This is a genomic window from Nocardia sp. NPDC057440 (genome assembly GCF_042802915.1).
Classification (GTDB): domain Bacteria; phylum Actinomycetota; class Actinomycetes; order Mycobacteriales; family Mycobacteriaceae; genus Nocardia.
On record NZ_JBHVDF010000009.1, the window covers coordinates 1 to 113,340 of the forward strand.

Annotated in this window: 111 protein-coding genes (1 of these 111 only partly in view); 53 read left to right on the plus strand and 58 right to left on the minus strand. The window is 66.9% G+C overall.

All coding sequences use genetic code 11. The features are described from left to right. The first annotated feature begins 141 nt into the window (after nucleotides 1-141). Both ACFU4Z_RS19495 and ACFU4Z_RS19500 read left to right on the plus strand, forming a co-directional pair. The gene (locus ACFU4Z_RS19495) at nucleotides 142-1,320 is read left to right on the plus strand and encodes an exonuclease SbcCD subunit D (protein WP_379064861.1); all 1,179 of its coding nucleotides are present in this window, start codon (nucleotides 142-144) and stop codon (nucleotides 1,318-1,320) included. Nucleotides 1,321-1,501: 181 nt separating this feature from the next. Beyond that, complete coding sequence (locus ACFU4Z_RS19500; RefSeq protein ID WP_379064863.1) at nucleotides 1,502-4,675, plus strand: AAA family ATPase; 3,174 nt, start codon at nucleotides 1,502-1,504, stop codon at nucleotides 4,673-4,675. A 140-nt stretch (nucleotides 4,676-4,815) separates the two neighbouring features. On the opposite strand, the gene ACFU4Z_RS19505 is transcribed toward ACFU4Z_RS19500, so the two are convergent. The 4 genes from ACFU4Z_RS19505 to ACFU4Z_RS19520 all read right to left on the minus strand — a co-directional run bounded on the left by ACFU4Z_RS19505 (nucleotide 4,816) and on the right by ACFU4Z_RS19520 (nucleotide 9,747). After that, nucleotides 4,816-5,367: a methylated-DNA--[protein]-cysteine S-methyltransferase gene (locus tag ACFU4Z_RS19505; protein ID WP_379064865.1), complete on the minus strand. Its 552-nt coding sequence runs from the start codon at nucleotides 5,365-5,367 to the stop codon at nucleotides 4,816-4,818. Between the two features lie 73 nt (nucleotides 5,368-5,440). Then, entirely contained in the window at nucleotides 5,441-7,132 is a 1,692-nt protein-coding gene (locus ACFU4Z_RS19510; protein WP_379064867.1) for a DNA-3-methyladenine glycosylase 2 family protein, read from the minus strand. 66 nt (nucleotides 7,133-7,198) lie between these two features. Then, entirely contained in the window at nucleotides 7,199-7,369 is a 171-nt protein-coding gene (locus tag ACFU4Z_RS19515; RefSeq protein ID WP_379065373.1) for a YbdD/YjiX family protein, read from the minus strand. An 86-nt stretch (nucleotides 7,370-7,455) separates the two neighbouring features. Beyond that, complete coding sequence (locus ACFU4Z_RS19520) at nucleotides 7,456-9,747, minus strand: carbon starvation CstA family protein (RefSeq protein ID WP_379064869.1); 2,292 nt, start codon at nucleotides 9,745-9,747, stop codon at nucleotides 7,456-7,458. Between the two features lie 283 nt (nucleotides 9,748-10,030). Here ACFU4Z_RS19520 and ACFU4Z_RS19525 point away from each other — a divergent pair, with 283 nt between their 5' ends. The 3 genes from ACFU4Z_RS19525 (at nucleotide 10,031) to ACFU4Z_RS19535 (ending at nucleotide 13,301) form a co-directional block, all read left to right on the plus strand. After that, nucleotides 10,031-11,374: an ABC transporter substrate-binding protein gene (locus ACFU4Z_RS19525; protein WP_379064871.1), complete on the plus strand. Its 1,344-nt coding sequence runs from the start codon at nucleotides 10,031-10,033 to the stop codon at nucleotides 11,372-11,374. Nucleotides 11,375-11,466: 92 nt separating this feature from the next. After that, nucleotides 11,467-12,345: a carbohydrate ABC transporter permease gene (locus ACFU4Z_RS19530; RefSeq protein ID WP_379065375.1), complete on the plus strand. Its 879-nt coding sequence runs from the start codon at nucleotides 11,467-11,469 to the stop codon at nucleotides 12,343-12,345. A 131-nt stretch (nucleotides 12,346-12,476) separates the two neighbouring features. Continuing rightward, complete coding sequence (locus ACFU4Z_RS19535) at nucleotides 12,477-13,301, plus strand: carbohydrate ABC transporter permease (protein ID WP_379065378.1); 825 nt, start codon at nucleotides 12,477-12,479, stop codon at nucleotides 13,299-13,301. A gap of 174 nt (nucleotides 13,302-13,475) precedes the next feature. On the opposite strand, the gene ACFU4Z_RS19540 is transcribed toward ACFU4Z_RS19535, so the two are convergent. The 3 genes from ACFU4Z_RS19540 to ACFU4Z_RS19550 form a co-directional block, all read right to left on the minus strand. Then, nucleotides 13,476-13,904, minus strand: coding sequence for a VOC family protein (locus ACFU4Z_RS19540; protein WP_379064873.1), 429 nt, complete (start codon nucleotides 13,902-13,904; stop codon nucleotides 13,476-13,478). Nucleotides 13,905-13,914: 10 nt separating this feature from the next. Next, nucleotides 13,915-14,751, minus strand: a complete 837-nt coding sequence (locus ACFU4Z_RS19545) for a helix-turn-helix domain-containing protein (protein WP_379064875.1) — start codon at nucleotides 14,749-14,751, stop codon at nucleotides 13,915-13,917. A gap of 204 nt (nucleotides 14,752-14,955) precedes the next feature. After that, complete coding sequence (locus tag ACFU4Z_RS19550; RefSeq protein WP_379064877.1) at nucleotides 14,956-15,588, minus strand: NAD(P)-dependent oxidoreductase; 633 nt, start codon at nucleotides 15,586-15,588, stop codon at nucleotides 14,956-14,958. A 78-nt stretch (nucleotides 15,589-15,666) separates the two neighbouring features. Between ACFU4Z_RS19550 and ACFU4Z_RS19555 the strand changes: the two genes are divergently transcribed. The 3 genes from ACFU4Z_RS19555 to ychF all read left to right on the plus strand — a co-directional run bounded on the left by ACFU4Z_RS19555 (nucleotide 15,667) and on the right by ychF (nucleotide 18,762). After that, nucleotides 15,667-16,269, plus strand: a complete 603-nt coding sequence (locus tag ACFU4Z_RS19555) for a TetR/AcrR family transcriptional regulator (RefSeq protein ID WP_379064878.1) — start codon at nucleotides 15,667-15,669, stop codon at nucleotides 16,267-16,269. Between the two features lie 372 nt (nucleotides 16,270-16,641). Next, entirely contained in the window at nucleotides 16,642-17,565 is a 924-nt protein-coding gene (locus ACFU4Z_RS19560) for a zinc-binding alcohol dehydrogenase family protein (protein WP_379064880.1), read from the plus strand. A gap of 117 nt (nucleotides 17,566-17,682) precedes the next feature. Further along, nucleotides 17,683-18,762 (plus strand): redox-regulated ATPase YchF, encoded by a 1,080-nt coding sequence (ychF, locus tag ACFU4Z_RS19565; protein WP_379064882.1) that lies wholly within the window; start codon nucleotides 17,683-17,685, stop codon nucleotides 18,760-18,762. 120 nt (nucleotides 18,763-18,882) lie between these two features. Here the strand turns inward: ychF and ACFU4Z_RS19570 are convergent, their stop codons facing one another. From ACFU4Z_RS19570 to ACFU4Z_RS19580, 3 genes are all read right to left on the minus strand, one after another. Continuing rightward, complete coding sequence (locus ACFU4Z_RS19570; protein ID WP_379064884.1) at nucleotides 18,883-19,527, minus strand: hypothetical protein; 645 nt, start codon at nucleotides 19,525-19,527, stop codon at nucleotides 18,883-18,885. A 169-nt stretch (nucleotides 19,528-19,696) separates the two neighbouring features. Continuing rightward, nucleotides 19,697-20,680, minus strand: coding sequence for a type IV toxin-antitoxin system AbiEi family antitoxin (locus tag ACFU4Z_RS19575; RefSeq protein ID WP_379064886.1), 984 nt, complete (start codon nucleotides 20,678-20,680; stop codon nucleotides 19,697-19,699). 480 nt (nucleotides 20,681-21,160) lie between these two features. Continuing rightward, complete coding sequence (locus ACFU4Z_RS19580; protein WP_379064888.1) at nucleotides 21,161-22,057, minus strand: LysR family transcriptional regulator; 897 nt, start codon at nucleotides 22,055-22,057, stop codon at nucleotides 21,161-21,163. A 48-nt stretch (nucleotides 22,058-22,105) separates the two neighbouring features. Between ACFU4Z_RS19580 and ACFU4Z_RS19585 the strand changes: the two genes are divergently transcribed. Both ACFU4Z_RS19585 and ACFU4Z_RS19590 read left to right on the plus strand, forming a co-directional pair. Beyond that, nucleotides 22,106-22,840: an SDR family NAD(P)-dependent oxidoreductase gene (locus ACFU4Z_RS19585; RefSeq protein ID WP_379064890.1), complete on the plus strand. Its 735-nt coding sequence runs from the start codon at nucleotides 22,106-22,108 to the stop codon at nucleotides 22,838-22,840. A gap of 73 nt (nucleotides 22,841-22,913) precedes the next feature. Then, nucleotides 22,914-23,837 carry an NADP-dependent oxidoreductase gene (locus ACFU4Z_RS19590; RefSeq protein ID WP_379064893.1) on the plus strand — a complete coding sequence of 308 codons (924 nt, stop codon included), beginning with the start codon at nucleotides 22,914-22,916 and terminating at the stop codon, nucleotides 23,835-23,837. 492 nt (nucleotides 23,838-24,329) lie between these two features. Here ACFU4Z_RS19590 and ACFU4Z_RS19595 read toward each other — a convergent pair whose 3' ends face one another. The 4 genes from ACFU4Z_RS19595 to ACFU4Z_RS19610 all read right to left on the minus strand — a co-directional run bounded on the left by ACFU4Z_RS19595 (nucleotide 24,330) and on the right by ACFU4Z_RS19610 (nucleotide 28,406). Then, nucleotides 24,330-25,124, minus strand: coding sequence for a hypothetical protein (locus ACFU4Z_RS19595; protein ID WP_379064895.1), 795 nt, complete (start codon nucleotides 25,122-25,124; stop codon nucleotides 24,330-24,332). A 24-nt stretch (nucleotides 25,125-25,148) separates the two neighbouring features. Next, nucleotides 25,149-26,483 (minus strand): FAD-dependent monooxygenase, encoded by a 1,335-nt coding sequence (locus tag ACFU4Z_RS19600; RefSeq protein ID WP_379064897.1) that lies wholly within the window; start codon nucleotides 26,481-26,483, stop codon nucleotides 25,149-25,151. Between the two features lie 148 nt (nucleotides 26,484-26,631). Continuing rightward, nucleotides 26,632-27,384: a HEAT repeat domain-containing protein gene (locus tag ACFU4Z_RS19605; RefSeq protein WP_379064899.1), complete on the minus strand. Its 753-nt coding sequence runs from the start codon at nucleotides 27,382-27,384 to the stop codon at nucleotides 26,632-26,634. A gap of 89 nt (nucleotides 27,385-27,473) precedes the next feature. Next, nucleotides 27,474-28,406: an SDR family NAD(P)-dependent oxidoreductase gene (locus ACFU4Z_RS19610; RefSeq protein WP_379064901.1), complete on the minus strand. Its 933-nt coding sequence runs from the start codon at nucleotides 28,404-28,406 to the stop codon at nucleotides 27,474-27,476. Nucleotides 28,407-28,724: 318 nt separating this feature from the next. On the opposite strand from ACFU4Z_RS19610, the gene ACFU4Z_RS19615 reads away from it, so the two are divergent. Continuing rightward, the gene (locus tag ACFU4Z_RS19615) at nucleotides 28,725-29,180 is read left to right on the plus strand and encodes a phosphatase PAP2 family protein (protein WP_379064903.1); all 456 of its coding nucleotides are present in this window, start codon (nucleotides 28,725-28,727) and stop codon (nucleotides 29,178-29,180) included. 109 nt (nucleotides 29,181-29,289) lie between these two features. Next, entirely contained in the window at nucleotides 29,290-29,580 is a 291-nt protein-coding gene (locus ACFU4Z_RS19620; protein WP_379064905.1) for a hypothetical protein, read from the plus strand. Between the two features lie 10 nt (nucleotides 29,581-29,590). On the opposite strand, the gene ACFU4Z_RS19625 is transcribed toward ACFU4Z_RS19620, so the two are convergent. The 5 genes from ACFU4Z_RS19625 to ACFU4Z_RS19645 form a co-directional block, all read right to left on the minus strand. Next, complete coding sequence (locus ACFU4Z_RS19625) at nucleotides 29,591-30,319, minus strand: alpha/beta hydrolase (protein ID WP_379064907.1); 729 nt, start codon at nucleotides 30,317-30,319, stop codon at nucleotides 29,591-29,593. A 265-nt stretch (nucleotides 30,320-30,584) separates the two neighbouring features. Continuing rightward, nucleotides 30,585-31,646: a sterol desaturase family protein gene (locus ACFU4Z_RS19630; protein WP_379064909.1), complete on the minus strand. Its 1,062-nt coding sequence runs from the start codon at nucleotides 31,644-31,646 to the stop codon at nucleotides 30,585-30,587. Continuing rightward, the gene (locus tag ACFU4Z_RS19635; RefSeq protein WP_379064911.1) at nucleotides 31,640-31,816 is read right to left on the minus strand and encodes a hypothetical protein; all 177 of its coding nucleotides are present in this window, start codon (nucleotides 31,814-31,816) and stop codon (nucleotides 31,640-31,642) included. Before ACFU4Z_RS19635 ends, ACFU4Z_RS19630 begins: the two co-directional genes overlap by 7 nt. A 332-nt stretch (nucleotides 31,817-32,148) precedes the next feature. Then, the gene (locus ACFU4Z_RS19640; RefSeq protein WP_379064913.1) at nucleotides 32,149-32,349 is read right to left on the minus strand and encodes a ferredoxin; all 201 of its coding nucleotides are present in this window, start codon (nucleotides 32,347-32,349) and stop codon (nucleotides 32,149-32,151) included. A 79-nt stretch (nucleotides 32,350-32,428) separates the two neighbouring features. Beyond that, nucleotides 32,429-33,655 (minus strand): cytochrome P450, encoded by a 1,227-nt coding sequence (locus ACFU4Z_RS19645; protein WP_379064915.1) that lies wholly within the window; start codon nucleotides 33,653-33,655, stop codon nucleotides 32,429-32,431. 154 nt (nucleotides 33,656-33,809) lie between these two features. On the opposite strand from ACFU4Z_RS19645, the gene ACFU4Z_RS19650 reads away from it, so the two are divergent. Beyond that, the gene (locus ACFU4Z_RS19650; RefSeq protein ID WP_379064917.1) at nucleotides 33,810-37,028 is read left to right on the plus strand and encodes a BTAD domain-containing putative transcriptional regulator; all 3,219 of its coding nucleotides are present in this window, start codon (nucleotides 33,810-33,812) and stop codon (nucleotides 37,026-37,028) included. Here the strand turns inward: ACFU4Z_RS19650 and ACFU4Z_RS19655 are convergent. The 7 genes from ACFU4Z_RS19655 to ACFU4Z_RS19685 form a co-directional block, all read right to left on the minus strand. Further along, on the minus strand, nucleotides 37,012-37,761 hold the full coding sequence (locus tag ACFU4Z_RS19655) for an ABC transporter permease (RefSeq protein ID WP_379064919.1): 750 nt from the start codon (nucleotides 37,759-37,761) through the stop codon (nucleotides 37,012-37,014). The genes ACFU4Z_RS19650 and ACFU4Z_RS19655 overlap by 17 nt on opposite strands. Beyond that, a complete protein-coding gene (locus ACFU4Z_RS19660) occupies nucleotides 37,758-38,699 on the minus strand; it encodes an ATP-binding cassette domain-containing protein (protein WP_379064921.1) in 942 nt (313 codons plus the stop codon). The genes ACFU4Z_RS19655 and ACFU4Z_RS19660 overlap by 4 nt, the downstream gene beginning before the upstream one ends. Before the next feature lie 265 nt (nucleotides 38,700-38,964). After that, nucleotides 38,965-40,182: an erythromycin esterase family protein gene (locus ACFU4Z_RS19665; RefSeq protein WP_379064923.1), complete on the minus strand. Its 1,218-nt coding sequence runs from the start codon at nucleotides 40,180-40,182 to the stop codon at nucleotides 38,965-38,967. Between the two features lie 301 nt (nucleotides 40,183-40,483). Further along, nucleotides 40,484-40,894, minus strand: coding sequence for a hypothetical protein (locus tag ACFU4Z_RS19670; RefSeq protein WP_379064925.1), 411 nt, complete (start codon nucleotides 40,892-40,894; stop codon nucleotides 40,484-40,486). A gap of 240 nt (nucleotides 40,895-41,134) precedes the next feature. Next, the gene (locus ACFU4Z_RS19675; RefSeq protein ID WP_379064927.1) at nucleotides 41,135-42,277 is read right to left on the minus strand and encodes an epoxide hydrolase family protein; all 1,143 of its coding nucleotides are present in this window, start codon (nucleotides 42,275-42,277) and stop codon (nucleotides 41,135-41,137) included. Nucleotides 42,278-42,578: 301 nt separating this feature from the next. Continuing rightward, a complete protein-coding gene (locus ACFU4Z_RS19680) occupies nucleotides 42,579-43,151 on the minus strand; it encodes a TetR/AcrR family transcriptional regulator (RefSeq protein ID WP_379064929.1) in 573 nt (190 codons plus the stop codon). An 80-nt stretch (nucleotides 43,152-43,231) separates the two neighbouring features. After that, entirely contained in the window at nucleotides 43,232-44,356 is a 1,125-nt protein-coding gene (locus tag ACFU4Z_RS19685; RefSeq protein ID WP_379064931.1) for an agmatine/peptidylarginine deiminase, read from the minus strand. A 336-nt stretch (nucleotides 44,357-44,692) separates the two neighbouring features. Here ACFU4Z_RS19685 and ACFU4Z_RS19690 point away from each other — a divergent pair, with 336 nt between their 5' ends. Beyond that, nucleotides 44,693-45,649, plus strand: a complete 957-nt coding sequence (locus ACFU4Z_RS19690) for an alpha/beta fold hydrolase (RefSeq protein ID WP_379064933.1) — start codon at nucleotides 44,693-44,695, stop codon at nucleotides 45,647-45,649. Between the two features lie 56 nt (nucleotides 45,650-45,705). On the opposite strand, the gene ACFU4Z_RS19695 is transcribed toward ACFU4Z_RS19690, so the two are convergent. Then, nucleotides 45,706-46,452 (minus strand): NADPH-dependent F420 reductase, encoded by a 747-nt coding sequence (locus ACFU4Z_RS19695; protein ID WP_379064935.1) that lies wholly within the window; start codon nucleotides 46,450-46,452, stop codon nucleotides 45,706-45,708. Between the two features lie 178 nt (nucleotides 46,453-46,630). On the opposite strand from ACFU4Z_RS19695, the gene ACFU4Z_RS19700 reads away from it, so the two are divergent. Continuing rightward, the gene (locus tag ACFU4Z_RS19700; RefSeq protein WP_379064937.1) at nucleotides 46,631-47,473 is read left to right on the plus strand and encodes a helix-turn-helix domain-containing protein; all 843 of its coding nucleotides are present in this window, start codon (nucleotides 46,631-46,633) and stop codon (nucleotides 47,471-47,473) included. A gap of 134 nt (nucleotides 47,474-47,607) precedes the next feature. On the opposite strand, the gene ACFU4Z_RS19705 is transcribed toward ACFU4Z_RS19700, so the two are convergent. Next, nucleotides 47,608-48,165: a TetR/AcrR family transcriptional regulator gene (locus ACFU4Z_RS19705; RefSeq protein ID WP_379065380.1), complete on the minus strand. Its 558-nt coding sequence runs from the start codon at nucleotides 48,163-48,165 to the stop codon at nucleotides 47,608-47,610. Nucleotides 48,166-48,248: 83 nt separating this feature from the next. Here ACFU4Z_RS19705 and ACFU4Z_RS19710 point away from each other — a divergent pair, with 83 nt between their 5' ends. From ACFU4Z_RS19710 to ACFU4Z_RS19725, 4 genes are read left to right on the plus strand one after another with little or no spacing between them, the layout of a single operon-like run. Then, on the plus strand, nucleotides 48,249-48,836 hold the full coding sequence (locus tag ACFU4Z_RS19710; RefSeq protein WP_379064939.1) for a DUF2867 domain-containing protein: 588 nt from the start codon (nucleotides 48,249-48,251) through the stop codon (nucleotides 48,834-48,836). Continuing rightward, nucleotides 48,833-49,291 (plus strand): DUF6463 family protein, encoded by a 459-nt coding sequence (locus ACFU4Z_RS19715; protein WP_379064941.1) that lies wholly within the window; start codon nucleotides 48,833-48,835, stop codon nucleotides 49,289-49,291. The genes ACFU4Z_RS19710 and ACFU4Z_RS19715 overlap by 4 nt, the downstream gene beginning before the upstream one ends. Before the next feature lie 35 nt (nucleotides 49,292-49,326). Beyond that, nucleotides 49,327-50,214, plus strand: a complete 888-nt coding sequence (locus ACFU4Z_RS19720) for a DUF2268 domain-containing protein (RefSeq protein WP_379064943.1) — start codon at nucleotides 49,327-49,329, stop codon at nucleotides 50,212-50,214. 53 nt (nucleotides 50,215-50,267) lie between these two features. Further along, nucleotides 50,268-51,026: a MerR family transcriptional regulator gene (locus ACFU4Z_RS19725; protein WP_379064945.1), complete on the plus strand. Its 759-nt coding sequence runs from the start codon at nucleotides 50,268-50,270 to the stop codon at nucleotides 51,024-51,026. A gap of 149 nt (nucleotides 51,027-51,175) precedes the next feature. Here the strand turns inward: ACFU4Z_RS19725 and ACFU4Z_RS19730 are convergent, their stop codons facing one another. The 4 genes from ACFU4Z_RS19730 to ACFU4Z_RS19745 form a co-directional block, all read right to left on the minus strand. Continuing rightward, a complete protein-coding gene (locus ACFU4Z_RS19730) occupies nucleotides 51,176-52,342 on the minus strand; it encodes an FG-GAP repeat domain-containing protein (protein WP_379064947.1) in 1,167 nt (388 codons plus the stop codon). Nucleotides 52,343-52,465: 123 nt separating this feature from the next. Further along, nucleotides 52,466-52,900, minus strand: coding sequence for a hypothetical protein (locus tag ACFU4Z_RS19735; protein WP_379064949.1), 435 nt, complete (start codon nucleotides 52,898-52,900; stop codon nucleotides 52,466-52,468). Between the two features lie 169 nt (nucleotides 52,901-53,069). After that, nucleotides 53,070-54,668: a protein kinase gene (locus tag ACFU4Z_RS19740; RefSeq protein ID WP_379064951.1), complete on the minus strand. Its 1,599-nt coding sequence runs from the start codon at nucleotides 54,666-54,668 to the stop codon at nucleotides 53,070-53,072. A gap of 104 nt (nucleotides 54,669-54,772) precedes the next feature. After that, the gene (locus ACFU4Z_RS19745; protein ID WP_379064953.1) at nucleotides 54,773-55,678 is read right to left on the minus strand and encodes a MerR family transcriptional regulator; all 906 of its coding nucleotides are present in this window, start codon (nucleotides 55,676-55,678) and stop codon (nucleotides 54,773-54,775) included. 94 nt (nucleotides 55,679-55,772) lie between these two features. Between ACFU4Z_RS19745 and ACFU4Z_RS19750 the strand changes: the two genes are divergently transcribed. The 5 genes from ACFU4Z_RS19750 to ACFU4Z_RS19770 all read left to right on the plus strand — a co-directional run bounded on the left by ACFU4Z_RS19750 (nucleotide 55,773) and on the right by ACFU4Z_RS19770 (nucleotide 58,510). After that, a complete protein-coding gene (locus tag ACFU4Z_RS19750) occupies nucleotides 55,773-56,414 on the plus strand; it encodes a maleylpyruvate isomerase family mycothiol-dependent enzyme (RefSeq protein ID WP_379064954.1) in 642 nt (213 codons plus the stop codon). Between the two features lie 120 nt (nucleotides 56,415-56,534). Then, a complete protein-coding gene (locus ACFU4Z_RS19755; protein ID WP_379064956.1) occupies nucleotides 56,535-56,873 on the plus strand; it encodes a hypothetical protein in 339 nt (112 codons plus the stop codon). Between the two features lie 190 nt (nucleotides 56,874-57,063). Continuing rightward, entirely contained in the window at nucleotides 57,064-57,687 is a 624-nt protein-coding gene (locus tag ACFU4Z_RS19760) for a YdcF family protein (RefSeq protein WP_379064958.1), read from the plus strand. A 127-nt stretch (nucleotides 57,688-57,814) separates the two neighbouring features. Next, nucleotides 57,815-58,258, plus strand: coding sequence for a hypothetical protein (locus ACFU4Z_RS19765; RefSeq protein WP_379064960.1), 444 nt, complete (start codon nucleotides 57,815-57,817; stop codon nucleotides 58,256-58,258). Nucleotides 58,259-58,339: 81 nt separating this feature from the next. Beyond that, a complete protein-coding gene (locus tag ACFU4Z_RS19770) occupies nucleotides 58,340-58,510 on the plus strand; it encodes a hypothetical protein (RefSeq protein ID WP_379064962.1) in 171 nt (56 codons plus the stop codon). A gap of 100 nt (nucleotides 58,511-58,610) precedes the next feature. Here ACFU4Z_RS19770 and ACFU4Z_RS19775 read toward each other — a convergent pair whose 3' ends face one another. Beyond that, nucleotides 58,611-59,093 (minus strand): MarR family winged helix-turn-helix transcriptional regulator, encoded by a 483-nt coding sequence (locus ACFU4Z_RS19775; protein ID WP_379064964.1) that lies wholly within the window; start codon nucleotides 59,091-59,093, stop codon nucleotides 58,611-58,613. 75 nt (nucleotides 59,094-59,168) lie between these two features. On the opposite strand from ACFU4Z_RS19775, the gene ACFU4Z_RS19780 reads away from it, so the two are divergent. Further along, nucleotides 59,169-60,626, plus strand: coding sequence for an MFS transporter (locus ACFU4Z_RS19780; RefSeq protein ID WP_379064966.1), 1,458 nt, complete (start codon nucleotides 59,169-59,171; stop codon nucleotides 60,624-60,626). A gap of 80 nt (nucleotides 60,627-60,706) precedes the next feature. On the opposite strand, the gene ACFU4Z_RS19785 is transcribed toward ACFU4Z_RS19780, so the two are convergent. Both ACFU4Z_RS19785 and ACFU4Z_RS19790 read right to left on the minus strand, forming a co-directional pair. Beyond that, complete coding sequence (locus ACFU4Z_RS19785) at nucleotides 60,707-61,627, minus strand: alpha/beta fold hydrolase (RefSeq protein ID WP_379064968.1); 921 nt, start codon at nucleotides 61,625-61,627, stop codon at nucleotides 60,707-60,709. 49 nt (nucleotides 61,628-61,676) lie between these two features. Beyond that, nucleotides 61,677-62,645: a helix-turn-helix transcriptional regulator gene (locus tag ACFU4Z_RS19790; protein WP_379064970.1), complete on the minus strand. Its 969-nt coding sequence runs from the start codon at nucleotides 62,643-62,645 to the stop codon at nucleotides 61,677-61,679. 88 nt (nucleotides 62,646-62,733) lie between these two features. Between ACFU4Z_RS19790 and ACFU4Z_RS19795 the strand changes: the two genes are divergently transcribed. Next, on the plus strand, nucleotides 62,734-63,387 hold the full coding sequence (locus tag ACFU4Z_RS19795) for a TIGR03086 family metal-binding protein (protein WP_379064972.1): 654 nt from the start codon (nucleotides 62,734-62,736) through the stop codon (nucleotides 63,385-63,387). Between the two features lie 125 nt (nucleotides 63,388-63,512). On the opposite strand, the gene ACFU4Z_RS19800 is transcribed toward ACFU4Z_RS19795, so the two are convergent. Genes ACFU4Z_RS19800 through ACFU4Z_RS19815 form a run of 4 tightly spaced genes read right to left on the minus strand, consistent with a single transcriptional unit; the run spans nucleotide 63,513 to nucleotide 67,123 of the window. Beyond that, complete coding sequence (locus tag ACFU4Z_RS19800) at nucleotides 63,513-64,493, minus strand: glycine betaine ABC transporter substrate-binding protein (protein WP_379064974.1); 981 nt, start codon at nucleotides 64,491-64,493, stop codon at nucleotides 63,513-63,515. Continuing rightward, entirely contained in the window at nucleotides 64,490-65,290 is an 801-nt protein-coding gene (locus tag ACFU4Z_RS19805) for an ABC transporter permease (RefSeq protein WP_379064976.1), read from the minus strand. The genes ACFU4Z_RS19800 and ACFU4Z_RS19805 overlap by 4 nt, the downstream gene beginning before the upstream one ends. Continuing rightward, a complete protein-coding gene (locus tag ACFU4Z_RS19810) occupies nucleotides 65,287-66,480 on the minus strand; it encodes an ABC transporter ATP-binding protein (protein WP_379064978.1) in 1,194 nt (397 codons plus the stop codon). Before ACFU4Z_RS19810 ends, ACFU4Z_RS19805 begins: the two co-directional genes overlap by 4 nt. Then, a complete protein-coding gene (locus tag ACFU4Z_RS19815) occupies nucleotides 66,473-67,123 on the minus strand; it encodes an ABC transporter permease (protein WP_379065382.1) in 651 nt (216 codons plus the stop codon). Before ACFU4Z_RS19815 ends, ACFU4Z_RS19810 begins: the two co-directional genes overlap by 8 nt. A 246-nt stretch (nucleotides 67,124-67,369) precedes the next feature. Here ACFU4Z_RS19815 and ACFU4Z_RS19820 point away from each other — a divergent pair, with 246 nt between their 5' ends. The 3 genes from ACFU4Z_RS19820 to ACFU4Z_RS19830 all read left to right on the plus strand — a co-directional run bounded on the left by ACFU4Z_RS19820 (nucleotide 67,370) and on the right by ACFU4Z_RS19830 (nucleotide 70,214). Then, nucleotides 67,370-67,720: a hypothetical protein gene (locus tag ACFU4Z_RS19820; protein WP_379064980.1), complete on the plus strand. Its 351-nt coding sequence runs from the start codon at nucleotides 67,370-67,372 to the stop codon at nucleotides 67,718-67,720. Between the two features lie 429 nt (nucleotides 67,721-68,149). Next, complete coding sequence (locus tag ACFU4Z_RS19825; RefSeq protein ID WP_379064982.1) at nucleotides 68,150-69,298, plus strand: hypothetical protein; 1,149 nt, start codon at nucleotides 68,150-68,152, stop codon at nucleotides 69,296-69,298. 202 nt (nucleotides 69,299-69,500) lie between these two features. Next, nucleotides 69,501-70,214, plus strand: coding sequence for a DUF1906 domain-containing protein (locus ACFU4Z_RS19830; RefSeq protein WP_379064984.1), 714 nt, complete (start codon nucleotides 69,501-69,503; stop codon nucleotides 70,212-70,214). A 45-nt stretch (nucleotides 70,215-70,259) separates the two neighbouring features. On the opposite strand, the gene ACFU4Z_RS19835 is transcribed toward ACFU4Z_RS19830, so the two are convergent. Then, nucleotides 70,260-70,655 (minus strand): hypothetical protein, encoded by a 396-nt coding sequence (locus ACFU4Z_RS19835; RefSeq protein WP_379064985.1) that lies wholly within the window; start codon nucleotides 70,653-70,655, stop codon nucleotides 70,260-70,262. Between the two features lie 133 nt (nucleotides 70,656-70,788). Continuing rightward, nucleotides 70,789-71,586, minus strand: coding sequence for a hypothetical protein (locus tag ACFU4Z_RS19840; RefSeq protein ID WP_379064987.1), 798 nt, complete (start codon nucleotides 71,584-71,586; stop codon nucleotides 70,789-70,791). 271 nt (nucleotides 71,587-71,857) lie between these two features. Here ACFU4Z_RS19840 and ACFU4Z_RS19845 point away from each other — a divergent pair, with 271 nt between their 5' ends. Continuing rightward, entirely contained in the window at nucleotides 71,858-73,192 is a 1,335-nt protein-coding gene (locus ACFU4Z_RS19845; protein WP_379065385.1) for a mannosyltransferase, read from the plus strand. Between the two features lie 10 nt (nucleotides 73,193-73,202). On the opposite strand, the gene ACFU4Z_RS19850 is transcribed toward ACFU4Z_RS19845, so the two are convergent. Both ACFU4Z_RS19850 and ACFU4Z_RS19855 read right to left on the minus strand, forming a co-directional pair. Then, nucleotides 73,203-73,493 carry a 4a-hydroxytetrahydrobiopterin dehydratase gene (locus ACFU4Z_RS19850; RefSeq protein WP_379064989.1) on the minus strand — a complete coding sequence of 97 codons (291 nt, stop codon included), beginning with the start codon at nucleotides 73,491-73,493 and terminating at the stop codon, nucleotides 73,203-73,205. A gap of 20 nt (nucleotides 73,494-73,513) precedes the next feature. Next, nucleotides 73,514-73,690 (minus strand): hypothetical protein, encoded by a 177-nt coding sequence (locus ACFU4Z_RS19855; protein ID WP_085998628.1) that lies wholly within the window; start codon nucleotides 73,688-73,690, stop codon nucleotides 73,514-73,516. A 151-nt stretch (nucleotides 73,691-73,841) separates the two neighbouring features. On the opposite strand from ACFU4Z_RS19855, the gene typA reads away from it, so the two are divergent. The 6 genes from typA to ACFU4Z_RS19885 all read left to right on the plus strand — a co-directional run bounded on the left by typA (nucleotide 73,842) and on the right by ACFU4Z_RS19885 (nucleotide 80,890). Continuing rightward, nucleotides 73,842-75,740, plus strand: a complete 1,899-nt coding sequence (gene typA, locus ACFU4Z_RS19860; protein WP_379064991.1) for a translational GTPase TypA — start codon at nucleotides 73,842-73,844, stop codon at nucleotides 75,738-75,740. 343 nt (nucleotides 75,741-76,083) lie between these two features. Next, nucleotides 76,084-77,850 carry an ABC transporter family substrate-binding protein gene (locus tag ACFU4Z_RS19865; RefSeq protein WP_379065387.1) on the plus strand — a complete coding sequence of 589 codons (1,767 nt, stop codon included), beginning with the start codon at nucleotides 76,084-76,086 and terminating at the stop codon, nucleotides 77,848-77,850. Continuing rightward, complete coding sequence (gene mshB, locus ACFU4Z_RS19870) at nucleotides 77,847-78,722, plus strand: N-acetyl-1-D-myo-inositol-2-amino-2-deoxy-alpha-D-glucopyranoside deacetylase (RefSeq protein ID WP_379064993.1); 876 nt, start codon at nucleotides 77,847-77,849, stop codon at nucleotides 78,720-78,722. Before ACFU4Z_RS19865 ends, mshB begins: the two co-directional genes overlap by 4 nt. 78 nt (nucleotides 78,723-78,800) lie before the next feature. Further along, a complete protein-coding gene (locus ACFU4Z_RS19875; protein WP_379065389.1) occupies nucleotides 78,801-80,267 on the plus strand; it encodes an amino acid permease in 1,467 nt (488 codons plus the stop codon). A 30-nt stretch (nucleotides 80,268-80,297) separates the two neighbouring features. After that, nucleotides 80,298-80,456, plus strand: a complete 159-nt coding sequence (locus ACFU4Z_RS19880) for a hypothetical protein (protein ID WP_379064995.1) — start codon at nucleotides 80,298-80,300, stop codon at nucleotides 80,454-80,456. Continuing rightward, nucleotides 80,453-80,890: a hypothetical protein gene (locus ACFU4Z_RS19885; RefSeq protein WP_379064997.1), complete on the plus strand. Its 438-nt coding sequence runs from the start codon at nucleotides 80,453-80,455 to the stop codon at nucleotides 80,888-80,890. The genes ACFU4Z_RS19880 and ACFU4Z_RS19885 overlap by 4 nt, the downstream gene beginning before the upstream one ends. A gap of 79 nt (nucleotides 80,891-80,969) precedes the next feature. On the opposite strand, the gene ACFU4Z_RS19890 is transcribed toward ACFU4Z_RS19885, so the two are convergent. From ACFU4Z_RS19890 to ACFU4Z_RS19900, 3 genes are all read right to left on the minus strand, one after another. After that, on the minus strand, nucleotides 80,970-82,808 hold the full coding sequence (locus tag ACFU4Z_RS19890; RefSeq protein WP_379064999.1) for an APC family permease: 1,839 nt from the start codon (nucleotides 82,806-82,808) through the stop codon (nucleotides 80,970-80,972). Nucleotides 82,809-82,913: 105 nt separating this feature from the next. Further along, nucleotides 82,914-84,521, minus strand: a complete 1,608-nt coding sequence (locus ACFU4Z_RS19895; protein WP_379065001.1) for a PH domain-containing protein — start codon at nucleotides 84,519-84,521, stop codon at nucleotides 82,914-82,916. Beyond that, entirely contained in the window at nucleotides 84,518-85,015 is a 498-nt protein-coding gene (locus ACFU4Z_RS19900; RefSeq protein ID WP_379065003.1) for a PH domain-containing protein, read from the minus strand. The genes ACFU4Z_RS19895 and ACFU4Z_RS19900 overlap by 4 nt, the downstream gene beginning before the upstream one ends. A gap of 146 nt (nucleotides 85,016-85,161) precedes the next feature. Between ACFU4Z_RS19900 and cofH the strand changes: the two genes are divergently transcribed. From cofH to ACFU4Z_RS19930, 6 genes are all read left to right on the plus strand, one after another. Further along, nucleotides 85,162-87,834: a 5-amino-6-(D-ribitylamino)uracil--L-tyrosine 4-hydroxyphenyl transferase CofH gene (gene cofH, locus ACFU4Z_RS19905; RefSeq protein WP_379065004.1), complete on the plus strand. Its 2,673-nt coding sequence runs from the start codon at nucleotides 85,162-85,164 to the stop codon at nucleotides 87,832-87,834. Between the two features lie 164 nt (nucleotides 87,835-87,998). Continuing rightward, on the plus strand, nucleotides 87,999-88,322 hold the full coding sequence (gene fdxA / locus ACFU4Z_RS19910) for a ferredoxin (RefSeq protein WP_328405725.1): 324 nt from the start codon (nucleotides 87,999-88,001) through the stop codon (nucleotides 88,320-88,322). A 9-nt stretch (nucleotides 88,323-88,331) separates the two neighbouring features. After that, nucleotides 88,332-89,438 carry a succinyldiaminopimelate transaminase gene (gene dapC, locus ACFU4Z_RS19915; RefSeq protein ID WP_379065007.1) on the plus strand — a complete coding sequence of 369 codons (1,107 nt, stop codon included), beginning with the start codon at nucleotides 88,332-88,334 and terminating at the stop codon, nucleotides 89,436-89,438. 198 nt (nucleotides 89,439-89,636) lie between these two features. Then, nucleotides 89,637-89,966: a hypothetical protein gene (locus ACFU4Z_RS19920; RefSeq protein WP_379065009.1), complete on the plus strand. Its 330-nt coding sequence runs from the start codon at nucleotides 89,637-89,639 to the stop codon at nucleotides 89,964-89,966. Nucleotides 89,967-90,036: 70 nt separating this feature from the next. Further along, nucleotides 90,037-91,674 carry an L-glutamate gamma-semialdehyde dehydrogenase gene (gene pruA / locus ACFU4Z_RS19925; RefSeq protein WP_379065011.1) on the plus strand — a complete coding sequence of 546 codons (1,638 nt, stop codon included), beginning with the start codon at nucleotides 90,037-90,039 and terminating at the stop codon, nucleotides 91,672-91,674. A 4-nt stretch (nucleotides 91,675-91,678) separates the two neighbouring features. Next, nucleotides 91,679-92,629: a proline dehydrogenase family protein gene (locus ACFU4Z_RS19930; protein ID WP_379065391.1), complete on the plus strand. Its 951-nt coding sequence runs from the start codon at nucleotides 91,679-91,681 to the stop codon at nucleotides 92,627-92,629. A gap of 27 nt (nucleotides 92,630-92,656) precedes the next feature. Here ACFU4Z_RS19930 and ACFU4Z_RS19935 read toward each other — a convergent pair whose 3' ends face one another. Next, a complete protein-coding gene (locus tag ACFU4Z_RS19935; protein WP_379065013.1) occupies nucleotides 92,657-93,526 on the minus strand; it encodes an oxygenase MpaB family protein in 870 nt (289 codons plus the stop codon). A gap of 109 nt (nucleotides 93,527-93,635) precedes the next feature. Next, a complete protein-coding gene (locus ACFU4Z_RS19940; RefSeq protein WP_379065016.1) occupies nucleotides 93,636-94,517 on the minus strand; it encodes an oxygenase MpaB family protein in 882 nt (293 codons plus the stop codon). Between the two features lie 194 nt (nucleotides 94,518-94,711). On the opposite strand from ACFU4Z_RS19940, the gene ACFU4Z_RS19945 reads away from it, so the two are divergent. After that, entirely contained in the window at nucleotides 94,712-95,344 is a 633-nt protein-coding gene (locus ACFU4Z_RS19945) for a TetR/AcrR family transcriptional regulator (protein WP_379065018.1), read from the plus strand. Between the two features lie 122 nt (nucleotides 95,345-95,466). Here ACFU4Z_RS19945 and ACFU4Z_RS19950 read toward each other — a convergent pair whose 3' ends face one another. Then, complete coding sequence (locus tag ACFU4Z_RS19950; RefSeq protein ID WP_379065393.1) at nucleotides 95,467-96,321, minus strand: oxygenase MpaB family protein; 855 nt, start codon at nucleotides 96,319-96,321, stop codon at nucleotides 95,467-95,469. A 157-nt stretch (nucleotides 96,322-96,478) separates the two neighbouring features. Here ACFU4Z_RS19950 and ACFU4Z_RS19955 point away from each other — a divergent pair, with 157 nt between their 5' ends. The 3 genes from ACFU4Z_RS19955 (at nucleotide 96,479) to ACFU4Z_RS19965 (ending at nucleotide 98,738) form a co-directional block, all read left to right on the plus strand. Further along, nucleotides 96,479-97,906, plus strand: coding sequence for an acyl-CoA synthetase (locus ACFU4Z_RS19955; protein ID WP_379065019.1), 1,428 nt, complete (start codon nucleotides 96,479-96,481; stop codon nucleotides 97,904-97,906). Further along, entirely contained in the window at nucleotides 97,903-98,253 is a 351-nt protein-coding gene (locus ACFU4Z_RS19960) for a DUF2867 domain-containing protein (protein ID WP_379065021.1), read from the plus strand. Before ACFU4Z_RS19955 ends, ACFU4Z_RS19960 begins: the two co-directional genes overlap by 4 nt. Before the next feature lie 101 nt (nucleotides 98,254-98,354). After that, nucleotides 98,355-98,738, plus strand: a complete 384-nt coding sequence (locus tag ACFU4Z_RS19965; protein WP_379065022.1) for a PPOX class F420-dependent oxidoreductase — start codon at nucleotides 98,355-98,357, stop codon at nucleotides 98,736-98,738. A gap of 42 nt (nucleotides 98,739-98,780) precedes the next feature. On the opposite strand, the gene dapD is transcribed toward ACFU4Z_RS19965, so the two are convergent. Further along, entirely contained in the window at nucleotides 98,781-99,728 is a 948-nt protein-coding gene (gene dapD, locus ACFU4Z_RS19970; RefSeq protein ID WP_379065024.1) for a 2,3,4,5-tetrahydropyridine-2,6-dicarboxylate N-succinyltransferase, read from the minus strand. A 184-nt stretch (nucleotides 99,729-99,912) separates the two neighbouring features. Here dapD and dapE point away from each other — a divergent pair, with 184 nt between their 5' ends. The 6 genes from dapE to ACFU4Z_RS20000 all read left to right on the plus strand — a co-directional run bounded on the left by dapE (nucleotide 99,913) and on the right by ACFU4Z_RS20000 (nucleotide 106,248). Next, nucleotides 99,913-101,013 (plus strand): succinyl-diaminopimelate desuccinylase, encoded by a 1,101-nt coding sequence (gene dapE / locus ACFU4Z_RS19975; RefSeq protein ID WP_379065026.1) that lies wholly within the window; start codon nucleotides 99,913-99,915, stop codon nucleotides 101,011-101,013. Nucleotides 101,014-101,150: 137 nt separating this feature from the next. Next, entirely contained in the window at nucleotides 101,151-101,885 is a 735-nt protein-coding gene (locus tag ACFU4Z_RS19980; RefSeq protein ID WP_379065395.1) for a TIGR00730 family Rossman fold protein, read from the plus strand. Further along, on the plus strand, nucleotides 101,882-102,472 hold the full coding sequence (locus ACFU4Z_RS19985) for a TIGR00730 family Rossman fold protein (protein ID WP_379065029.1): 591 nt from the start codon (nucleotides 101,882-101,884) through the stop codon (nucleotides 102,470-102,472). Before ACFU4Z_RS19980 ends, ACFU4Z_RS19985 begins: the two co-directional genes overlap by 4 nt. A 3-nt stretch (nucleotides 102,473-102,475) precedes the next feature. Beyond that, nucleotides 102,476-104,242, plus strand: coding sequence for a long-chain-acyl-CoA synthetase (locus ACFU4Z_RS19990; RefSeq protein WP_379065031.1), 1,767 nt, complete (start codon nucleotides 102,476-102,478; stop codon nucleotides 104,240-104,242). Nucleotides 104,243-104,431: 189 nt separating this feature from the next. Next, entirely contained in the window at nucleotides 104,432-105,313 is an 882-nt protein-coding gene (gene folP / locus ACFU4Z_RS19995; RefSeq protein ID WP_379065033.1) for a dihydropteroate synthase, read from the plus strand. Further along, entirely contained in the window at nucleotides 105,310-106,248 is a 939-nt protein-coding gene (locus ACFU4Z_RS20000) for a glucosyl-3-phosphoglycerate synthase (protein WP_379065035.1), read from the plus strand. The genes folP and ACFU4Z_RS20000 overlap by 4 nt, the downstream gene beginning before the upstream one ends. Before the next feature lie 204 nt (nucleotides 106,249-106,452). On the opposite strand, the gene ACFU4Z_RS20005 is transcribed toward ACFU4Z_RS20000, so the two are convergent. The 8 genes from ACFU4Z_RS20005 to sigE all read right to left on the minus strand — a co-directional run bounded on the left by ACFU4Z_RS20005 (nucleotide 106,453) and on the right by sigE (nucleotide 112,736). Next, nucleotides 106,453-107,523 carry an XdhC family protein gene (locus ACFU4Z_RS20005; RefSeq protein ID WP_379065037.1) on the minus strand — a complete coding sequence of 357 codons (1,071 nt, stop codon included), beginning with the start codon at nucleotides 107,521-107,523 and terminating at the stop codon, nucleotides 106,453-106,455. Between the two features lie 24 nt (nucleotides 107,524-107,547). Then, on the minus strand, nucleotides 107,548-107,766 hold the full coding sequence (locus ACFU4Z_RS20010) for a hypothetical protein (protein WP_379065039.1): 219 nt from the start codon (nucleotides 107,764-107,766) through the stop codon (nucleotides 107,548-107,550). Nucleotides 107,767-107,815: 49 nt separating this feature from the next. Then, entirely contained in the window at nucleotides 107,816-108,289 is a 474-nt protein-coding gene (locus ACFU4Z_RS20015) for a hypothetical protein (RefSeq protein WP_379065041.1), read from the minus strand. Between the two features lie 348 nt (nucleotides 108,290-108,637). Further along, nucleotides 108,638-109,495: a hypothetical protein gene (locus ACFU4Z_RS20020; RefSeq protein WP_379065043.1), complete on the minus strand. Its 858-nt coding sequence runs from the start codon at nucleotides 109,493-109,495 to the stop codon at nucleotides 108,638-108,640. Nucleotides 109,496-109,580: 85 nt separating this feature from the next. Continuing rightward, nucleotides 109,581-109,997 (minus strand): Sec-independent protein translocase protein TatB, encoded by a 417-nt coding sequence (gene tatB / locus ACFU4Z_RS20025; protein ID WP_366530567.1) that lies wholly within the window; start codon nucleotides 109,995-109,997, stop codon nucleotides 109,581-109,583. A gap of 33 nt (nucleotides 109,998-110,030) precedes the next feature. Then, nucleotides 110,031-111,569 (minus strand): trypsin-like peptidase domain-containing protein, encoded by a 1,539-nt coding sequence (locus ACFU4Z_RS20030; protein ID WP_379065045.1) that lies wholly within the window; start codon nucleotides 111,567-111,569, stop codon nucleotides 110,031-110,033. Nucleotides 111,570-111,579: 10 nt separating this feature from the next. Further along, on the minus strand, nucleotides 111,580-112,005 hold the full coding sequence (locus tag ACFU4Z_RS20035; protein WP_379065047.1) for a hypothetical protein: 426 nt from the start codon (nucleotides 112,003-112,005) through the stop codon (nucleotides 111,580-111,582). A 68-nt stretch (nucleotides 112,006-112,073) separates the two neighbouring features. Continuing rightward, entirely contained in the window at nucleotides 112,074-112,736 is a 663-nt protein-coding gene (gene sigE / locus ACFU4Z_RS20040) for an RNA polymerase sigma factor SigE (protein ID WP_379065397.1), read from the minus strand. A 389-nt stretch (nucleotides 112,737-113,125) separates the two neighbouring features. Between sigE and ACFU4Z_RS20045 the strand changes: the two genes are divergently transcribed. After that, nucleotides 113,126-113,340 carry the beginning of an O-methyltransferase gene (locus tag ACFU4Z_RS20045; RefSeq protein WP_379065049.1) on the plus strand. 418 nt of this gene lie beyond the right edge of the window, so the window shows 215 of its 633 coding nt (coding positions 1-215); its start codon is at nucleotides 113,126-113,128; its stop codon lies beyond the right edge, outside the window.

A 113,340-nucleotide genomic window follows, 5' to 3' on the forward strand; every position in this document is an offset into this window, starting at 1 on the left:
CGCACGCGCCGAAGGCGCAAGTCTCGACGGCTCGGAAGCGAGACCAAGGGGGCCGCGAACACGCAGCGCCGAAGGCGCTGCCAAAAAACACAGCAAATCAAAATTGAACTCTGTCGGTAGGTTCGCCTACGGTTTCGCGGCATGCGGATGCTGCACACCTCGGACTGGCACATCGGCCGCACGTTCCATGGTGTCGATCTCCTCGCCGACCAAGCTCGGTCGCTGGCTGCCATCGCGGACCTGGTAACCGCGGAGTCGGTGGACGTCGTTGTGGTGCCCGGCGACGTGTACGACAGGTCCATCCCGAGCTCCGATGCGATCGCAGTGTGCAATCGAGGTTTCGAGGCGATCCGAGCGGCCGGAGCGCGGATCGTCGCGACCGCGGGCAACCATGATTCCCCCGCCCGCCTGGGCGCGGGAGCCAGTTTCGCGGCCGCGGGCGGCCTGTATCTGCGCACCACCGTCGCCGACGCCGACCGGCCGGTACTGCTGGCCGACGGACACGGCGAGGTCGCCTTCTACGGGATCCCCTACTTGGAGCCGGAGATCACCCGTGCCGAACTCGGTGTGCCGCAGGCGCGTTCGCATGCGGAGATCCTGGATGCGGCCATGAGCCGGATTCGGGCCGATATCGCCGCGCGGCCGGGAACGCGCACCGTGGTGCTCGCGCACGCCTTCGTCGTCGGTGGCGAAGCGACCGGCTCGGAGCGATCCATTTCGGTCGGCGGGGTGGAGACGGTGCCGATGTCGGCATTCGACGGCATCGACTACGTTGCCCTCGGTCACCTGCATTCGCCGCAGACCCTGTCGGAGTCGGTCCGTTATTCGGGTTCGCCGCTGCCGTACTCGTTCGCGGAGAACTCCCACCGCAAAGCCGTCTGGATCATTGATCTGGATGCCGAAGGGCTGCAATCGGTGTGCCGCCGCGACCTGCCGCCGGTGCGCGGGCTGAGCAGGCTCACCGGCACCCTGGACGAGCTGCTCGCCGATCCCGCGCACGCCGAGGCCGAGGACCACTACGTCTCGGCGACCCTCACCGACCACGCGCGCCCCGTCGATGCCATGCGTAAGCTCCGCGAACGCTTCCCGCATGCCGTGCACGTGGAATGGTCACGCCCCGAGGGCAATCCGGAGCTGCGCTACCGTGAACGAGTGCATGGCCGCCGCGACACCGACGTAGCGCAGAGCTTCCTCGCCGATGTCAGGGGTGTGCCTACCGCGAGCGAAATGCAGTGGCTGGAACGAGCTCTCGCGGCGGCGGTCACCGAACCGGACGCGGTGTCGGCGGCGAGCGGCACGACCCAGGAATTGTCCGCGTGAGCACGGACGCTCGCGCGGGTGGGGCGCGATCCGGGCTGCCGTCTCGGTTGTCGGACGCTGATGGGGTGACCTCGGGCGGCGGGGAACCAGCGTGGACGGTCTCGAGTTCGCCGGCCTGCGGTGACCGCAGGTTCCATTCCGTAAGACAGCGGTCTGCGCTGCCTGGTGCCGGGGTCGTCGCGTGAGACTGCACCGGCTCGAGATGACCGCGTTCGGCCCGTTCGCCGAAACAACAGTCGTCGACTTCGACGCGCTCGGCGCGGATGGGTTGTTCCTGCTGCACGGCCAGACCGGGGCGGGCAAGACCACCGTGCTGGATGCGATCGCGTTCGCGCTGTACAACAAGGTGCCGGGCGCACGCGGCGAGGGAAAACGGTTGCATTCCGATCATGCGCCGGAGCAGACGCCGCCGCGCGTGGTTTTGGAGGCGACGCTGGGCGGGCGGCGAGTGCGGTTGACGCGCACCGCCGAGTTCGAGCGGCCCAAAGTGCGTGGCAGCGGGGTCCGCACCGAACAGGCCAAGGCGACGTTGGAATGGCTGGACGGGCAGGGGCAGAACCTTTCTCGCATACCGGATATCGGCGAGGAGATCGTCCGGTTGCTCGGTATGAGCGCCGAACAGTTCTTCCAGGTGGTGTTGCTGCCACAGGGTGATTTCGCGCGATTCCTGCGGTCGGACAACGAGGATCGCGAGAAGCTGCTCGAAAAGCTTTTCGACACCGAACGATTCGGCACGGCCGAGCAGTGGCTGGCCGACAAGCGCCGAGCGTCGGCCGCCGAGGTGGAGGCGAGCAGGGATGGGATCAATCAACTGATCGCCGAGATTCGAGGTGCGGTGGGACTCGGCCGCGCCGAATCCGTCGAGACGTTGCAGGCGGTGTCGTGGTCGCAGGACCTGCTCGCCACCGCCCGTGCCGGGCTGGCGGCGGCCGCAACGGAAGCCGAAGGCAGGCAGCAAGAGTCGGCGCGGGTGCGGACACTCGCCGAGGAGCAGCGCCGGGTGCACGAGCTGCGCCGCCGGATGACAGTGGCCCGACAACAGCTCGACGAGTACACCCGCGGCGCCGTTCACCGCGCTGATCTGCAAGCCGAACTCGAATCGGCCCGTCGCGCAGCGCCGGTCGACGAGGCGATCGGCGAGGCTCGCGCGGCCGTAATGCACGCGCGCCGCAAGGACGACGAATCTCAGCGCATCGCCGCGCGATTGGCCGGATTGCTCGGCGAGCCGGCGGCTGCCGATATCGCGGGGATCGACCTGATCGCTATCGAGGCCGGTGCCGACGCGTCCCGGATCGTCGGCGCGGACGCCGATGTCGATGCGGCCATTCGACGGTGGAGCGGTCAGATCGGCGCGCTCGACGAGGTAGGCGCCGACGCGGCCGTCGCCACCACGCTGAGCACTGAACTGTCCGGCTTGCATGACGAGGCCGCCGCGCTGACCGCCCGGGTCTGCGAGCTGACTCGGTTGCGCGAAGAGCTTCCCGGATCGATCGTCACCACGGAGAGCAGGCTGCGCGAGGCTACCGAGGCCGCGGCGTCGCTGCCCGGGCTGTCCGCCGAATGCGAACGTCTGCGGATCGCGGCAGCCGCCGCCGTCGAAATCGCCGGACACAGAAGCGCTCTCGACCGTGCGCGGATCGAGTTCGAGTCGGCCCGCACCGCGCACAACGACGCCAAGGAACGGGTGCTGGATCTGCGTGAGCGCAGGCTGGCCGGGATGGCCGCGGAACTCGCCGGACAGTTGTCGCAGGGACAGCCGTGCACGGTGTGCGGCTCCGCCGACCATCCCGCGCCCGCCCGCCCGGCTCCCAGCGCCGTTTCCAAGGACGCCGAGGATGCCGCGGCCGCGACCGAACGCACCGCCGAGGACGCCCGCGACCGCGTGCTGTCGCGCATCACCACACTGGAACGCGACATCGAAGCGTTGATCGCGCGCGGTGGCGACACCGACCGAGTCGAATTGGCCGCCACGCTGCGCACCGCCACCGATCGCTACGAGGACGCCGCCGAACTGGCGGCCCTGTCCGAGAACCTCACGGCCGAACTGTCCCGCCTGCGGGCCGACGAACTTCGCCTGCACGAGGAACTCCGTCGATCCGACACGCGCCGGAGCGCGGTTGCCGCAGGCATCTCGGCCACGACCACCCGCCTCGCCGAACTCACCGCTCGGCTGCGCGCCGCCGCCGGCGCGGACGAGACGATCGATCGCCGCCGCGCCCGCCTGCACACTCTGATCGCCGACGCTACCGCGCTGCGCGACGCGCGCCATGACGCCGCGACTGCGGGCGAACAGGTGACCACAGTCGCCGACCGCGTCGAAAGTCTCGCAATAGCAGCGGGTTTCGCGGTGGCCGAAGATCGGCCGGATCCGCGGCCGGGGATCGTCGCCGGCGACAGCGGAAGTTCGGCTGCGGATAGCGAACCGGTCGATGCGCGTGCGCTCGGTACGGGATCCGAACCAGTCGCGCGACGCGACGACGTGGCCATGCTGACCGCCTACGCGCGGGTGGTGACGGCGGCCGCGCGCACAGCGCATCGGCAAGCCGAGATCGAAGCAGAGCTGGTGGCGGCAGACCGGGCTCGCGCCCACGCGGAAGCCGTTCTCGCGGAACCGGATATCCAAGCGGCGTCCGAGTCCGAACCCAGCGATCTCGCGGCGCTGGCGGCGCTGGTGACCGCCACGCAGGCCGAGCTGAACGTCGCCGTCGCCGCGCACGCGGAGGCGTCGCGTCGGGTGAGTCAGCTGGAGCGTCTCGGCGGTCAACTGTGGGCCGCGGTGGAGCGCATCGCTCCCGTGCAGCGCGCCCACGAGGAACTCGCCGCGCTGGCAGAGGTGGTCGCGGGCAGGGGCGAGAACAACCGTCGAATGTCCTTGCGCTCCTACGTGCTCGCCGCTCGCCTCGAGGAGGTCGCGCTGGCCGGCTCTGTCCGGCTGCGCCGAATGTCGGGCGGCCGCTACGAATTCGTCCATTCCGACAAGGCAGGCCCGCGTGGCCGTCGCGGTGGTCTCGGGCTCGACATCCGTGACGACTACACCGGCGCGGTCCGACCCGCGAAAACCCTCTCCGGTGGCGAAACCTTCATGGCCTCACTGTCATTGGCGCTCGGTCTTGCGGACACGGTCGCCGCCGAGTCGGGTGGCGTCGTCCTGGACACCCTCTTCATCGACGAGGGTTTCGGTGGCCTCGACGCCGACACGCTCGACGCTGTCATGGGCGTATTGGACGAACTCCGTGACGGCGGCCGCGTGGTCGGCGTTGTCAGCCATGTCGACGAAATGCGCCAGCGCATCCCGAGTCGCCTGCACGTCCTGCGCGGCCGCGCGGGCTCCCGCCTCGAAACTACTGTCGCCTGAGTGCCGATCGGCTGTCCATCGGTACCGGCGATGAGCGCAGGGGTCGGCCACAGCGGCACCGCCGGCCGCGATGTCTCCGGCGTCGCGCAGAAAGTGCGGGCGCGTCGAGGTCGGCCACGGCGCGTTGTTCGGTTCGGCGGTCAGGAATTCGGTTCGGTCATCGGACTGCTCAGTCTCAGCTGATGCGTGGGGCTTTCGTGATCGAGCAGCCAGCTCTTCACCTCCAGTCCCCAGCGGAACCCGCCGAGAGCGCCGCCGATGCGGAAGATGCGATGGCAGGGGACGAAGAGGGCGGCGGCGTTGCGGGCACAGGCGTTGGCGGCCGCACGGGTGGCGTTGGGGCGGCCGGAGATCACGGCGTAGTCGGTGTAGGTGATCGGGCTTCCCGCGGGGACTGTCCGCAGTACTTCCCATGCGTGCACGAGAAATTCGCCGGATTGCTGGCGGACGGGAATGTCGTCGATCGCGGTCAGATCACCGTCGTGATAGGCGGTGATCGCTCGGGTCACCTCGCCGAGCGAATCACGGTGGCGTAATCCGGCGGGCCGCAGGCTCGGGTGGATCAGCCCGCGCAGGTTCTCGGCGTCGGCGGTCCAACCGGAGGCCAATACCGCCCCGTCGGCGTCCACCAGTGCCGTGAACGGGCCGATCGGCGTTTCGGTGATTGCGAAAGCAGCTGTGGTGGTTGCCATTTCGGTAGTTCGGTGGGGAATTGCGATCGCAGCGGTCATGATTCGGCACTCGCTTTCGAGTTGGCAGGGGCGATCAGGAGTTGGTGCGCGGCTTCGAACGAGCCGTCGACTTGGTCGTCGCTTTGGTGCCGCGGCCCGCCAGTGCCGTCTTCCACAGGTGCATGGACAGATACGAGCGCCACGGCGCCCAGCGGGAGGTGTCGGTGAGGTCGAGGCCGAGCAGGCTCGCACCCTGCCGGACCACCAGGTCGGTGTCGAGCAGGATGTCCGGGTCGGCGAGCAGGCGCATGGTGACGTAGTCGGCGGTCCACGGTCCGACACCGTCGAGACCTATGAGTTCGCGGCGCAAATCCGTTGCGGTGCGTCCTTGGTGCAGCACGAGCTCGCCTGTGGCGAGTGCTTCGGCGACGCCGACGATCGAGCGGATACGCCGGGCTGGGCCGGTCAGCACCTCCGCGCCGCGTTCGGCGATCGCGGCGGGAGTCGGGAAGAGCAACGGCACCGGTCCGTCCACGCGCTCGCCGAGTGCCTCGACCAGCCGCGCGGTGTGGGTGGCGGCCGCGGCGACCGAAATCTGTTGCCCGATCATGGTGCGCAGCAGCAACTCCGGTCCGTCCAGGCAGCCGGGCACCCGGATTCCCGGTGTGAAGGCAGGCTGACGGTGATCGGTGAGGCGTGCGGTCACGCCGACATTGAACGGGTGCTGTGCGGGTGCGGTCCCCGCGTCGGGCAGGTCGGTGCCGTCCGGTATGAACTCCGCAGCGTCGTGGCGGTGTGCCACGGCTCGTCGCGAGGCGACCGTTTCGTAATCCAATCGGGTCACCCGGCTCTGCTCCGTCGGCGCCGCAGCGGGACTGGCGCCGAGCGCCTCGTCGATGCCGACCGGGTCGGCGTCCAAGTCCAGTAGATGGCGTAGTCGCGCGACGGTCGGGGCCAGGTCGCGCATATCGTGCAGCGCCAGTTCGGCGCGCACATGGTCGCGTTGGAAGCTCAGCCGGATCGTCGCGTGCCCGTGCGGCGTGCGCAGGTTTCTCGTGTAGGCGCGGTCCTCCCACAGTTCCATCCCGGGCGCGACATGCGAAGACAGGAACCACTCCAGCCACGCCCGATCCAGCGGCTCCCGGTACGGCAACCGCAGTGTCAGCGAACCATTCGCCGGCGGGATCACCTGACCGTTCCCTGAACGCGTCACCCGCTGGGCCTCGGTCCGCATGGTGGTGGGACTGACCGCGAACACTTCACGGACGGTGTCGTTGAACTGACGGATACTGGCGAATCCGGCGGCGAAGGCGATGTCGGACATCGGCATGCTCGTGGTCTGGATCAGCAGCCGGGCCGTGTGTGCGCGATGCGCCCGCGCCAAAGCCAGCGGCCCGGCGCCGAGCTCGGTGGTGAGCACCCGGGTGAGCTGGCGTTGCGAGTAGCCGAGCGTCGCGGCGAGCGCGGGCACTCCACCGCGCTCGATGACGCCGTCGCCGATGAGCCGCATCGCCCGGGCGGCCAGATCCGCGCGGGTGTTCCAGAGCGGCGATCCCGGCGCGGCATCGGGCAGGCAGCGGCGGCATGCGCGATATCCGGCCAACTGCGCCGCCGCGGCTGTCGGCAGGAACGTCACATTGGTCGGCTTCGGCGTGATTGCCGGACACGAAGGGCGGCAATAGATTCCGGTGGTGCGCACCGCAGTGAAGAACTGGCCGTCGAATCGGGAGTCCTTGGTGGACACCGCTCGATAGCAGCGCTCGAAATCCAATGCCGTGATCGTCACCCCAACCACAATGGCAGCAACCCTCGCTGTGCGCTAGCGGAAATCCGCCACTACCCCCTAGGGGGCTCAACAGCAGCGGTTGCTGGGGTTGCGATCGGCGTCGGCGTGGCGGGTACGCCAGTACTCGCGTTCGGTGGGGATTTCGCAGCCGGGATGGGCGCGGCGCAGATGCGCGATGTAGCGCTGATAGTCCTGACCGCCGAGAACCGAGTTGAACCACCAGCCGAACGCGCGCACCGCAGTGCCGCAGGCGGCCGCGGCCGCGCGTAGCCCCGCACCGGCCGGTCGCGGGGACCGGCCGGTGCGCGGGGCGTCGGATGCGGTCAATGCCCTCGGGCGTGTGCGGCGCCCGGTGCACGGACCTGCCCCGATTCGATCAGGGCGTCCCATTCCTTCTGTACTTCCTTCTCCGCGGGAGTGGCGATGAACCCTCGTGGCGCGAAGATCTTCGATGGTTCCTCCGGTGATTCGCTGCTCGGGCCGCCGCCCGCACGCCACGCGCGCACACAGACCACGACGCCGACCACCGCGACGATCAGCACGAGCACCGCGAAGATGATCGACAAACTGCCCTGGATGAACGTGTTGCGCACGATCTTGTCCATGTCGTCGACATTCTTGGCAGGCGCCAACAGCTTTCCGGCATCGCGGGCCGTGCTGTAGTTACTGTGCTGCTTCCAGTATCCCAGCTTCGGATCGGCCGAGAAGATCTTCTGCCAGGACGCGGTCATGGTCACCGTCAGATCCCAGATCAGCGGCAACGCCGGGATCCAGGCCCATTTGACCAGGCCCTTCTTGATCAGAATGGTCAGCACAACGGTCAGCGCGATCGCCGCGAGCAGCTGGTTGGAAATGCCGAACAGCGGATACAGCGTGTAGATGCCGCCCAGCGGATCGGTGACGCCCATCAGCAGTACCGAACCCCATGCGGTGACCACGACGGCCGAGCAGATCCACGCGCCGGGCCGCCACGACGGGTCCTTGAACTTCTTGGCCGGTCCGCCGAGATTGCCGAGAGAGTCCGAGAGCATGAAGCGCGCGACACGGGTGCCCGCGTCGATCGTGGTGAGGATGAACAGCGCCTCGAACATGATCGCGAAGTGGTACCAGAACGCTTTCATGCCGGAGCCGCCGAGGAACTGCGACATCACCTGGGCCATGCCCACCGCCAGCGTCGGCGCGCCGCCGGTGCGCGAGACGATGCTGGTCTCGCCGACTTCGGTCGCGGCCCTGGTGAGCTCTGCGCCGGTGATGGGGTCGCCGCTGAGTCCGAGCGAATTGGTGTAGGCGGCCGCCTTATCGGCGGTTCCGCCGGTGAGCCCGGCGCCCGCGTTCATCGCGAAGTACAGGTGCTGGTCGATGATGCTGGCGGTGATGATCGCCATGACCGCGACGAATGACTCCATCAGCATGCCGCCGTAGCCGATCATCCGCGCGTGTGACTGCTTCTCCAGCAGCTTGGGCGTGGTGCCGGAGGAAACAAGGGCATGGAATCCCGACAGCGCACCGCACGCGATGGTGATGAACAGGAACGGGAACAGGCTGCCCGCGAAGGACGGGCCGTTGCCGGTGTGCGCGAACTCCGACACCGCGGGTGCCTTCAGCACCGGCATGGTGATCACGATGCCGATGGCCAGCAAGCCGATGGTGCCGATCTTCATGAAGGTCGACAGGTAGTCGCGGGGTGCGAGCAGCAGCCACACCGGCAGCACCGAGGCGACGAAGCCGTAGAGGATCAGCATCCACGCGATGGTCGTGCCGGACAGGGTGAACAGGTCACGGCCCCAACCGGACTCGGAGACCCAGCGCCCGGAAATAATGGCGAGCAGCAGCAGCGCGAACCCGACGACGGAGACCTCACCGACCCGGCCCGGTCGCACATACCGCAGGTAGACGCCCATGAAAAGGGCGATCGGGATCGTCATGCCGATGGAGAACACGCCCCACGGGCTGCCGCCGTGCAGTTGGCCGTCCGCGCCCTTGACCGCGGCGAGCGCCTGCACGACGACGATGCCGAGCACCGCGAGCAGGATCATCATGATCACCAGCACCGCGACGATGGCCGCGACGCCGCCGATCGGGCCGAGTTCGTCGCGGGCCATCTGCCCGAGCGAGCGGCCGCGGCGCTTCGACGAGGCCCACAGCACCAGGTAATCCTGCACCGCACCCGCGAAAACGACGCCGACGATGATCCAGATCGTGCCCGGCAGGTAGCCCATCTGCGCGGCGAGCACCGGGCCGACCAGCGGACCAGCGCCCGCGATGGCGGCGAAGTGGTGTCCGAAGAGCACCCGCCGGTCCATCGGCATGTAGTCCTTGCCGTTTTCCAGTTCTTCAGCGGGCGTTGCCACGTCGTCGCGCGGCTTGGTGATCTTGTATTCGATGAGCCGCGAGTAGAACTGGAAGGCGATCACGTAAGTACAGACCGCCGCGATCACGATCCACACGGCGTTGACGTTCTCGCCTCGCGCGATGGCGACCACGGCCCACGCGACCGCGCCGAAAACCGCGATGACGGCGAACACCGCCTTCTTGGCCGGGGTTATCGGGGACCTATCGACAACGCCGACGGGCGGCAATTCGGGGTCGGTCCGTAAATATTCGATTGTCGCCATCCGCCCTACTCTCCTGTAAAACGCGCAGGATCTTGCTGAAACACGTGACAACGTATCCGATCGGTGACGGCGTGCGGGCGCGTTTCCCGACTCCTTCGGCCGACGTTAAATATTGTTCGTGTGTCGGCCATCACCTCGGTGTTGCCGGACGTATGCTGCCATGCGGTTCGTGATGCGCTACATCCGCCCCGAGGACGGCTGACCTGTATCCCACCCGATATCCCCACTTCTGGCAGTTCGCGATGCGCTGTGCCCGGCCGGGCCAGGGTTAGTCTCGATCGCCATGCGTCCGCCTTCACTGGATTCAGCGCAGCCCGCCCCGCCGGTTCGGCAGCTACGCCGGCGCACTCTGCTGGCCTCGGCCCTGGCCGCGCCGCTGCTCGCCCCAGGGTGCGGCGCCGATGACGACGCCTTGACCTTCTTCTTCGGCGCCCGGCCACAGGAAGCGCGGGTGCGGCAGCGCATCATTCAGGAATTCCAGAAAACCCACCCGGACATCAAGATTCGCACCATTGTGTCGGGGCCCGATGCACTGCAGCAGATGCTCACCTATTGTGCGGGCGGCAAATGTCCCGACATCATCATGGCCTGGGAACTGCTCTACGCCAGTCTCGCCGAGCGCGGCGTGCTCCTGGACTTGAACCCCCTGCTCCAGCGCGACGCCGAGCACGCCGCCGCGCTGCGCGGTGACGGATTCCCGACGCTGTATGACACATTCACCTATTCCGGTGGGCAATACGCGCTGCCCGAGCAATGGTCCGGGGTGTTCCTCTATTACAACCGACAGCTGTTTTCCGAGGCCCGACTGACCCCGCCCGCGCGCTGGTCCGAGGCGTGGAGCTTCGCTGAATTCCTTGATGCGGCAAGGGCTCTCACCCATCGTGAGTCCTCGGGCCGAGCGCGGCAATGGGGCTTCACCGACGCGTGGGTGCCGTATTTCTCGGCGGCCTGCTTCGGCATGAACAACGGGGTGGAGTGGTTCACGCCGTCGGTGGGGCCGACCGGAACCAATCTCGGCGATCCCCGGTTCGCCGAGGGGTTCCAGTTCTACGCCGATCTCGCGATGCGGCATCGCGTCGCGCCGAGAGTCGCGGACCAGCAATCGGTTTCGGCGCCAGACCTGTTCCGGCGCGGCAAGGCCGGGATGATGATGGGCGGACACTGGCTGTACTCCGAATTCGTCGGCAAGAAGGACCTCGACGTCGATCTCACGGTGCTGCCGGTCGGTCCACATGGTGGTCCCGGCGCGATCAGCGATGTGGGATGCACCGGTCTGTCCATCGCGGCGGACAGCCCGCGCATCGAACAGGCCTGGGAATTCGTCAAATTCGCGACCGGCCCGGTGGGCCAGTCCATCATCGCCGCATCGGGCCTGTTCGTCCCTGTCCTGAAATCGGCCATGGGTTCGCGCGGTTTCGCCGACGCGCACCGCGAAATCCGCAACCTGGAAGTCCTCACCGGTGGCCCCGCCAGCTCCCGCCCCCTGCCGGTCACCCCCGCTTGGGGCAAGGTTTCGGCCCTTCTCGAACGCGGCGGCAACCGAGTTCTCCGCGGCGCCGCCACCGCGGCTTCGCTCAACGGCGACTTCACCGCCGATATCAACGCCCTCCTGGAGCCCACCACATGACCACGCTGCGCGATCGCCTGTCGAGCGGCACCCGGCTGCGGCACACCTCGACCAGTGCCCACCACCCTGTGCGACTCGTCGAACGCGGGCGGCTGGCCCGGCGGCGAGAGCGGGCGGGATGGTTGTTCGTGGCGCCGAATCTGGCGGCGGTGGGGGTGTTTTTGCTTTTTCCGTTGGGGTTTTCGCTGTATTTGAGTTTTCACGCATGGGATTTGTTCAGCCCGCCCCGGTTCGTAGGCGTGGCGAACTATCAGCGGTTGTTCGGGGCCGATCCGCTGTTTCTCATCGCGTTGCGGAATACGGCGGTTTTCACGGTGCTGACGCTGGTGCCGACGGTGGTGATCGGGTTGGGCGTCGCCGCGGTGCTCAACCGAAAGCTGGCGGGGATCGGCATCTTTCGGACCATCGCGTTTCTGCCGTTGGTGGCTTCCACCGTGGCCATGGCTGTGGTGTGGCGGTTCATTTTCACCAGTGACGACGGGCTGCTCAACATCGTGCTCGGCTGGGTCGGCATCGATCCGGTGCCGTGGTTGATCGATCCGGACTGGGCGCTGGTGTCGCTGAGCATCGTGACCGTGTGGAAGAGCGTGCCTTTCGCGACGGTGATCCTGCTGGCCGCTATGCAGGGGGTGCCGGAGACGCTGTACGAGGCGGCGAAGATCGACGGTGCCGGTGCGCTGCGGCGGTTCTGGTCGATCACGGTGCCGCTGATTCGGGGACCGCTGTCGTTCGTCTTCGTCATCACGATCATCAACTCGGTGCAGGCCTTCGACCAGGCGTATGCGCTGACCGGCGGCAACGGCGGGCCGGAGACGGGCACCTATCTGCTCGGAATCATGCTGTTCCAGAACGCGTTCAGCTTCTATGAGGTCGGGTACGCGGCGGCGCTGGCCTGGGTGATCTTCGCGATCCTGCTAGTGGTGACCTTGGTGCAGTTGCGGTTCGCGCGGCGCGAGGAGGTCGAATTGTGAACGCCTACCGGGTTGTTCGCCGTTCACCATCGATAGATCGCAGCGCCGACCTAGTGGAGCAGCCGGCGCCAGCGCCAGCAGGCACACCAGCCGCCGAGGTCGGTGCCCGGGGCAGTCGGGTTCAGCGGGCAATCGTCCGACGTACGCTGCGCGGCACCCTCGTCTATGTTGCTCTGGTAGGTGTCGCCTGGTGCGCGCTCGCCCCGATCCTGTGGGCGCTGTCGGGCTCACTGAAGCGTGACGGCGAGATCACCGACCCGACACTGCTGCCCGCGCGACCGCAGTGGTCGAACTATGGCGAGATCTTCGATCTGCTGCCGCTGGGCCGGATGTTGCTCAACACCACCGTCTACGCGCTGTGCGTCACCGCGGGGCAGGTCTTCTTCTGCGCGCTGGCTGGATATGCCTTCGCACGCTTGCGATTTCGCGGTCGGGACGCCTTGTTTCTCGCCTATCTCGGCACCCTCATGGTGCCGCTGACGGTCACGGTGATCCCGCAATTTCTGATCATGCGCGCTTTCGGCTGGGTGGACACCCCGTGGGCGATGATCGTGCCCGGCCTTTTCGGCAGCGCGTTCGGCACCTACATGATGCGCCAATTCTTCCGCACCCTGCCCGCGGAGCTCGAGGAAGCGGCCATCATCGACGGCTGCACCACCTGGCAGGTCTTCTGGCGCGTCCTGCTCCCGCACACCCGCCCCGCTCTCATGGTGCTGGCCGTCCTCACCTGGATCGGCGTCTGGAACGACTTCCTCTGGCCGCTGGTCATGATCCAACGCAATGAGATTGCCACCGCTACTCTGGGTTTGGTGCGATTGCAAGGCCAGTACCACACCCAATGGCCGATCCTGATGGCCGCCGCCATGGTCCTGCTCGCGCCGCTGCTGGTGATCTACGCGATCGCGCAGAAGTCTTTCGTCAGTGGCATCGCGCAGTCGGGGATCGGCGGCCGCTGAGTTCTGCTCGGTCGCGCTGGTTGCGGTCGTCCTCGCCCTTCCCTCGGCTGAAAGCCGGTGCACACCTGGTGAAACCGGCCCATCGGTCGTTGTCCGGCACCCCGAGAACCGCCGTCAGGATGCGCGCACGCGGCCGGGCGTCCATGGGCGAACCCGGCCGCGCTCGTCACCGGTCTACTCGCCCCAATAGGTGCCGAAGCTCCAGATATTGCCTTCGGGATCGCGGACGGTGAAGCCGCGGGACCCGTAGTCCTCATCGCGCAGGCCGCGCACCACCTCGGCGCCTGCGGCCGTGGCGCGTGCGAAGAGGTCGTCAGGGTTGTCGCAGACGACGTAGGTGGAGTCGTTGCCGGGGGAGCGCTGTCCGAACACGGTGTCGTCGCGGCCGTGGGAGCCGAACATGATGCCGCCGCCGAGCGGCCAGCGCAGCTCGCCGTGTTCGACGATCGACGGGTCGTCCTCGCGGGCGTAGACGCCGGTTTCCTCGAAGCCGAAGGCCTCGACGAGGAAGGCGGACATCGCGCGAGCGTCGTGGAAGATCAGGCAGGGCCAGATCGCGGTGGCGGTGCGGGTGGTGCTGGTTGCTGTCGTGGGATTCGTCATGTCTCCAGCCTCATCCGGCGAACCCCGCGTCGTCTTGGACGGATGGAATCTCCTCGGCCAGCCAGGTGGTCGGGCTGCAACCGGCCAAGTCCGCGAAGTCGCGGTTGAGGTGGGCCTGGTCGTAGTAGCCACAGATTGCCGCGACCTGGGCAATGCTCACGAAGGACGGGGTGCGTTCGATCATGTGCCGCGCACGTTCGAATCGGGCGACCCGCGCGGCCAGCTTCGGGCCGAGGCCGAACTCCGCGCCGAAACGGCGGGCCAGGTGCTGCCTACTCCAGCCGATCTTCTCGGCCAGCGGACCGATGGGCGCGGTGCCGCCGGTGTCGATCAAAGTCTGCCAGGCCCAGGTCAATTCGGGTGTCACCACCCGGTCGTGGCAGGCCAGATCGGTCAGTGTGCGATCGCAGGCGGCGAATCGGTCCGGCCAGGCGGGCAAGGTCTGGAGTTGCTCCCACAGTTGGCGCCCGGCCGGACCGATCACGTCCGCGCATTCCAGCGACATGTTCCAGAGCTCACTCGCGGGCATACCGAACAGGGTGCGACAGCCCAGTGGAGTCAGGGCGATCGCCACCCCCTCTTGGAAACCGTCATGGGCGATGGTCGCACTGCTCGCCTGCAGACCGCTGAGCACACAGCCGTAAGTGTCGGGTGTCTGACGCGGATCGGTGTGCGCGACAACGTCGATGGTGTGCCCGATGGCGACGATGAACGTCATGTGCCGCGACGGCAGTCCCCGATGCAGTCCGGGCGCGAACCCGGACATGCGATAGCCGACGTAGCGGTCGATGAAGGCCGCGAGCGCGGGTGCCGGTCGTGCCGTCACCACTTCGGTGGTCGGCTCCATGAACGTCACGCTACGCCCGCCGCCGGTTCCCGCAACCCCACAGGCGGCTGGTCGGAGCGCAACGCGGAACAGCGCCTGCCACGGCTTCATCGGCTATCCCGACGGCTCTGGTCCCTCTGCATCGGGTCGTCGGGGTCGTGCGTGATCGGCGTGCCGCCGGGTCGTCCATGCCCACCGAGCGTCGCGACAGGGTGGGTGTGTCGCTCAGCTCGCGACGTTGATGTGCGCGCGGATCAGCTGCGGGTCGGCCGCCGCGTCGAGCATGCACGTGGCGAGATCGGCTCTGGCGATTCTGATCCCGAACGTCACGTTGCGCTCGATCGCGGTCCGGTAGGAGCCCTTCCCCGGTTTGTCGGTGAGTTGGGGTGCGCGGATGATCGTCCAGTCCAGCGCGGTGTCACGCACCGCTTGTTCGGCCGCGGCCATATCGTCGAGGCTGTGCCGCAGCAGCGGACGCAGGATGAGCGGCTTGACCACGAAGCGGGTGAACCAATCGTCGCCTGGCCCTGCGATTCTGGCGCTGTTGCTGACCAGGATGATGCGGCGGACGCCGGCCGATTCCATGGCCTTGGTGATGGACAGGGCGGTGTCGGTCGCGACAGTCGTCGGTCCGGTGTCTCTGGATCCGATGGTGTCGAGCACGGCGTCCGCGCCCCGGATCGCGTCTGTGAGCGATCCGGGGTCCAGGACGTCGGCAGGCACGACCCGTAGCCGGGGATGGTCCTGGATCGAGTGCTCACCGCGGACTACCGCGGTCACCTGGTGCCCGGCCGCCAAGGCCCGGTGCACGAGGTGCCCGCCGGTGCGTCCGGTTGCGCCGAAAATCGTGAGCCGCATGTCGAGCCCTTCTAGTTGGTGAGTATTCACTAACCTAGGATGGGTGAGTACTTACTAACTTGTCAACAGGGAGGCACCGTGGGAACGCGCGATCAGATCCTCGACGCCGCCGCCGAGATCATGCGCAACCGTGGGGTCGCCTTCGCTACCACCAAGGAGATCGCCAAGGCCGCGGGGTATTCGGAAGCCGCGCTCTACAAGCACTTCAGCGACAAAGAAGACCTCATACTCAATGTCCTGCGGCATCGCATGCCGGGTTCGATCGACGCCGGGCCGCGGCCGGGTGCGGCCACGGTGGAAGACAATCTCGCCGCGATGGCGCGCGGCGCGTTGAGCTTCTATCAGCAATCGCTGCCACTGCTCGGCGGCCTGTTGGCGCAGCCGAAACGGATGGCGGCACACCGCGATTCGATGAATCGCCATGGCGCGGGCCCCGGTCGTGCGATCGCGGGCATGGCCGGCTATCTGCGCGCCGAGCAGGAACTCGGCCGAGTCGATTCGGCCGCCGACGTCGACACAGTCGCGGCCCTCCTCGACGGAGCCTGCTTCCATCAGGCCTTCCTGCGCTTCTATGAAGCGGGACCCGATGCGACGCCCGCGCCGGACGAACTCGCCCGGAATCTCGCGCGGACACTCACCCGGGCCCTCGGTCCGGAGGCGGGCGGAGAATCTCGCGGCTGAACCTCTGCGGTCGATGCCCGGCTGCACGCGCGGCAGTGGGATCAGCCCGCTGTCCGAGCCGTCGGCAGTCGCCACAGCTCGACAGCTGAGCCGAACTGCCGACTGTGCCCGGCTGCGCGATCGGTGTTCGGAGCTCGGCGGCCGCCGCCGGACTGGCTGCCCCTTCGGCGGTTGTTGTCGGCCCCATCGGCCGTCGGCGTGAACCGCATCGCACTCGCTCACGAGGCTAACGGGGCGGCGCGGCGGCGGCCCGAACCTGCCTCTCAGCCGATGTCGAGCGACGGTGAGATGGAGCACTCCGGCCGTCGAGGCACTGCGGAAACACACTCTCGTCCGGTTACCGTTACCGCTTCTAAGCATTTTGGAGGTGTGATGCGGCGGGTTCAATACGAGCGCAGCGGTGGTCCGGAGGTACTCGAGGTCGTGTCGGTCGAGGCGCCGACGCCGGGCCCGGGTGAACTTCTGGTTCGGGTCGAGGCGATCGGGGTGACCCTGCCGGTGGTCCGCAAGGTGCGTGAGCCGCGGGAGCCGATCGCGCTGGGCGGAGAGATCGCGGGTGAGGTGGTCGCGGTCGGCGAGGGCGTCACCGGATACGCACCTGGCTACCGCGTGACCGGAATGGTGTTCGGCCACGGTTACGCCGATTACGCGCTGCTGTCGGTGGCGATGGCGTCGCCCATTCCCGACGGCGCCTCCGCCGTCGATGCTGTCGCGCTGCTGCGCAGCGGGCTCGTCGCGTTGGGTGCGCTCGACGCCGTGAACCCGAGAGACGGGGAAGCCGCGCTGGTCACGGCCGCCGCGAGCGGCGTTGGGCACCTTGCTGTTCAGCTGGCGCGGGTGCGCGGTGCGACGCGGGTGGTCGCTGCGGTCTCTGATCTCGCCAAGGCGGATTTCGTGCGTGACCTCGGCGCGGACCAGGTGGTCGAATACGGGCAGGAGTCGTGGGGCGACCCCGTCGACTACGCGCTCGACGCGGTCGGCGGCGAACTGCTCACCCCCGCCGTCGCGGCGCTCGCACCAGGCGGACGGCTGGTCGCCTACAGCTCAGGAGGCGGCACGATCCAGGCCTACGACCTGCTCGTCGGAGCAAAGTCGGTGACCGGTTTCCAGCTGGCGCTGATCGCCAGGAACTCCCCGGATCTGTACGAGCACTGGCGGCAGGAACTGTGGCAGTACTTCGCCTCGGGTCAGCTGCGCCCCGCCGTCCACGCGGAATTCGCACTCGACGACGCCGCAGCGGCGCACGCCGTTGTCGAAGACCGCGCCAACCTCGGCAAGGTCGTCCTGATTCCCTGACATGCCCGAAGCCTGTGTCGCCGCCCCATCCGGTGCGCGGCGGCGCAGGCCGTGCGACAGCCGTTCGGCGACGGTGCGGGAACAGCGACCCGGACCGCCGCGTAGACTCTGCTCCTCGTGAGTCTCACCCTCGGAATCGTCGGCCTGCCCAACGTCGGAAAGTCGACGCTGTTCAACGCGCTGACCAAGAACGACGTGCTTGCGGCGAACTACCCGTTCGCGACAATCGAGCCGAACGTCGGGGTGGTGCCACTGCCGGACCCGAGGCTGAACAAGCTCGCCGAGATCTTCGGTTCCGAGCGCATCGTGCCCGCTGTGGTGTCGTTCGTCGACATCGCGGGCATCGTGAAGGGCGCGTCCGAGGGCGCGGGCCTCGGCAACAAGTTCCTCGCCAACATTCGTGAGGCCGACGCCATCTGCCAGGTGGTTCGGGTGTTCGCCGACGACGACGTCATCCACGTCGACGGTCGGGTCGACCCGACCTCCGACATCGAGGTGATCGAGACCGAGCTGATCATCGCCGACATGCAGACGCTGGAGAAGGCGATCCCGCGGCTGGAGAAGGAAGCCAGGGTCAAGAAGGACCGCAAGCCGGTTCTCGACGCCGCCAAGGCCGCCCAGGAAGTCCTCGATTCCGGCGCGACCCTCTTCTCGGCCCGCGCGAAGCTGGACAACGAACTGTTGAAAGAGCTTTCGCTGCTCACCACCAAGCCGTTCCTCTACGTCTTCAACGCCGACGAGTCGGTGCTCACCGACGAGGCGAAGGTCGCGGAACTGAAAGCCGCTGTGGCCCCGGCCGATGCGGTGTTCCTCGACGCCAAGGTCGAATCCGAACTGCTCGAGCTCGACGACGAATCCGCCACCGAACTCCTCGAATCCATCGGCCAGACCGAACCCGGTCTGCACGCCCTCGCCCGCGCCGGCTTCCACACCCTCGGCCTGCAGACCTACCTCACCGCAGGCCCGAAAGAGGCCCGCGCCTGGACAATCCACCAGGGCGACACCGCCCCCAAGGCCGCAGGCGTCATCCACACCGACTTCGAACGCGGCTTCATCAAGGCCGAAGTAGTCTCGTTCGCCGATCTCGTCGAACACGGCTCCATGGCGGCGGCGAAGGCGGCGGGCAAGGTTCGGATGGAAGGCAAGGACTACATCATGGTCGACGGGGACGTTGTCGAGTTCCGCTTCAACGTGTAATTCGTTGCGCCCGGGGGCAAATGAAAGAGCCCAGGCGCATGAAGTGTTGCAGAGGCAGCGCTGGGGCGTTCTCCAACAGGATAGTGTTCCTGCGCACCGATTTCGAACACGTCCCGCCGTTCAGCCGAAGAGGAAGTTGTTCAGAGCCAGTATCGCTCTGTTTGCCGCCGCATGGTCGGGATGTGTCCTCGACCGGTGCCGAGCGAAGTGATGGGCGAGCAGCTCGCGATCTGTGCGGTCCCATGCCGCTGCTAGCTCAGCTACTCGTACTCGACCGAGAATATCCGCGATCTCCTCGCCGAGAAGATGCAGAGCGGCGAGGTCGACGTCCAGTTCAGCTCTGATCAGCAGATCGGTACGTGCTCGGTAGAGCGCTGCTCGAATGTCAGCGTCTTCCTGGTACCAGCTGCACACTGTCGCGATGTCGCCGACATCCTTGTACTCGCCGTTGACGGATCGATCGCACCAAGCCTTCAACTTGAGCGCGGCGTAGCCTGCTGGCACGGGAATCCGCACCCGATAGCCGCTCGGTAATCGCAACTCGATCGAATGGGCGAAGACCTCCCGGAAGCCGAAGACGTCGAGCGATTCTGTCCTGCCTGGTAGGGAGGTCGTTCCGGCGGGGTCTTCGATGTCGCCGAACGGCACTACATCGACCGCGACTCCCGCGATCGAAAAACGGATATCGGTGGTTCCCGACCGAGGTAGCGCCGCGATGATCCGTCGATATTCGGCATCGCCGTCGACGGCGATGGCGATGTCCACATCACTCGTAGAGCGTAGTAGATCGGTGCGACCAAAGGCTGTGTGCAGCAAGTCGCGACAGTGCGCACCGATGACCATGATCGATGTGTCGTCAGCCTTAGCGCCTGAGATCAATTCGACCACCACGCTGTCGATCAGATCCAATGACTGTGTACCGATTCGGAGAGGGTCAAACAAGTTGGTCCCTCCTCAATGTTCTCGCCACCTCGGATTGTCGTGGCTCACTGGACGTCAGGAGATCTGCGTAGATCATGAGCGGAGGGGCCGCAGACCTGGTGAAGACACCGTTTCGATCGGATGGGGCCGCCCAGTTGGGCTCCTTCCAGAATTTCTGGCGAACCTCGATATTCGAGTCGTCGGACTTCTGCCAGCCGTTTCGGATGGCTTCTGCGAGGTCGAAGTGCTCGACGTAAATCGTGAGTGTCTGTGGTTGCCGGATCAATTCAACAGCAGATTCTCCACTCACGAAGTATCCATGGGGCGGCGACCAGCTTTCGATACTTCCGCTGAAGGAGCTACGCCGGATTTTCGGCAGGAGTGCACCTCGGAATGCAGCGGCCCATAGGTCGAGCAGTTCATCGCGACGTTGTAGTGATCTTCCGATGAGGTAGTCGGACTCCTTCATGATTTCGAGCGTCGACTGCGCGATCCCCACCGACGTTCCGGCGGCCTCTGCAATCTTGCGAACCGGCATATCCACGAGATCCGGCCATGCCAGCAACACGAAGAGGACCTGCATCCGTCGAGCGCTGAACAGGTTGGCATCCGCAGGGCGATGACTCGGCTCCCTGGTTGGACTACGACGTCCGCGGATATCTACCAGTACAGGGCCGAAGTTCAGATGCGCGTTTCCTGCGTAATCGATGTAGTCGATTTCGGCGGCACGGAGTGCCTCCGCAGTGCGACTGGTGATCTGTGGGCCGATCACCAGCAGTCGATGCGCGCGGTCTTGCTGGTCGACTCGCGATAGTTCTGACAGAGTCGCGTGCGGCAACCAAGCCATCCGATATGTCATATCGAAGCCGTGGCGGCTCACGTTGACGATCGCGGTCTGATCCGACGTCCAGTGCTGTACGGAGAACTCGATCGATAACTCCGACAGCGCCTGGGCTGTCGAGTTTTCGATGTCACGGTGTTGCGTTCGGTCGGCCACGTTGTTCAGTTTAATTGAACACTAGGGAATATTGAACACTGCCGCGCCGGGCCGCCAGCAGGTCACTCGGTTGGGCTGGACGGTGCGGGCCGAGGCGTCTGCGCTCCGAGTGCCCGCGCCGCCGCCTCGACGGCTTGGCAGGCTCAGCGGGCGGCCCGGAATTTTCGACCACTGCCGGCACAGGGCGGCGTAGCGCTGGGTTGTTTCGGCATCGAGCCCGCAACCGAGAACGGTCTGCGCATGCGGCACCCAATCATTGGCGGCGGGACCGCCACGGCGGCGTGTTCAAGGCGCATTTCAGCAGCTCGGGGCGTGCTTGTGCCCGCAGGCAGCAGGAGAAGGGGCATCCCACCGCGTTGAGCCGAACCGCGCGGTATGCGGCAGAAGGGGACGTTCCAACAGCAACGGTCCCGCCTGTAGGTCGCTACGAACGGGACCGTTCAGGTTCGCGCGGTATGCGGCATTTGCGGATGTTGTCGGCTAGAGGCGTATCGCCGTACGGACGAGGTCGGCGACGGCTTTGGATCTGCTGTGTGGTGGCCAGGCGATGACGGTCGTGACGGCCGGTGCGTCCGGCACCGGCACGATGGCGTGATCGTCGCGTAGCTGGGCTCGGAGCGACTCGGGCATGACCGCGCAGGCCCGTCCGAGCCTGATCAGCTGGGTCAACTGGGTATGGTCGCGAACCTGCGGGCCGGGGCCGTCCGGATAACTTCCATCCCGTCGAGGCCAGCGCGGCAGGGGCAGGTCCGTCAGGGCGTTGACCTCGGCCATCGACACGTGGGGTCGGTTGGCGAGGGGGTGCCCCGCGGGCAGGACCACGACCTGCTGTTCGGTGTACAGGTCCTCGGTGTCGAATCCGGCCGTCGTGTCGTAAGGCCGGTGGAGCAGAGCAACGTCGGCGCGCCCGTTGCGTAGCAGGCTTTCCGGTTCGCCGGGCCCGCATAGCATCACCTCAACGGCGATGGCGCCCGGTTCGGCGGCGTAGGCGTCGAGCAATTTCGACAACAGTTCGCTGGACGCTCCGGCCTTGATGGCCAGCACTACCCCGGGCCGCTCGGCCGCGGCGCGTCGGGTGCGGCGCTCGGCGGCTTCGACCGCTTCGAGGGCGATCCGGGCCTCCCACAGAAGCACCGACCCGGCCTCGGTCAAAGTGATTGCGCGAGAATTACGGTGCAGCAGAACGACTCCGAGCCGTCGTTCGAGCTGCTGGATCGCCCGCGACAGCGGTGGTTGCGCCATCGCGAGCCGTTGTGCCGCCCGCCCGAAGTGCAACTCCTCGGCGACGGCGACGAAGTATCGCAACTCCCGCGTCTCCACCATGTCATCGTATCCGGTGCTTACCACGACCAATACCCGTGCGGTATCGCCGCCCACCCAATCGATCTTGGACGCCCCACCCGAGTCCGCAACATGATCAACGGCATGAGTAAACGGACGATCGCGCTGGTGACCGGCGCGAACAAAGGAATCGGATACGAGATCGCGGCGGGCCTGGGCGCCCTTGGCTGGCGAATCGGTGTGGGCGCGAGGGATCAACAACGCCGCGACACTGCGGTGGAGAAGCTGCGCGCTGCCGGGACCGATGCGTTCGGTGTGCCGCTGGACGTGACCGACGACGCGAGTGTGGCTGCGGCGGCCGAGTTGATTGCCGACCATGCCGGAGGGCTCGATGTCCTGGTGAACAATGCCGCGATCAACGGCGTCACCGGCGATATGCCGCAGACACCGACCACTGTCGATCCCGCGACCGTGCGAGCTATCGTGGAAACCAACGTGATCGGGGTCATTCGGGTGACCAACGCGATGCTGCCGATGCTGCGCGCGTCGGCTTCACCGCGAATCGTCAACATGTCCAGCAGTGTCGGTTCGCTCGCCCTGCAAACCACACCCGGCATCGACATGGGCCCAGTTCCTGCTGCCTATTTGGCGTCGAAGACCTTCCTGAACGCCGTCACCATCCAATACGTCAAGGAACTGGGTGATACCAACATCCTGATCAACTCAGGCTGTCCCGGTTTGACCGCCACCGACTTCACCGGTTTTAGCGGCGACCGTACACCGCAACAGGGTGCGGCCATCGCGATTCGCCTCGCGACCCTGCCGGACGACGGCCCGACCGGCGAATTCCTCAACGACGCCGGAGCGGTGCCCTGGTGACGGGCACACCCGTGCGAACCGTTCCCGTTCCCGAAGTCGGCCGCGACCGGCGCGCCGGAGGAGAAGCAAGACAATGACAAAGGCAGTCAGGTACGACGAATTCGGCGGAATCGACGTCCTACGGATCGACGAGGTCGACCGCCCAGTGCCCGGGGAAGGGCAGGTCCTGGTGCAGGTGAGAGCGGCAGGCATCAACCCCGGTGAGGCGGCATTACGCACCGGCGCGATGACGGACATCTTTCCCTCGACCTTTCCGTCCGGGCAGGGCAGCGATCTCGCCGGAGTTGTCGTCGAGATCGGCGCCGGAGCCGACCGATTCTCGGCCGGCGACGAGGTGATCGGATTCTCCGAGAAGCGAGCCGCTCAGGCCGAACTGGTCCTGGTCGACGTCGACAACCTCACACCCAAACCGAGGAACGTCTCATGGGAGGTGGCGGGCGGCCTATACATTGCCGGCGTGACTGCATGGGGGGCAGTGCATTCCGTACAGCTCGAGAAGGGCGAGAGCGTCGTCATCTCCGGAGCAGCCGGAGGAGTCGGATCGATCGCGGTTCAGCTCGCGCGCCGTGCCGGAGCCACGGTCCTCGGCCTGGCGAGCGACAGCAACCACGAGTGGCTGCAAAGCCACAGCGTGATCCCCGTGGCATACGGTGACGGCGTCAGGGACCGGATCAAGGCCGCCGCACCCAACGGCGTCCATGCCTTCATCGACACCTACGGCGACGGGTACGTCGAACTGGCCCTCGCTCTCGGCGTCGCAATCGAGCGGATCGACACCATCATCGATTTCGCAGCAGCCGCGAAGTATGGGGTCAAGACTGAACCCGGGCCCAACGGCAGGCCAGGCGCCGAGGTCCTCGCCGAACTGGCCGGCCTGATCGCCGACGGACACCTCGAAGTTCCTATCGCGAACGTCTACCCGTTGACACAGGTCCGTCAGGCATACACCGAACTCGAACGCAGACACACCCACGGCAAAATCGTGCTGAGGCCCTAGCTGGCACCACACAGTGCGGCGCGCTTTCGGGGACTGCTCAACCGCGGGCTGATTCCCGTCAGCACGGTTGTCTGCCACCCTGAGACCACGACACTGCCGACTACACGTCCCGGTATTCGGCATTAGAGGACGTTCGGGTGTCGTTGTGGAGCGAGTAGTGGTTGTTCGGCTTCGGAACTCCACTGACTCCGCTGAGCTTCGGGTCGCTGGTGGACTATTTGGATCGAAGTGGTTGCGCGGCAGGGGGTTCGGGCTTGCGTGGTGCCCTGTCTTCGACCGCTCGAGGCGCAGAGTGCGGTTAGCTGTCAATAGGGTCGAGCGCGCATTCGCGAGATCAACTGCTGGCCGACGTTTGCCCTGATCGAACGCGCGGGTCGCGGCATTACCGCGCACTCGCGTCGACTGAAGCTAGCTCGGGGGTGCGGGCCCGGCAGCCCAATGAGCAACGACCTAGAACATATGTCCATAAATAGCGTGGCCAGCTGGGCGAACTCAGTCCCGGCCCTGATCGTGAGCAAGCGGATTCGGCTCTGGTTCATTCGCCACGATCCAGCGACCGGTTGCCGGGACCGCGCACAGGACGAGAATCAGCAGGCTCACGGTGATCGGAATGAACAAGAAGGTGAAACCTCTGTTGACGAGCTGTGCAACGCTCACGATCAGTGCCACCCCTGACACGAGGATCAACAGGAAACGACCCGTTTTCATAGACGCCAGCAGAAGGAATCCGCCGACGGACCAGGTCAGCCCGATGACGACGGCGACGATCCCCATGACGATCACGTCTGTGTGCCCGCCGCTCTCTGGATATTCGCGGGCGTGATCTTCGATGCCGGCCACTACATAGAGGGTCCACAGGATTCCGGCGATTCCGGTCAGCAGACCGAGGATCAGCGCGATGAAGGCCCCGGTGACCGCGGTCGCGCCGTGTGGGGCCGGCGTCGGTAACTCCGGTTGATCGTGTGGATCTTTCACACCCGTTCCCCTCGTCGTTTCGCGCGAACCTACCTCGCCGTGCCGGGAGTTGGCGATGCAGTGGTTCAGGTGTCTCGACCAGCACGACGACATGGCCGTTCGTGTCGGTCGAACCGGCGGCGTTCTCGGGGTGGCGAAAGACTTGATTTGGGCCGCAATGCCACGCGGGCACTGGAGTTTCTTCCTCGAGCCGTTTCCTGCTGTGTTGGTAATCCTGGCGGCCGTGGCGATCCGCGAGGTCTGGGCACGACGTCTTGCGCCCTCTAAAACATCCACATAGGTGGACGCTGTGGTCAGCGCGATCAGCGGCAAGAGCGGACGTAGTCCGGCGGTGGCCTACCGAAGCGTCGTCCCTCTCGACACGGTATGTGACACCGACAGCTCGGCCGACGAGGTGATCGGCGGTCCGGCCGGGGCCCCGGAGTCCGGCACCCCCGCGTAGTCGGGCAGCTCGACGCCGTTGATCGCACGCTCGACCAGGTCGGTGAACCATTCGCTGTCGAAATCGATGCTCGGCTCGGCGTCCGGCCCGGAGACGTCGCGGCTGCGCACGTGCAACCGGCCGATCTCCTGGTTGGCCTCGACGAACGAGCGCATCCGCCTCTCGTAGCCGGCGAACCCGGCTTCCGGGTCCCACCCGGCTGCGGCCAGCTCGCCGGCCAGCAGGTAGGCACCGACCAGGGCCAACCCGGTGCCCGCCCCGGACATCGGCGACGAGCTGAACGCCGCGTCCCCGAGCAGCCCCACCCGCCCGCACGACCAGCGGTCCATCACCACCTGGGCGACCTGGTCGAGGTAGAAGTCCGGGGTGTCGTCCAGATGCGCGAGGATGTCCGGGGTCAACCAGCCCAGGCCGGCCATCCGCTCGCGCAGCAGGCGCTTCTGGGCCGCGACGTCGCGGTAGTCGACGTCGAGGTCGGCCGAGGGGAAGGAGAACATTGCCATCGCCCGGGTGGTGTCCTGGATGGGCCGCAGGCCGGCGGAGCGCCCGGACTCCTGGTAGTCGATCAGCCAGCGGTCCAGCCCGAACTCGTTGGGCACGGTGTAGAAGGCCAGCACGTGCCCGAGGTGGCGGACGAACTGCTCCCGCGGCCCGAAGACCATCGCTCGCAGCGCCGAGTGCAGCCCGTCCGCCCCGACCACCAGGTCGAAGCGCCGCCGGTCGCCGCCGGCGAAGGCCACGTCGACCCCGTCCGCGTCCTGGGTGAGCTCGGCGATCCGGTCGCCGAAGACGTACTCGACACCGTCCCGGGTGTTGTCGTGGAGCACCCGGGACAGGTCCCCGCGCAGGATCTCGATCTCCGAGATGTACCCGTCGCCGCCGTTGTCGTCCGCGCGGTAGGTCTCCAGCACGTTCCCGTCCACGTCCACGGTGTGCGCGCCAGCGGTCTCGGTGCGTGCCGCGCGCACCGCCGCGTCCAGCCCCATTCGCCGGATGACCTCCTTGGCAACCCCGCGCGCGTCCACCGCCTGTCCACCGGGACGCAGCTCGGGGGCCCGCTCCACCACGGTCACCTCGGCCCCCCGCCTGCGCAGCCAGTGGGCCAGCGCGGGCCCCGCGATGCTCGCCCCCGCCACCAACACCCTGGGACCGCTCACCCGCGCCCCCTGCTCACCCGCCCGGATCGTGTGCTCCTGTTCGGAGTCGTCGACGCTCATCATTGCCTCCATGTGTTCCCTCCCGCACTGGAACGGACCCAGCACAGGCCCACCGCTGTCGGTGTATCCAGTTGTATCGACGACGGATCCACACAAAATTCATCGGTGCGGCCGAGATCGTGCCCACGCTCCTGCGAACCGCCTGAACCCGCAGGCATGGCTATGGTCGCGTCGTCGCCGCGTCACGTACTTCGGGATCGGGATCGGCAGCCAAGAGGGCCACCAGTCGACGCGCCTCGCTGCCACGGTATCTGTGCAATGCCAACGCGAGAGCGTGACGGACCTCGGGGTTGGCATGGTCGAGCAGGTGCGCGATGTCGGTGACATCGCCACGACTACGACGGCCCAGGCCGTAGAGGGCGTCGATCAGCTCGTCATCGTTGTCCGCGTTGCGTAATCGGTCCAGCAGTTGAGGTTTCGTGAGCTCCGGGGGTTCGGTGGGGAACCGCCTGCGAAGGTCGGCGGCCTTGAATTCTCCAGGTCCCAGGCACGCCGCACAGGCGCAGGGCGGACGACCATGCGCGTTCGGGTGATACCGCCACCCCGTCACCTGTCGTACCTGCCGAACTCGATGCAGCTCGGCGGGGGCGATCGAACGAGGTACGACGATCTGGTATCCGCGCGCGTCCTCGGCGTGAAGAATCACCGAAACGGCCTCGGCCGCAGTCATTTCCGTACCGGCGGCCGAGTAATGTCCAACGAGGACGGGTTCGTCGTCGGGTATCCGGAAATTCACCGCGATGATCAGCCGCTGCCCGCCGCGGCGCAGCTCGCGCAACCATTGATGCGACAGCACGTAGGACGGCATCACCGGCATACAGAACACTCCGCGCCCAAAGCCACGCGCTGTGATGCCCGCACGGCGGATTCGCCGAGCGTTCTTCTCCGGCGTCAGGTGCACTAGCAGGGCCACACCGCAAACCATAGCGATCCCGTGCCGGTAGAACGACGATGCCGTGCGCGCATATCGGCAGCAGCGGACGTTCGGCAACCGCGCGCCCATTATGGCGCGTTGGTTGCAGGGTCGAGAGGATTGACGCCGGTGAGAGCCGAACTGGCAGCCCATAGCTTGGCGGCGGTGTCGAGGTCGGTCATGTGCGGGTGGGGCGTTTCTTGATGTGGTCGTCCGCGGAGACCGAAAACTCGTGGCCCCCAGAGTTGCCCGCTCGCGATCTCGGTGTCCAGAACGGCGCGGACGATGGTGTGGGCCCCCGTGTGTTTGCCGTGCAGCACAACATTCGCGGGAAGTCCGCGCAGGCGTTGAGCGGTGGTGCGCGCGAACAACGGTGGCCGTGCCGGGGTCAAGGTGTCCAGGGCACCGCCGGGGTGGACGACAATGCTGGCGGTGCTCGCGGCACGCGCACGCAAACGGCGATCCAGTTCGAATCCGAACAGCATCTGCGCCAGTTTCGATCGCCCGTAGCTACGCTTGGGCCGATAGTCGTGCTCGGACTGCAGATCGGCGAGATCGAGCCGCTCCGACCGGGCCGCGAAGCTACCTACGGTGATCACCCGGCTGTTGGCGACGGCTGTCAGCATCGGCGCCAGGTGAGCGATCAATGCGAAATGCCCGAGATGGTTTGTCGCGAACATCAATTCGTTCCCCTGAGCGTTCACGCGGCGTTCCGGACCCGACAGCATGACCCCGGCATTGAGCACGACCGCGTCCAAGCTGTCGACGCCTAGGGCATCCACCGTCGCGGGCAGCGAGCGCAGATCCGCCAGATCCAAGCGCACCTGACGCAGCCGAGCACCCTCGACACGTGCCCGGATCGCCTGCACCGCCAGGTCGGCCTTGACGGTGTCGCGGCAGCCGAGCACTACGGTGGCGCCGCTGGCCGCGAGTTGTTCTGCGGCGAAATACCCGATGCCCGCGTTGGCTCCGGTCACCAGAAACGTCTTCCCGTCGGCACGATGGCCGCTCTGCAAGGTCATGCCATCGACCCTCACGCCAAGCCCTTGCACCGCCCTCACACCGCACTGACATGGCAGCGCCGCGCCAGCTCGCAGGGTCCGCTCCGCTGCGCCGGAGCCCATCGACACCTGTCCGGTATTTCGGCATGAGCGAATGCATGTCCGGTCGCTCCGGGGAGCGGTGGACGGGGTGTTTCGCTGAGTCGATCGCATCCGGCAGCGGTCGCAGGGCAGAGCAGAATGTGCACGGTGAGTCTGGACATGGATATCCTGCGGTGGCTTTCTCTACATAGGACACCGGCTTTGACAACGGTGGCGCGTTGGGCAATGGATGCCGGGATGAGCAACACGGTCATCGCTGCGGCCGGTGTGGTGGGCCTGGTTGTTGTGGTCACGAAACGCTGGTGGTGGCAAGGGATCACGATCGCTGTGTCGGTAGTCGCGGCGCAGTCGGCGGCCAGGGCTCTGAAGCATGTGATTCAGCGGGAGCGCCCACCGGTAGATCTGTCGGTAGTTCAGGTCGGTGCGTTCTCGATGCCGTCGACCGTGGCCGCGATGACGGCGGCTGTCGCGGTCACCGCCTATCTGGCGCTGCCCTGGCCGACCGAGCGCCGGCGCTGGATCGTGGGCCTTATTGCCACGCTGGTCGTATCGATCGGTATCGCGATGGTCTACCTGGGGGCGCACTGGCCGACCGATGTGCTGGCCGGATGGGGTGTGGGGGTAGCAGTCGCCGGGGTTGTCATGAGCCTGGCACGAGTCGGCTTCCGGCGGCCGATTCGATCGTCTTCCTGATTGTTTCGTCGGTTTCGGTCTCACCGCCCGTGCCCACGCCGCGCGGTCGGCGGGCAAGGCGCGATACCGGTTGCGGCCCCCGTTGCCGCGACCTCCCGAGAGATTGTCGATGGCGCTGCGCGGATTACACGTCGAGGAAGCGAACGTCCTTGGCATTGCGGGTGATAGAGCTGCGACGCGCCTCGACGTCCTCACCCATCAGGATGGAGAACAGCTCGTCGGCCGCGGCATTGACTGCCGTGGTCGCGAGCCGCCCCGACCGGCCGGTACCGCCGATGGCCGGTACCGCCGCGATCGGGGCGGTTGTGCATCGCTGGCCACCGCCATCGAGGAGGGCCGGGACGTGTCCTCGATGAGCGGCGTCCTGGCCGAGGGCTCCTATCGTGTGCTGCCGGCCTGACGGCCCGGCCTCACTTCAGGTGCCGGGCGAAGAACCGGTTCGCCTCGTCGCCCGCGAACTGCGGGACGCCGGTGTGCCCGCCCATATTGGCGTGCAGCGTCTTCTCCTTGGAGCCGAAGGCGTCGAACAGGTCCAGCGCCATTTGCCGGTCGTTTCCTTCGTCGTCCCACTGCAGCAGGACATGCAGCGGAATGGTGACCTGCCGGGCCTCCTCGAACATGGTGCGGGGCACGAAACTCCCCGCGAACAGAACGGCGGCCGAGATGCGCGGCTCGACCACCGCCAGCCGGGTGCCGATAGAGATCACCCCTCCCGAATACCCGACCGGGCCGCCGATCTCGGGCAGCGAAAGGAGGGCGTCCAGGGCGGCCCGCCATTCCGGGACCGCCTTTTCGACCAGCGGGAGGACGAGCCGGTCGACGATCTCGTCGACCGGCTCACCGGCCTCCAGCGCCCGGCGCAGGTCGGCGCGGGCCTGCTCGGCGGCGGCGGAACGGGGCCGGTCACCGCTCCCGGGGAGCTCGATGGTGGCCGCGGCGTATCCCTCCGCTGCGGCGTGCCGGGCCCGGGCCGCCAGTCGGGGGTACATCATGTGCAGTCCGCCGGGGTGGCCGACCAGGATCAGCGGCGCTGGTGCGGATGCGGATGCGGGCGTCCACAGGATGCCGGGGATCTCGCCGAGGGTGAATTCGCGCTCGAGGATGCCGTCGTCGAGGCGTTGTTCAGAAGTGAATTGCATGGTCGTGCCTTTCGGGAGTGCTCTTGAACGGCGCTCCCGGACGACCTATCGCCTGACCGTGACCCCAGAGGGGAGCACCCATGTCGATACTGCGTTCACGGGTACCACCTCCTCGTTCTCTCGCACGGCCTCCGGAAAGGTAGCAGTGCTCGCCCTGGTCCGGCAACGGGTTTTTGCGGTGGCTCTATGGCCGGATGTGTTCGGGCTCGCGTGGACCCGTGCGATGTATTCCGTTATGTCCCATGGATGGTGGAGCGAGCAGAGGTTATTCGGCTTCGGAAATCCACTGACCCCGCTGAGCTTCGGATCGCTGCTGGATCATTTGGATCGAAGTGGTTGCGCGGCAGGGTGTTCGGGCTTGGGTGGTGTGCTGTCTTCGACCGCTCGATACGCAGAGTGCGGTTGCCTGTGATGGGGTCGAGTTCCGAAGCGGAGTACCCTCACCGTCGCTCCTGCTCGAGGCGTATTTCAGCGGTTCAAGGCGTGGCGACGCGCCGAGCCCGCCGGTTGAGCTGGTCGCTCGGGTCGGCTGTGGCTGCCAACCGGGACCCCGGAACAGGAAGCCGAGCTTGTCCGAGAATTTCGCCGCGTTCTTGACGTCCTGCCAGATCGCGACTATCTCGCGGGCGTTGATCTTTGCGATGTTGTAGGTGTTGACGTTCTTGGTGAGGCCGTAGATCGCCCGCTCGCCCTCCGGCTCGAAGGAGCCGAAGATGCGGTCCCAGACGATGAGCACGCCACCGTAGTTGCGGTCGAGGTATTCAGTGTTGGAGCCATGGTGCACGCGGTGGTGGCTAGGCGTGTTGAACACGAATTCGATAGGTGCCCAAAGTTTGTCGATGACCTCGGTGTGAATGCCGAACTGGTACAGCAGGTTGATCGCGTAGGAGGCGGCGATGATCTTGCCATCGATTCCCGACAGTGCCAGTGGTGCAAGGAACGGCAGGGACGTGACAACCAGCCAAGGCGTACGCAGTGCCGTGGTGAGGTTGAAGCTCTCGCTCGAGTGGTGCACGACGTGGATCGACCAAAACACCCGGATTTCGTGGTGCGCGCGGTGAAACCAGTAGTAGGCAAAGTCGACCCCGATAAGTGCGACGGCCCACGCGACCCAACCCTCGAGGTGCCACGGCACCAGCGAAGAAACAGACGCGAAGATCGCGAGTTCCGCCAGCGCCCATGGAATGTTGAGGAGTTGGTACCCCAGGCCGGCGGCGATGGAGGTAGCTGAGTCACGGTAGTCGTACGGCTTGCCGTGACGCTCGAGGTACACGAACTCCGCCGCAACGGCGACGATGAAGACCGGAACTGCCAGCCAGATCAGCATGTCGAGACATCCATGCCGGACATCGCATACGCAAGTCGGGGAATGACGAGGACTACGGCAGCCGTGCTCAGTCCCGCGAGGAGCACTCCGTAAGCCACGATGAACCTAGTCCGGCCGCGGGCCCGGAACTTCTCCCGCCACGCCTCGGTGGTCGATTTCATGCCACTCATAGGTGAACCATCCTCCGGAGCGGCGCTCCACTCCAGGGACCCAAGGTGTGGCTGATCGCCACCTTGTCGCCGGCCGGACCGAATCAGCGGGGTCAGGTCATGCCGTCGCCTGCTGCCGCTCAGTTTTCTCGAGGAAACCTCGAGAAAGCGGAGGGACAACATGCCGCCCTTTCGGCAAGTAGATCCGCTATTTCGGTGTGACTCGGACCGTCTCGGGATCGACGGTCTTTCACTCAATGGTGTATATGTCCGCACTACATCGACCGCGGGTCGAGCGCCGCCGGGTGTGCCCACCGCGTTGAATCGGCCGCGCGACCCGAGCCGATCGGCCTCTAGTCCCGGGATTCGTCGAGTTCGAGTGCCCCGGACGGGCAAGCATCCAGGGCCTCCCGCACTGCCGAGTGATTGCGCCGCGGTTGCGGGGCGAGCAACCGCACCCTGCCGTCGTCCTCGTCCTGATCGAAGACCTCCGGCGCGATAAGGGCGCACATGCCCGAGCCGATACAGCGCTCCCGATCCGCAGAGATTCGCATCCTCGTTATTCCTTTCGTGACTAACAGGTACCCGGGGGCAAGGCGCGTTCCCACACAAGTGACGCGCTCGGCCGACGGTTTACCGGGCCGTTTCCGTCCAGGTGACCGGCAGTTCGTGGACGCCGTAGATATTCATGTCGGTCCTGAGTTTCACCTCGTCGGCGGGGATGGCGAGCTCGAGGGCCGGGAAGCGACGCAGCAGACCCTCGAAACCGGCGCGCATCTCGATACGGGCCAGTTGCTGGCCGAGACATGTGTGGATGCCGTGGCCGAAGGCCAGGCGACCGCGGGTCTCGCGGTGGATGTCCAGGGTGTCGGGGTTGTCGAAGCGCTGGGGGTCGTGGTTGGCGGCCAGCAGTGAGACGACAACGGTCGATCCCTTGCCGATTGTTTCACCGCCGAGGTCGATGTCCTCCGTGGCGTAGCGATAGAAGATATCGGCGACGGACAGGTAGCGCAGGAGTTCCTCGACGGCATCGGGCATCAGATCCGGGTCGGCGCGCAGTTCGGCCAGCTGCTCAGGATGCTCCAGGAGCGCGAAAGTGCCCAGTGCCAGCATGTTGGCGGTGGTCTCGTGGCCCGCGAGCAGCAGCAGGAAGGCGATGCCAACCAGCTCCTCGATAGACAGATCGTCCTGGCCGGCCAGGTCGGACAGTAGGTCGTCACCGGGTTCGGCGCGTTTGCGCGTCACCAGTTCGGCGAGGTAGGTGGTCATGGCGCCGTACGCGGCCATCTTCTCGTCGAGCAGCTGGTCCTTGACCAAGAATTTGGCGGAGTTGACCTGGAAGGTCTCCCGGTCCGCGTAGGGGACACCGAGCAGTTCGCAGATCACCAGCGAGGGCACCGGCAGCGCGAACTCCTTGACCAGGTCGACGGGCGGGGTGAGGCGCGCCATCTCGTCCAGTTGCCGCTCGGTGAGGTCGATGATGTGCTCTTCGAGCTGCTTCATGCGTTTGACGGTGAAGGCGCCGGTGAGCAAGCGCCGCAGCCGGGTGTGGTCCGGCGGGTCCATGGCGATGAACAAGCCCGGAATCTGCGGGGACGGTTCGGTGGCGACCGGCATGCCGGGGGTCTCGTACGGCACGTGGAGAATGCCGAGGTCCTGGCGGGAGCTGAACCGGGTGTCGGCCATGAGCTGGCGGACCGCGTCGTAGCCGGTGACGAGCCAGCCCTCGTGACCGTCGGGGAAGACCATGGGACTGACCGGGCGAGCCTCGCGCAGCCGGCTGATCTCGCGGGGCGGATCGAAGGGGCCGGCATCGCGTTCCATGGGGAGGCCGTGCGGGATGGGAACCGTCTGTGTCATCGGACTTCCTTTTCGTGGCGGTTGTTGCGACCACAGTCGCCGACGGACCTGACATACGACTGTCACGGCGCTGACACCGGACTATGGAGACCTGGTCGGCTGGCCCCGCGCGACGACGAATCGCCCGCGGATCGCCCATGGCAAGATCAGCCAGGTGCAGATCGGGATACTTGGACCATTCGAGATACGCGCGGACGACGGCGTTTTCGCCGACGTGCCGGGCGCGCGGCTGCGCGGGCTGTTGATCGCCCTCGCGCTCGAACCGGGTCACGCAGTCCCGAGGGCGACGCTCATCGACTGGATTTGGGGTGAGAACCCGCCCTCCGACGCGGCGAATTCCTTGCACCGCTTGGTTTCCCGGCTGCGGAAGGCACTGCCGGAAGGATTGGTCGAGGGGCAGACGGACGGCTACCGCTTGAGGGTGGAACCCGACGCCGTCGACGCCGTGCGGTTCGAACGCCTCGTCGCCCAGGCCCGCAATGACGAGGATCCACAGGGCGTACAGCGGTTGCGTGAGGCCCTCGCATTGTGGCGCGGTGCGGCCATGCAGGACGTCGGTCTGCAAGAAAGTGCGGCGTTCGACGCGGCGGTCGCCCGGCTCGAGGGGCTACGCCTGACTGCCATGGAGGATCGGTTCGATGCGGAGATCAACCTCGGCCACGGTGTGGAGCTGGTCACGGAACTGGCCGACCTGGTGGTCGCGCATCCGGTGCGAGAACGGCTTGTCGCCGCGTTGATGCGTGCCCACGTCGCGGCCGGTCGCGTCACCGAGGCGCTGCTCGTGTACGAGCGTACGAGGGAAACCCTGGCCGATGAGCTGGGCGTCGACCCCGCACCGGAGCTGTCCGCATTGCACGTCGCGCTGCTGCGGGGTGAGTTGGGACGGCGGGAGGAGAACCGGAAGACCAACCTGCGCGCCGAGCTGACCAGCTTCGTCGGCAAGGACGGTGATGTCGCCGCGGTCCGCGGACTCAATGCCGAACATCGGCTCACCACCCTGATCGGGCCTGGCGGCTCGGGGAAGACCAGACTGGCCACGGAAACCGCGCGCACGCTGCTCGGCGACCTGCCGGACGGGGTCTGGCTGGTCGAACTCGCGGCCATCGGCGCCGACGGTGACAAGGGGGGTGTGCCCGAAGGGCAGGGGGGCGGGAACAACGTCGCGCAAGCGACGCTCGCCGCGCTCAAACTGCGGGATGCGCTGCTCGGCGAGGCACCGGACGCGGAGCCGACGGATCGGGTCATCGCCGCGGTCCGCGAGCGGGCGATATTGCTGATTCTGGACAACTGTGAGCACGTGATCGAGTCCGCGGCGGCATTCGCCCATCGAGTGCTCGGAGAGTGCAGGCAGCTGCGGATCATCGCGACGAGCAGGGAACCCCTCGGCATCACCGGCGAGGCGCTATGGCCGGTCATGCCGTTGGTCCTGCCCGCGGAAGACGCCGCACCCGGCGAGATCGAGTCCGCTCCGGCCATCCGGCTGCTGCTGGACCGCGCCGGCGCGGTGCGCAAGGACCTCGCGACCGACGCCCGCACACTGTCGACTTTGGCGCGCGTCTGCCGGGCGCTGGACGGGATGCCACTGGCGATCGAACTCGCCGCGGCCAGGTTGCGCACCATGTCCCTCGATCAACTCGCCCACCGGCTCGACGACCGGTTCCGCCTGCTGACCGGCGGTAGCCGTGCCGCGCTGCCGAGGCACAGGACGCTGCGTGCGCTGATCGACTGGAGCTGGGAGCTGCTCACCGACGCCGAACGAGTAGTCCTGCGCAGGCTCTCGGTGTTCTCCGGTGGTGCGAGCCTGGAGGCGGCCGAGCGGGTCTGCGCGGGTGTGGGGGGCGGGCCCGAAGGGCAGGGAGACGGGAAGAACGCGGCGGTCGAGACGGATCAGGTGCTCGAGTTGCTGACCGCGCTGACCGAGAAATCGCTGGTGGTCACCGAGGGCGACCAGGCGCCGCGCTACCGGATGCTCGGCACGATCAAGGAATACGCCGAGCAGCGTCTCACTGAGGCGGGGGAATCGGATCTGACGCGCCGTGCGCATCTCGCGTATTTCACCGAATTCGCCGACATCGCGGAGCCGCACCTTCGCCGCGCCGAGCAACTCGAATGGCTTGCCATGCTCGAGGTCGAGCACGACAACATCGCTGCGGCGATGCGGGGTGCGCTCGCGGCCGGCGAGGCAGATGGGGCGATGCGGCTCGCCGCGGCCGCCGGTTGGTACTGGTGGCTCGGTGGGCACAAGGCCGAGGGAAACGAGCTGATCATGGCGGCCACTGCCGTGCCCGGCGAGGTGGCCGACGAGATCCGGGGCGTGGTGTACGCGTTCGTCGTGCAGTTCGCGACCTCCGGGCAGCAGGGTGACCAGTACCAGGCGGAGGAGTGGATCCACAAAGCTTACGAAATCAGCCAGCGCGTTCAGGCCCGTCACCCTGCGCTGAGGTTCGCCGCCCCACTGGAGCGCATGTTGCAAGCGCCGGACGCGTTCCTGCCGGCGTGGGAATCACTGCTGGTCGACGAGGACCCGTGGGTACGCGCCCTCGCCCGGCTACAACTGGGCAAGATGCGGATGCATCTGGGCCACGACGGCCAGGATGTGGACACATATCTCGAGACGGCGCTCACCGAGTTTCGCGCGATCGGCGATCGGTGGGGGATTTCGTTCGCGCTGACCGAACTGGCGAATCGAATCGCCATGCGCGGTGAGTTCGCCGGTGCGTGCGAGCACTACGAGCAGGCGATCGCGGTCGTCACCGAGGTCGGTGCCATCGAGGATGTCGCGCCGATGCGGTCGCGGCAGGCCCAGTTGTACTGGCTGTTGGGCGATGAGGACTCCAGCGTGGCTGCTATGGCCGAGGCGCAGCGGTCCGCGGAACGAGTCGCCTGGCCGAATGCGCTGGCCGAGCTGGCCCTGTCGAAGGCGGCGCTCGCGCGCTGGAGCGGCGATGTCGAGCAGGCACGTCGGCAACTCGACGTCGCGACAGCGATGCTGGGCGATGACGCCGAGGGGGCAAACGTCCGCGCGTTGGTGCGAGACCTGCTCGGCTACCTTGCCGAGGATCTCGACGAGGCCCGTCAACACCGCGTCGCGGCCTTGCAGGCGGCGTCGGAGGCGGGGCATGCACTCCTGATCGCGCAGGTGCTCATCGGGATCGCGGATCTGGCGCTGCGCGACCAACAATATGAGCAGGCCGCGCGGCTGCTCGCGGCGAGCGCCGGCGTGCGCGGTCTGCCGGATCGTTCGCAACCCGATATGGCCCGGATCGAGCAGGCCACGCGAAGTCGCCTCGGTGACACGCGGTTCACCGAGGCGACTGGAGAGGGGGCGCAAGCGAGCTGGCGTGAGTTGGTCGCGGTCACGCTCGCTTCGTGAACGTGGCGGATGCCCATAGGTATCCGACGAGAGCGATCCCGACGCACCAGGCGATGGCGGCCATCGCGTCGCCGGTGTCCGGTGCGCCGTTGAGCAGCCCGCGCATGGTTTCGATGATCGGCGTGAAGGGCTGGTACTCGGCGAACTGCCGGAGGCCCGGCCCCATCTTCTCCGCCGGTACGATCGCGCTGCTGAAGAACGGCAGCATGACCAGCGGCACGGCGGCCAGACCCGCCGTTTCCACAGACTTCGCCGCCAATCCCAAGGCGACGGTGAGCCAGCCTGCCGCGATACCGAGCAGCACGACGATGCCCGCCACGCCGAGCCAATCGAGGAAACTCGCCGCCGGGCTGAATCCCAGCAGGAAGGCCACCCCGATGAGGGCCGCGATGGCGACCAGATTGGTCAGCACACTGGCGATGACGTGACCGGTCAACACCGCACCACGGGAGACGTCCATGACCTTGAACCGGTTGATGATGCCCTTCGTCATGTCGGAGTTCACCGCTGTCGCGGTGGCCCCGAGCCCGTAGCAGACGGCCAAGAGCATCAGTCCCGGCGTCGCGTAGTCGATGTAGTCGACGCCGACGTTGAATGCGTCGCCGAACATGTACACGAACATCAGCATGATGATGATCGGCATCAGGACCGCGTTGAACACCGAGGTCGGGTTCCGGGCGATGTGTGTGAAGTTGCGGCGCAACATGACCATGGAATGGGACTTGGCGCTCATTTCGCGACCACCTCCGTGTTGTGGCCCGTCAGGGCGAGGAAAACGTCGTCGAGGTCGGGTGTGTGCACGGAGAACTCTTCGGCGCTGAGTGAATACTCGTCGAGCCTGTCCAGCAGCGCCCGCAGCGATTTCGTCCCGCCATCGCTGGGAACCCGCAGGGTCAGTGCTTCGATATCCCGCGTGGAGTCGGGGAACAGACTCGCGGCCGCGTCGAGCTGGGAGATGTCGGTGAACCGGAGCCGGACGTGGGTCCCGGGGATCTGGCGCTTGAGGTCGTCGGGGGTGCCCTGGGCGACCAGGCGGCCCTGGTCGAGTACCGCGATGTGGTCGGCGAGCTGATCGGCTTCCTCGAGGTACTGGGTGGTGAGGAAGATGGTCACGCCGTCGGCCACCAGGTCGCGGATGATCGACCACATCGTGCGACGGCTACGCGGGTCCAGTCCCGTCGTCGGCTCGTCCAGGAAGATGATCTTCGGGTTGCCGACGAGCGTCATCGCCAGGTCGAGCTTCCTGCGCATACCGCCGGAGTAGGTCGACGCGGGCTTCTGCGCCGCCTCCACCAGATCGAAGCGTTCCAGCAGCTCTGTGACAGTCCGCTTGCTGTCTTTTGCGGGGACCCCGTTGAGGTCCACCATCAGTTGCAGGTTCTCCCGCCCCGTCAGCAGCTCGTCCACCGCCGCGAATTGACCGGTGACACCGATCGCCGCGCGCACCGCCTTGGCCTCGGTCGCGACGTCATGGCCCGCGACGCGTACCGACCCGCCGTCGGCCTTCATCAACGTGCTCAGCACGTTCACCGTTGTCGTCTTACCCGCCCCATTCGGGCCGAGCAGGGAAAAAATGGTGCCCGCACGAACATCTAGATCGATGCCGTCGAGCACAACCTTGTCCCCATATGTCTTCCGCAGCCCGGAGACCGCAATCGCTGAATTTCTCATGTGACCACCATCGGCGCCCGGCCTGACACCCACCTGTCACGCCCCTGTCATGACGACTGACACGGTGTTCTACCTCGTCGCGCCAGGCCACGACGTTGCGCGGCCTGATCGCCGACGAAGACGCCCAGCGCGCCGATGCCGCCGTCTCCCGCCCGGTGAACCAAGCCAGAGAACGCGACCCGATCCCCGTGCCGCCTCAGGCATGGGGGTCGCGCATACGGCCATCTTCGTTATCGGACGTTCGGGGTGTCGTGATCGAGAGCGGCTACCAGTACTGATGCCGTTTTCCGTCGGTGTCGGCGACGAAGATGATCGCGTCGGAGCCGTCCACGTCTGCCGGGTTGAGCGGGATGTGGCCGGGCACGATCGGTTCGCCCGTGCCGATCGACGGGGGAAGCGCGGCGCGAAGGGCCGGTGCCGGGAACAGGGCACGTCGGGTGGTCGCCTCGGCCAGTACACGCTGGAGGGTGCCGGGATCGCTGTGGGGGCCGGCGTCGGTTGCCAGGAACACGTAGCGCCGGCCGAGGGTGAGTCCGACGAGTGCGCCTGCGCTGCACCAGTTCATGTCGTCCGCGCCGACCGACGTGTGGGACTGCGCACGCTGGAGAAGCGCGTTGTGCGCGAACACCAGGCTCGGCCCGCGTCGCCGCTCCTGGGCGACGATCGCGAGCAGATTCTCGGCCATCATCTCGGCGCGCAGGCTGAGCATGGTCGCGATGCGATCGGGTGCGGGGTCGGCCATGGCCGCGTGGTAGCGCAGCAGGCCCTGAGCGGTGCGCGCGTGCGCGGCGGCGTGGTCGTAGCCGGTCGGGTCGGCGGGGCGCAGGCCGGGTGCCGCGCGGTGCAGCGCGCTGGCGAGATCGTCGGCGACGATGCGCAGAGCGCGAGCGCCGTCGGAGTTGCCGATGGACGCTGCCGCGTCGAACATGGCCGCCTGGTTCGTCCAGTCCGAGTCCTCCCCGAGCAACGCGTCGAGGTCGCGGACCGATTCGGGCCGCAGCGTTGCGGGCAGGTACTCGTTGGTCGAGGACAGTGCGCGACGCGGGCTCGGCGCACCGGAGAACTCCAACGGCGCGTCGAAGCCGTGGAAGCGAACCCGATCCTGCGGCGTGCGGCCGGCATTGTGCGCGCGGAGCCATTCGACGAGTTCGCGGTTGCCCGGCACGGCGCCGAACCCGTGGCTGAACCCGGTCGCGAGCACCGTGTCGATCTCCGCCGTAGCCCCGGCCACGTAGTCATCGACTACGGACGCGGCGAAGATATCGGTCTCCAACACGATCGACCGGTACCCCCGTTCGACGAGGTGACAGAGGAGTTCGTTGCGCAGCAACGGGAACGCCTCGATCCCGTGTGTCGGCTCGCCGAGGGCTAGCAGGGTCGGCGGCTCGGTCCGCGTAGCGAGCAGCTCGTCGAGGGCACGACCCAGGCTTGCCGGGTCGTCGAGTTGGCGGCCGATTCCACGCAGTGACGCGGCAGTTGACATGAGCACCCTTTCCGGAAAGAAACTGCTATCAACGATATCGTTGAACACTCGATTGAAACTTTTGCTAATTCAAGCTGGATCAAGAGACGAAAGTTTCAATCTCGTATGTAAGCTGCGACTCCCCGGATTCGTCACACCGGATTCCTGCTACTCCCCATTGCGAAAGGCGCGATCGGCGATCTGCGACGTCGGCCATCGGTGAACCCTGACGTGGCCGGAACTGTGGGATGCTGCATCGGCGAACTTCCGACTTCGCTCTTGTTCGACGTCTATCGCTGTCACCCGAACAGCTCGTTCGGTATCACCGCCCAGGCTCCATTGCCCGCGTCAGGTCGCTGTAGCTGAACACCGGACAGCCACAGATCCTCGCGAGAACTGTTCGCTGCCGGTCGGTCAGCTCGTTGGCGAAGACAACGGCCCCCGCATGCACCCGAGCACACGCGCCCGCGATCTCGCCGACCTTGCCCGTGCTCATCAAGGTTCTGGCCGAGTAGGGTGCGGCCATTGTCGCTGTGCCGCCCGGCGTGTCACCTTTCTTGCCGCCCGAGACCCCGCGGCGCTGCACAAAACAGTCGACCACTCGACCTCCGAGACGAGCGACGCCTGCCGAAACATCAGCCATCACGTCGAGACAGTCCTTGCGCTTGGCTGAGAACAGGCCCGCGACCACCACGTCGGCGCCCGCGATGACGTCGCGCGCTTCCAGCGGCATGGACTCTGCTGGGTTTCGTCGTTGTCCGTCACCGCGTCGCATGTATCGCCGATCGCCCACGTGCGCACCCTAGGAGCGGCCCGGCTCGGGCGCCAGCGCTCGCGGCTCATGGATTCGGAGTAACCGTGCGCTGGGCAGTGAAAGAGCCGCCGAGTGGCGCCGATGGATCAGCTCAGGCCCATGGCACGCGCGATCCCAGCGATCCGCGGCCAGCTGCCGCGGATCGCCGGGATTACGTGTCTATTTGCGGTAGTCGCCGAACGTGGCGCGCAGGTCGTCGATGACGAGGTCGGGTTCTTCCATGGCGGCGAAGTGGCCGCCGCGGTCGAATTCGGTCCAGCGCACGATGTTGTGGTTCTGTTCGGCGATGCGGCGGATCGGGGCGCCGATGTCGTGGGGCAGGACTGCTACGGCGACCGGCACGTTGGTGTCGGGTTCGGGTTTGCCCCAGGTGGCGGCGCCTTCGTAGTAGTAGCGCGCCGACGAGCCTGCGGTGCCGTTGAGCCAGTAGATCATGACATTGGTCAGCATCGCGTCGCGGTCGACGGCATCCTCGGGTGCGTTGGTGGAGTCGGTCCAGTCCTTGAAACGTTCTACGATCCAGGCCAATTGACCCACCGGCGAGTCGGTGAGCGCGTAGGACAGCGTTTGCGGCTTGCTGGCTTGCAGCATCGCGTACGCGCCGAGTTGGAACTGGTAGCGGCCGGCAAGCTCGACGGCACGGCGTTCGGCGGGATTGTCGAGGTCCGCGGTCTCGGCGGTGACGGTGGCGGAGGCGATATCCGTCAGGTGTATCGCGACCAGATGCTCGGCATCGATGACCGCCAGCTGGCGTGTGATGGCCGCGCCGGTGTCTTCGCCGTGCGCGGCGTAACGGTCGTAGCCGAGGCGACGCATCAGCTCGGCCCATGCGCGCGCGGCTCGTGCGGTCGACCAGCCGACGGCGGGTCCGGACAACCCGTATCCGGGGATGGTGGGCACGATGACGTGGAACGCGTCCGCGGCGTTGCCGCCGTGCGCCACCGGGTCGGTCAACGGCCCGATCACCTCGAGGAATTCCACGATCGATCCGGGCCACCCGTGCGTGAGCACCAGCGGCAACGCGTCGGATTCCGCCGAGCGGACATGGATGAAGTGCAGGTCGTGGCCATCGATCTCGGTGCGGAACTGCGGGAAGGAGTTGAGTCGGGCCTCCTGCGCCCGCCAGTCGTAGGTAGTGCGCCAGTAGTCGGCCAGTTCCCTGGTGTAGTCCAGCGGGATGCCCGGCGCCCACCCCGCACCGGGAATCTCGTCGGGCCAGCGGTTGGCGTCCAATCGCCGATTCAAGTCGTCGAGCTGCTCTTGGGGGACGTCGATGCGAAACGGTCGAATCTGCTCGTTCATGAAATCCACCGTAGAAGAGACCTAGGACAGTTCCAGCCCTAGGTTTTCGCCAGAAGTTGACCATGGTCGAGAAGTCGGTGCGACTACCCCGACCGCTGTCGCTCCAACGCCGAACCTCCGGCTCACGATGTCGTATGGCACGAGTCGAGTTCCCAAGCGGGGCAGCGTCTTCGAAAAAGTGGCCGGAATCCGGTCGGCATGTCGGCTCGCAGAGCTGAGCCTCAGCCTGTGTCCGGGGTAGGGGCTCGGTGGTTCGGTGCTGGGTCGGCCGACGGCCGAGCTCGGCCGTGCCGCAGGGTGTTCAAAGTTTGGCGTCGAGTTCGAGTTCGATTGCGCTGGTGAGGAGTTGGCGGGCGCGGTCGAGGCTGAGGGAGCCGCTGTGCCAGCGTTCGCTGAGTCCTTCGACGAGGGCCGTGAGGCGTTCGGCGATGGCGGCGGCGTCGAGGGCGGGGTGGACGGCGCCGGTCTGCATGGCCTGCCGGATGAGGGTTTCGATGTCGGTGTTCCAGCTCTGGGTGGTGGCCTGCAGAGGGTCGCGCAGGTCGGGGTGGAAGACGGCGCTGGCCCGCAATTCGCCCCAGGCGATGCTGGTTTCGCGAACTTCGTCGGTGTCCTGGAGTTCGAGCAGCAGCATGTGCTCGACCCGGCTGCGGGGGTCGGCGGTGTCGGTGTGGTCGGTATACGTCTGGGCCCGGTGGTTGATGTGTTCGAGCGCGGCGTGCAGCACACCGGCCCGGTCCTTGAAGTGGTAGTAGATCAGCGCCGTGGACACCTCGGCCGCGGCGGCGAGTTTCTCGATACGCAGCCCGCGTACGCCGTCCTGGGCGATGGCACGGACGGCGGCTTCCAGGATCTGGGTTCGACGCTCTGACACGATTCCTCACAGTAGGGGCGGATGCGGCAGGCCCGGCAAGCGGTGCGCCGCACCTGGGCTCGCGGGGGCGAAAGGGCGGGTCAGCCAGCGGGTTCCTGCTGGGTGGTGCAGTGGATACCGCCGCCACCCGAGGCGATGCCGTCGATATTGATCTGCACGACTTCCCGGCCGGGGAACAGTCGCTCGAGGGTGGATTTCGCGGCGCCGTCGGTGTCCGGATCACCGAACTCGGGGCCGATGACCGCGCCGTTGCAGACGTAGAAGTTGATGTAACCGGCGGCGAAGTCGTCGTTCTCGAACTTCGGCCGCACCGTCGAGGGCCCCTCGAGTACCTCCACCCGCAGCGGGCGGTCGTGCACGTCGGTCGCCGAGTGCAGGATGTCGAGGTGGCGGCGGGTGACGTCGTAGTCGAATGAGTCCGGGTCGCTGTCGAGTCCGGCGACCACCACGCCCGGGCCGGCGAAGCGCGCGTAGAAGTCGGTGTGGCCGTCGGTGATGTCCTCCCCGGCGATGCCGGGCAGCCAGATTATTTTCTTGATTCCGAGCAGGTAGTCGAGCTCCTCCTCGACGTCCTTCTTCTTCCAGCCCGGATTGCGGTTGTTGTTGAGCACGCAGCTCTCGGTGATGATCGCGGTGCCTTCGCCGTCGACCTCGAGCGCGCCACCCTCGAGCACCAAATCGGTGTGCAGGGTTTCGACTCCGGCGCGGCCGGTGACGAACTGGGCGACCTTCGCATCTCGGCGGTGTTCCTGCTTGTTGCCCCAGCCGTTGAAGTTGAAATCCACACCGGCCTTGGTGTTTGCGTTCTTCACGAACACCGGACCGGTGTCGCGCATCCACAGATCGTCGAGCTCGCCGGCTATCAGCTCAACGTTAGCGTCACCGATCAGGCTCTCGGCCTGCGCCATCTCGCCGGGGCGCACGAGCATCGACACCGGTTCGAAGCGGGCGATGGTGGTGGCGATGGCGGCCAGGTTGCGCTGTACCTCCGGCGCCAGCTTCGCGCCCCAGATTCGTTCGCCGGCGGCGAAGGCCATCCAGGTCCGCTTGTGCGGCTGCCCCTCCTCGGGCATCAGCCATGTCCTTCCGTCGTCGTGGTTGTCACTGCTTCCGCCGCCGACCCAGGTGGTGGTGTCGTCGCAACCGGTCATCAGCAAACCGCTGATCGTGGCCGTCATGGTCTGTACGAATGTGCGCCGCCGCATCCTGTTTCTCCTATTGTTCTGGGCATTCGTGCTATGAGTCCCTCGCGACGCGTAGGAAGCCGGCAGACCCACTCTCGCTGCGGAGGCCCGCGTGATGAACGGGCGACCGCCTGGCTATCAAGCACTCTAAATCCTGACTAAAAAATTAGTCAAGGACAGAAGCGGTGATGTGAACGACAACGACCAGCGGAGTCGGGCGCGGTCAGCGGCAGGGCCTCACCTTGGTGGTGATTCTGCTACCCCTTGGGGGTGGGACCTCAGTACTCGGGGTCCTGACACCGGCGACCAGTGCGATGGACAGTTGAATAAGTCACCGCAAGCGAACCGGAGCCTCCAATGTCGATCACCAGCGCAATCGCCACCCCGGCAGAACGGCGTGCCACGGTCTCGACCGAAGACGGTGTGGCACTTGCGGTTCGCGAATACGGCCCACGAAATGCCGACCTCACCGTCGTCCTCTTGCACGGACATTGCCAGCGCACCGAGTCCTGGACCTACGTCCGGGACGCGCTGTTGCGCCGATACGCCGACGCCAGGGTCGTCTGCTACGACCACCGCGGCCACGGCGACTCGGTCGCGGCGTCCCGGCGGACCTACAACCTCGAGCAGCTCGGCTACGACCTTCGCGACATTCTCGACGCTGTCGCCCCGACCGGACCGGTCGTTCTCGTCGGCCACTCGATGGGCGGCATGACCGTGCTGACCTATGCCAGCCAGAACCCGCACGAGATCGGCACTCGCATCGTCGGCGTCGCACTCATCGCGACCGCTGCGAGCGGGCTCGCCGACGCCGGCTTCGGCCGCCTCCTGCGCAACCCGGTCGTTTCGGCATTCCAGGCCGCCGTCCGGCGGGCTCCTGGCATGATGCACCATGCGAAGGCAATGGCCTGCAAGGTCTTCGCCCCGGTGATCCACACCGCTGAATTCGGCAATCGGAAAGTCAGCGCTCGCGTGCTCGCCCTTGCCAACGCGATGCACAACGAGACGCCGATCGTGACGATGGCGAGCTTCTTGAGCGCCTTTATGGCCTATGACCAAACCGACGCGCTTCCTATCCTCTCGAAGATCCCCACGTTGGTGTTGTGCGGCTCCGCCGACCTGATGACGCCGCCGTCGCATTCCGTCGCGATGGCGGCGGTTGTCGAGTACTCGGATTTCGTGATGGTCGAGGGCGCCGGGCACTCGGTGATTCTCGAGCAGCCGAGGATGGTCGCCGAGGCCATGGCTCGACTGATGACGCGAGCAGGCGGCACCGGCCGAGTCGCGGGCGCTCACCTCACACTCGTCGCGTAGACCGCTCGCGCTCGGCGAGATCGCCGCTGGTCGAGGGGAGTAGTGAGGTTCCTGGGTCAATCATCGCCCGGGAGCCTGGCCTCGCCCGCCTGCTGGCGAACCGCTGCCTCGACGAGCCTGCCGACCTGCGCCGCGGGGACGACGATGCCGGGTGTCCGGAGAGCCCAGCGCAGGAAGTCCTCGACGCTCATCGCGGGCATTTCGCCGAGATAGGGCTGGATGTACACCGGTGTGTTCGGTTCACTGCGCCAGCTGGTGGCAAGTGAACCGGTGTCCACCGCGTCATATCCGAGGACGTGCAAAAGCCGGGTGGCTTGTGCCTTGGCTTCCGCGTCGTCGCCCGCGATCGGCAGGGCGCTGCGGTCCGGCGCGCCCGCGGGCCGGGCGAGGGAGAACAGCTGGTGCGGGGTGATGTTGTTGAATGCCTTGACCACCCGGGAGCCCGCGAGGTGGCGCTGCATCAGAGCAGTGGAGGTCAGTTCGCCCGCGTCCAGCTCGGCCACGTGGCCGTCGCGCTCGGGGTAGTAGTTCGCCGTGTCCAGCACTGTCTTGCCGGCCAGAGCTTCTGCGGGGAGTTGTTCGCAGGCATGCAGCGGGATCGCGGCCACCACCAGGTCTGCGGCGCGGGCCGCTACCGCCGGTGTGGCCGCTCGGGCTCGCTCGCCCAGGTCGGCGACAAGATCAGCAAGTGTCTCGGGGCCTCGCGAATTACTGAGGACAACCTCGAGGCCTGCCGCGACCGCCAAGCGGGCAACAGAAGATCCGATCATTCCGCTGCCGATGACTCCGAGGATGTGTGGCACGACTTCGCTCCGTTCGTTCGTGTGCATGCGCGAGAAGAGCCGGCGAGCGCGGTCAGGCTATGCCGGTCGCGGGTGGCTCGCTTTCAGCATCGGACCGCCACGACCACCGGACCAGGCCCGTGTACTGCGTACTCATGGCGTGATCACCCGCCGCAGGCTCGGGCGTAGCGTTGGTCGCGTGGACGACCGAACCGAGCTCAGCGGCTTCCTCAAATCACGCCGTGCCCGCCTGCGCCCGAAGGAAGTCGGGTTGCGCGACTACGGCAGAGTGCGCCGGGTCGCGGGCCTGCGTCGTGAGGAGTTGGCGCAGCTGGCGGGCGTGAGCATCGCCCACTACACCCGTCTGGAGCAGGGCAACGGCGACAGCGTCTCGGACGAGGTGCTCGACGCCATCGGCGTGGCGCTGCGCCTGGACACCGACGAATTGGCTTACCTGCACCGGATCGCACGGCGTCCCCCGCCGTGTACGGAGGCCGAAGCCTCGTCGGACGCGCCCGCGAGCTTGCGCTACTTGCTGGAATCGTTCGTGATGACGCCGGCGCTGCTGGTCGGTCGGCACACCCAGATTGTCGGCTGGAACCAGCTCGCCGTCGCGGTGTTCGGCGACTTCCCCGCGCTGCCGGAGAACAGGCGCACGCTGTCACACATGCTGTTCACCGAGCCCTACCTGCGCGAGCTGCACGGCAGCGGTTGGCCGCGGGCGGCGCGTGCGCAGGTAGCGCATCTGCGTGTTCTGCTCGGACGGTATCGCGGTGACCCCGGACTCACGGCCCACATCGATCACATGCGTGATCTGAGCGCGGAATTCGCGGAGATATGGGCGGAGCACCCGGTCGCGCAGGTCCGGTCGCGGGAGTACGTGTTGCACCACCCGGTCGCGGGTGAGCTGACCCTGCACGGCGAGCTCGTCGCGCTGCCCGACCTGCCGTCGTGCTGTGGGCTGGACCTTTTCGCCGCCGAGCCGGGCTCGGCATCCGAGCAGGCGCTGCGGAAACTCGGGAGTGTGCAGGTACTGAGCTGACGTCCGATTTCGCTACTGACGCTGCCGGGGGATCCCTCCCGGACATCGGGGCGATCGACTCGGCCCGCGACACCACCATCCAGTTTCTGGTCCGGGCATGCTCCGCCTGGTCGAACAGCGCGCGAATCGGGTGTTCACGGTGGTGGGCGCAAGAGGTGTTCGCCGGCGAGCTGGATGGCTTCGCGTTTGGTGTAGCCGGGGTGGTCCGCGGCGATGAAGTGGCGGCCGATCGCGAGCGCGAAGGCCAGGGTGCTGCGTGCCTCGATCTCATCGGGGTCGGTGATGAAGGTGCCGAACATCGTCCGCAGGAACTGCATTCGCTCGTTGTCGATACGCCGCAGGCGGGTCGCGACGGACTCGTCGTGGCGGGCCCACGCCCGGATCGCGAGGTCGATCCGGTGCAGGTCTTCTGAGAACGTCAGCTGACCGGCGCGCCGGATCCTCTCGGCGGCATCGCCACCTTCGGTGTCGGTCCGGGCGATGACTTCTTTGGTGCAGCGGAGTTCCCACTCGTCGAGCATCTCCGTGAGGAACGCGGGACGGCTGTCGAAGTGCCCATAGAATCCGCCCTTCGTCACGCCGAGCTCAGTGGCGAGGGTCTCGACGCGGACGGCGTCGGGTCCGCCCCGGCCGAGGGCTTCGAGGCCCGCCGCTATCCAGCGGGCTCGTGTCGTGCGGGCCACAGCGGGAATCCGGCCACCTCCATTGCTCGAGACGTATCTATACGGTACCGTATACACGAACTGTACGGTGCCGTATAAATGAGAGGTGAACCATGCCACGACTCGCAGAGGCCGCCTACAGCGAGCAGCCCTGGCTTATCCACGAACTCGCGAGTGACTTCGCAGTCGAGGACGTGTGGTCGTTTCGCACTCCCGGAGCCGGACCCGACGATTTCCCGGTGATGCTCGCAGCACTGCGAGCAGCCGGTGGACCCGTGAAGCAGATGTGGCCGGTGCGGTTCTTGTTCGCCGTTCGGTGGAAGCTCGGCGCACTCCTCGGCTGGGACAAGCCGTCCGTGGGGGTGGGTGAGCGGGTTGCCTCGCTGCGCGACCGCTTGCCCAGCGATATCCGCGCGGCTTCCCCTGGCCCGGACGACGACGACATGCCCCTCAAAGCGGTCTACGAGCTCGACATGGAGGCCGCCCGCGAGCTGGCGAACAAGACCGTGCACACCGTGATGCATCTCGGCTGGATTCGAGGCGTGAACGGCGACTATGAGCTGCGCATGGCCGTCCTCGTCAAGCCCAACGGATGGTTCGGACGGCTCTACATGGCCGCCATCGCGCCTTTCCGATACCTCATCGTCTACCCGGCCCTGACTCGGCAGTGGGAACGAGCATGGGCAGGACGGTCACGATGAACGTCGAAAGGCGGCTGCTGCGCTGGGCGAGCGGGATCATGCTCGTGCTGGGCATAGGTCACCTGTCTCTGCTGGCGCTCGTCGCATGGGCGGACATCACCGGCTGGGTGGATCGGGGGATATGGGCAGCCGTCCCGCTCGTGCTCACCGACGGCGGCGTCGAGACGATGGAATCCCTTCGGAATGAGGTCACCTTCTGGGGCGGCCCGGGCAGCTTCGCCGTGCCGCTGATTCTCCTTGGTTGCCTGATATGGCACCTCGCTGGGCGCGGGGTGGCTGTGCCCGCCGGGATCGGCTGGGGTCTCGCGGCGTGGTGTGGGCTCGGCGGCGTTCTTCTGGTGCCGTCCCCGTTTTTCGCCGGGATCGCCTCCGGGGCGCTGATCATCGTGGCCGCGCGGAATCGGTCGGCACCAGCCCGAGGCCGGGAGACGGCAACCGGCCAGCACGCGGCTTGACCTTGCCCCTGCGTCAATGTTTAGCGTCGGCCGGCATGACGATCACCGTTCTCGACACCTACTCGGCGATGAAGCAGATCTTGCGCGCCACCGGCCCGGATCGCGTCGCGCTGCTGCGCTCGATGCTCGAGCCCGTCACAGACATGTACCGGTATTTCCCCGGGGAGGTCGATCTGGTGGCGATGCACCAGCTGGCGTCCGGATTCCCCATCGATCGTGATGAGCGGCGTTGCCTCGACGCACTCGAGACGCTGTCGGCGGCCGGGGCATGGGAACGGATGCAGCGCGCGCTCGACGATGCACTTGCCGTGCAGCTGGCGGCGACGCCCGGAGTGGAGGTCCCGGACATTACCGTCCTGTTCGTGCTCGGTGACCCCGGCGATGCCCACTTCATGGGTCCCAGCCTCGGAATGACCGGGAGCGGCGGGATCTCGGGCTACCTCGTCATCACGCTGTGGCCATACCCGGAGAACGTGGAACGGCTCGAGGCCGTCGCGGTACACGAGCTCAACCACAACCTGCGTTACAGCCCGGGCGGGGTCGTGTGGGACCCGATGACCGTGACGGTCGGCGAACACGTCGTGTCAGAGGGCTTGGCCGACGCATTCGCGCGCCAACTCTATGGTGACGAGCTCGGCTACGCTCGCCTCGGTGTGCCACACCTGCACGACGAGGCGGTCTTCGCCAAGGTGGTGTCCGGACTCGACGTCACCGGCATGCGGAACTTCACGGCCTGGGTGCACGGCGACGCCAGCGCGGAGCGCTTCGGCGTTGCTCCGGTGGGACTGCCGACCGGCGCCGGATACGCCGTCGGAAATAGGCTGGTCGACGCCTACCTGGCAGCAACGGGACAGACGGCGGCACAGGCCCTGCACGCCGCAAGCTCGGAGATCATCGCCACCGCGCTGCACCGCGCGGACTGATCAGCCAGAATCCGGCAGCCGGGCGATCGAGGGTCGTGGCAACAGGAGAGGCTATGGAGTGGATGATCCAGGAGCTCGCGGCCAGGGCGGGCATCACCGGCCGCGCCTTGCGTCACTACGACCGCATCGGGCTCCTGCCCCCTTCCCGAGTCGGCGCGAACGGATACCGCTACTACGGCCCCGCCGCGGTCGCCCGACTACAGCGAATCCTGCTGCTGCGTCAGCTGGGCATGGGCCTGCCTGCCATCGCCGAAGTCCTGGCCGAAGAGGTGGACGAGCAGGAGGCGCTTCGGGCGCACATCGCCGCGCTGGAACGCGCACGCGATCGCATCGAGCAGCAGATCCGGGCCGTGCGTCACACTTTCGACGCCGCGGCGACCGGGATCGAACCGTGCATGGACATTATGTTGGAAGGGTTCAACGATCGCTACCGGGACGAGGTGATCGCGCGCTGGGGTGAGCGCGCATTCCGGGCGAGCAACGACTGGTGGCACGCCAAGAGTCTCGAGCAGCAGCGGGCTTGGAAGCGGGCCACCGACGACCTCGTCGCCGCATGGATCGCCGCGTGCGAGGCCGGGGTGTCGCCGACTTCGGAGCGCGCGCAAGCACTGGCCGCTCGACATGTCCAGTGGCTGAGCGAGATTCCCGGCACCCCTACAGCCGACGGCGATCGGGACCGCTCGATCCAGATGGTGAATTGCCTCGGTCAGATGTACGTCGAGGACCCTGGCTTCGCGACCACATACGACGGTGCCGAGGGCGCGGCATTCGTCCGCGACTCGCTGCACGAGTACACGCGGACACAGATGTAGTAACTTCGGTATCAGGCCGAGCTTCCGCGCCCGATCAGCGAAAGAGTTTGGGTCCCAGTCGATTCAGGGCATCGCGGGATCGACCGCCAGCTGTGTGATGCGGATGTGCCGGTGCCGGGCCCCGGCCTGCCGGGGCCCGGCCAGGTCGATCAGGCCGAGTAGTCGATGGCGGGACCGAAGGTGCCGTCACCGTTGCCGTAGCGCAGGGTGATGTTGCCGGTGCCGGTGTTGCCGACGACGGTGTCGGTTTTTCCGTCGGCGTTGAAGTCGGCGAGAATCGGGGTCGACAGCGGGACGAGCCCGCCGGAGGAGTAGGTGTGGCTCGGCGGGCCGAAGGTGCCGTTGCCGGTTCCGAGCAGGACGCTGATGCTCGAGGTGCCGCCGTTGGCGACCACCATGTCGAGCTTGCCGTCGCCGTTGATGTCGGCCACGTCGAAGCACTGCGGGAACAGACCGCCGGTCTGGTAGGTGCGCAGCGCGCCGAAGGTGCCGTCGCCCTTGTTGAACAGCGTGGACACGGTGCCGCTGACGAGGTTGGAGAAGAGGATGTCCGCCTTGCCGTCGCCGTTGATATCGCGCGCCATGCCGTACCAGGCGGTCAGGGCGCCGTCGCTGAACGTGGTCGGCGCGGCGAAGGTGCCGTCGCCGCGGCCGCGGTAGATCTGGATGGTGCTGTTGACGTAGTTGCCGCGCAGCAGGTCGAGGTTGCCGTCCCCATCGAAGTCCGCGGCGTCGGCGGATCCGGAGCCGACGCCGAGGTTGCTGGAGACGGTGACGGCATCGGCGAAGGTGCCGTCACCCTTGCCGAGGAGGATCGACCACGACGGGGCTTGGTTGGAGGTGGCCAGATCGGGGTCGCCGTCGTGGTTGTAGTCGCCGACGACCACCGCGCCGGGAGCGAGGTCGGTGGCGTAGTTGACGGCCTTGGCGAAGGTGCCGTCGCCGTGGCCCATCAGGATGGAGACGTCGTGTGAGGTGAAATTGGTGACGGCCATGTCGAGCTTGCTGTCGTGGTCGAAATCCGCGATGGCGACGTAGTCGGCCTGACCGCCGGTGGTGTACCGGACGGCGGGCTGGAAGCCGCCGCCCGGCTTGCCGAGGAACACCGATACGCCGAACCCGAGCACGAAGTCGCTGAACACGACGTCGGTGTAGCCGTCGTCGTTGAGGTCGGCGACCGCGGGTACTGCGGGACCCGTCAGGTTGGGAAGCACCTCAGCGGATGCCGGGGTGCTCGTGAAGGCGGTGCCCGCCAGCGTGGAGCCTGCCATTGCCAGAGAAGCGAGAGCGCTTACGGCGAACCTGATCTGTGTCACTTATTCTCCCGATTGTCCGATATCGGCAGAACCTTACTGGTTTTCCGTTGCCGGCGAAACTATCGGGGCCATAAGACAATTCGATAATCTATCGTTATCGACGGCCCTGCTCGACCGAGTGGTTCATCGATAATCATCGCTTATGGAATTTGGCTTCGAGGGTCGGCCCATTCCCGTTCGAAGGCTGATGCCGTCGGGCCCGAGTGGTGGGCATGACGGCACGGGCCCAACTCGCTTCATGCAAGTCTTCTCGCTGAATGTGACGATCCGCTGGGCGATCTGCCCGATATCGGGCGGCATGCTCGTGGTGCTGTTGTATCCGCCGCCGGACATCGGCTTGTCCTGCGCATCGGCGAATCGTGCCTCGCCCGACTCGATTTCGTCCGGTGCCACCTCAACGACGTTGCGCATCTTGGGCACTATTTCTGACGACGCTGTATTGGGTACGTAACTTCCGCCGCCGAGATCCTTGACGGCGGCGCAGTAGTCGGCACTCGATTTCTTGTCGCTATCGTTGCATCCGGCGAGAATGCCTGCGCCGAGGGCGAATACCGTCACCACGCTTATCGTGCGATGTATATCTCTCGTCTATCCCTTGATGTGTTCATGACGCGCCACACTTGTTCGGTAGCGACGGTGACGACTGCGCGCTCATCGAAAATTGGCCGCTCCCTTCGCTCGTTGGTCACGAACGCTAGGGATGGGCGCCGACAAGTCGATGAAGCCGTCACCGCTCGCGGGAATACACCTTCACCACCGTGCCGTCGACGTCCGCAGCCAGGTACGCGCTGCCGTAGTCGTCGGTCAGGTACACCATGATGGTCGGGCGATCGTCATTGAAAGTCCATGCGGGGTCGACGATCACATAACGGAGCGTCGGGGTGGGGACATTGAGCCGGTCCTCCGCGGCGCGCATCAGGGTCGGCAGGATGTCCCAGTTGATCGAGCTCAGATTCACGGTGTCTTTTCCCGACATCTGGCCACCCGCGCCCTTGCGATCTGCTTTGCCGTTTCGGTAGCTGAACTCGTCGTAGATTTTCGGCTGGCCTGCGACAGGGGCGGCGACGTTGGCGAAGGTCGGGTAGAACGTCGCATCGGTGAATTCCGTTCCACCGGTGACTTTTTCCAAGGCGGCGATCGCCGTGCGGATGCCGTCGGGGGTGAGAAGGTCGCCGGCCTCTTCGGTCACGGGCGCGGCGGAGGCAGTCGCGCCGGGGAGCTGGGTGCTGCCGGGTCGTTGGCTGGTGCCGGGTGGCTGACTCGGGCTGGTTCGATTCGTCGATGAATCGGGCCGCATGGCCACCGCCACGACTATCACGGCGATGGCGGCGGCCCCGATTCCCGGCAGCATCCAGCGTCGCCGCTGGTTGGACGCCGCGGGGTGGTGGCCGGGAATTCCGCTCGATGGCACGTTGGTCTGCGCTGCGGGCACGTGGGCGGGTGGCACGTGCGCATGAACCTGCGCCAGGTGCGGGTGGTTCTGCGCGGCGGGCGCAGCGCCGATCGGCGCGGTCGCCTGGGCGAGCATCCAATCGACCTGCTCGGGCGAAGGCCGATGGCTCGGTTCGGGTACCAGCAGCGCCTGGAGCGCCGGGGTCAGCGGCCCGGACCGCTGCGGCGGCGGGACCTCGCCCTTCAGGACGGCCGCGAGTGTGGCGACAGTGGTGTCGCGGCGCATCGGGTGATAGCCCTCCACCGCCACGTAGAGCACCAGACCCAGCGACCACAGGTCGGAGGCCGGATTGCCCTCCTGGCCGCCGAGTCGTTCCGGCGCAACATAATCCAGCGAGCCGACCACACTGCCGGTGGAGGTGAGCCCGTTCAACCCGGTGATCGCCGCGATGCCGAAATCGGTCAGCACCGGGGTGCCGTCTTCCCGCAGGATCACGTTCGCCGGCTTGATGTCGCGATGCAGCACGCCGACCACGTGGGCGGCACGCAGCGCGCCGAGCATGCCGCGGCCGATCTGCGCCGCACGCGCCGGATGCATCGGGCCCTCGGCGAGATGTTCAGCGAGCGTGCGGCCACGAATCAGCTCCATGACAATCCACGGATGAGCGGCAGCATCGGAATCGACGATGTGATGGACCGTCACCACATTCGGATGCGCGATCCTGGCCAGTGCCCTGGCTTCCCGCAGCACGCGTTCCCGCTGCACGTCGGGCAGGTTCGCACCGCCGTCCGGCTCGGCGGCCCGCACCTCCTTCAACGCCACCTCGCGATGCAGAGCGAGATCGTAGGCTCGCCACACCGTCCCCATGCCGCCGCTGCCGAGCGGTTCGAGCAACTCGAAACGCCCGTCGACCACTGTCCGCCCGGAAATCATCGCGCCAGCCTATGGGTATCGCCGCGGTTGCGCGAGGCGCACCTCGTCGTCGTCGGGACGTCATGGTGGCGGGTGTCGGCACGAGTGCCGCGTTGGGCGGACCTTCAACGCGAGACCGGTGCGCCTGTTGACCGGTCGAGGGCGTTGTACAGCCAGAGTTGGCCCGCGCCCACCGTCATGGTTGCGCCGGTGATTTCACCGGTCAGACGCCAATAGCGTTGTGTGCGAGGGTCGTTGTCGTGTCCGCCGGTTCGGAGGCGCGCACGGAATCCCGGGGTATCGCGTTCGCCGCGGGCGGTGGCGTGGGCGTCGACGAAACGGTCAAGTGCCCGACCGGAGGAGGGCGCCAGGCCCGCGTGGATCTGCGACTCTGCCATGCCGCAGGCTTCGGCGACTCCGGCCAGCAGGCCGACCTTGTCGCGGATCGGGGTGGGTCCAGGACGCCAGAGCTGTTGGGTAACAACGGTGGCGAACCGGGGCTCGGCGACAAGGGTGACGAGCTCGGCGTAGCCGACGACCTGTTCGGGCGTCGGGTCACGCGGCGGATCGGGCACGTTCATCGAGAGGAAACCCTCGAACATGTCCGACGGCATCGGTGTCAAGATCCGCCGCCAGAACGCGACTACCGCGTCGTGAGCGGACAAACCATCCGGTACTCCGGCCAGCAGCTCCAGCCTGGCCGCCCGTTCCGCGGGCACCGCGTTTTCGATGGCCCGCAACGACGCTCGCCGCCACGCCAATGCCCCCAATTCGACATCGACGACAGCCCGTTCGGCGGCTATCGCCTCCGTCATCGACCGCTCGCCGGTGAGCACCGCGGTGATTGCCGCCAACCCCAACCCGAGTGCGCGCAGTCGACGAACCAGGAGCAACCGATCCACCGCCGTGGCCTTGTCGAACATTCGATGGCCACCCGTGGTGCGTGCGGACTCCACAATGCCGCTGTCGCAATAGAAGCGAATCGTCCGAACCGGAACACCGGTCAGCCGCGACAGCTCCCCGATGCTCACTAATCCATGCACTGTGCCGCCGGTCACAATCTCTTGAACCTCCACCCGGGTGGAGTTCCTACCGTACTAGCGCCCGACACGGAAGGAATCCCCGATGAACACGACATCCGACGAGATCTGGCAAGCCGTAGCCACCGAACGCGCCACCCTGGTCGATCTCCTCGACAACATCTCCGAGGCCGACTGGAACCACCCCACCCTCTGCGATGGCTGGCGGGTCCGTGACGTAGTAGCTCACGTGATCCTCTCCAGCAGCGCGACGTTGGGCGCTGTCCTGGTCAATCTCATCCGAGCTCGCGGCAGCATCGATCGCATGAGTCTCGATACGGCCATCCGTCACGCTGACCGCACTACCTCCCGGCAACTCCTTGCCGAACTTCGCGCCACGATCCCGCTGCGCATTGCCCCGCCCGCCACGACTCCCACCGACCGCCTGATGGACACCCTCGTCCACATTCAAGACATTGCCATCCCGCTCGGTCTTTCGCGCGAAATGCCTACTGCTGCCGCACGCCTGGCACTCGACCGGGTCTGGTCGGCCGACTGGGTCTTTCACGCCAAGAAAAGACTGTCCCCCTATCGTCTGACTGCCACCGACACGAACTGGACCGCCGGCACCGGCCCCACCATCGAAGGCCCCATCGCCGCCCTCCTGCTGCTTGCCAGTGGTCGAACCGCCGGACTCTCCGCCCTCACCGGCGAGGGCGTGGCAATCCTGCGGGCGAAGGTCGGTTAGGGCAGGTCCGGTCCGGCGACCGGCCGTGGAATACGCGCTACGGCGGTATCTCGTCGGCGCCTTCTACGCTGATTCCTGTTGATCAGGACGTACCACTTCCCATTCGAGAAGGGGCTACACATGATTTACAGGTTCGCGACCGTTGGTGCGGTCGGAGTTCTTGCCGCATCGGCCATCATTCTCACGGCTGGTGGCGCCGCGGCCGCGCATCCCACCGAGTGCGCCGAGGCCGCCGTGGTCATGGCCCAGTTCGCTCCGGATGACGACGGGGGTCTTGTCGGCGACATCGGGAGGGGGGACGTGAACGGCACAGGCGAGGAGGGCAAGGGCAAGGACGGCAAAGGCGGTAAAGGTAAAGGTAAAGGCAAGGGTAAGGGCAAAGGCAAAGGAAGCGGCGACGCCGATAGCGAAATGCCGAGTACCGGCAGCAGCGGCATGAACTTCGGCGCAGGAAATTAGCCGTCGGAGGTTGCGCTGACAACATCGTCGCCCCATGAACGGGCACGCACCCCGCCGATCGGGTGACACGGTGATCGGCGGGGTGGCGCTCCGTGCCGACGTGCGGTAGCTGCTCGTTTCCGGATGGTAGCGGGGGATGGGTGGGAGCGGGCTAGCCTCGGTACAGGGGTGATGCGCGGAGGAGGGTGCGGTGCGGCGAGGGGTGTTGATCGGCGCGGCGGGCGGTGTTGTCGTGGCCGCGCTGGCGTGGGGGGAGATCGAGCATTGGTGGGCTTCGCGGGCTGTGCTGGGGGAGCCGCGGTCGGGGGTTCCGGAATCGGAAGTGCTGGTGGTGCTCGGGTTCGCCAATCGAAGTGCGGATCGGGCGAATGCGCTCAATCGGTGGCGGGTTCGGGCCGCGCTCCGGTCGGTGGATGACAAGGTGCCCGATAGCCGACTGGTCTTTTCCGGGACGACGCGGCCTGGTGGGACGGTTTCGGAAGCCGAGCTCATGGCGGGTTACGCGATGCGGGAGCGTGGGGTGTCGAATGTGCGAATCCAGCTGGAGGACCGGTCCCGCACGACGTGGGAGAACATCAAGTACTCGATTCCGTTCATGGAGGATGCCGAGTCGATCGCCATTGTTTCGAATCCCCTGCATGCGTTACGTGGCCGTCTGTATCTGCGCCGGCAGCGGCCGGATCTGGCGCGCAGGGTTCGGCGTGCTTCCGATTATCGGCTCGGTGAGAAATCATGGGCCAAGCCATTTTTCGCCGTATATGGACTGTTGGATCTGGCTCGGACGCGGAAAGACACGCGGATGCGGGATGGGTAGGTCGCAGTAGCGCTCCCGCCAGTAGCCGGTGACTCGTGATCACAGGTGGCGGCAACGGACCGAACCCGATATGGTCTGGCGGCAGTTCGTCGATGTTCGCGGCGGGCTTCGAAATGGGGAGGGCCGTATGGCATTTCGTAAGAAGAAGATTCTGGAACAGGTGACGCAGAAGCTGGCCGAGGTCGGTCCGCCTGGGGAGCAGTTCAATACCGCTTTTCTCGCCATCACGGGTCCGAGCCCGTGGGTCGACAGCCTGCCGTATGTGCGGTTGGTGATGGTGTTCCTGCGGAAGTACTACTTCGTGGTACTGACCAACACCTCCGTTGTGCTGATCGAGGCCAGCAAATGGACCGGCCGGCCGACGAATCTAGTGTCGGCGGAGCACTTTCAGACCGCCGAGTTCTCCGGTTTGGAGATCAATTCCCTGTGGTCGAAGGTGTTCTACCGGCTGCCGGGAACCGCGGTGGTGGAGCGGCTCAATGTCCACCGTCAGTGGCGCACCGAGTTGGATGAGCTGGTGCGTGTGACCCATCAGGCGCCAGAGGTCCAGCAGCCGAGTGCGCATCCGTAGCGAGCCGGAAGTTACCTTGCTGGGCGGAATGCGTTGCCGCCCAGCCGGGTTCGCCTTTATCTCATGAGCCGAAGATGATACGTGGCACGCGGAGTGCCCGGCGGCTACCGAATCTGGGACAACAAAGCCCGGCGCTGGCGGGGCGATCACTACGAGCTGTGCCCGGACGAGCTAACAGACGCGCTGAACAGACGTCGGGACTACGCGACGATCACCGCGCTGCTCGAGCGATACCGGGCGCGGAAACGGTAGGCCCTGGCCATCTAGCTGACGAGCCGCCTTCGAGGGGGCGCGGCCGACAGATTGCGCGACAACAGTCTGTGCTCGGCCCGAGTCTCGGCGAGGCCGCCGCCTAACGGGCGTTCGGCGGACGCGGCCATGGGTTTTCTTCGATGTGTTCGATGGACTCGTTGAAGCGCGCGATCAGCGTGCTCAGTTGTTCGACATCGGCGTCGGCCCAGTCGGCGACCACCGCGCCGATGCCTTCGTGGCTCTGCGCCCGATCGGCCGCGACCAGTTCCAGGCCCTTTCGGCTGGCCCGGACCTTGCGCGCGATACCGCCGTCCGGATCGGGCACCCGCTCCACCAGGTCCTGCTTCAGCATGGCGCCGACCTGACGGTTGATCGTGGAGATGTCCAGCTGGAAGGCCTCCGACAGCTCGCGCAGGCTGAGCGGGGAGTCGACCTCGAGCCTGCTGAGCAGGAGGTAGGCCGAGCGGTCCAGCTGGAATCCTGGGCGGCGCAGCAGCGATGCGGGGAAGTGCCGGGAGAGCAGGGTCAGCTCGAAGACGAGGCGCGAGAGTGCGGCGCTTTCCTCGGGACCTGATGCTGGCATGAACCACACTATGTCGCCTGAATCACGGTCATAGCAAATTGTGCACGATACACATCGTGTGTAGCGTGCACATTTGTGACTGTTGCTGCCGACGCGTCCAAGACCGTCTCTGGTACCGACGATCGGCGCAGGCCCTCGTCGGCCCTACTCATCGCGACCCTCGGCACGGTCGGTGTCGTCGTCTCGCTCATGCAGACGCTGGTTATCCCGATCATCCCCACCCTCCCATCGCTGCTGAATACCTCGGCGTCCAACGCGTCATGGGTGATCACCGCGACGCTGCTCGCAGGCGCGGTCGCGACCCCGATCAGCGGCAGGCTCGGCGACATGTTCGGCAAGCGCCGGGTGCTGTTCGCGAACATCCTCTTGCTGGTCGCGGGCTCAGTGGTCTGCGCGCTGTTCTCCTCGCTCGTCCCGGAGATCATCGGCCGCTCGCTGCAGGGCGCCGCGGTCGGCGCGATCCCGCTCGGCATCAGCATCATGCGTGACGAGCTGCCCGCCGAGAAGGTGGGTTCGGCAATGGCGATCATGAGCGCAACGCTCGGCGTCGGCGGCGCCCTCGGGCTGCCGCTCGCGGCGGCGATCGCGCAGAACGCCGACTGGCACATGCTGTTCTGGACCGCGGCCGGCCTCGGTGTCGTCTGTGCCGCACTGGTTTTCGTCTTCGTGCCCGAGTCGCCGGTGCGCACTCCCGCGCGCTTCGACTTCGGTGGTGCGGTCGGGCTTTCCATCGCATTGCTCGCCCTGCTGATCGCGATCACCAAGGGCGCGGACTGGGGCTGGGGCAGCGCGAGCATCCTCACCCTCTTCGCTCTCGCGGTTGTGGTGTTCGTCGGCTGGGGTGCCTTCGAGCTGCGGCAGCGCTCGCCGCTGGTCGACCTGCGGGTTTCGGCGCGGCCCCGGGTGCTGTTCACCAACTTCGCCTCCATCGCCGTCGGCTTCGCCCTCTACGGCATGTCGCTGACCTTCCCGCAGTTGCTGATGGCCCCCGAGCAGACCGGATACGGGTTCGGCTTATCCATGGTCAACGCCGGATTGGCGCTTGCCCCTACCGGATTCGTGATGATCCTGCTCTCGCCGGTGTCGGCGCGGCTGTCGGCGGCCCGAGGGCCGAAGATCACCCTTGCGCTCGGTTCGGCGGTGATCGCGGCGGGCTACCTGTGCGCCGTGGTGCTGATGAACAGCGTCTGGGAGATCATGGTCGCGGCGATGATCGTTGCCGCCGGTGTCGGCCTGGCCTACGCCGCGATGCCCGCGCTGATCATGGGTGCGGTCCCGATCACCGAAACCGCGGCGGCCAACGGTCTGAACTCGCTGATGCGCTCGATCGGCACGTCCACCTCGTCGGCCGTGATGAGCGTGGTGCTCGCGCACATGACGATGCAGCTCGGCTCGCATGTGCTGCCGTCACGGGACGGATTCCACACCACCTTCCTCATCGCCACGGCGGCGGCGCTCGTCGCGATCGTGCTCACGGTCTGCATTCCGATGCGCAAGGCGCCGGATGCCGCGGACAAGGCCGGGCACGCCTGATCATCGGGCCATCGCGCTCGAACGACAACGGGGTGCGATCCTCAACGGCGAGGATCGGCCCCGTTGTCGTTGGTGTGACGCTATGAAATGCCCGCGGCGAACTCGGCGAAACGCGCCGCGATGCGGTCCGGGAACTCGCCGGTGACGGCATGCGAAGCCACCGGCCACACCTCGACCTCAGCGCCGGGGATGGTGCGAGCGGTCGCGGCGGCGCGCTGCGCATCGTGCACGATGCTGCGCCCGGCCAGGATCGCCAGCACCGGGACCGTGATCTCGGACAGTTGATCCTGGCTCGGTCGGTCGGGCTTCGGCTGCGCCGAGGTGAAATCCCGCATGGCGGAAGCGATCAGGCGGCCTTCGGGGACCGAGTCGTCGACCTGGACGCCGCCGGAGACCCAGCTCAGCAGGCGGTAGCGGGCCCACATCGGCAAACCGGGAATCACGCTGCCCAATGAGGCGGTGACCATCTTCCAGGTAAGCGGCGCAAAGGTATTCGCCGGATCGAGCAGTGTCACCGACGCCGCGCGTTCCGGCCGATGGATCGCCACCTGGGTGGCGAGCCAGCCACCGACGCTGACGCCGAGTAGATGTGCGCGCTCTAGACCGAGCCCAGCGATTGCTTCGGCGACCCAGGCCGCCTGATCGGCCGGACGCGTCAGCGGCCGCTGCTGGGTGCTCGCACCGGGTTCCCCGATGCTGTCGATCGACCAGACCGTGTGTTGTGCCAGCAGGCCGGGCAGATTCGTGCCCCACATCGGGGTGGACGCCTGCCTGCCGGACAGCAGCACCAGCGGTGTGCCGCCCGCCGCGCCGAAACGGTAGCAACGCACCGGCCCGAAGGAGGTGGCCACCGCTACCTGTTCGGAGGGTGTCGGCAATTCCGCCATGCCGTCGCGATAGGCCGCCGCGAACCGATCGAAGCCCGCACGGCTCGCGAAGTATCCGACCTTATCCGCAGGCTTTCCGATGTTCGGTTCGAGGAAGAACTCGTCGTTGGCCACATGCGCACACTAGTGGCGATCGCGCTGCCTGCCATGGCGTTCGGCCACGTTACGGTGCGGATTCCACCGAGGCGGCATAGCGGCGGGCCAGCGTACGCAGATGCGCGACCAGCTCCGGCGGGCCGTCGACACGGAAATCCATCATCAGCATGCTGAGGTAGATGGCGATGGTCTCCAACGCATCCGCGCCGGTCAGCAGAATGCAGGTGTCCGCGTCGACGGCCTCCACCACGCCGACGGCGGGATTGATGCGGGCGATCACTGTTTGCGCCGGTGCGAGCACGGTGACGCGGGCGTGCACCTGCCAGCCGGTGCTCGCGATGTGGCGCATGACGAACGCGATCAGGTCGTCCTCGGGCAGTGGGCGCGGTCCGAAGCGGCGGGCGCCTGCGGCTGCCTGGTGTACCTGTGCGACGGGAATCGCACGCCAGGAATGGGTTTCGAGGTCGTAGGCGACCAGGTACCAGCGCCGCTGCCAGTTGATCAGTCGGTACGGCTCTACTTCTGTTGTGCCGCTGTCGAACTCGATCGACACTGCGGTCGTGTCCCGGATAGCTCCGGCCAGTGTGGTCAGGACCGCGGCGGCCACCGGGGCGTCCGGTTCGCGCGAGCCGGTGGTCGCCGGTCCGATGGCGGTGGCGTTGCGCAGCGCTAATACCTTGCGCTGCAACCGCTTCGGCAGGATCTGTTCCAGCTTCGCCAGAGCTCGCGAGGCGTTGTCGGTGATGTCGGCGATGCCGGTGGCGCCGTCCTCGGCGAGGCCGACCGCCACGGCCATCGCCACCGCCTCGTCGTCATCCAGCAGCAGCGGCGGCATCGTCGAGCCGCGACCGAGCCGGTAGCCGCCGATCGCACCCCGTTCGGCGTGCACCGGGTAGCCGAGTTCGCGCAGGCGCTGGATGTCATTGCGCAGGGTCCGGTCGGTGATGTCGAGCCGTTCGGCCAGCTCCCGGCCGGTGTACGCGCGATCCTGCAGCAGTGAGAGCAGACGCAGCACTCGGGTTGTGGTGGGCGCCACATTAACCTCCGAAATTATTAGGAACGAATCTAGCCTAATAGCCGCATAGGCTTGGGTCATCACCAAGAAGCACAACGAAAGGTCGATCATGAACATCACCACCGCCGCCGACGCCACCGCGACACTGCGCCCCGTGTGGCGCGAGGTGCTCTCGACCTCCTACACGGCGCTGGAAAACGCCGTCGCGGGCATCGGCGACGAACAGTGGCAGCTGCCGACCCCGTGCTCGGAATGGAATGTCACGCAGGTGATTCAGCACGCCGCGGGTGACCAGCTCGCCTTCGCGCAGGCCCTCGGTGTCGGAGTCGGGCCCGCCTACAACCCCTTCGACCCCTCCGGAACCATCGACGGCTCGGCCGCCGCTCTGGTGCGCGAGGCGATCGAGCAGACCGCCGCCGCCTGGGCGACCGTCGCCGACGACACCGAGGCCGTCCCGACCCCGCTGCCGCACGGCGCACTGGCGACCCCGGTCGCTGCCGTGATGTGCGCGTTGGATGCCGCCGTGCACGCCTGGGATATCGCGATCGCGACCGGTCGGCCATCGCCGCTGACCGACGAGCTGGCCGGCTACCTGCTGACCGCCGCACGGACCGCGCATCCGGCGCCGGGTAGCGGTGTGGAAGCGGAAATCGTTGAGCCGCTGCGTCAGTGGGGCGCCTATGCCGCGGTGGTCGACGGTGACGCGGGCGACACCGCGGTCGCCGAACTGCTGCGCTACCTGGGCCGCGAGCCGCGCGCGTGAACCGGGTGTGTGCGGGTGTGTCGCGTCGCACCCGCACACCCGGCAGTCGAGTTGTGGTGCGCTTCTTCGCGATCGGTGGCTATCGCGGGTGGCGGACAGCTCGGTGCGACGGATCGGCGGTGCGGTCAGCGCGCGGTGACGAACCCCTGGGCGACCATCCAGTCCCGCGCGACCTCGGCGGGCTCCCGCCCGTCCACATCGACCTGACGGTTCAGTTCGGTGATCGCCTCATTGGTCAGTAGTTTCGAGATGGGCGCCATGATGGTGGCCACCTGGGGGTGCGCGTCGGCGAAAGACTTGCGCATCACCAGTGCCGCATTGTATTTCGGGAAGAAGCCGAGATCGTCCTTCAGCAGCACGAGATCGAGGGCGGGGATGCGGCCGTCGGTGGCGGCGACGGAGCCGAATCGGCATTGCTTGCTGTCGGCGGTGGCCTGATATACCAGGGCGTCCTGCACGATCTGCTTGCGGACCTTGCCGGTATCGATGCCGTATTTGCGGGCCAATCCCGGGAAACCGTCTTGGCGCACATTGAATTCCGTGCCCACGCAGGTGGCCGCCGCGTCCGGGTCGGTATTGCTGAGCCGTGCATAGTCCGACAGCGTCGTCACGCCGGTCTGCTGGGCGGTCCGCCTGCTCATCACCAACGCGTAGGTGTTGTTCATCGGCGCCATATCCGTCCACACGATGTTGTGCGCGGCCAAGTCGGCATCGCGGACCGCTTCGAACTGTCCGATCTCGTCCGGTATCGGGGTCTCGTTGCCGAGGTAATTGATCCAGCCGGTGCCGGTGTATTCGTAGGAGAGATCGATCTGCCCGTGCAGCTGGGCATCGCGCACGCTGTTGGAGCCTTGGATATTCGTGAGATCCCGCACCTGCGCCCCGGCCGCGGACAAGGCGAACTCGATGAGATAGCCGAGGATGTTCTGTTCGGTGAAGTCCTTGGATCCGACGGTGATCGCGACCCCGTCGAGCTCGGGCACCGGGCGGATACTGCCGGGACCAACCCGCAGCGGCACGGCGCCCCCGGATTGCAGACCGCAGGCGGTGATCAGCATGAGTACCGCGACGGCGGCCACCGCGCGCCCATGCCATCCGCGCCTCATGTCAAACCCCGTGGGCCGAGGAACCGTTCGGCCAGCGCGCCCAGCCAGTCGACAAGCAGCGCGAGCGCGACGGCGAGGACCGCGCCGACTACCAGCGTGACGTTGTCGCGCAGCTTGTAGCCGGTGTCGATGAGGATGCCGAGACCGCCCGCGCTGACCAGGAACGACAGCGTCGCGGTGCCGACCGCCAGCACCAGCGAGGTGCGCAGTCCGGCGAGGATATAGGGCACCGCGAGCGGAAACTCTATGCGGCGCAACACCGTCAGCGTCGACATGCCTTGCCCGCGGCCCGCGTCGATGAGAGTTCGGTCCACCTGCTGGTAGCCGAGGATCGTATTGCGCAGCACCGGAAGCAGCGAGTAGAAGGCGATCGGTGCGACGCCGATCCAGAAGCCGGTGGTGCGCGTGGCGAGATAGCAGAGCACGATGAGCCCGATCGCGGGCGCGGCCGCGCCGATATTGGCGATGCCGATGAAAACCGGTGCCAGACGCCGATATCCGGGTCGGGTGAGCAGTGTGCCGAGCGGCACCGCCACCGCGACGACGATCACCACGACCGTCGCGGTGATGAGCACGTGCTGCCAGGTGAGCGTCGCGATATTGGCCACGCTGATGCTCGCCTGCTGGGTGGCGGTGAGGTCACGCCGGAACGCCCACACCAGCACCCCCGCGGTGAGTGCGAGCACGAGCACCGGCTGGACGAGCAGTCGAATGCGTTCCGCGCGACGCTCTGTCGTCAGAGTGCGCCCCGGCTCGACGGTGCCGGGGGCCGTCGCGGACAGTGTGGAGGCAGTCATGTCGTCTCGTCCGCGTCGGCGGTGCTGTGGGTGGCGCGTAACGCCGACAGATGCTCGACGAGCGTGTCGATCGTGATCAGCCCGGCGTACTCACCGCGCCGCCCGGTGACGACCGCGGTCGCCGTCTGCTCGGCGAGTAGCGATTCCAGCGCCTCCTGCAGTGTCGACGGCAGCGACAGCGGCGCGCCGACCGGAGATCCGATGTCGCGCAACGATGTCGCGTGCGCGAGGTGCTCGGCCGACACCCACCGCAATGGACGCCGATGATTATCGAGCACCAGGGCCCACGGCCACTTCCGGCCCGCGAGTGCGGTGCGCAAACCCTCGACTGGATCGTCCTCGGCCGCGGTCGGGCACTGGCCGAGGGTGACATCCCGGACCCTGGTGAGGGTGAGCTGCTTGAGCGAGGCATCCGCGCCGACGAAACCGGCGACGGTCTCGTCCGCGGGATCGGCGAGGACGGCGGCGGGGGTGTCGTATTGCAGAATGCGGGATTGGTTGCCGAGCACCGCGATTCGATCGCCGAGCTTGACCGCCTCGTTGAAATCGTGGGTGACGAACACAATGGTCTTGCCGAGCTCGGCCTGTAGTCGCAGTAGTTCGTCCTGCAGCAGGCCGCGGGTGATGGGATCGACGGCGCCGAACGGTTCGTCCATCAACAGCACTGGGGGATCGGCCGCGAGTGCGCGGGCCACCCCGACCCGCTGCTGCTGGCCGCCCGAGAGCTGCCGGGGATAGCGATGGCGGTAGGTGTCGGGTGGCAGGCCGACCAGGTCGAGCATCTCGTCGGTGCGGGCGGCGATCTTCTTGCGATCCCAGCCGATGAGGCCGGGGACGGTCGCGATGTTCTTGGCGACCGTCATGTGCGGAAACAGGCCGGCCTGCTGAATCGAGTAACCGATCCCGCGCCGCAGCTGGTCGGGGTCGACGGCTGTGACGTCGCGGCCGCCGATGGTGATGGTGCCCGAGGTCGGTTCGATGAGGCGGTTGATCATGCGCATGGTGGTCGTCTTGCCGCAGCCGGATGGCCCGACTAGGACGACGATCTCACCTGCGGGAATGGTCATGGATACATTGTCGACAGACGGATCCTGTTGTCCGGCATAACGTTTGGTGACCGAATCGAGCACTATCTCGACGCCGGAAACCGCCGACTCCGTAGTGTCGCTTCGGATTTCGGTCTCAGTCACGAATTCCCCTCGAGGTGGTGAGGCGGCCGATGATCACGAAGAATCCATCGAGAACCAGGGCAAGGACGACGATGAGGATCGTGCCGACCAGGGCCTGCGGCACGGCATTCGGACTGCCGAGCCTGGCCAGGCCGGAAAAGATCAGATTGCCGAGCCCCGGGCCCTTCGCGTAGGCGGCGATCGCGAGAATGCCCATGATCATCTGGGTGCTGACCCGGATGCCGGTCAGGATCGACGGCCATGCCAGTGGGATCTCGATGCGGGCAAGCACCCGCAGCCGATTCATTCCGACACCGCGCGCGGCATCGACGATCGCCGGATCGACCGAGGCCAGGCCGACGATGGTATTCCGGAGAATCGGCAGCAGCGCGTACAGCACCAGCGCGGTGATCGTCGGTCCGACGCCGAGGCCGAGGAACGGGATCAGCAAGCCGAGCAGCGCGAACGAGGGAACGGTCAGGATGGCGCTCGCCGTCGCTGTCGCCACCGAGGAGCCCAGCGGGCTGCGATAGACCAGCGCGCCGATCACCACCGCGACGATCGTGGCAAGCAGCACCGACTGGACGACCGCCGAAACATGTAGATAGGAATCGGTGAGCAATTGCGCCCGTCGGTTCACCACGAACGTCCACAACGTATCCAGGTCGCACCTCCCCGTCGCCCCCGTGTGCTGGCAGACTATCTCGACTTGCGCTCGGCCGGAGAGGATTCCGGGCGGCCCGGTGTCCGTCGGGAGCCGACAGACTTCTCGCGGGGAATGCCCCGCCCGGTGCGGTCCGAAACCAGCCCTTCGGTGCGGCGCGGCGGTGGCGGGAACCGATCGGGCGGTCTGTTCGTCTAACTGAGCAGGGCCGCGAGTCGGTCCCGATCGACGGGAGGCCGGGGGAGCATGACGGAACAACGGACGGCGCGTCGGCGGCCGCGCTACCGCTGGCTGGTGCTCGGCTTGGTGGTATCGGCACTGGTCGCTGCGGGTGTGGTGGGCGTGCGCCTGTGGCTGGTGCAGGAGTACTACCAGAGCACCGGACGGTTCACGCCGATCGCCGCCGGATACCAGCCGCGCACCGGTGACGTGCTGCTCTACGGTCCGGCCAGCCCGTTCTCTCAGCACACCAATATCGTGCTGACCGCGGGCGACGGAGTCGTCACCACGATGGGCGGAAACGAGTTCGGCGATATCCGCATGCACCGTTTCGACCTGGCCGAAGTGCCCGATATCGTCGGATTCGGCAGGCTGTGACCGTCGCAGCGCGTGTGCGCGGTCGGCGGGTCTGCGGGCACCACCTAAAATAGGTCCGGCGGCGCCCGGCAGCGCCGCTCGGCCCCTGTCCTGCTACCCCCTCATCAGCAGGACAGGGACCACCTAATAGCACTTGCCGGCCCGGAGTCCGACAGCCGCGCGGGGCGGTCGCGGCGAGCTGGGCGTGGGGGTCAGCGGTTTCCGTCGTAGTGCCGGCCCGCCGGTGGCCGAGGGCCGACGCGAGGCAGCCGCTGGAGCGCCGCGGCGAGCGGATACGAGGCGGCCGCTGGAGCGCCGGGCCGAACAGAAGCGACGTAGCCGCTGGAGCGCCGTGCCGAGCGGAGGTGAGGCAGCCGGCTGATGAGCGGCACCTGCGGTCGGGGGCCGGGTGTGGCGGGTCGCGTACCGTGTCGGGTGTCCGTTGACAAGGTGAGGGTTTCGGAACATCTGATGCAGCCGACCGACCACACGAGCGCCGATCCGGTCTGGATCGAGTACGCCGATTTCGGGGAACGTTTCCTCACCCACGCGGTGACGGAGGCCAGGATCGTTGCCGCGGTGTCCGGTATGGCGGGACGTGGGATGGCGATCGGGCCGTTCTCGGTCGGCCCCGCCGGTCTGGCCGGATTCGTCGCCGAAGGCAAGGTCGGCCAGCCGGTGGTGCTACGCAGCGGCCCGAACCTGACTTTCGAAGTCACGGTGCCGGTTTCGCTGTCGGTGCAGGTCCTGCTCGGCGGCAGGAAGCTGCGGCTGGAGGCGGTCGTCGAGATCGATCTCACGCTGCACGCGCACACCGCCGATCCGTTGCTCATCGTCATCGACGTCCCGCCGATCACCTCGCGCGATGTCAGCTTCGTGTTGCGGGCTCGCGCCATCGAGACGGCCTGGGAATGGCTGCTCGACCCCATCGCCGGAGTGGTGCAGCGTGAGGTCGCCAATCGGGTGAACGCGATGCTGGCCGATCCGCAGGGGCGGCGCGGCCGGGTCTTCGACATCGAGGCGATGATCGACGGAGTGCGCTCCGCGCATGCGACGCAGACGACGTTCGACTGGATCGACTACGGCGAATTCGGCCGCCGGTTCTTCGCCCGCATCGTGACCAGGGAGCGCGTCTTCGATGTGGTGGAGCGGCTGGCGGGCCGTCCGATCGAGATCGGACCGCTGCGGACCGGTCCGCGCAACTCGGCCACCGTCACGGTGCGCGGGTCGGTGCGGGTGCCGCAGCTGGCGGATCGGTCGGACGACGCGGTGTCCTTCGATCTGGTGGTGCCGGTGAGCCTCGACATCACCGTCGAGGTGCTGAAGGCGAATCGCTATCGTGCCGACGTCGAGATTCCGCTGGTGCTGACCGCGCGGGCGGCCGATCCGCTGCTGGTGGTCATCGATGTCCCGCCGCCGGACTCCTCGGACATCCGGCTGGAGTTCAAGGCCAGCGGCATGCGGGCGGCCACCCTCGGTGCGCTCGCGGGGATCAGAAAGCAGGTCGTCGCCCAGGTGGCCGGGGTCGTGCGCCAGGAACTGGCCGACAGTTCGGGCCGGACGATCGATGTCGCCGCACGCATCGACGGCGTGGCCTGAACCGATCCGCGGCACTCGGAACCGACTATGCGGTCAACTCCTGTGGCGAGAGTGGTTTGTGTTTCCGATGGGTCTAGCGGTTCCCATGTGAATATGGTGAAATGAGTGCACGTTCGAGGCTCCCGGCGCGTGAGTGACTTCTGGGGAAGGTGCGCCGGGCACGCTGCTATTCCATATCGGGGTTGCGCGAAGGAGTCCTGCGATGCGTTCCTTTCCTGTGTCCCGCCGCGAGCTGTTCGTCTATGCCGCTGCCACCGCCGCTCTCGGAGCGGCCGTCAGCGCGCCGAACGCCGCGGCAAGTGGAGTCATCGGCACCATGGTCGACTACGCGGGCGGGGTTCCGTCGGCAACGGCGATCCGGGATGCCGGCCATATCGGTGTGATCAGGTACGTGTCGGATCGCCGTCCCGGCGCCGAATGGATGGAGGGCAAGCCGCTGCTGGCGCGTGAGGTCGATCAGCTGCACGCCGCGGGCCTGACCATCGTCTCGAACTACCAGTACGGCAAAGCCCAGACCGCGGATTGGCGCGGCGGGCTGGAGGCGGGCAAGAGGCACGCCACGCGGGGGCTGGAACTGCACCTCGCCGCGGGCGGACCGGAGAACCGGCCGATCTATGCCTCGATCGACGACAACCCGACGCCCGTCGACTTCGCCACCATGATCGCGCCGTATCTGCTCGGCTGGGAGTCGGTGGTCGGCAAGGAGAACACCGGCATCTACGCGAACGCGCCGACCATCGGACTGGCGCGCGCCGCGGGCCTCGGTTCCTGGTATTGGCAGCACAATTGGGGCACCCCGAAGGGTTTCGTGCACCCGGTGGCGCATCTGCATCAGATCGAGATCGACAAGCGGTCCATCGATGGTGTCGGCGTCGACGTCAACAACGTGCTGCGGCCGGAGTACGGGCAGTGGTGAATTGACCGCTGCCCGCCTGGGCGGCGACAGCAGACGGCCGCTCGCTCAGGTCTGGCAGTGGCAGGTGGGCGCCAGGCGCAGCTCGGGCTCGTCGTCGGGGACGACGCGCAGCATGGGCCGACTCTCCGGCGCCTGGTGATCGCCGAGCCAGGAGAACAGCGACCAGCGCGACAGGCCGGAGAAGGCCGAACCGACACTGGCGAACGAGCCCGAGGAAATCACCGACCCGAACGATCCGACCGAGCCGATCGATAGCACCGAGCCGATGCTGCCGATCGACAGGATCGAGTACGCGGAGCCGATGGACAGGATCGAGCCCTCGGAACGGAAAGACAAAATCGATCGCCGCGAGCGCCTGCTTCGGATCGAGCGCCCGCGCTGCGTGGAATTCGTGCTCGCAATCGAATTATTGCGCCGTAGCGACACTTCGACGGTAGCCATGGCTTCGGTCTACCACAGCGCGGTGCTGTTGCGCACTATCGCAGGCGATTCGCCCGTGTGTCGACCTGCGGGAACCCGGCTGTGGATACGGCGAAGCCCGGCGGTCCGGATGGACGCGCCGGGCTTCGGAGAATCATGCGACGGTGAAGAAACCCAGCGTCGGCAGGAACGAGCAGGTGCGCGGAGCGGCGTCGGCGGCCTGGGTGGTCAGCGAGCCGGAGACCACCGCGACGACGCGGCCGAAGCCGGTGTCGGCGATCGCGGACAGGGTGGCCGGACCGTCGGGGTTGATCTTCGCCTCGTCGGTCAGCGGCAGGACGCCCGACTTGCGGGTGTCCAGGTTCATCCACTGGACGGTCATCGGCGGGTTCTGCACCGGCGTCGGCGACTTGGTGCCGAGCGCGGTGAACACGAACCCGGCCTGACCGGCCTGCGGTCCCGGCGGCGGCAGCTGGGCCGGGCCGGGCACAGCGAGCGCGGTACCGATGGAATCGGCGGTCGGGCTGATGCAGCCCTTGCCGATGGTGGGGTAGAGGAACTGGGCGATAACCGGTCCGCCGTCCTTCGGAATCTCCGGTCCGCCACCGCCGCTGCCGTCCAGGAAGGTAATGATCTTTTCCAGGGTGGACTTGATCTGCGGCGGCAGGTTGATGGCGGCGAGCAGCCTGCGGGCCTGATCGAGCAGCATGCCCTGCAGGCCGCCCGCGATCGGCTTGGCGTCGGCCGGGCCCGCGATCGCGCCCACAATGGCCGGCGCCATCGCGGCGAGCACATCGATCGGGACGCCCTCGGGCACCATCGGGACATTGTTCGGAACCGCCGCAGGAGCGGGCGCCGGGGCCGCGACAGCTGTCATCGGCGCAGCAAGCGAAGCGCTCGCCGTGATGGCGAGTGCGGACAATACGATCCGCGATCCTCGGGTGCGAAGCACTGGTCTAGCCGTCCTTACCTCGGGTACATCTGGAGTTCGATGCTGAAAAGCCATCGTTTCGGGGTCACTCTAGGGACACGGTTGCATGTTGTACAGCCGCAGTATCCCGACAGCGCGTTGGACGATCAGTGTTATCAGACGTTAGCGCCGAATTGTGTTACAGAAGTGATTGGTGATGCAAATGTTATCTGTGATTCGAGGGCATCACCGCCCCACTCCGGGCTGCGGCTAATCTAATCGGAGCCTTCAGATCTTGTCGCCGAACGCCCGAATGTCCGCGGGTCGCAGGCCGACGACCTGCCGCCCCGACTCGAAAGCCTGCGAATTGAACCGACGCCTACAGCTGGCTGTGTCAGCGCTGGGTCTGTCCGTGCTGGCCAGGCTGTTATGGATGTTGCTGTCGACGAACGGCATGAATCTCGTCGACCTGCACGTCTATGTCGACGGATCGGCCTCGTTGATCACCGATGGGCTCTACGACTTCACCTACGCCGAGAAAACGCCGGACTTCCCGCTGCCCTTCACCTATCCGCCGTTCGCGGCCCTGGTGTTCTTCCCGCTGCACTACCTTCCGTTCACAGTGGTCGCGGTGCTGTGGCTGCTCGCCACGGTCGCGGCGCTCTACGGCGTGGTGTGGATAAGCCTCGAGCTGATTCTCGGCGAGCAGCGGGTCCGCGAACCTGGCTGGCGGACTGCGGCCCTCGCCTGGACCGCGGTCGGCGTGTGGCTGGAACCGGTGCGAACCACCATCGATTACGGGCAGGTCAACGTCTTCCTGGTGCTCGGCGCCATGATCGCGGTGCGCAGTGCGCGGTGGTGGCTGTCGGGTCTGCTCGTCGGCGTCATCGCGGGTATCAAGCTGACCCCGGCGATCACCGGGTTGTATTTCGTCGCCCGCCGCCGCTGGGGCACCGTGATCTGCTCGGCGGTGGCCTTCGGCGCGACGGTCGGGGTCAGCTTCCTGATCGCGCACACCGAGGCGAAGCGCTACTTCGGCACATTGCTCGGCGACGCGAGCCGGATCGGGCCGGTCGGCTCGGTATGGAACCAGTCGCTGCGCGGCACCCTCAGTCGCATCCTCGGCTACGACGTCGAATCCGGGCCGTGGTGGATGGCGGCCGTGCTGGTCGTCGCCGTGCTCGCGTTCCTCGCTTGGCGCACACTGGGTTCCGACGACCGGATGGGCACCCTGATCATGGTGCAGCTGTTCGGGCTGATGGTCTCGCCCATCTCCTGGTCACACCATTTCGTATGGCTGCTGCCGACGGTGCTGTGGCTGGTCTACGGTCCGCTGCGTACGGTCGCGGGCGCCCGGCTCATCGCGGGCTACTGGCTGGTGACGATGTTGATCGGCGTGCCGTGGGTGCTCTCGTTCGCCCAGAAGTCGATCTGGACCATTTCGCGACCGGGCGTGTTGTCCTGGCTCGGCGCGGTCGACGCGCTCGGCGTGCTCGTGCTGTTCGGTTGGATGATCTGGCACGGACGCGCGGTGCTGCGCGCGGATGCCGAGTCGGTGCGGCGGCGGCTGCGGACGTTTCCGAAGGCGTCGTCGGCGGACCGAAGCGCCGTCGGTGAGCGGGAGCTGCGTCGCGCCGCCGCCGACTAGTGGCCGAGACTCAGCTCGCGGCCAATCGATCGATCTGATGGGCCAGCATCATGTCGCGGCCGGTGAGTCCGCCCGCGGAGTGGGTCGACAGTGCGAAAGTGACCCGGCGCCAGCGAATATCGATATCCGGGTGGTGGTCGGCGGCCTCCGCGGCGTCGGCAACCCGCCGCACCAGCTCGATACCGTCGAGAAAGGTCGGCGCCTTGATCGTGCGGGTGATGGTGTCGCCGGAGCGTTGCCAGTCGGGCAGGTCGGACAGCGCGTCGTCGATATCGGCGTCGGACAAGAGTTCGGTAGCCATGGTCCAAGTATCCGCGCGGATCAGGCGGCGCGGGCTTTCTTGAGGCCCTTCTTCAGCTCTTTACCGCAGCAACCAGCGGCTTCGAGGCGTTTCATCCGCATAATGACAACAGGGCATTTCAGGCAGCGCGTCTTCTTGCGACAGCACTTCTTCTTGGGTTTCAGACTCGAAACCTTCTTTGCCTTGACCTTGCCCATGGTTGGTTAGCATACCCTTAGTGGGGCGCGTGGTCTGCGGCGCGCCTGGATACCGGTAGTCTGTTACTGGCCGCAATGCCCGGTGAGTATCGATTCTCCACCTGTTTGCAGGGGTCGGCCCGCACCAACACCAACAGCAGGAGGATTAGGCGTGTCGTCTGCACGCGATTTTCGCAACGTCGCCATCGTGGCCCACGTCGACCACGGTAAGACGACGCTGGTCGACGCCATGCTGCGCCAGTCAGGAGCCTTTGCCGAACGAGCTGAGCTCGTCGACAGGGTGATGGACTCCGGCGACCTGGAGCGCGAGAAGGGCATCACCATTCTCGCCAAGAACACCGCTGTCCACCGGCACCACCCGGATGGCTCGGTGACCGTGATCAACGTCATCGACACGCCCGGCCACGCCGACTTCGGTGGTGAGGTCGAACGCGGCCTCTCCATGGTCGACGGCGTCGTGCTGCTGGTCGACGCGTCCGAGGGGCCACTGCCGCAGACCCGGTTCGTGCTGCGTAAAGCACTGGCCGCGTCGCTTCCGGTGATCCTGGTCGTCAACAAGACCGACCGCCCCGACGCCCGCATCGAGGAGGTTGTCGAGGAGAGTCACGATCTGTTGCTCGATCTGGCCTCCGACCTCGACGACGCCGCCGCCGAGGCCGCCGAGCTCGCACTGGACCTGCCGGTTCTGTACGCGTCGGGCCGTGAGGGCAAGGCGTCCAAGGAACGTCCCGAGAACGGGAACGCGCCGGACGCCGAGAACCTCGACGCGCTGTTCGACGTGCTGCTGGAGTACATCCCGGCGCCCAAGAGCAATGCGGCCGCGCCCCTACAGGCGCACGTCACCAACCTCGACGCTTCCGCCTTCCTCGGTCGTCTCGCGCTGGTGCGCATCTACGCCGGTGAGCTGCGCAAGGGTCAGAACGTCGCGTGGATGCACGCCGATGGCGTCAAGACCGTCAAGATCACCGAACTGCTGCAGACGATCGGTGTCGAGCGTCAGCCCGGCGAGGTCGCCGTGGCCGGTGACATCGTCGCCATCGCGGGCATCCCGGAGATCATGATCGGCGACACGCTCGCCGATCCGGACAATCCGGTCGCGCTGCCGCGCATCACCGTCGACGAGCCTGCGATCTCGGTCACAATCGGCACCAACACCTCGCCGCTCGTCGGCCGGGTGCAGGGCCACAAGCTGACCGCACGCATGGTGAAGTCGCGCCTTGATCAGGAACTGGTCGGCAACGTCTCGCTGCGTGTCCTCGACATCGGCCGTCCGGACGCCTGGGAGGTGCAGGGTCGTGGTGAGCTGGCGCTGGCCATCCTGGTCGAGCAGATGCGCCGCGAGGGCTTCGAGCTGACCGTCGGCAAGCCGCAGGTGGTCACCAAGCAGGTCGACGGCAAGATTCACGAGCCGTTCGAAGAGCTGACCGTCGATTGCCCGGACGAGTATCTCGGCGCGATCACCCAGCTGCTGGCCGCCCGCAAGGGCAAAATGGTGCAGATGACCAACCACAGCGCGGGCTGGGTGCGGATGGAGTTCATCGTCCCGTCGCGCGGTCTGATCGGTTTCCGCACCGACTTCCTCACCGAAACCCGCGGCACCGGCATCGCCAACGCCGTCTCCCACGGCTACGCGCCATGGGCCGGTGAGATCCGGGCGCGGCACACCGGTGCGCTGGTCTCCGACCGAGCAGGCTCGGTGACGCCGTTCGCCATGATCCAGCTCTCCGACCGCGGCCAGTTCTTCGTCGAACCGGGCGCGGACACCTACGAGGGCATGGTCGTCGGCATCAACCCGCGCGCCGAGGATCTCGACATCAACGTCACCCGCGAGAAGAAGCTGACCAACATGCGCAGCTCCACCGCGGATGTATTCGAAACCCTCGCCAAGCCGTTGCAGCTCGATCTCGAGGCCGCGATGGAGTTCTGCTCGGACGACGAGTGCGTCGAGGTCACACCGGAGGTGGTCCGGGTCCGCAAGGTCATCCTCGGCGCCACCGAACGCGGACGCGAACTGTCGCGGCGCAAGGCTCGGGACCGGGCCGCGTTGTAATTGCCGGACCGCCTGGCCGGACCTTTCGATGATCCGGCTGTCGCGTACTCCTGGCGATGTACCGAAAGACACTGGGGAGCGAATCATGAGAATGGTTCGCTCCCCAGTTCTATTCAAGGATCGCGACGCTTGTCGCGCAATGGATTTCGTGTAGCTACATGTGGAGCATCAGCGAAATGCAGAGCCTGATGATTATCACCGCTCGACGCGGTATCAGCTGGAGGCCAGGCTTCCGCCATTCCGCTGTAGGACTTTATGATTGCCCGTCGCGGCCGGCGCTGAAACTTGCCTGAGGCGCGGGATCTGGCCGCCTTGTCGCCAAGGTAGAGTGCGGATCGTGAGCTTGGCGGCAAGACGACGTGCAAGGGTGCGCGCAGCGCTGGTTATCGCGGCCATCTCCATCACGGTGGGCGCTGGCTGCACTGCGAATCCGCCACCTCCGATCGAAAGCACCGACAGTCCCAAGACGACGCCGGCGAAACCTGGCAAGAACACCGTCGTGGTGGCGATCGACGACATCGGGATCGGTTTCAACCCGCATCTGCGGTCCGATCAGTCACCTGCCACAGCGGCGGTGAGTTCGATGGTGCTCCCAAGTCCGTTCCGTCCGGTGCCGAGTCCGGCCGTGCCCGGCGCCACCGAGTGGGTGCCGGACATGGCTCTGGTGGTGTCCGCCGATGTCACCGCGCAGGACCCCTTCACCATCACCTATCAGCTGCGCAATCAGGCGAACTGGTCGGATGGTGCGCCGATCGCCGCAGAGGACTTCCGGTTCCTGTGGCAGCAGATGATCACTCAGCCCGGTGTCGTCGACCCCGCTGGCTATCGGCTCATCTCGGATGTGAGTTCCTCCGGTGGCGGCAAGACCGTCACCGTGACGTTGACCGCGCCGTATCCGGCCTGGCGTGAGCTGTTCTCGAACCTGCTGCCCTCGCATCTGGTGAAGGATGTGCCCGGTGGCTTTGCCAACGGACTTGTCGAGCGAATCCCGGTGTCGGGCGGCAACTTCGACATCAAATCGGTCGACCGGGGGCGTGACGAGATCCTGCTCGAACGCAATGACAGGTACTGGGGAACGCCCGCTGCTCCCGATCAGATCCTGTTGCGCCGCGGCGGAACTCCCGCACAGCTCGCCGATTCGCTGCGCACCGGCGACGCCCAGATGACACTGGTGCATGGGGGTATCGCGACCCAGGCGCAGCTGGCCGCGATCCCTTCGGTGCGCACTGCGATCATGCCCCAGTCGCGAGAGCTGCAGTTCGTATTGAACGGGCGCAGCGGCGATCTCAGCGATCCCCGGGTCCGTCACGGTGTGCTCGCGCTGCTCGATCCGGCTCTGCTCGCCACGGTCGGTGCGCAGACCGGCGGCTGGGTAGAGCCGGTGCGTGCGCAGATCCTCACTCCGTCGGACCCTGGCTACGCACCCACCGCGCCACTGCGGCCCACCACGGACGAAGCCTTTGCGCTGCTCGGCGAGGCGGGCTACGCGCGGGCGCCGGAACCGCCGCCGGTCACCTCACCGACCTCGCCGGCGCCGCGCCCGCGCCCGCTCGTGAAAAATGGTAAGGCGCTGGCGATTCGAATTGGCGCGGCCACCGGTGACGCTACCGCCATCGCGGTGGCGAATACGGCAGCAGATCAATTGCGCAGTGCCGGAATCGATGCCAGCGTCCGCAACGTCGCCGCGGACACTCTCTACGGCAAGGACTTGACCGAGGGCGCGGTCGACGCGATCGTCGGCTGGGAAGTCGCGGGCTCGGACCCAGCCACCGTGCTCGCCTCGCGTTACGGTTGTCCGCCCGTGGAAAATTCTGCGAGCAACGGGAATTCACAGGCCACCGCCGAAGCGGCCAAGAAGGCACCGAGCAATGTGTCGGGTATCTGCGATCCCACGCTGCAGCCCGCGATCGACGAAGCGCTGCGCGGCATCGAAGTGGGCCGTGTGCTTGCCGACGCCGAGCCGAAGTTGTGGGGTCTGGCGACGGTGCTGCCGATCGTGCAGGACAACGTGGTTGCCGCGTCCGGTCCTCGGGTCGACGGCGCTTCCCTCAGCGGTGCCATCCAGGTCGGCATCTTCGGTGACGCGGCGATGTGGCGCAGGATTCCATGACCGGTGGGTTGCTGCTTGTCCACGCCCACCCGGACGACGAATCCATCACCACCGGGGGCACGATCGCGCACTACCGACGGCGGGGTGTGCCGGTCACGGTGGTGACCTGCACCCTCGGTGAAGAGGGCGAAGTGATCGGCGACCGGTGGGCGCAGCTGACCGCCGACCGCGCCGACCAACTCGGCGGCTACCGCGTGCTGGAACTCACCGGTGCGCTCGCCGCGCTGGGTGCGGGACCGCCACGTTTCCTGGGCGGCGCGGGCCGCTGGCGTGACTCGGGCATGGCGGGCACTCCGGCGGCGGAGAATCCGCGCGCCTTCATCCACTCCGGCGCCGAAGCGGTGGACGCGCTGACCGAGGTGCTGCTCGAGCTGCGGCCGCGGGTCGTGATCGGCTACGACCCCCGAGGCGGCTACGGCCACCCCGACCATATTCGAGCCCATCAGATCACCACGGCCGCGGTGCATGCGGCTGCCGACCGAGGTTGGGACACTCCGAAGTTCTATTGGACCGTCACCGATGACGAGATGCTGCGCCTGCATACCGAAACCCTCGCGCGGCGCACGGTCGAGGGGTTGCCTGGCGCGTTGCCGCCCGGCTGGCTGCTTCCCGCGGTTGGGGAGCTCGCCAGTGTGCCGAGCCACACGGTGACCACGACGATCGACGTGTCCGATTCGCTCGCGGCCAAGCGCGCGGCGCTGCGGGCACATGCAACGCAAGTGATGGTGGCGCCGACGGGGCGGGAATTCGCGCTATCCAATAATGTCGCGCAGCCGGTGCTGCCGGAGGAGCACTACGTGCTCGTGCGCGGGCAACGCGGTGTTGTCGGCTCCGACGGGCGCGAACACGACCTGTTCACCGGTATTGCCTGAGGGTTGCTGTGATGCGGGATTGATGCGCCGGGTACCGTCTTCGTGATTTCGGACATCGACGTGGAGGCTCAGCAGTTCATGACAGCGGTCGGCGACAAGGCTCACCTCAACATCGAAGACGACGGGTACCACAAGAGTCTCAAGCCACGTCAGCTCCAGATGATCGCGATCGGCGGCGCCATCGGCACCGGCCTCTTTCTGGGTGCGGGCGGGCGGCTCGAGAGTGCGGGACCAGGTCTTTTTCTGGTGTACGCGGTGTGCGGGATCTTCGTTTTCTTCATTCTGCGCGCGCTCGGTGAGCTGGTGCTGCACCGGCCCTCATCGGGTTCTTTCGTGTCCTACGCGCGCGAGTTCTTCGGTGAGAAGGCCGCGTTCGTCGCGGGCTGGATGTACTTTCTGAACTGGTCCATGACCGGGATCGCCGACACCACGGCGATTGCTCAGTATTTTCACTATTGGGCAGGATTTTCACATATCCCGCAGTGGCTGCTCGCGCTCATCGCGCTGGTCCTTGTGCTCGGCGTCAATCTGATGTCGGTGAAGTGGTTCGGCGAGATGGAATTCTGGGCCGCGCTGGTGAAGGTGTTCGCGCTGAGCGCCTTCCTGATCGTCGGCACGATCTTCCTGCTCGGCCGGTTCACTGTGCAGGGCAACCCGACCGGGACGAGCGTGATCACCGACAGCGGCGGCCTGTTCCCGACCGGGATCCTGCCGCTGGTCGTGGTCACCTCCGGCGTCGTATTCGCTTACGCCGCCGTCGAGCTGGTCGGCACCGCGGCGGGGGAGACCGAGAACCCGGCCGCGATCATGCCCCGCGCCATCAACTCGGTGATCCTGCGCATCGCGGTCTTTTACGTCGGTTCGCTGGTGCTGCTCGGGCTGCTGCTGCCCTACACCAGCTACACGGCCAAGGAGAGCCCGTTCGTCACCTTCTTCACCTTGCTTGGCGTGCCGGGCATCGGCAGCGTGATGAACCTCGTCGTGCTGACCGCGGCCTTCTCCAGCCTGAACGCGGGTCTGTATTCGACAGGTCGCATTCTGCGGTCGATGTCGATGAACGGCAGTGCACCGAAGTTCACCGGCGTGATGGGCCGCAACGGCGTTCCCTACGGCGGCATCCTGCTCACCAGCCTGATCGCGCTGTGCGGCATCGCGTTGAACGGGATCGTGCCCGACCGCGCCTTCGAGATCGTGCTGAACCTGGCCTCGCTCGGCATCATCGCCTCCTGGGCCACCATCGTGCTCGCTCAGCTGCAACTGTGGCGCTGGTCCAAGCAGGGCAAGCTGCAGCGGCCGTCGTTCCAGATGTTCGGCGCGCCCTACACCGGCCTGGCCACACTGGCCTTCCTGTTCTTCGTGGTGGTCCTCACCGGCTGTGACTATCCGGTGGGCACGTGGACCGTCGCCTCGCTGGCGCTGATCATTCCGGCGCTGATCATCGGCTGGTTCGCCGCCCGAAGGCGAGTGCTCGCGATCGCCGAGGAACGCAGGGGCTACACCGGTGAATATCCGGTCGTGGCCAACATCCCGATCGACGGTGACTGAACCGACGCGGCCGGAATAGACTCGATATCTATGTACAACTGGGACCTGCAGAACGCGATCGCGGGCTTCGTGGACAGCCTGCGCCCCGGTGCGCAGCACCAGCACGACATCTATATGTCGGTGCTGTACGCGTTCGTCGATATGCAGAGCCATCTGCTGACCCTTCTCGGCTTCCCGCCCGTCGCGTGAGGGCAGCCGTCGACCACAGCGCCGACGATCGTGCCCCGGCACAGTCGAGCTACGGCAAGCGGGGCCTGGAGTCCCTGGCGCCGGTGATCATCACCCTGCTGGTGCTCGATGCGTTGATCACCCTCGCCCTCGAGGTGCTCTACCTGCCGACCTACCTCGGCGCGGTGGCGTTCCCGCTCTCCGCCGTGCTGGCCGGTGTGATCAATGTGCTGCTCGTCATGGGCGTTCGCGCGGTGACCACCCGCGTCGGGTTCGCGATCCTGCCCATCGCCGCATGGACTTTCGGCTTTCTGCTCTGCTCGGTGAGCGGGCCCGGCGGCGATATCATGCTCGGAAGCGATTGGCGCACAGCGCTTCTCTTGTTCTGCGGGCTGGTGCCGCCGCTCGGGTATCTGTACTTCCGGCTCAATTCGGGGCTGTCCGGTAGTCACTGAGTATTGCTGCCGCCGTTGGCGATACGAGTCACGCTTCGGCCGCCCCCGGCACGTCGACCGAGGGCGCATTGCGGACCCGTCAATCCAGTCGTACCGCGAGGGTGGCTATGACGGCGTCGGTGCGGGCGCGCAGCGCGGCGGCGAGGACAGGGCCGCGCGGGTTGTGCAGCGGTCGGTGCCACCAGCGGTGGGCCTCCACTTGGGCCAGTAGGACCATCACCTGGCGGCCGTAGCGGGTTTGGTTGCGGATGTACCCGACGAGGGTGGCGACGAGGCTGCGGTGCGGGCACGGCAGCACGGTGAGGGGGACGCCGGGGTTCCATTCTTTCCATTGGCGGCTCAGGCGGCGGGTGGAGGCTGGGTCGATTTCCGCCGCGACGGCGACGATTTCGCCGTTCATCGCTTGGGCGGTGCGCAGCGCGCGTGCGGTGACTTCGCTGACCGCGACCACCGGGACCACGATCAGCATGGGTTCCGGGTCGGGGGATTGCGGTGGGAGCGCGGGAATTCGGCCGAGGCTGAGCTGTTCGGCGACACTCCCGTAATAGCTTTCGGTGCGGGCGAACAGAAAGATCAATGCGGGCAGGATGATCACCAGCAGCCACGCGCCCTCGGTGAATTTCTCGGCGAGCAGCACCACGGCGGCCACCGCGGTGAGAACGGCGCCGAAGCCATTGAGCGCGGCGCGCGGCAGCCAGCCGGTTCCGCGTTGTGCGCGCCAATGCCGGACCAGCCCGGTTTGGCTGATGGTGAAGCCGATGAAAACCCCGACCGCATACACCGGCAGCAGCCGGTGGGTTTCGGCATCCACAATGATCAGCACGGTTGCGGCCACAACCGCAAGCGCTCCGACGCCGTAACGGAACACCGGCCGTTCGGAGCGCAAGGCGAACAGGTGCGCGACCCGATGGTCCTTCGCCAGCAGCGAAAGCAGTACCGGCAGTCCGCCGAAGCTGGTGTTCGCGGCGAGGCACAGCGCCAGGGTGACCGCGAGATTGGTGACGTAGAACGGCCAGCCGGTGCCGAATGCCGCTGCCGACAGCTGCGCGAGCAGGGTGACGTCGTCACGCGGAACCGTGTGATGCTGGCGGATCAGCACGGCGAGACCGAGCAGCATCCCGCACAGCAGCACGCCCAAGCCGACCTCGGTGTGCTGGGCTCGTCGCACCGCAGGCGTCCGGAACGACGGCACCGCGTTGGCGATCGCCTCGACCCCGGTCAGCGCCGAGCAGCCTGCGGAGAATGCCTTGAGCAACAGCACAATCCCGATGGCGTCGATCGGCACGATCGGTCCCCGGTCGACGCCGATGACGGCGACCGGCTCCGTGCGCGCCAGTCCGACCACGATCACCGCGAAGATCGCGACGACGAACAGTAGCGCCGGCCCCATCAGCACTTTCGCCGATTCGGCCACCCCGACCAGGTTGATCACGGTCAGCACCGCGAGCCCGATCAGCGTGATGAGGAGCAGATGATCAGCCAGCACTGGAAACGCGCTGGCCAGGCTGGCCGCACCGGCGGCGAGGCTCACCGCGACGGTGAGCACATAGTCGATGACCAGGCCGGCCGCCGCGAGCAGACTGGCGCCACGACCGAGACTCTTCTTAGCCACCGCATACGAACCACCGCCGTCCGGATGCACCGCGATCACCTGCCGGTAGGAGAGAACCAGCACCAGCAACAGTGCCGCGATCGCCAGCGAAACCGGCAGCGTCCACGAGACCGCCGCCGCGCCCGCCGCGATGAGCACCAGCACGATCGCTTCCGGCCCGTAAGCCACACTGGACAACGCATCCAGCGACAACGCCGCCAGACCGCCGATCGCGGTCAGTCGATACTTGTCGCCACGCTGGTGCCGCCGCATCCGGCGATCGACTATCCGAGGCTCCTGCGACTCCGACCGCATCGTCTCGACCACACGCACCATTCAACGCGGCCCACGCTCGGCAACTACTCAGCGACACCACCGAAACCGCGCCGAAATCACCGGACACCCCGTGCGCCGTGTGGCGTCGACCGGCTTTCAGCGGGCGCCGAGGAGACCCGGGGTGACCGATTCGATGAGGGGCCAGGCTCGGTCGAGGGGGATATCGATCACGAGGTAGCGCTTCTTGCCCGCGGCGGAGGCGGCGACAACGCTGGCCACGCCCGCACGGCGTTGCCACAAGGATTGGCGGACGGTCCAGCCGATGACACCGGGGGCTTCCAGGCAGTCGCGGTCGCGGTCGAGTGAACCCGCGCGGGTGATCAGCCAGGTAGGGCTGCTCTCGGTGGCCGGGAGGACAGCGTGGCCGAGGCCGCGGTACCGGTCCTCGGCCAAGGCGGTGGCGATGATCGCCATGACGGCGGGCAGTAGCCACCACCACGCCGAATACTCCACTCCCGCAACGGAAACGATGACCATGGCGATCCCGACGAGCAGGACCGGCAGCAAGGCCCTCGAGTGCCTGCGGCGACGGGCGACCGGTCCGTGCGCCGCCAGCGGTGCGGTGCCGAGCTCGCTCGGTCCGACCTCGGCCGCGGCGGCGCGGGGCGCGAGCAGTTGCGCGAGCGTGTGCTCGACAGCCGCGCGCGGAGCCTGCGGCAGGATCTTCTGACGCGGGTTGTCGCCGACCATGATGGCTTCGAGTTCGCCTGCCCCCGCCAGGCGCAGCAGCAGCGGCTCGTTGACGGTGGCGCCGCGGAAGCGGGCGCGGTCCAGGGTGGTCTGGCGGGTGGTGAACAGTCCGTGGCGCAGCTGTAGCGTGCGACCGTCATCGAGCACCCGAAGGCCGAAATATGTTGTGAGATAACGGGCGCAGGAGGTGAGGCTGACCACGATGACGATCGCGAGCAACAGCAGCACCCCGGCGACCGCGAGGAAGACGGTGCTGCCGTCCTCGATGTTGTGCACCGCATTCGAGTTGAACAGCGTCTGGCCGAGCCCGTACTGGAACGCCAGACCCACGACGGGTGCGATGATCGCGAACCCGGTCAGCGACAGTGGTGCGTAGCGCACCCAACTCGCCTGCCAGTGTCCGATCTCCCTGGCGCCGCGTGGCCTCGGCAGATCGCCGGATGCGTTCTCCGGCAGGCTTTTCCGGAGGATGTCGGCGGGGTCCGTGGAGTGCGGAACCTGCGATCCGGCAACAGCGTTCGGTGCGCTCGCGGTGGCGGTGTGGGCGAGCAGGGCGGCGCGCAGCCCCGGCACCACCCGTGCGTCCAACGCGTCGAGCTTGAATTTCTCCCCCGATTCCGCGTGCTGACCCGTGCCTATCGCGAGTACCGCCAACCCGAGGGCCCGGTGCAGCAGGTCGGCCTCGATATCGACCGAGCGGATCCGTGGGCGCGGCACCGAGAGCTTCTTGCGTTGAATCAATCCGGTGCGCAACTCGATATGGGTCGGGCCGACCCGGTAGGTGGTGGTGAACCAGCGGGTGAGCGCGAATCCGACGATCAGCGCCAAGGGGATGACGCTCCACCCGTGATTACCGCTGCTGGTGCCCAGGATCACCGAACCGATCAGCACCGGGATGAACTTGATCACCTCGGTGACGGGGTGCACCAGCAGCATTCGCTTGTCGAGCCGTAGCCACGGTTGACCCGGCTGTGGGTCGGGCCCGGCCGCCGCGGGTGGCACCGGGTCGGTCATGTCGCGTCGCCGCGGTGTAGCGCCGCGATTTCGGCCAGCCGGGTGACGGTCTGCTCGGCCACCGGCAGGTCGAGCGCGGAGATCTGTACCGCTCCCGCCGATGAGGCGGTCGTCACGGTCACCGTGGCGAGGCCGAGCAGCCGCTCCAACGGCCCGCGCTCGGTGTCCACCGTCTGCACTCTGGAGATCGGCGCGACCCGGCTCTCCTGGGTCAGCCAACCGACCCGGGTGTACACGGCCTCGTCGGTGACCTCCCACCGATGCACCGCATACCTCCATAGCGGCACCACGGCGATGCTGAAGAGTGCGAGCACCGCTGCCACGGCGAACACCGCGAGCTGTGCCGCGCGGTGTCCCGAGTCGACGAGCGCCCAGATGATCAGAGCGACCATCGGAACGATCCAGGCCATCGCGGCCTGCAGGGTCCACAAGAGTTTCGCTCTGGGGCTCGGGCGCCAGGCCGGGTCGGCCATGATCGTGCGCGGCTGCGACATGCTTGACATGGTTGCATGAACTGGCCCGAAAGCGCGTCGGCCTGCACGGGAATAAACCTGCGGCGCGGCAAAGGAATAGTGCGCTCCATCGTGCAGTTGGCAACGGTCACAAGCACTGGAGGGAGACAGTCCGGGATGATTAGCGCATGATCGAGGGCGTGATCGAGCTAGCGACCCCGAGTGTCCCGCCCGCACCGCCAACGCCGTCGGCCATGCGCCGCGCGCTGCGGCGGGCTCGCGACGGCGTGACGCTGAATGTCGACGAAGCCGCGGTGCTGTTGCACGCGCGCGGCGAGGACCTGGTCGATCTGAGCCGGAGTGCGGCCAGGGTCCGCGACGCCGGGCTGGAGTCGGCGGGTCGGCCGAAGACCATCAGCTATTCGCGCAACGTGTTCATACCGCTGACCCGGTTGTGTCGGGACAAGTGTCACTACTGCACCTTCGTCACCGTGCCCGGCAAGCTGCGCGCCGAGGGCAAGGGCATGTTCCTGGAGCCCGACGAGGTCCTCGACATCGCTCGCCAGGGTGCTGCGCTGGGTTGTAAGGAGGCGTTGTTCACCCTCGGCGATCGTCCGGAAGACCGCTGGCCGGAGGCCGCGCAGTGGCTCGACGAGCGCGGCTACGACTCCACCCTGGACTATCTGCGCGCCGTATCGATCATGGTGCTGGAGGAGACCGGGCTGCTGCCGCATCTGAACCCCGGCGTCATGTCGTGGGAGGAAATCTCCAGGCTCAAGCCGGTCGCGCAGTCGATGGGCATGATGCTGGAGACCACCTCCACCCGGCTGTTCACCGAAAAAGGCCAGTGCCACTACGGAAGTCCGGACAAAGATCCCGCGGTCCGGCTGCGCGCCATCACCGATGCGGGCAGGCTCTCGGTGCCCTACACCACCGGCATTCTGGTCGGCATCGGCGAGACGCTGTCGGAGCGGGCCGAGTCGATCATGGCGATCCGTAAGCAGCACAAGGCTTTCGGGCACATCCAGGAAGTGATCATCCAGAACTTCCGTGCCAAGGACGACACCGCCATGCGCGATGTCCCCGACGCGGGGCTCGAGGAGTTCCGTGCCACCATCGCGGTGACACGGTTGCTGCTCGGCCCCGACGTTCCGGTGCAGGCGCCCCCCAATCTGGTGTCACACGAGGAATGCCGGGCGTTGATCGATGCGGGCATCGACGACTGGGGCGGCGTATCGCCGGTCACCCCCGACCACGTGAACCCGGAGCGGCCGTGGCCGAACCTGGACACCCTGCGCGAGATCACCGAGGCCGCCGGTTACCAGCTCGTCGAACGGACCTCGGCGCACCCGAAGTATGTGCGGGCGGGCAACCCGTGGGTCGACCCGCGCATCGGTGCGCACGTTGCCGCGCTGACCGATCCGGCCACCGGCCTGGCGAACCCGGATGCGATGCCGGTCGGATTGCCCTGGCAGGAGCCGGACGAGTCCTGGGAGTCGGCCGGCCGGGTGGATCTGAACACCTCGATCGACACCGACGGCCGTATCACCGAGAGCCGAAGCGACGCCGCTCTCGGCAGCGGCGTGAGCGACGGGCCCGGAGGCGGCAGCCCAGGTAAGCACGAAGGGTCCCGTGAACGCCGCTCCGACACCGATATCGTCGGCGCTTTCGGCGATTGGGACACCATTCGGGAGCAGGCGCGCGATCTCGCGGTCACGGCGCCGGAGCGGCTCGATTCCGAGGTCCTCGCCGCGTTGCGCTCGGCGGAGCAGGACCCGGCCGGCCTCACCGACGCCGAGTATCTGGCGCTGGCGACCGCCGAGGGACCCGCGCTCGAGGCGGTGGCGGCGCTGGCCGATCAGCTGCGGCGTGATGTCAACGGCGACGAGGTCACCTACGTGGTGAACCGGAACATCAACTTCACCAATATCTGCTACACCGGTTGCCGTTTCTGCGCGTTCGCCCAGCGTAAGGGGGATGCCGATGCCTTCACCCTGAGCATGGACGAGGTTGCCGACCGGGCCTGGGAGGCGCACGTCGACGGCGCCACCGAGATCTGCATGCAGGGCGGCATCGACCCCGAGCTGCCGGTCACCGGTTATGCCGATCTCGTGCGGGCGATCAAGCAGCGGGTGCCGTCGATGCATGTGCACGCCTTCAGCCCGATGGAGATCGTCAACGGCGCTTCCCGGGGCGGGCAGAGCATTCGTGACTGGCTGGTCGCGCTGAAGGAGGCCGGGCTCGACACCATTCCCGGCACGGCCGCGGAAATCCTCGACGACGAGGTGCGCTGGGTGCTCACCAAGGGCAAACTGCCGACCTCGGCGTGGGTCGAGGTGATCACGACCGCACACCAGGTGGGCCTGCGCTCCAGCTCCACGATGATGTACGGCCACGTCGACAACCCGAAGCACTGGGTCGGGCATCTGCGGGTGCTGCGCGGAATCCAGGACGAGACAGGTGGTTTCACCGAATTCGTGCTGTTGCCCTTCGTGCACCAGAGCTCACCGCTGTACTTGGCGGGCGCGGCGCGGCCGGGTCCGACCATCCGGGACAACCGCGCGGCTCACGCGCTTGCGCGGATCATGCTGCACGGCCGGATCGATAACATCCAGACCAGCTGGGTGAAACTCGGCACAGCGGGCACCAGAATGATGCTCAACGGTGGCGCGAACGATTTGGGGGGTACGTTGATGGAGGAGACAATCTCTCGCATGGCCGGCTCCCAGCACGGCTCGGCCAAAACGGTCGCGGAACTCACCGAGATCGCCGAAGGCATCGGCCGCCCGGTCCGCGAGCGCACCACCACCTATGGTGTCCCACAACACAAGATGTCGGTCCTGCCGCTGTCGGTGGGGTAGTCCCGAGGAGCCGCAACGACGCGGACGCAAGGGGTTCGCACATCACCCGTGGTGTGCGAACAAAGTTAGTTAGGGCAGACTGACCAGGAGTAACCTCGGCTGCCGGGATAGGGTGACGCCGGGCGGACTATCCCCGCAGGTGAGGACAGACTAGGAGAGCGGCAGTGCCGTACATCATCGCTGAACCGTGCGTTGACGTGAAGGACAAGGCATGCATCGAGGAATGCCCCGTGGATTGCATCTACGAGGGTGGTCGCATGCTGTACATCCATCCCGACGAGTGCGTGGACTGTGGTGCATGTGAACCGGTGTGCCCGGTGGAGGCGATCTTCTACGAGGACGACACCCCGGACCAGTGGGTCGGCTACGTGAACGCCAACGTCGACTTCTTCGACGAGCTCGGTTCGCCCGGGGGCGCGACGAAGGTCGGCAAGGTGGATTACGACCCGGCTTTCATCAAAGAACTGCCCCCGATGGCGAGTGAGTGAGTTCCTGACGTGTCATTGCGTGGCCGGGTCAGCAGTCTGCTGCCCGATTTCCCTTGGGACACCATCGCTTCGGTGAAAGCGAAGGCGGCGGCGCACCCCGGCGGGATCGTCGACCTTTCGGTCGGGACTCCGGTCGATCCGGTCGCCCCGCTGATCCGCGCCGCGCTGAGCTCGGTGGCCGAGGTCCCGGGCTACCCGACCACCCACGGCACGCTGGAGCTGCGCACCGCCGCGGTCGACGCACTCAAACGACGCTTCGGCATCACCGGCATCGATCCGGCGGCCGTGCTGCCCGCGATCGGCACCAAGGAATTGATCGCGGGACTGCCGCGGCTGCTGGGGCTCGGTGGCGACGATCTGGTCGTCATTCCGGAGGTCGCCTACCCGACCTATGAGGTGGGTGCGCTGCTGGCCGGTGCGCAGATCGCACGGGCGGACGGGCTGACGCAGCTCGGCCCACGATCACCCGCGCTGATCTACGTGAACTCACCGTCGAATCCGACCGGACGCGTACTCGGTGTCGAGCACCTGCGCAAGGTCGTGACCTATGCCCGCGAGCGCGGTGCGATCGTGGCCTCCGACGAGTGCTACCTCGGTCTGACCTGGGAGGGCCGGGCGGTTTCGCTGCTCGACCACGAGGTGTGCGACGGCGACCACACCGGCTTGCTCGCCATCCACTCGCTGTCGAAGACCTCGAACCTGGCCAGTTACCGCGCCGGTTTCGTGGCGGGCGATCCCGCACTGGTCGCCGAGTTGCTCGAGGTGCGCAAGCATTCGGGCATGATGGTCCCCTTCCCGATCCAGGCGGCGATGACCGCCGCGCTCGGTGACGACACCCATGAGGCGCAGCAGCGCGAGCGCTACCGCGCGCGGCGTGAAGTAATGCGGAATGCCTTGCTGGCGGCGGGTTTCCGTATCGATCACTCGGAGGCGGGCCTGTACCTATGGTCGACTCGCGGTGAATCCTGCCGCGCCACTGTGGACTGGTTGGCCGACCGTGGCATCCTCGCCGCTCCCGGCGACTTCTACGGGCCCGCCGGGGCCGAACACGTGCGGATCGCGCTGACCGCTACCGACGAGCGGATCGCGGCGGCGGCGCAGCGACTCGCCGCCTGAAGCATCTTCTGTCGCACGGGATTCCGGTCGACCGGAACCTCCGGCGAACATTTTGTCGACCGCCGCGCGCACCGGCGTTGACCGGGGCGCGTCCGCCCGCGACGCCGCACACACAGCAATCTCCATCGTGCAGGGATCCCCGAGCTGATACGCCCGATTGCAACGGCCTGGCGGGGTGCGCGCTGCTCCGGGGTGGCGGTGCCCACTGCCGAACCGGGTGATCCGGTCCCGCTGCGGCAGATCACCTGCACCCATCACGATGGACTGATCGTGTGGTTCTCGGAATACGCGGGCGCCGATGAGGTCGGCGGCTACCTCGCCGCCAAGACGACGCAGGTCGGTGCGCGGCGGATCGGGGACGACGGCAGTGTGCTGGTGTTCCGGCCGCACGATGCCGCGGCCCCGTTCACCGTGGCCGCGCGGGCGCGGGGCACGAGGTTTCCCGACACGGTGTCGGTGGAGGTCTCCTGGCCGAACCACACCTTCGAGGAGGCCAGCGAACAGTGGTGGGAGCGGGCGCCGTTCTGACGGCCATCGCGGCTCGCCGACACGGCTCGCCATCACGCACGATCATCGGCGAACGGCGTTAGCCTGGTTTATGGACGCTGTCACGGTTGTCCCCACCCCCGGCAATGAGCCGGTGCATTCCTACGCGCCGGGTAGTCGTGAGCGGGAGTCGCTGGTTGCCGAACTCGCCGAGATCTCCGCGGACTCCGTGGATGTGCCGCTGGTGATCGGGGGTAAACATCGGCCGGGCATCGGGGAGCGGCACCCGATCGTCGCGCCGCATCGACACCGCCAGGTGCTCGGGACCTACACCGACACCACCCACTCCGAAGCGCGCGGCGCGATCGATGCGGCGATGGCCGCCGCACCCGGCTGGCGCACGCTGCCGTTCGACGAGCGGGCCGCCATCTTCCTGCGGGCCGCCGATCTGCTCGCGGGGCCGTGGCGGGAAACCATCGCCGCCGCGACCATGCTCGGTCAGTCGAAGACGGCCCAGCAGGCCGAGATCGACGCGCCGTGCGAACTGGTCGACTTCTGGCGGTTCAATGTGGCATTCGCGCGCGGGATTCTGCAGGAGCAGCCGGAGTCGAGCGCGGGGGTGTGGAATCGGCTCGACTACCGGCCGCTGGAAGGTTTCGTCTACGCGATAACCCCGTTCAATTTCACCGCGATCGCCGGGAATCTGCCGACCGCGCCCGCGCTGATGGGCAATACCGTGGTGTGGAAACCGTCGTCGGCGCAGACACTGTCGGCGTTCTACACGATGCGGCTGCTCGAGGCGGCCGGCCTACCGCCCGGGGTGATCAATATGGTGACCGGCAGCGGCGTCGAGCTCTCGGAAGTGGCGCTGGCCGATCCGCGACTGGCGGGCATTCACTTCACCGGATCCACCAAGACCTTTCAGCACCTGTGGGGACGGGTGGGCGCCAATATCGGCCGCTACCACGGGTATCCGCGGCTGGTCGGGGAGACCGGCGGCAAGGACTTCATCGTCGCGCACCCGTCCGCCGACCCGGAAGCATTGCGCACCGCGCTGATTCGAGGCGCCTACGAGTATCAGGGGCAGAAGTGTTCGGCCGCCTCACGTGCGTACATCGCCCGATCCGTGTGGCGTGCGATGGGTGACGACTTCCTGACGCTGACCAGGGAATTGACCTACGGCGATGTGACCGACCTGTCGAATTTCGGTGGCGCGCTGATCGATCGACGCGCCTATGACAAGAACGTGGCCGCCATCGAGCGAGCCCGGGCGGCAGGTATCGTCATCCCGGCGGGCGGTGCGTACGACGACAGTGAAGGGTGGTTCGTGCGGCCGACGGTGCTGCTGGTGGACGATCCGCGCGACGAGTCGTTCGCCACCGAATATTTCGGGCCGATCCTGTCGGTGTATGTCTACGACGACGCCGAACCCGGGGCCTATGCGGCCATCCTCGCCGAGGTGGAATCGGCGGCGCCGTACGCGCTGACCGGCGCGGTGTTCGCCCAGGACCGGCACGCCATCGAACAGGCCTCCGCCGCACTGCGATTCGCGGCGGGCAACTTCTATGTCAATGACAAGCCCACCGGCGCGGTGGTCGGCCAGCAGCCCTTCGGCGGCGCACGCGCCTCCGGCACCGACGACAAGGCCGGGTCGCCGCTGAACCTGCTGCGGTGGGTGTCGCCGCGCACCATCAAGGAGACCTTCGTGCCGCCGACGGACTATCGGTATCCGCACATGGAGGAGGCGTAGCGTGATGAATCCGCTGCGGCCTGCCATTCTCGCCGCGGCGGGGTCGCCACGGATGAAGCGCATGCTCACCGGGATTCCCGTCACGGCGAATATCGTGCGGCGGTTCGTGGCAGGCGAAACCCGCGACGAGCTGATCCCGGTGGTGCGGGGACTACTGGGCAGTGGCCGGATGATCAGTGTCGATTTCCTCGGTGAGAACACCACCGACGGTGCTCAGGCGGATGCCACACTCGCGGAATATCTTTCGTTGATCAATGATCTGGCGGTCTTGGACGGCGGCCCGAGCGGCGCGGCCGCACGGATCGAGGTGTCGGTGAAACTGTCCGCGCTCGGTCAGGCGTTGCCGGACGACGGACCCGCGACCGCCACCGAGAACCTGCGCGTCCTGTGCGCCAAGGCCGCGCAGGCGGGAGTGTGGGTCACCGTCGACGCCGAGGACCACACCACCACCGATGCGACCTTGGCGGCGGTACATGCCGTGCGTGCCGAATTCCCCTGGCTCGGTGCGGTATTGCAGGCCTATTTGTATCGCACCGAGGCGGACTGCCGGGAGCTGTGGGGTGCCCAGGCGCGAATCCGGCTGTGCAAGGGCGCTTATCGTGAACCGCGTGCCGTCGCCTTCCAGCGGGCGTCCGAGGTCACCGACTCCTACCTGCGCTGCCTCGACACCTTGATGCGCGGTGACGGCTACCCGATGGTGGCTTCACACGATCCGGTGCTGATCACCGCTGCCCAGCGGTTTTCCGCCGAAACTGGTCGGGGTGCGGACCGTTTCGAGCATCAGATGCTGTACGGAATTCGCGACGCCGAGCAGCGGCGGTTGACTGCCGCGGGCGCCGCGATGCGGGTGTATGTGCCCTACGGCGACCAGTGGTACGGCTATCTCACCCGCCGGCTCGCCGAGCGTCCGGCGAACCTGGCGTTCTTCCTCCGCGCGCTGGCCGGCGATTCCTGACGCAGTGCGCGGGTGGCGGGAGATCGATCAGAGCAGCGGCTTACCGAGACGGTGCCGCCTGCGCATGTCGTAGAGAAAGGCATTCATCGGAAAGAGCCTGGCCCGCTTCGGAAGTCGCCCGTGTACGGCCCCGATGGCGCGTAGCAGCACGACCGCGAGTCGGTTGTGCCTTGCGGTCCAGGTCATCTGCATCTGGTCGCGCAGCTGCGGTGGCAGCAGGGCGGTGACCACGAACCGCTGGAACGGTGCGAAGATCCGCAGCGGCCGGGAGGCCATCTTCAGATCGATGAGATGGTCGAAATAGGCGCGGGTGCGCGCGTCGATGGTCTTGGTCGCCAGATTGGTGTTCCAGTACTCCGCGAACGCCTTTCGGTCGGCGGGCCACATTTCCCCGCGCATCTGCAGCGTGGTGCCGAATCGGGCGGCGTAGTGGTAGAACACCTCCGCGGTGTCCTCGTCCATCGGGCCGTGCAGTCGTTCCTCGAGATCGACGACGCCCCAGTACAGGCAGGCGGCCACCCACAGCTGCAGTTTCGGGTCGAAGGCGTTGTATTTGACCGCCGCGCCCGGCTCGGAGTGGATCGGGCGGTGCGACTGGTTGACGGCCTCCCGGTAGACCGCGCGGTCTTCCTCGGTGCCCATCATCGCGACCGCCAGGTAGGTGAGCGTGGTGCGCAGCCGCTTCCACGGGTGCAGATCGACCCGGCCGGTCTCGACTGTGCTGTCCATGACGCCGTACGCGACGGGCGTCAGGCTCAGCTGCATGATGACGTTGGCGGTGCCCCCGAGGAAGGCCGCGACGCCGCTCCACATCTCGTCGATGGCGAAGTCGTCGGCCGTGCCGTAACGGCAGCGCAGTGCCGGTTCGGGCGTCGTTGCGCGAAGGGGCGCGGTCATCGTTGGCCTCGTCTTTCCTGATCGCGATGCGATGGTTGAATGGTGAGAGTTTGGATTGCTCACCTTCTCATCGACTCGCGGCGAGTGTCAATCGGTAGTCCGGGTGATCTCACACCAGCGGTCGGCCTCGGCGCATGCGCCTGCGCAGGTCGTAGAGGTAGATGTTCAGTGGGAACAGCCGTGCCTGCTTCGGTAGCCGGGTCTGCACCGCCGAGATCCTCCGCAGCAGTCGGTCGAATCGGCGCTGATCGGAGTCGGACCAGGTCAGGTGCATTTCGTCGCGCAGGTGCTGCGGCAGCAGGCCCGCGACGAAGAAACGCTGCAGTCCGGCGAAGGTGCGCTGAACCGGTCGCGGCATCATCTTCAGATCGATCAGGTCGTTGAAGTAGTCGCGCAGCTCGGGCTCGATCGATCGGGCGGCCAGGTTCTCGTCCCAGTACGCCTGGAACGCCGCGCGGTTGGCCGGCCATGTCTCCGGTCGCATCTGCAGCGTGGTGCCGAGGCGGGCGCAGTAGTGATAGAACGCTTCGGCGGCATCGGGATCCATCGGCCCGCGCATGCGCGTGTAGAGATCGTCGATGCCCCAGTACAGGCTGGCGGCCACCCAGAGTTGCAGCGTCGGGTCGAAGGCGTTGTATTCCACCGGGCTCGACGCGCTCGACCGGACCGGCCGATGCGATTCGTTGATCGCGGCCCGATAGCGTGCGCGTTCCTCGTCGGTGCCCATGAGCGCGACGGCGAGATAGCTCAGGGTGGTGCGCAGGCGTTTGATCGGGTGCAGCGTGATCTTGCCGCTGTCGACCGTGCTCTCCAGCACCCCGCGCCCGACGGGGCGCAGGCTCAGCTGCATGATCACGTTGGCGGTCCCGCCGAGAAAAGCGGCGATGCCGTCCAGGTGTGCGCCGATGGTCTCTGGAGTGAATGACGGAACCGGCGATCGGGCGCGGTCCGGATCCGACTCGTGGTCGTCGCTGCGCGAGGGGGCGGTCATCGTTGACCTCGTCTTTCTGTGTCCATCCGCACTGATGCAAGCGAACGGGTGAGAAGATTCGCCTGAAAATTCTCATTGTCTCGACGTAGTGTCGATGACTGCCCGCGCGCGATGACGAGTTAGTACCCAATTGCCGATGATGGCATGCAATGCTGGTGGTGTCATCGTTTCACCGACGTGGATAGGGTGGGGACATGGCGAGGCTGACCAGACTGTTGGCGTTGGTGCGCAGTACCGGCCCCGAGGATCGCAATCAGGCGCGGGTGCTCGACGCCGCCCTGCTGGCGTTCCTGGATTTCGGCATCAAGCGCACCAGCATGGTCGAGGTGGCCCGGCGGTGCGGGCTCTCGCTCGCGACCCTCTATCGGCGTTTCGCCAGCAAGTCCGATCTCATCCAAGCGGTCGGGTTGCGCCAAGCGCGTCAGTTCATCGACGAGGTGGACGCCACCCTGCAGCGGCAGGTCGATCGGGACGCGAGCGCCGAGGATCAGATTGTCGAGCTGTTCGTCGCCTTCCTGAACGGATTGCGCGGCAACAAATTACTGGATCGGCTGCTGAAGACCGAGCCGGAGATCGTGCTGCCGTACCTTACGGTCAAGGGTGCTCCCGTCATCGAAATGGGTCGCGACTATCTCGCCGAATTCATCACCCGGCTCCAGGGCGAAGGCAAGCTGCCCGACTACGACCCGGAACCGCTCGCCGAAATGATTGCGCGGACGGCGGTTTCGCTGGCGCTCACGCCGCAGACGGTCATTCCGCTGGGTGACGATGTGGCGGCGCGGAAGTTCGCGCGCGACCACATCGTCGTCTCGTTCCGTGTCGCCTGATGGCACTCCTCGGACGGAGTCCGCCGACAGCCGCGCCGGGCCGAGCGAAGGCGAGGCAGCCGCAGCCGCGCCGGGCCGAGCGAAGGCGAGGCAGCCGCCTAGATCGTCCGGTCACCCGGGACTCAGGCCAGGCGCACGCCGAGCCGTCGCCGGATGCGCATGTCCCACAGGAATGCGTTCACCGGAAAAATCTTGATCTGCTTCGGCATTCGGCTTTCGATGGCGCCGACCGTGCGCAGCAACCTGGCCAGCGCTATGTCGTCGTGCTCGCTCCAGGTCATGCCCATTTCATCGCGCAGATGTGGGGGCAGCAGTCCGGCCGTCACCCAGCGGTGCAGTCGGCCGAAGGTCAGCCGCACCGGGCGCGGGAACATCTTCAGATCGACAATGTCCCAGAAGTATTCGCGGATCGGGGGATCGATGGTCGTCTTCGCCAGATTCTCGGTCCAGTAGGAATCGAACGCGGTCCGGTCAGCGGGCCACATGTCCGAACGCATCTGCAAGGTGCTACCCAGGCGTTCGGCGTGCCGATAGAACGCGTCGGCGGCGGTGTCTTCCATCGGGCCGTGCATGCGCTCGTAGAGGTCGCGAGCCCCCCAATACAGGCAGGCGGCCACCCACAACTGCAGCTCCGGATCGAAGGCGTTGTACTTCACCGGGCTGTTCGCGGTCGATCGCACCGGTGTGTGTGAGCGGTTGATGGCTTCGCGATAGGCCGCGCGATCGTCGTTATCGCCGAGCATGGCGACGGCGAGGTAGGTGAGCGTGGTCCTCGTCCGTTTGATCGGGTGCAGCATGATCTTGCCGCTGTCGACGGTGCTCTCGATTACGCCATAGCCCACCGGTCGCGTGCTGAGCTGCATGATGACGTTCGCGGCGGCGCCGAAGAACGCCGCGGACCCGTCGAGGTACTGCCCGATGTCGAACTCCTCGGGCGGCGTCGACGTGTGGGTGGGTGCGCCGGGCGGGCTGGTCATCATCGACCCCGTTCTCGTTGCTGAGAAGGATATGTATCAACGTTCTCACTGCCTCATGGGCGTGTCAACAGCCGCCCACAGGTTCATCGAGCTGTGATCGGCGCGGCCACGCCGGGCGGTGCGAGAGGTTCGCGCGCCGCCGAAGTAGCGTGAGCGAATGTCGTTCGGTGCGCCTCTGCTGCTTCGGTCCCTGAATCCGCTCGCGGTCGCCGCCGGGGAGGACATCCCCGATGCGGTCACCATCGACGGCGCGACGCTGTCGCGCAGCGACCTACTCGGTGCGGCGACCTCGGTGGCCGAACGTATCGCTCGTGCGGAGCGAGTCGCGGTGCTCGCCAGGCCGACCGTCGGCACGGTGCTCGCCGTGGTCGGCTGCCTCATCGCCGGGGTCACCGTCGTTCCAGTGCCGCCGGACTCCGGGATCGCCGAGCTCGAGCACATTCTGAACGATTCGGGAGCCCAGGCGTGGCTGGGGGAGGCGCCTGCGGGGACGATGCTGCCGGTGGTGCCGGTCCGCGTGCACGCCCGCTCGTGGCACACCTACCCCGAACCCGATCCTGCCGCAGCGGCATTCGTGCTCTACACCTCAGGGACCACCGGCCTGCCCAAGGGCGTTGTGCTCAGCCGCGCCGCCATCGCGGCCGGGCTCGACGCCCTCGCCGACGCCTGGGCGTGGACCGCGAACGACGTTCTGGTGCACGGGCTTCCGCTGTTCCACGTGCACGGACTGATACTCGGCGTGCTGGGCCCACTGCGCGTGGGCAGCCCGCTGATCCACACCGGCAAGCCGACCCCGCGGGCCTACGCGGACGCGCCGGGCACGCTGTACTTCGGTGTGCCGACAGTGTGGTCGCGCATCGCCGAGGATCCTGATGCGGCAAGGGAATTGGCGAAGGCTCGCCTGCTCGTCTCCGGCAGTGCGCCGCTGCCGGTGCCGGTGTTCGAGCGGCTGCGCGAGCTCACCGGCCACGCACCGATCGAACGTTATGGTATGAGCGAAACGATGATCACGCTGTCCACGCGCGCCGACGGCGAGCGACGACCGGGTTGGGTCGGCGTCCCGGTCGCGGGTGTGCGAACCCGGATCCGCGACGAATCGGGTGCACCCGTCCCGCACGACGGCGAAAGCATCGGCGGGCTCCAGGTGCAGGGGCCGATGGTCTTCGACGGCTACCTCGACCGGCCCGAGGCGACGGCCGAATGCTGGACCGGCGACGGCTGGTTCAAGACCGGCGATGTCGCGGCCATCGACGCCGACGACTTCCACCGCATCGTCGGCCGGGAATCGGTCGATCTGATCAAGTCCGGCGGCTACCGCATCGGCGCGGGCGAAGTGGAGACCGCGCTGCTCGGGCATCCCGAGGTCGCGGAGGTCGCCGTCGTCGGAATTCCCGACGCCGACCTCGGTCAGCGCATCGTCGCCTATGTCGTACTGCGGAGCGCGGCAACGGATTCCATCGAGAAGGCGCTCATCGAGCACGTGGCAGAGCAGCTCTCGGTGCACAAGCGGCCACGCGAGGTCCGGGTGGTGGCGTCGCTCCCGCGCAATGCCATGGGCAAGGTGCAGAAGAAACTCCTCGGGTGAGCGCCGTCGGCGGTCCTCAGGCCGATCGGCGTCCGACGACCCAGGCGTGCGGCCGCACAGCGCCACCATGGTGCGGATCAGGTGCGGCTGATCGGCGAACCCGGTCTGCGCGGCCACCTCGGCGGCCGGGCGGAAGGGCAGTTGCAGTCCGGCCTCGCGCAGCCGGTGCCGGCCAGCAGCCGCATGCCGACGGTGGGTACTACGCCCAGACGACGGCACTGGTCAAGCCGAACGGATTGCTCGGAAAGGTCTATATGGTCGGCATCTCGCCGCTGCGGCGTCTGCTCGTATACCCGCCGCTGCTGCGGGACATCGGGCGGCAATGGCGGCCGCGGATCGCGGAATGAGCCGTACCGACGGGCATGTTCGGCGCGGCCGCTGGACCGAGCGCTGAACCGGGGGATGTCGGTATTGACCTCTACTTAGGTCGAGGTCTTACTGTCGCGGCATGACCGCAACTCTGACCCCTGAACAGCTCGAATATCTGAACACGCAGCGGCTCGGCCGTTTGGCGACGGTGCGTCCGGACGGATCGCCGCAGAACAGCCCCGTCGGCTTCCGCTATAACGCCGAACTCGGCACGATCGACATCGGCGGCTGGAATATGGGCGGCTCGAAGAAGTTTCGTAACCTCGCCGACAACGATCGGGTCGCCTTCGTGGTCGACGATGTCGCCTCGGTGCAGCCCTGGCGGGTGCGGTGCCTCGAAATCCGCGGCACCGCGGAGGCTCTGACCGGTGTCGAGAGCTACATCAATGGTGAGATCGGCGAACTGATCCGTATCCACCCGAGTCGGATCATCGCGTTCGGCATCGGGCAGGCGGAGAACTGAGGCAGCCGCACGCGTGTGGAGACACGCGTGCGGCCCGCGCGATCAGTCGTTGGCGTGCAGCGCGGCGTTGAGCTCGATGCCGGTTCCCTTGCGGGCCACCACTTCGACGGCACCGGTCAGGGAGTTGCGGCGGAACAACAGGTTGTCCTGGCCCGCCAGCTCCGACGCCTTGACGACGGTGCCGTCGGGGGTGGCGACCTTGGTGCCCGCGGTGAGGTACAGGCCCGCTTCCAGCACGCAGTCGTCGCCGAGCGGGATGCCGAGGCCGGCGTTCGCGCCAAGCAGCGAACGCTCGCCGACGGAGATGACGGTGGTGCCGCCACCGGAGAGGGTGCCCATGATGGAGGCGCCGCCGCCGACATCGGACCCGTCGCCGACGACGACGCCCGCGGAAATGCGACCCTCGACCATCGAGGTGCCGAGGGTGCCCGCGTTGAAGTTCACGAAGCCCTCGTGCATGACGGTGGTGCCCGAGGCCAGATGCGCGCCGAGGCGGACCCGGTCGGCATCGCCGATGCGGATGCCGGAGGGCAGCACGTAATCCACCATCCGCGGGAACTTGTCGACGCTGTAGACGGTGACGGGCCCACGGGCGCGCAGCTTGGCGCGGGTCAGCTCGAAGCCCTCCACCGCCGCGGGGCCGTGGTTGGTCCACACCACATTGCTCAGCAGACCGAACTGACCGTCCAGGTTCAGCCCGTGCGGGCGAACCAGGCGGTGCGAGAGCAGGTGCAGGCGCAGGTAGACGTCGTGCGCGTCGACCGGGGCCGCGGCGAGATCGGCGATCGTGGTCTGCACCGCGATCACTTCGACGCCGCGGGCGTCGTCGAAGCCGACGAGCGCCGCGAGCTCATCGGGAGCCTGGTCCAGCCGCTTGGTGCCGGTCTCGGCGAACTCGCCCAGTCGGGGGTTCGGGTACCAGGTGTCCAGGACGGTTCCGTCCGCGGTCACAGTGGCGATACCGACTGCTATTGCTCCCTGAATGCTCACGTCAAGAGAGAATACCGACCGCGGTCCTTCGGCAGGACCGCACGTCTGTGACGTCGAGCGCACGATGCTGCCCTGCCGTCCGGGTGACCGATCGGCGGGCGTTCGCCGCCGCGAGCCGGGCGCGTGGTCGAGGGCCGGGTGCCCGTTGTGCCGATCGAGATGCGCGCGGACCTAGGCTGAGGCGGTGACCCTCGATCTGCGCGCCGACCCGATCCAGCTCACTGCCGCTCTCGTCGATATCGAGAGTGTGTCCCGCGACGAGGCGAGGATCGCCGACATCGTCGAAGGGGCGCTGCGCGAGCAGACCGTGGGATTCGAGGTGCTGCGCCGCGGCAACGTGGTGCTCGCCCGTACCGATCGTGGCCTGCCGACCAGAGTGATCCTGGCCGGGCACCTGGACACCGTGCCCATCGCCGACAACGTGCCGAGCCGGTTCGAGGTCGACGGGGCCGGGCAGCAGGTGCTGCACGGCTGTGGCACCGTCGACATGAAGTCCGGTGACGCGGTGTTCCTGCACCTGGCGGCCACTGTCGCCGAACCGGTGCACGACCTGACCCTGATCTTCTACGACTGCGAGGAGATCTCGGCCGAATTCAACGGACTCGGTCGCATCGAACGCGAGCTCCCGCACTGGCTCGACGGCGATATGGCGATTCTCGGCGAACCTTCCGGCGGCTGGATCGAGGCCGGTTGCCAAGGCACGCTGCGTGTTCGGCTCACCACGGCGGGCGTGCGGGCGCATTCGGCGCGAGCGTGGCTCGGCGACAATGCCATTCATCGACTCGCACCGGTTCTGCAGCGCCTCGCCGACTACAAGGCGCGCGAGGTCGATATCGATGGCTGTGTCTATCGCGAGGGCCTGTCCGCGGTGCGCGTCGGCGGCGGCGTCGCGGGCAATGTCGTCCCCGATGCCGCCGAGGTGGACGTGAACTTCCGCTTCGCCCCCGACCGTTCGGTCGAGCAGGCCGCCGACCATGTCCGCGAGGTCTTCGCCGGGCTCGATCTGGCCTTCGAGGTGACCGATTCCGCGGCCGGTGCACTGCCCGGCCTCACCGCCCCCGCGGCCGCGGACCTCATCGCCTCGGTGAACTCCCATGGTGGCGGCGGCGTGCGCGCCAAATACGGCTGGACCGACGTCTCCCGCTTCGCCGCCCGGGGCATCCCGGCCGTGAACTTCGGCCCCGGCGATCCGAACCTTGCCCACAAGCGCGACGAACACGTCCCCGTCGCGCAGATCACGGCGGTCGCCGCCATGCTCCGCGGCTACCTGACCGGTGCGGTCTGATCGAGATTCGATACGGGACGGCGGTGCAACCCTGCGCTTCGCCCCGGCCCGGTACCGTGGGCGCCATGTCCACCGAAGCCGCCGATAACGAGGTTGCAAGCACGCCGAAATCGACACCCAAGTACCGCGGACCGATCATGTTTCGCCGCGATCGCAAACCGGGCGGCACCGCCGACCAGAATCTGCTGGATCAGCACGGGCCCAGCGACTGGGTGCGCGCCGACCCGTGGCGGGTGCTGCGCATCCAGGCCGAATTCGTCGAGGGCTTCGGCGCACTCGCCGAGGTGCCGCGCGCCGTGACGGTTTTCGGCTCCGCGCGCACCCATGCCGGCCACCCGGAGTACAAGGCCGCGCGCGCCATCGGCGGCGCGCTCGCGCAGGCCGGTTTCGCGGTGATCACCGGCGGCGGTCCCGGCGTGATGGAGGCGGCCAATCGCGGCGCATCGGAGGCAGGCGGTTATTCGATCGGCCTCGGTATCGAGCTGCCGTTCGAGCAGAGCCTCAACGAGTGGGTCGACCTGGGGATCAACTTCCGGTACTTCTTCGCTCGCAAGACCATGTTCGTGAAGTACTCGCAGGCTTTCGTTTGCCTGCCAGGCGGATTCGGCACTCTCGACGAGCTGTTCGAGGCGCTCACCCTGGTGCAGACCCGCAAGATCACCCGCTTCCCGATCATCCTGTTCGGCACCAAATACTGGGCGGGGCTGGTGGATTGGCTCCGCGATTCACTAGGCGGCTCGGGCAAGATATCGCCGGGTGATCTCGGGCTGCTTCATGTCACCGACAGCGTCGAGGAGGTCTGCGCGATCGTCCTCGCCGCTGCCGAGAACGGCGGGAACCTGGATGCGGTCGGGACGGAGGATCAGTGGTGAGCGCGGCTGCGGGGTACTCCATCTGCGTCTACTGCTCGGCCAGCACCGCCGACCCGGCCCACATCGGGCTCGCCGCCCGGGTCGGTACCGAGATCGCCAGGCGCGGTTGGCAATTGGTTTCCGGCGGCGGGCACGTCTCGATGATGGGCGCGGTCGCTACCGCGGCGCGTGCCGGTGGCGCGAATACGGTCGGCGTGATCCCGAAACACTTGGTGCACAAGGAAGTCGCCGATGTCGACGCCGACGAACTCGTCGTCACCGACACCATGCGTCAGCGTAAGCAGGTCATGGAAGATCGTGCCGACGCTTTCCTCACGCTGCCCGGCGGTATCGGCACGCTGGAGGAATTCTTCGAGACCTGGACCGGTGGCTATCTCGGGCAGCACGACAAGCCCGTGGTCATCCTCGACCAGGACGGCTTCTACACGGGTCTGTTCCGCTGGCTCGACGAGTTGTACGACCGAAAGTTCGTGTCCCAGTTCGCCAGGGACCGGATCACCGTGGCCACCGATCTGCGGTCGGCCTTCGCAGCGCTGGAACCCCTTGCGGCACTGGACGACAGTGCCACCCACGACAAGGAGAATTGACGCGTGAGCACCGAAGCCCGCCCGACTGTCAGCTTGTTCGATGTGGCGAAACGGCTGCCGAGCCTGGCCGTCGACGCTCCCTCCATGCTCCGCGGCGCGATGGGCATGCTGGTCCGGCCCGGCGACAAATCCTCCGTCGGGCTGTACTTCCAGCGCAACGCGCACCGTCATCCCGACCGCCCTTTCCTGCGATTCGAGGGCAAGACCTTCAGCTACGGCGATGCCAACGCACAGGTGAACAGGTACGCGAACGTGCTCGCCCAGCGTGGTGTCCGGCGCGGCGACGTGGTCGGCGTGCTGATGACCAACCGGCCGGAAACCCTGTTCGTGGTGCTGGCGACGGTGAAGCTGGGCGCGACCGTCGGACTGCTCAACCACCATCAGCGCGACACAGTGCTCGCCCACAGTTTCGGCCTGCTCGACAGCGTGCTGAATGTTGTCGGCGCGGAATGCGCGGCGGCCCTGGACTCGCTGCCGGAGCCACTCGCCGATGTGCTCGACGCGCACGAACTGCACGCCGCCGCGGAGACCGCCGATGCGAGCGATCCGCCCAGCTGCGCGCAGGTCACCGCGAAGGAGCGGGCTTTCCTGATCTTCACCTCCGGCACCACCGGGTTGCCGAAGGCCAGTGTGATGACACACCTGCGCTGGACCAAGAGCATGGCCGGACTCGGCGGGCTAGGAATTCGCCTGCGCAGCACCGACACTCTGTACTGCTGCTTGCCGCTGTACCACAACAACGCGCTGACCGTCGCGCTGTCGTCGGTGCTGGCCGCGGGGGGCACGTTCGCGCTCGGCAGGAAGTTCTCCGGGTCCGGGTTCTGGGATGAGACCATCCGGGAGAAGGCCACCGCGTTCATCTACATCGGTGAGCTGTGCCGGTATCTGCTCAACCAACCCGCGAAGCCGGTCGACCGCCGCCACAAGATCCGGCTCGCCGTCGGCAACGGGCTGCGGCCGGAGCTGTGGGACGAATTCACGAACCGCTTCGGCATCGACAGGATTGTCGAGTTCTACGGCGCCAGCGAGGTGAACATCGCCTTCGTCAATGCGTTCGGAGTGGACAGGACCGCGGGCTTCGGGCCGCTGCCGTACGCGATCGTCGAATACGACGACACCACCGGAAAAGCCGAGCGCGGCAAGGACGGACGGCTGCGACGCGTCCCCTCCGGCGGGGTCGGACTGCTGCTCGCCAAGGTCACCAACCGCTCGCCGGCCGACGGTTACACCGACAAGAACGCCTCCGAGGCCAAGCTGGTCCGCGACGCCTTCAAAGACGGCGACGTCTGGTTCGACACCGGCGACCTGGTCCGCGATCAGGGCATGCATCACATCGCCTTCGTCGACCGCCTCGGCGACACCTTCCGCTGGAAGGGCGAGAACGTCGCGACCACCGAAGTCGAAGGGGCTCTTGCCGCGGCCGCCGCGATCTCGCAGGCCGTTGTCTACGGCGTAGATATTCCGGGCGCCGACGGCAAAGCGGGCATGGGCGCGGTGACGCTGTACCCCGACGCCGAATTCGACGGGCGCGCGCTCGCCGAGCAGGTCTACGCGCAGTTGCCCGGGTATGCCCTGCCACTGTTCATCCGGGTGGTGCCCGAACTCGAGCAGACCTCCACCTTCAAGAGTCGCAAAGTGGACTTACGCAAGCAGGGCTACCAGCCCGACGCCGGCAGCGCCCTGTACGTCCTGGCCGGTCGTACCGAGGGCTACGTGCCCGCCTACGACGATTACGCCGCAGACGTGGCAGCGGGGCGCGCACCGAAGTGAGCTGAACACGACAACTGATTTCGTCAGCACCTGGGTAACTCACCGGGTACGCCCACAACTGATCCGTACCCGGCGCAGGACCTGAGTTCGACCGTGCCGCTCGACTCGTAGGCCTGAATACGCGCCGGCGACGGGCTGTGCAGCCGACAGTCAGGCGGACAGCGAGGTGGGTTAGCTACAGTCGGGGGCATGTTCAGCCCCGTAGCGCCGCTCCCGACTTTGTGCGGCAAGCCGGTGGCGACAGATCGCGCGCTCGTGATGGCGATCGTCAATCGCACGCCCGATTCGTTCTACGACAAGGGCGCGACGTTCACCGACGAGGCCGCCATGGACGCCGTCGCGCGCGCGGTCGACGAGGGTGCCGACCTCGTCGATATCGGCGGGGTCAAAGCGGGTCCAGGCACGCTGGTCGACGCGGCCGAGGAAGCCAGGAGAGTGGTCCCGTTCGTCGCGGCGATCCGGGCGAAGTATCCGGAGTTACTGATCAGCATCGACACCTGGCGGGCCGAGGTGGCCGCCGCGGCGGTCGGCGAGGGCGCTGATCTGATCAACGACACCTGGTCGGGCGCTGACCCGGATCTGGTGCGGATCGCTGCGGAATTGGGTGTCGGAATCGTGTGCAGCCACACCGGCGGCGCGATTCCGCGGACCAGGCCGCATCGAGTGCGCTACGCAGATGTGGTGCCCGAAGTGACCGATACCGTGGTCGCGGCCGCAGCGAATGCGGTCGCGGCGGGGGTGCGCAAGGATTCGATTCTGATCGATCCGACCCACGATTTCGGCAAGAACACTTACCACGGGCTCGAGTTATTGCGGGGAATAGACGTTCTTGTAAATACCGGATGGCCAGTCTTGATGGCGCTCAGCAACAAGGATTTTATCGGGGAGACTCTAGGTGTCGGTCTTTCCGAACGGTTGGAGGGCACATTGGCGGCAACAGCATGGTCGGCAGCGGCAGGCGCCCGAGTCTTCCGAGTACACGAGGTCGCGGAGACCCGGCGCGTCGTGGACATGATCGCCGCGATCCAGGGCATCCGGCCCCCCGCACGAACCCTGCGAGGTCTGGTATGAAAATCCAACACCGCGAGCCCGCATGGGCGACGACCAATACCTGGGACACACCCGAGTGGACGGTGGACGAACTCGTCGCCGCCAAGAACGGGCGCACCGTTTCCGTGGTGCTGCCCGCGCTGAACGAAGAACGCACCGTCGCCGACGTGGTGGCCAGTATCCGGCCCCTGCTCGGCACGCTGGTGGACGAACTGGTGGTGCTCGACTCCGGGTCGACCGACGCCACCGCCGAACGCGCACGCGTCGCGGGCGCCGACGTGATCAGCCGCGAAGAGGCCGTTCCCGAACTCGATCCGCTGCCGGGCAAGGGCGAGGTGCTGTGGCGCTCGTTGGCTGTGACCAGCGGTGACCTGGTCGCCTTCGTCGACTCCGATCTGATCGACCCGGATCCGGCCTTCGTGCCGAAGCTGCTCGGCCCACTGCTGACGGTCGAGGACATGCATCTGGTCAAGGCCTACTACCGCAGGCCGCTGCGCCAGGGCGCCGCGGTGGACGCGCACGGCGGCGGCCGGGTCACCGAACTCGTCGCCCGCCCGCTGCTGGCCGCGCTGCGCCCTGAGCTGTCGGATGTGCTGCAGCCGCTGGGCGGCGAATACGCGGGCACCCGGGAACTGCTGACATCGGTGCCGTTCGCCCCCGGCTACGGCGTCGAGATCGGGTTGCTGCTCGACACCTACGACCAGCTCGGCATGTCCGCGATCGGTCAGGTGAACCTGGGCGTGCGCACCCACCGCAATCGCCCGCTCGCGGACCTCGGCGTGATGAGCCGCCAGATTCTCGGCACCGTGCTCGGTCGCAGCGGCGTCCAGGATTCCGGCGCGGCGCTCACCCAGTTCCCGCTGGTCGGCGATGCCTTCACCGCGCACAGCACCGAGGTGTCGCTGGCCGATCGGCCGCCGATGAATACCCTGCGCCCGGCTCGCGCGGCCGCCTGATCGTTCGTCGGCTCGAGAAGCCCTTTCGAGTTTGCTGTCAGGTCGCTGACCTGGCAGGCAGCTTGGTCTTCCGCAGTCCGCACGCTGGGAGCTGTGTCCCTGTCCGTCCAGGCTGCGGAAGACCAAGCCGGGTACGGCACCGCATGGCGATGGTCGCTCGCGGCTGTTGACCGACCATTCCCGATCCGGTCGGCTCAGCGGTGGTCAGCGGTGGATGGGGCCGTCGAGCTGGTCCAGGGGGCGTGCCGAGGCGCGCCCGCGTTCGGCGAGGATTTGGGCGGCGATGGAGATCGCTGTCTCGTCGGGGGTACGGGCGTTGAGATCCAGGCCGAGTGGGCTTTTCAGTTGCGACAATTGGCTGTCGGTGACGCCTGCGGTACGTAGTCGCTCGGTGCGCTCGGCGTGGGTGCGACGCGAACCCAATGCGCCGACGAAGGCGATGTCGCCCATGCTCAGGGCGGCCGCGAGCGCGGGCACATCGAACTTGGTGTCGTGGGTGAGTACGCAGACCACCGTGCGCTCGTCGATCCGCCCTGCCGCCCGTTCCGCCTCCAGATATCGGTGTGGCCAGTCGACGACCACCTCGTGGGCGGCGGGGAATCGCGCTGTGGTCGCGAAGGTTTCGCGGGCGTCGACCACGGTGACCCGGTAGCCGAGCTGTCGACCGGTCCTGGCCAGAGCGCGCACGAAATCGTTGGCGCCCGCCAGAATCATGCGGGCCGGAACACCGAAGGTCTGCACGAACACGCGGGGCCGCGGCGTCTGCGCCGTTTCGCACTCCTGCGCGCCGACTACCCCGCTGCGCCCGGCGGCGAGCAGGGCCCGCGCGTCCTTGTCCACGCCACGCCATTGCTCAGAATCGCCGGGCCGCACAAGCTTCCACTCCGCGGCCGCGTCCAGTGTTGTCACAAGCGCGACTGGGTTACCCGCGCCGATCTGTTGTCGCACCGTTTCCAGCACCGAAAGGCGATCGCTGTCGACCCTTTCGACGAAGACCTCGATCTCGCCGCCGCAGGTCAACCCCACTTCGAGACCGTCGCCGTCGGCGTAACCGAATCGATCGCTCATCGCGTGCCCGGTGGCGAGCACCTGCCGCGCCGACTCGACGACGGCAGATTCGATGCAGCCGCCCGACAGCGATCCGAATACCTCACCTGCCGCGGTGACCACCATGGCGGTCCCAGGTTCACGCGGTCCGGCGCCGGTGGCATCCACGATCCGCGCCAGTGCCACCGGACGGTTCAGCGTGATCAACTGCTGGAGGACGGTGCGCACGGATTCAGCCTAGCTACGCGACGGCTATTCGTCCTGTCGCGGCGCTCGGCCGTCCGCACTCGAGGGTCGGCGCGGCGTGTCCGGCGGGTTGCCGATCAGCTCGGCGGCTTCCTCGGCCAGGCGGGCCTGCAGGTCCGCCACGGTCAGGGGATTGCGCGGAGAGCGGGTCCGCGACAAGACAGCGGTCAGCATGATGAGCAGTCCGAGCGCCAAGACGACAGCACCGACGATGAGCATGTTCACCGTTGCCGCCGTGGGCGGCCGTTTGCCGGCATGGCACGGTGCGGCCGCATCAGCCGAGCACCTCGCGGAGCTGGAAGCCGGGCGGGATGTCGTCGGTATGGAAGTAGGTCGCGAACACCTCCGCGGCGTGGTCGGCGGTGAAGACCTCGTCCGCGTGCACGCGCAGGAAGTCGGTCCCGTCCGGGATGCAGACGGTCGGCTCGCTGTCGCGACTGCCGGTCAGGCCGACGATGAAGTGTTGCGGTATGCCATCGACGGCTGTCCAGATCTCGATGGCCAGCGCTTTCGCCGAGCCTGTGCACTGGACGGCGCCGGGCGCCGAGCTGACGGCCGCGGTGATGTCGGTGGCCGGAATCGGTGACGGCAGCCTGCTCATGTTCACCGAGTACCGGCGGTAGCCGTCCATCCTGCACAGCGGGCGGAGGAAATTACCGACCGTCTCGTCGGGCCCGATGAACACTTTCAGCCGGTCGCTGTAGGTGACGCGGTGCGTCGCGACCATCGGCTGTACTCGGGTCGTCATGAGCTCTGTCCGGGCCGCCTCGGCCGGGGATGCGGTATGCGCTGTCATTGAACGTCGAACATTCATCAGGACCACCTACCGCCTAATAGTTATTTTTCAGCTATTGAAGCATCGGTGTAGCAATTTCCGTAACGGGACACGCCCGTGACGTGCGACACAGGGATTACGGGTTTCCGCCGACAGCGGATAGCCGAGACGTGCACACGCCGGTTCGACCTGTCGAGCCCGTGGTAGCTCGGCGGCGCGACCCGTGCGGGTGGACCGCTACGGGCCGGACTCCGAACCGGCACATCATGTTCGACGACCACGAGCTGAATCGTGATGTCCGGAAATGGCCTCGGCTACGACTCAGCGCCTGCCGCCGGGCAGTGTCGATCTCGGCTCGTGGTCGTGTCGGTAGACGGGAGTGAGCAATTCGGCTTCCTGCGGTTCGCCGGTGGAGCGGTCGTAGCGCACCGTGACGAGCACCGAAAACAGATGAGCTGCCGCACGTTCGTGCAGCGTGGCCAAGCGTGTGGCGAGCAGGCGGATGGCGCCGAGCGAACCGGGCGGATGCAGGCCATCGATGATCAGCACCGTGCCACGACCGTCCGGGCGGGGCAGGCGCGCCAGGTAAGCGATGTCGTGCGGTTCAGGGCCGCCGGGCCGGTACACCCGCCGGGCCGCGCGATCCTCGATACCGCGGCGGGCGTCGCCTGCCCGGGCGACCGCGCGGCGCAGGCGCGGATCGGCCGTGATCAATTGGCGCACACTGGGGGACAGCTCTGGACCGCCGAGCACGATCAGTCCGTCCCGGTTCAGATCGATAGGGCGGCCCGGGAGAAAGTGCTCGACCGCGGCGGCGAAACCGAGCTCGCACAGCAACTCGACAAGTCGCTGTGCCGCCGTGGGATCCGGTGCGCCGAGCAGTCGGCCGCTGCGTACCTCAGGGGCCAGCACGGTGATCGAGCCATGCCCGAAGAACAATCCCTCCGGCGCCGGGCCCTGGGTGCTGACCTGATGAATGCGGGCGCGGGAAAGTCCCGCGGCCGCACCGATTCTGGCGAAAGTCCAGCCTTCGGCATGGAGTTCCCTGATTACCGCGCGCCGAATCCTGGTGAGTTCGTTGATGGTCTGCTGGGCCGCCGCCACACCATCGGTGGCCGCTTTCAGTCGCTCGACCTTGTTTTCGATTGCGAAAACGCGCGCCACGTCATCGGCCGACATGTGCGAAGTCTAGACAGCTCGACAGGACCCTGTGTCTAGTTGGCTTGACAGAACCTCGCCCGTTTCAATAATTCGGCGTCCCTTTTCAGGTCGCGTCGGTGTCGATCGGCGGACGTTCGTTGCGGTCCAACGGCTTTTCGAGCTTCGGCATCGGGTAGTCCGGCATCCCACTCGCCGTGCCCAACAGGTCGTTCTTGTCCGGCACCGCGCTCGCCAAATTGCGCAGCAGTGAATCGTCGCCGTTGAGAAGATGTTTGGTCACCATCGAGCGCGGCGACATCTGGCGCAACTCGTTCAGGTCGGCGAGCGGCTTGCGCAGCTCCTCGAATTCGGGCCCGAGCTCCTGCTGCAGTTGCTGCGTGGCGCCACTGGCATAGTCGCGCACCTGGCGCAGGCTACGCGTGGTCCAGCGAACCGCGCCGGGCAGTCGCTCCGGGCCGAGGATCACGAGGGCGGCGACGAGCAGGATGACCATCTCGCTCCAGCCGATGTTGCTGAACACAGACCCAGGCTACCCGGGCATCCCCGGCGCAGCTCAGTCGGATTCCAGCGTGACCGGCACGTCCACCTGCCTGCCGTCCCGGATCAACTGCACGTTCACCGTCTGGCCGATCTTGCTCGACTGCACCGCGACGACCAGCTCGTCCGGCCCGGTCACCTCGCGGTCGCCGATCTTCACGATCACATCGCCCTCGACGATTCCGGCCTTCGCCGCGGGACCGTTGGGCGCGATGTCGGCGACAGCGGCGCCGCTCATCACCTCATTCGCCACCTGTTTGCTGCGGGCGCTGAGGCCGATTATCGGGTGGTGCATCTGGCCGTCACGGATGAGGGTCTGCGCGACCTCGGTGACCATATCGACCGGAATGGCGAAGCCCAGACCGACCGAACCGCCGGTCTCGCTGCGGATCGCGGTGTTGATGCCGATGACCCGGCCCTGCAGGTCGACAAGCGCGCCACCGGAGTTGCCTGGGTTGATCGACGCGTCGGTCTGCACCGCATCGATCACGGCCTTGGTGTCGCTGCCCTCACCGGACAGCGCGACCGGACGGTGCAGCGCGCTGACGATGCCGTAGGTGACGGTCTTGCTGAGGCCGAGCGGCGAACCGATGGCCAGCACGTCGTCACCGACCTGGACGTCCTTGGACTTGCCCAATTGCGCCACCGTGAGATTCTTCACATCGACCTTCAGCACCGCCAGGTCGGTCTTCGGATCGCGGCCGACGATGTGTGCGGGGACCCGGGAGCCGTCGGAGAAGGTCACCTGGATGGCCGCCCGATTGGACTTGTCCTGGGCCGCCATCGAGATCACGTGGTTGTTCGTCGCGATATAGCCCGCGCCGTCGATCACCACACCGGAGCCGGTCGCGCCGTTGTCGCCGACGGTGACGCGAATCGACACCACCGACGGCAGCACCGCATTGGCGACCTTGGCGATCTGACTGTGCGGCCGCTCGGTGTTATCGGTCTGCTCCAGCGCGACCTTGCGGGATGTCAGCGGCGCTGCGGCCTCGGCGGTGAGCCTGCCGACCAGTCCACCGAGCACGCCGACCGCCAGCGCGACCACGGCGAGCAGCGCAAGCGCCTTCGGCGCGACGCGGGAACCGAACAGCACTTCGCGGGCCGAGAGCTTCTTCGCCTGCGGCAGCGGTGCGAGTTGGGGTGTCGGCAGGGCCGGCGCTCCGAGCCGGGCGCCGGTCGCCGGATCGCGCCATGGATCGGCAGGGCCGGCCACAGGTCCGGTGGCGTCGGCCGCGTCGGGGTCACGCTGCAGGAGTTCGGTGGAGCCTTCCGGGCGTCCGAAGGCCTCGGCCAGCACCGCGTCCGGCGGGCGGTTCTGTAGGTCGGGGCCCAGATGCGGTGCGGCAGAACCGGACTGTGGCGCGGCGTACTCGGCGAACGAGCCGGTCTGGCCGGAAGGTCGGCGGAAGGCACGCGCCGTGTGGGTGTCGACATGGGGGCGGTAGACCGGGCGCGGCCCGAGCACAGGCGCGTCCGACGGCCTCAGGTTCCCCCGGTTGGCCGCCGAATCCGGTGTGTCGGCCGATCCGGAGTTCGTCGATTCGGTGGTCACTCGCCAAACTCTACTTGCGCCACCATGTGGTCCACCGGGTCGCGGTGAACGAATCTGTCAGAAAGCCGAAAACCGCCTCGTTGCGCGGGGTCCCGGTAGGAGGCCGCGTCGATCCGCTGGACGTCCCGCCGGGCAGTTCGGCCAGCGGAATGCGGGTCAAGCTGTCGTGCAGGCCGGTGGGAATCGACACCTGACCGGCCCGGCGCAGCGCGACCCTGGCCTGCTGCTGCGCATCGACCTCCGCCGCGCATTCCGGGCAGAGCGAAAGATGCTGAGCGGCGCGCAGGTAGGCGTTCATCCGCAGCTCGCCGTCGACATACGCCGCGATCGCCTCACTCGCCAGATGCTCGGTGGGCTGAAAACGCTGCGGCCTGGCGTGTGCTCGCCCGGGCTTCTCGTGCGACGGACGACCTGATGTGCTGGAGTCGCCACTCATTCGGTGCTCACCCTTCCACCCGACATCATCCAGGACATGGGTGACGTCGGCACCCGACACCCGACCGATCACCCTACGTTCGCGTCAGCGGCGAACCGCTCCTCAGTTCCATTATGCGCAAGGTAGTCACGCAGTGCCTGACGGCCACGGTGGATTCGACTGCGAACGGTGCCGAGCTTGACGCCGAGGGTGGCGCCGATCTCCTCGTAGGACAACCCTTCGATGTCACACAGCACTACCGCGGCACGGAACTCAGGTGCCAGCGAGTCGAGGGCGGACTGCAGGTCAGGGTCGAGCCGGGCATCGTGATAGGCCTGCTCCGGGCTCGGGCCGTCGGCGGGCACCCGGTCGTAGTCCTCGGGCAGCGCCTCCATCCGGATCCGGTTGCGCCTGCGCACCATGTCCAGGAACAGGTTCGTGGTGATGCGATGCAACCAGCCCTCGAAGGTGCCCGGCTGGTAGTTCGACAGTGATCGGAACACCCGGATGAAGGTCTCCTGGGTGAGATCATCGGCGTCTTGGGCGTCGCCGGACAGGCGGTAGGCCAGCCGGTACACCCGATCTGCATGTTCACGGACCAGTTCGTCCCAGGACGGCATCACCGATCGGTCACCGGTGGCGTCGAAAGCGGCAGTTCCGCTCAGTTCGTCCATCGATTCTGCTGCCGCCTCGAGCTCGATCGGCAGTGCTTGCTCTGGCAGGGTGGCGTATTCGCGCGCCGCATCGACCATGTGGATGGGGCTACCTCCTACTAGGGACCGCTGGCTCTGGGATTCGGCGCCGATCCGGACTTGCGGATCATTGCTGACGGTTACAACAGACAACCGGTATGTCCTTGTTCCCGCGTCCCGCCCTCGGCGGTCAGCTGGTCTTGCGTAGGGCTCACTCTCCTTTGTTCCGATATGCCACGGATATGGAGACCCTGAGGGACACCTGAGAATCTGGCGGGTACGGCACGTCTTGAATGGGTTATCGCGCCGAACACCGCCGCTGTTGCCTTGTGTGCGGTACATAAACCCGAAAGCGCGCAATTGACCGCCGCGGTGCGGCGGCGAGATTCGACGCACGCAGTTGTGTGCTGGAAACGCGGACATACGTACTCGCGAGATAGCCTGCTTAGGTGGCATCGAACCTGGAGCGAAATCTCTCCTACGTGGAGGAATCCGTCGTGGAAGACGAGATTCTCGTCAGTGCGCGCGAACGGGCCACCGAGCTCGGTGCTTCGCCGATCGCGCCGTCGGTGGGGGCGCTGCTGAGTATGTACGCGCAATTGCTCGGCGCGCGGACCGTCGTCGAGGTGGGCACCGGCGCGGGTATCAGTGGGTTGTGGCTGCT

Coding starts and splice junctions, on each gene's coding strand:
- ACFU4Z_RS20020 (WP_379065043.1), bottom strand. CDS start 109,495: ATGTCGGCCGATGACGTGGCGCGCGTTTTCGCAATCGAAAACAAGGTC.
- ACFU4Z_RS19540 (WP_379064873.1), bottom strand. CDS start 13,904: ATGACGAATCCCACGACAGCAACCAGCACCACCCGCACCGCCACCGCG.
- ACFU4Z_RS19795 (WP_379064972.1), top strand. CDS start 62,734: ATGAACATCACCACCGCCGCCGACGCCACCGCGACACTGCGCCCCGTG.
- ACFU4Z_RS19835 (WP_379064985.1), bottom strand. CDS start 70,655: ATGGCTACCGTCGAAGTGTCGCTACGGCGCAATAATTCGATTGCGAGC.
- ACFU4Z_RS19775 (WP_379064964.1), bottom strand. CDS start 59,093: ATGCCAGCATCAGGTCCCGAGGAAAGCGCCGCACTCTCGCGCCTCGTC.
- ACFU4Z_RS19930 (WP_379065391.1), top strand. CDS start 91,679: ATGAATCCGCTGCGGCCTGCCATTCTCGCCGCGGCGGGGTCGCCACGG.
- ACFU4Z_RS19800 (WP_379064974.1), bottom strand. CDS start 64,493: ATGAGGCGCGGATGGCATGGGCGCGCGGTGGCCGCCGTCGCGGTACTC.
- ACFU4Z_RS19715 (WP_379064941.1), top strand. CDS start 48,833: ATGAACGTCGAAAGGCGGCTGCTGCGCTGGGCGAGCGGGATCATGCTC.
- ACFU4Z_RS19600 (WP_379064897.1), bottom strand. CDS start 26,483: ATGGAGGCAATGATGAGCGTCGACGACTCCGAACAGGAGCACACGATC.
- ACFU4Z_RS19685 (WP_379064931.1), bottom strand. CDS start 44,356: ATGCGGCGGCGCACATTCGTACAGACCATGACGGCCACGATCAGCGGT.
- ACFU4Z_RS19750 (WP_379064954.1), top strand. CDS start 55,773: ATGAACACGACATCCGACGAGATCTGGCAAGCCGTAGCCACCGAACGC.
- ACFU4Z_RS19625 (WP_379064907.1), bottom strand. CDS start 30,319: ATGCAATTCACTTCTGAACAACGCCTCGACGACGGCATCCTCGAGCGC.
- ACFU4Z_RS19690 (WP_379064933.1), top strand. CDS start 44,693: ATGTCGATCACCAGCGCAATCGCCACCCCGGCAGAACGGCGTGCCACG.
- pruA (WP_379065011.1), top strand. CDS start 90,037: ATGGACGCTGTCACGGTTGTCCCCACCCCCGGCAATGAGCCGGTGCAT.
- ACFU4Z_RS19965 (WP_379065022.1), top strand. CDS start 98,355: ATGACCGCAACTCTGACCCCTGAACAGCTCGAATATCTGAACACGCAG.
- ACFU4Z_RS19710 (WP_379064939.1), top strand. CDS start 48,249: ATGCCACGACTCGCAGAGGCCGCCTACAGCGAGCAGCCCTGGCTTATC.
- sigE (WP_379065397.1), bottom strand. CDS start 112,736: ATGGTCGATGCGGCGCGCGAATACGCCACCCTGCCAGAGCAAGCACTG.
- ACFU4Z_RS19495 (WP_379064861.1), top strand. CDS start 142: ATGCGGATGCTGCACACCTCGGACTGGCACATCGGCCGCACGTTCCAT.
- folP (WP_379065033.1), top strand. CDS start 104,432: ATGTTCAGCCCCGTAGCGCCGCTCCCGACTTTGTGCGGCAAGCCGGTG.
- cofH (WP_379065004.1), top strand. CDS start 85,162: ATGATCGAGGGCGTGATCGAGCTAGCGACCCCGAGTGTCCCGCCCGCA.
- ACFU4Z_RS19585 (WP_379064890.1), top strand. CDS start 22,106: ATGAGTAAACGGACGATCGCGCTGGTGACCGGCGCGAACAAAGGAATC.
- ACFU4Z_RS19740 (WP_379064951.1), bottom strand. CDS start 54,668: ATGATTTCCGGGCGGACAGTGGTCGACGGGCGTTTCGAGTTGCTCGAA.
- ACFU4Z_RS19610 (WP_379064901.1), bottom strand. CDS start 28,406: ATGACCTTGCAGAGCGGCCATCGTGCCGACGGGAAGACGTTTCTGGTG.
- ACFU4Z_RS19660 (WP_379064921.1), bottom strand. CDS start 38,699: ATGAGAAATTCAGCGATTGCGGTCTCCGGGCTGCGGAAGACATATGGG.
- ACFU4Z_RS19725 (WP_379064945.1), top strand. CDS start 50,268: ATGGAGTGGATGATCCAGGAGCTCGCGGCCAGGGCGGGCATCACCGGC.
- ACFU4Z_RS19675 (WP_379064927.1), bottom strand. CDS start 42,277: ATGAACGAGCAGATTCGACCGTTTCGCATCGACGTCCCCCAAGAGCAG.
- ACFU4Z_RS19670 (WP_379064925.1), bottom strand. CDS start 40,894: ATGCCGCTGGAAGCGCGCGACGTCATCGCGGGCGCCGACGTGGTGGTC.
- ACFU4Z_RS19560 (WP_379064880.1), top strand. CDS start 16,642: ATGCGGCGGGTTCAATACGAGCGCAGCGGTGGTCCGGAGGTACTCGAG.
- ACFU4Z_RS19850 (WP_379064989.1), bottom strand. CDS start 73,493: ATGGCTACCGAACTCTTGTCCGACGCCGATATCGACGACGCGCTGTCC.
- ACFU4Z_RS20000 (WP_379065035.1), top strand. CDS start 105,310: ATGAAAATCCAACACCGCGAGCCCGCATGGGCGACGACCAATACCTGG.
- ACFU4Z_RS19845 (WP_379065385.1), top strand. CDS start 71,858: ATGTCCGCGGGTCGCAGGCCGACGACCTGCCGCCCCGACTCGAAAGCC.
- ACFU4Z_RS19635 (WP_379064911.1), bottom strand. CDS start 31,816: ATGAGTGGCATGAAATCGACCACCGAGGCGTGGCGGGAGAAGTTCCGG.
- ACFU4Z_RS19855 (WP_085998628.1), bottom strand. CDS start 73,690: ATGGGCAAGGTCAAGGCAAAGAAGGTTTCGAGTCTGAAACCCAAGAAG.
- mshB (WP_379064993.1), top strand. CDS start 77,847: ATGACCGGTGGGTTGCTGCTTGTCCACGCCCACCCGGACGACGAATCC.
- ACFU4Z_RS19900 (WP_379065003.1), bottom strand. CDS start 85,015: ATGTCGCAGCCGCGCACGATCATGGCCGACCCGGCCTGGCGCCCGAGC.
- ACFU4Z_RS19665 (WP_379064923.1), bottom strand. CDS start 40,182: ATGTCAACTGCCGCGTCACTGCGTGGAATCGGCCGCCAACTCGACGAC.
- ACFU4Z_RS19550 (WP_379064877.1), bottom strand. CDS start 15,588: ATGCGGCTCACGATTTTCGGCGCAACCGGACGCACCGGCGGGCACCTC.
- ACFU4Z_RS19765 (WP_379064960.1), top strand. CDS start 57,815: ATGGCATTTCGTAAGAAGAAGATTCTGGAACAGGTGACGCAGAAGCTG.
- ACFU4Z_RS19630 (WP_379064909.1), bottom strand. CDS start 31,646: ATGCTGATCTGGCTGGCAGTTCCGGTCTTCATCGTCGCCGTTGCGGCG.
- ACFU4Z_RS19950 (WP_379065393.1), bottom strand. CDS start 96,321: ATGACCAGCCCGCCCGGCGCACCCACCCACACGTCGACGCCGCCCGAG.
- ACFU4Z_RS19525 (WP_379064871.1), top strand. CDS start 10,031: ATGCGTCCGCCTTCACTGGATTCAGCGCAGCCCGCCCCGCCGGTTCGG.
- ACFU4Z_RS19940 (WP_379065016.1), bottom strand. CDS start 94,517: ATGACCGCCCCCTCGCGCAGCGACGACCACGAGTCGGATCCGGACCGC.
- ACFU4Z_RS19955 (WP_379065019.1), top strand. CDS start 96,479: ATGTCGTTCGGTGCGCCTCTGCTGCTTCGGTCCCTGAATCCGCTCGCG.
- ACFU4Z_RS19640 (WP_379064913.1), bottom strand. CDS start 32,349: ATGCGAATCTCTGCGGATCGGGAGCGCTGTATCGGCTCGGGCATGTGC.
- ACFU4Z_RS19880 (WP_379064995.1), top strand. CDS start 80,298: ATGTACAACTGGGACCTGCAGAACGCGATCGCGGGCTTCGTGGACAGC.
- ACFU4Z_RS19875 (WP_379065389.1), top strand. CDS start 78,801: ATGACAGCGGTCGGCGACAAGGCTCACCTCAACATCGAAGACGACGGG.
- ACFU4Z_RS19545 (WP_379064875.1), bottom strand. CDS start 14,751: ATGGAGCCGACCACCGAAGTGGTGACGGCACGACCGGCACCCGCGCTC.
- ACFU4Z_RS19615 (WP_379064903.1), top strand. CDS start 28,725: ATGAGCAACACGGTCATCGCTGCGGCCGGTGTGGTGGGCCTGGTTGTT.
- ACFU4Z_RS19935 (WP_379065013.1), bottom strand. CDS start 93,526: ATGACCGCGCCCCTTCGCGCAACGACGCCCGAACCGGCACTGCGCTGC.
- ACFU4Z_RS19590 (WP_379064893.1), top strand. CDS start 22,914: ATGACAAAGGCAGTCAGGTACGACGAATTCGGCGGAATCGACGTCCTA.
- ACFU4Z_RS19505 (WP_379064865.1), bottom strand. CDS start 5,367: ATGGCAACCACCACAGCTGCTTTCGCAATCACCGAAACGCCGATCGGC.
- ACFU4Z_RS19720 (WP_379064943.1), top strand. CDS start 49,327: ATGACGATCACCGTTCTCGACACCTACTCGGCGATGAAGCAGATCTTG.
- ACFU4Z_RS19830 (WP_379064984.1), top strand. CDS start 69,501: ATGCGTTCCTTTCCTGTGTCCCGCCGCGAGCTGTTCGTCTATGCCGCT.
- ACFU4Z_RS19520 (WP_379064869.1), bottom strand. CDS start 9,747: ATGGCGACAATCGAATATTTACGGACCGACCCCGAATTGCCGCCCGTC.
- ACFU4Z_RS20035 (WP_379065047.1), bottom strand. CDS start 112,005: ATGAGTGGCGACTCCAGCACATCAGGTCGTCCGTCGCACGAGAAGCCC.
- ACFU4Z_RS19945 (WP_379065018.1), top strand. CDS start 94,712: ATGGCGAGGCTGACCAGACTGTTGGCGTTGGTGCGCAGTACCGGCCCC.
- ACFU4Z_RS19655 (WP_379064919.1), bottom strand. CDS start 37,761: ATGAGCGCCAAGTCCCATTCCATGGTCATGTTGCGCCGCAACTTCACA.
- ACFU4Z_RS19980 (WP_379065395.1), top strand. CDS start 101,151: ATGTTTCGCCGCGATCGCAAACCGGGCGGCACCGCCGACCAGAATCTG.
- ACFU4Z_RS19805 (WP_379064976.1), bottom strand. CDS start 65,290: ATGACTGCCTCCACACTGTCCGCGACGGCCCCCGGCACCGTCGAGCCG.
- ACFU4Z_RS19820 (WP_379064980.1), top strand. CDS start 67,370: ATGACGGAACAACGGACGGCGCGTCGGCGGCCGCGCTACCGCTGGCTG.
- ACFU4Z_RS19620 (WP_379064905.1), top strand. CDS start 29,290: ATGGCGCTGCGCGGATTACACGTCGAGGAAGCGAACGTCCTTGGCATT.
- ACFU4Z_RS19895 (WP_379065001.1), bottom strand. CDS start 84,521: ATGACCGACCCGGTGCCACCCGCGGCGGCCGGGCCCGACCCACAGCCG.
- ACFU4Z_RS20015 (WP_379065041.1), bottom strand. CDS start 108,289: ATGACGACCCGAGTACAGCCGATGGTCGCGACGCACCGCGTCACCTAC.
- ACFU4Z_RS19645 (WP_379064915.1), bottom strand. CDS start 33,655: ATGACACAGACGGTTCCCATCCCGCACGGCCTCCCCATGGAACGCGAT.
- ACFU4Z_RS19755 (WP_379064956.1), top strand. CDS start 56,535: ATGATTTACAGGTTCGCGACCGTTGGTGCGGTCGGAGTTCTTGCCGCA.